This window comes from Mucilaginibacter mallensis, from assembly GCF_900105165.1.
In the GTDB taxonomy this organism is placed as follows: domain Bacteria; phylum Bacteroidota; class Bacteroidia; order Sphingobacteriales; family Sphingobacteriaceae; genus Mucilaginibacter; species Mucilaginibacter mallensis.
Genome location: NZ_LT629740.1, coordinates 4,325,361 through 4,440,703, shown reverse-complemented (window position 1 = coordinate 4,440,703; position 115,343 = coordinate 4,325,361). Strand labels below are relative to the sequence as shown.

At 40.0% G+C, this 115,343-nt stretch carries 99 protein-coding genes and 5 tRNA genes (2 of these 104 cut by a window edge); 71 read left to right on the top strand and 33 right to left on the bottom strand.

Annotated elements, in window-relative coordinates:
* Positions 1–543, top strand: partial view of a MarC family protein gene (locus BLU33_RS17850; RefSeq protein ID WP_091376132.1) — the 3' portion only. Its footprint begins 27 nt before the window's first position; 543 of the gene's 570 nt are visible here — the last part of the coding sequence; its start codon lies beyond the left edge, outside the window; it ends in the stop codon at positions 541–543.
* 709 nt (positions 544–1,252) lie between these two features.
* Here BLU33_RS17850 and BLU33_RS17845 read toward each other — a convergent pair.
* Positions 1,253–1,780 carry an adenine phosphoribosyltransferase gene (locus BLU33_RS17845; RefSeq protein WP_091376130.1) on the bottom strand — a complete coding sequence of 176 codons (528 nt, stop codon included), beginning with the start codon at positions 1,778–1,780 and terminating at the stop codon, positions 1,253–1,255.
* Positions 1,777–2,646, bottom strand: a complete 870-nt coding sequence (locus BLU33_RS17840) for a ComEA family DNA-binding protein (protein WP_091376128.1) — start codon at positions 2,644–2,646, stop codon at positions 1,777–1,779. The genes BLU33_RS17845 and BLU33_RS17840 overlap by 4 nt, the downstream gene beginning before the upstream one ends.
* A gap of 79 nt (positions 2,647–2,725) precedes the next feature.
* Between BLU33_RS17840 and BLU33_RS17835 the strand changes: the two genes are divergently transcribed.
* Positions 2,726–4,480: a lysophospholipid acyltransferase family protein gene (locus BLU33_RS17835; RefSeq protein ID WP_091376106.1), complete on the top strand. Its 1,755-nt coding sequence runs from the start codon at positions 2,726–2,728 to the stop codon at positions 4,478–4,480.
* A 159-nt stretch (positions 4,481–4,639) separates the two neighbouring features.
* Here the strand turns inward: BLU33_RS17835 and BLU33_RS17830 are convergent, their stop codons facing one another.
* From BLU33_RS17830 to BLU33_RS17810, 5 genes are all read right to left on the bottom strand, one after another.
* Complete coding sequence (locus BLU33_RS17830) at positions 4,640–4,867, bottom strand: hypothetical protein (RefSeq protein ID WP_091376103.1); 228 nt, start codon at positions 4,865–4,867, stop codon at positions 4,640–4,642.
* A gap of 171 nt (positions 4,868–5,038) precedes the next feature.
* A complete protein-coding gene (locus BLU33_RS17825; protein WP_091376101.1) occupies positions 5,039–6,310 on the bottom strand; it encodes a metallophosphoesterase in 1,272 nt (423 codons plus the stop codon).
* 315 nt (positions 6,311–6,625) lie between these two features.
* A complete protein-coding gene (locus tag BLU33_RS25185) occupies positions 6,626–6,778 on the bottom strand; it encodes a hypothetical protein (RefSeq protein WP_157682224.1) in 153 nt (50 codons plus the stop codon).
* Between the two features lie 308 nt (positions 6,779–7,086).
* On the bottom strand, positions 7,087–7,794 hold the full coding sequence (locus BLU33_RS17815) for a 2OG-Fe(II) oxygenase (protein ID WP_091376095.1): 708 nt from the start codon (positions 7,792–7,794) through the stop codon (positions 7,087–7,089).
* A gap of 401 nt (positions 7,795–8,195) precedes the next feature.
* Positions 8,196–9,050: a bifunctional helix-turn-helix domain-containing protein/methylated-DNA--[protein]-cysteine S-methyltransferase gene (locus tag BLU33_RS17810; protein WP_091376092.1), complete on the bottom strand. Its 855-nt coding sequence runs from the start codon at positions 9,048–9,050 to the stop codon at positions 8,196–8,198.
* 189 nt (positions 9,051–9,239) lie between these two features.
* On the opposite strand from BLU33_RS17810, the gene BLU33_RS17805 reads away from it, so the two are divergent.
* Complete coding sequence (locus tag BLU33_RS17805) at positions 9,240–9,872, top strand: porin family protein (RefSeq protein WP_091376090.1); 633 nt, start codon at positions 9,240–9,242, stop codon at positions 9,870–9,872.
* A gap of 69 nt (positions 9,873–9,941) precedes the next feature.
* Here the strand turns inward: BLU33_RS17805 and BLU33_RS17800 are convergent, their stop codons facing one another.
* Positions 9,942–10,310, bottom strand: a complete 369-nt coding sequence (locus tag BLU33_RS17800; RefSeq protein ID WP_091376087.1) for a VOC family protein — start codon at positions 10,308–10,310, stop codon at positions 9,942–9,944.
* Between the two features lie 254 nt (positions 10,311–10,564).
* Here BLU33_RS17800 and guaA point away from each other — a divergent pair, with 254 nt between their 5' ends.
* From guaA to BLU33_RS17785, 3 genes are read left to right on the top strand one after another with little or no spacing between them, the layout of a single operon-like run.
* Positions 10,565–12,094: a glutamine-hydrolyzing GMP synthase gene (gene guaA, locus BLU33_RS17795; protein ID WP_091376084.1), complete on the top strand. Its 1,530-nt coding sequence runs from the start codon at positions 10,565–10,567 to the stop codon at positions 12,092–12,094.
* Positions 12,051–13,289, top strand: a complete 1,239-nt coding sequence (locus BLU33_RS17790; RefSeq protein WP_091376080.1) for an ABC transporter substrate-binding protein — start codon at positions 12,051–12,053, stop codon at positions 13,287–13,289. The genes guaA and BLU33_RS17790 overlap by 44 nt, the downstream gene beginning before the upstream one ends.
* Positions 13,286–14,446: an RsmB/NOP family class I SAM-dependent RNA methyltransferase gene (locus BLU33_RS17785; RefSeq protein WP_091376077.1), complete on the top strand. Its 1,161-nt coding sequence runs from the start codon at positions 13,286–13,288 to the stop codon at positions 14,444–14,446. Before BLU33_RS17790 ends, BLU33_RS17785 begins: the two co-directional genes overlap by 4 nt.
* Positions 14,447–14,629: 183 nt before the next feature.
* On the opposite strand, the gene BLU33_RS25180 is transcribed toward BLU33_RS17785, so the two are convergent.
* Positions 14,630–14,770 carry a hypothetical protein gene (locus BLU33_RS25180; protein WP_157682222.1) on the bottom strand — a complete coding sequence of 47 codons (141 nt, stop codon included), beginning with the start codon at positions 14,768–14,770 and terminating at the stop codon, positions 14,630–14,632.
* 501 nt (positions 14,771–15,271) lie between these two features.
* On the opposite strand from BLU33_RS25180, the gene BLU33_RS17780 reads away from it, so the two are divergent.
* From BLU33_RS17780 to BLU33_RS17575, 42 genes are all read left to right on the top strand, one after another.
* Positions 15,272–15,778, top strand: coding sequence for a GNAT family N-acetyltransferase (locus tag BLU33_RS17780; RefSeq protein WP_091376074.1), 507 nt, complete (start codon positions 15,272–15,274; stop codon positions 15,776–15,778).
* Positions 15,779–16,141: 363 nt separating this feature from the next.
* Positions 16,142–17,317 (top strand): acyl-CoA dehydrogenase, encoded by a 1,176-nt coding sequence (locus BLU33_RS17775; RefSeq protein ID WP_091376070.1) that lies wholly within the window; start codon positions 16,142–16,144, stop codon positions 17,315–17,317.
* Positions 17,318–17,398: 81 nt separating this feature from the next.
* Positions 17,399–17,716 (top strand): hypothetical protein, encoded by a 318-nt coding sequence (locus BLU33_RS17770; RefSeq protein WP_091376066.1) that lies wholly within the window; start codon positions 17,399–17,401, stop codon positions 17,714–17,716.
* Positions 17,717–17,827: 111 nt separating this feature from the next.
* A complete protein-coding gene (rpsU, locus tag BLU33_RS17765; protein ID WP_091376063.1) occupies positions 17,828–18,019 on the top strand; it encodes a 30S ribosomal protein S21 in 192 nt (63 codons plus the stop codon).
* 74 nt (positions 18,020–18,093) lie between these two features.
* On the top strand, positions 18,094–19,005 hold the full coding sequence (locus BLU33_RS17760; protein ID WP_091376059.1) for a tyrosine-type recombinase/integrase: 912 nt from the start codon (positions 18,094–18,096) through the stop codon (positions 19,003–19,005).
* Positions 19,006–19,017: 12 nt separating this feature from the next.
* Positions 19,018–19,365, top strand: a complete 348-nt coding sequence (gene hpf, locus BLU33_RS17755; RefSeq protein ID WP_091376056.1) for a ribosome hibernation-promoting factor, HPF/YfiA family — start codon at positions 19,018–19,020, stop codon at positions 19,363–19,365.
* A 240-nt stretch (positions 19,366–19,605) separates the two neighbouring features.
* Positions 19,606–19,678 (top strand) — tRNA-Thr (locus BLU33_RS17750).
* Positions 19,679–19,754: 76 nt separating this feature from the next.
* Positions 19,755–19,835, top strand: a tRNA-Tyr gene (locus BLU33_RS17745).
* A gap of 79 nt (positions 19,836–19,914) precedes the next feature.
* Positions 19,915–19,987: transfer RNA gene (locus BLU33_RS17740), tRNA-Gly, on the top strand.
* 130 nt (positions 19,988–20,117) lie between these two features.
* Positions 20,118–20,189: transfer RNA gene (locus BLU33_RS17735), tRNA-Thr, on the top strand.
* 63 nt (positions 20,190–20,252) lie between these two features.
* Positions 20,253–21,440 (top strand): elongation factor Tu, encoded by a 1,188-nt coding sequence (tuf, locus tag BLU33_RS17730; protein WP_091376052.1) that lies wholly within the window; start codon positions 20,253–20,255, stop codon positions 21,438–21,440.
* Positions 21,441–21,570: 130 nt separating this feature from the next.
* Positions 21,571–21,641: transfer RNA gene (locus tag BLU33_RS17725), tRNA-Trp, on the top strand.
* A 21-nt stretch (positions 21,642–21,662) separates the two neighbouring features.
* Positions 21,663–21,857 (top strand): preprotein translocase subunit SecE, encoded by a 195-nt coding sequence (secE, locus tag BLU33_RS17720; protein ID WP_091380765.1) that lies wholly within the window; start codon positions 21,663–21,665, stop codon positions 21,855–21,857.
* An 11-nt stretch (positions 21,858–21,868) separates the two neighbouring features.
* Entirely contained in the window at positions 21,869–22,411 is a 543-nt protein-coding gene (gene nusG / locus BLU33_RS17715; RefSeq protein ID WP_091376048.1) for a transcription termination/antitermination protein NusG, read from the top strand.
* Positions 22,412–22,670: 259 nt separating this feature from the next.
* Positions 22,671–23,111 carry a 50S ribosomal protein L11 gene (rplK, locus tag BLU33_RS17710; RefSeq protein WP_091376045.1) on the top strand — a complete coding sequence of 147 codons (441 nt, stop codon included), beginning with the start codon at positions 22,671–22,673 and terminating at the stop codon, positions 23,109–23,111.
* Between the two features lie 27 nt (positions 23,112–23,138).
* On the top strand, positions 23,139–23,837 hold the full coding sequence (gene rplA / locus BLU33_RS17705) for a 50S ribosomal protein L1 (protein WP_091376042.1): 699 nt from the start codon (positions 23,139–23,141) through the stop codon (positions 23,835–23,837).
* 2 nt (positions 23,838–23,839) lie between these two features.
* A complete protein-coding gene (gene rplJ, locus BLU33_RS17700) occupies positions 23,840–24,358 on the top strand; it encodes a 50S ribosomal protein L10 (protein ID WP_091376038.1) in 519 nt (172 codons plus the stop codon).
* Positions 24,359–24,417: 59 nt separating this feature from the next.
* Positions 24,418–24,801 (top strand): 50S ribosomal protein L7/L12, encoded by a 384-nt coding sequence (gene rplL, locus BLU33_RS17695; protein ID WP_073405423.1) that lies wholly within the window; start codon positions 24,418–24,420, stop codon positions 24,799–24,801.
* A gap of 149 nt (positions 24,802–24,950) precedes the next feature.
* Positions 24,951–28,754 (top strand): DNA-directed RNA polymerase subunit beta, encoded by a 3,804-nt coding sequence (rpoB, locus tag BLU33_RS17690; RefSeq protein ID WP_091376036.1) that lies wholly within the window; start codon positions 24,951–24,953, stop codon positions 28,752–28,754.
* Between the two features lie 99 nt (positions 28,755–28,853).
* A complete protein-coding gene (gene rpoC, locus BLU33_RS17685) occupies positions 28,854–33,140 on the top strand; it encodes a DNA-directed RNA polymerase subunit beta' (RefSeq protein ID WP_091376033.1) in 4,287 nt (1,428 codons plus the stop codon).
* Positions 33,141–33,349: 209 nt separating this feature from the next.
* On the top strand, positions 33,350–33,664 hold the full coding sequence (locus BLU33_RS17680; RefSeq protein ID WP_091376030.1) for a DUF3467 domain-containing protein: 315 nt from the start codon (positions 33,350–33,352) through the stop codon (positions 33,662–33,664).
* 161 nt (positions 33,665–33,825) lie between these two features.
* On the top strand, positions 33,826–34,641 hold the full coding sequence (locus tag BLU33_RS17675) for a polysaccharide biosynthesis/export family protein (RefSeq protein ID WP_091376027.1): 816 nt from the start codon (positions 33,826–33,828) through the stop codon (positions 34,639–34,641).
* Positions 34,642–34,651: 10 nt separating this feature from the next.
* A complete protein-coding gene (locus BLU33_RS17670; protein WP_091376025.1) occupies positions 34,652–37,042 on the top strand; it encodes a GumC family protein in 2,391 nt (796 codons plus the stop codon).
* 26 nt (positions 37,043–37,068) lie between these two features.
* On the top strand, positions 37,069–38,112 hold the full coding sequence (locus BLU33_RS17665) for a ferredoxin--NADP reductase (RefSeq protein WP_091376022.1): 1,044 nt from the start codon (positions 37,069–37,071) through the stop codon (positions 38,110–38,112).
* A 12-nt stretch (positions 38,113–38,124) separates the two neighbouring features.
* A complete protein-coding gene (gene rfbF, locus BLU33_RS17660; protein ID WP_091376020.1) occupies positions 38,125–38,898 on the top strand; it encodes a glucose-1-phosphate cytidylyltransferase in 774 nt (257 codons plus the stop codon).
* A 2-nt stretch (positions 38,899–38,900) separates the two neighbouring features.
* Entirely contained in the window at positions 38,901–39,980 is a 1,080-nt protein-coding gene (gene rfbG, locus BLU33_RS17655) for a CDP-glucose 4,6-dehydratase (protein ID WP_091376017.1), read from the top strand.
* A complete protein-coding gene (locus tag BLU33_RS17650; RefSeq protein ID WP_091376014.1) occupies positions 39,973–40,902 on the top strand; it encodes an NAD-dependent epimerase/dehydratase family protein in 930 nt (309 codons plus the stop codon). Before rfbG ends, BLU33_RS17650 begins: the two co-directional genes overlap by 8 nt.
* The gene (locus BLU33_RS17645; RefSeq protein WP_091376011.1) at positions 40,899–42,617 is read left to right on the top strand and encodes a thiamine pyrophosphate-binding protein; all 1,719 of its coding nucleotides are present in this window, start codon (positions 40,899–40,901) and stop codon (positions 42,615–42,617) included. The genes BLU33_RS17650 and BLU33_RS17645 overlap by 4 nt, the downstream gene beginning before the upstream one ends.
* 32 nt (positions 42,618–42,649) lie before the next feature.
* Positions 42,650–43,951: a lipopolysaccharide biosynthesis protein RfbH gene (gene rfbH, locus BLU33_RS17640; protein ID WP_091376008.1), complete on the top strand. Its 1,302-nt coding sequence runs from the start codon at positions 42,650–42,652 to the stop codon at positions 43,949–43,951.
* Positions 43,952–44,031: 80 nt separating this feature from the next.
* Positions 44,032–45,399 carry a polysaccharide biosynthesis protein gene (locus BLU33_RS17635; RefSeq protein ID WP_091376005.1) on the top strand — a complete coding sequence of 456 codons (1,368 nt, stop codon included), beginning with the start codon at positions 44,032–44,034 and terminating at the stop codon, positions 45,397–45,399.
* Positions 45,368–46,369 (top strand): glycosyltransferase family 2 protein, encoded by a 1,002-nt coding sequence (locus BLU33_RS17630; RefSeq protein WP_091376002.1) that lies wholly within the window; start codon positions 45,368–45,370, stop codon positions 46,367–46,369. Before BLU33_RS17635 ends, BLU33_RS17630 begins: the two co-directional genes overlap by 32 nt.
* Before the next feature lie 24 nt (positions 46,370–46,393).
* Positions 46,394–47,044, top strand: a complete 651-nt coding sequence (locus tag BLU33_RS25645) for an acyltransferase (protein WP_317040528.1) — start codon at positions 46,394–46,396, stop codon at positions 47,042–47,044.
* Between the two features lie 98 nt (positions 47,045–47,142).
* Positions 47,143–48,246 (top strand): glycosyltransferase WbsX family protein, encoded by a 1,104-nt coding sequence (locus tag BLU33_RS17620; protein ID WP_091375998.1) that lies wholly within the window; start codon positions 47,143–47,145, stop codon positions 48,244–48,246.
* Positions 48,247–48,299: 53 nt separating this feature from the next.
* The gene (locus BLU33_RS17615) at positions 48,300–49,262 is read left to right on the top strand and encodes a glycosyltransferase family 2 protein (RefSeq protein WP_091375995.1); all 963 of its coding nucleotides are present in this window, start codon (positions 48,300–48,302) and stop codon (positions 49,260–49,262) included.
* A gap of 31 nt (positions 49,263–49,293) precedes the next feature.
* Positions 49,294–49,971 (top strand): acylneuraminate cytidylyltransferase family protein, encoded by a 678-nt coding sequence (locus BLU33_RS17610; RefSeq protein ID WP_091375991.1) that lies wholly within the window; start codon positions 49,294–49,296, stop codon positions 49,969–49,971.
* 2 nt (positions 49,972–49,973) lie between these two features.
* The gene (locus BLU33_RS17605; RefSeq protein WP_091375988.1) at positions 49,974–50,909 is read left to right on the top strand and encodes a phosphoglycerate dehydrogenase; all 936 of its coding nucleotides are present in this window, start codon (positions 49,974–49,976) and stop codon (positions 50,907–50,909) included.
* Between the two features lie 5 nt (positions 50,910–50,914).
* Positions 50,915–51,655, top strand: a complete 741-nt coding sequence (locus tag BLU33_RS17600) for an SDR family NAD(P)-dependent oxidoreductase (RefSeq protein ID WP_091375985.1) — start codon at positions 50,915–50,917, stop codon at positions 51,653–51,655.
* Between the two features lie 118 nt (positions 51,656–51,773).
* Positions 51,774–53,024 (top strand): O-antigen ligase family protein, encoded by a 1,251-nt coding sequence (locus tag BLU33_RS17595; RefSeq protein ID WP_091375980.1) that lies wholly within the window; start codon positions 51,774–51,776, stop codon positions 53,022–53,024.
* A 23-nt stretch (positions 53,025–53,047) separates the two neighbouring features.
* Positions 53,048–53,539, top strand: a complete 492-nt coding sequence (locus BLU33_RS17590; protein WP_091375976.1) for a serine acetyltransferase — start codon at positions 53,048–53,050, stop codon at positions 53,537–53,539.
* Between the two features lie 58 nt (positions 53,540–53,597).
* A complete protein-coding gene (locus BLU33_RS17585; protein ID WP_091375973.1) occupies positions 53,598–54,881 on the top strand; it encodes a hypothetical protein in 1,284 nt (427 codons plus the stop codon).
* A 10-nt stretch (positions 54,882–54,891) separates the two neighbouring features.
* Positions 54,892–56,001, top strand: a complete 1,110-nt coding sequence (locus BLU33_RS17580; protein WP_157682218.1) for a glycosyltransferase family protein — start codon at positions 54,892–54,894, stop codon at positions 55,999–56,001.
* Between the two features lie 95 nt (positions 56,002–56,096).
* A complete protein-coding gene (locus BLU33_RS17575; RefSeq protein WP_091375968.1) occupies positions 56,097–56,813 on the top strand; it encodes a WecB/TagA/CpsF family glycosyltransferase in 717 nt (238 codons plus the stop codon).
* 46 nt (positions 56,814–56,859) lie between these two features.
* On the opposite strand, the gene BLU33_RS17570 is transcribed toward BLU33_RS17575, so the two are convergent.
* Positions 56,860–57,720 carry a glycoside hydrolase family 16 protein gene (locus tag BLU33_RS17570; RefSeq protein ID WP_091375964.1) on the bottom strand — a complete coding sequence of 287 codons (861 nt, stop codon included), beginning with the start codon at positions 57,718–57,720 and terminating at the stop codon, positions 56,860–56,862.
* 336 nt (positions 57,721–58,056) lie between these two features.
* Between BLU33_RS17570 and BLU33_RS17565 the strand changes: the two genes are divergently transcribed.
* The gene (locus tag BLU33_RS17565; RefSeq protein WP_091375961.1) at positions 58,057–58,944 is read left to right on the top strand and encodes an SMP-30/gluconolactonase/LRE family protein; all 888 of its coding nucleotides are present in this window, start codon (positions 58,057–58,059) and stop codon (positions 58,942–58,944) included.
* Between the two features lie 45 nt (positions 58,945–58,989).
* Here BLU33_RS17565 and cmk read toward each other — a convergent pair whose 3' ends face one another.
* Positions 58,990–59,673 carry a (d)CMP kinase gene (cmk, locus tag BLU33_RS17560; protein WP_091375957.1) on the bottom strand — a complete coding sequence of 228 codons (684 nt, stop codon included), beginning with the start codon at positions 59,671–59,673 and terminating at the stop codon, positions 58,990–58,992.
* A gap of 157 nt (positions 59,674–59,830) precedes the next feature.
* Here cmk and gmd point away from each other — a divergent pair, with 157 nt between their 5' ends.
* The 9 genes from gmd to BLU33_RS17515 all read left to right on the top strand — a co-directional run bounded on the left by gmd (position 59,831) and on the right by BLU33_RS17515 (position 69,567).
* Positions 59,831–60,949: a GDP-mannose 4,6-dehydratase gene (gene gmd / locus BLU33_RS17555; protein ID WP_091375954.1), complete on the top strand. Its 1,119-nt coding sequence runs from the start codon at positions 59,831–59,833 to the stop codon at positions 60,947–60,949.
* A gap of 5 nt (positions 60,950–60,954) precedes the next feature.
* Entirely contained in the window at positions 60,955–61,899 is a 945-nt protein-coding gene (gene fcl, locus BLU33_RS17550) for a GDP-L-fucose synthase (protein WP_091375952.1), read from the top strand.
* A gap of 155 nt (positions 61,900–62,054) precedes the next feature.
* On the top strand, positions 62,055–63,104 hold the full coding sequence (gene rfbB / locus BLU33_RS17545; protein ID WP_091375948.1) for a dTDP-glucose 4,6-dehydratase: 1,050 nt from the start codon (positions 62,055–62,057) through the stop codon (positions 63,102–63,104).
* A 24-nt stretch (positions 63,105–63,128) separates the two neighbouring features.
* Positions 63,129–63,683, top strand: coding sequence for a dTDP-4-dehydrorhamnose 3,5-epimerase (gene rfbC / locus BLU33_RS17540; protein ID WP_091375945.1), 555 nt, complete (start codon positions 63,129–63,131; stop codon positions 63,681–63,683).
* Positions 63,684–63,710: 27 nt separating this feature from the next.
* On the top strand, positions 63,711–64,565 hold the full coding sequence (gene rfbD, locus BLU33_RS17535) for a dTDP-4-dehydrorhamnose reductase (RefSeq protein WP_091375942.1): 855 nt from the start codon (positions 63,711–63,713) through the stop codon (positions 64,563–64,565).
* A gap of 96 nt (positions 64,566–64,661) precedes the next feature.
* A complete protein-coding gene (gene rfbA, locus BLU33_RS17530) occupies positions 64,662–65,525 on the top strand; it encodes a glucose-1-phosphate thymidylyltransferase RfbA (protein ID WP_091375941.1) in 864 nt (287 codons plus the stop codon).
* Positions 65,526–65,642: 117 nt separating this feature from the next.
* The gene (locus tag BLU33_RS17525; protein ID WP_091375938.1) at positions 65,643–67,481 is read left to right on the top strand and encodes a UbiD family decarboxylase; all 1,839 of its coding nucleotides are present in this window, start codon (positions 65,643–65,645) and stop codon (positions 67,479–67,481) included.
* 313 nt (positions 67,482–67,794) lie between these two features.
* Positions 67,795–68,214, top strand: coding sequence for an RNA-binding S4 domain-containing protein (locus tag BLU33_RS17520; RefSeq protein WP_091375936.1), 420 nt, complete (start codon positions 67,795–67,797; stop codon positions 68,212–68,214).
* 42 nt (positions 68,215–68,256) lie between these two features.
* Positions 68,257–69,567 (top strand): nucleotide sugar dehydrogenase, encoded by a 1,311-nt coding sequence (locus tag BLU33_RS17515; RefSeq protein WP_091375933.1) that lies wholly within the window; start codon positions 68,257–68,259, stop codon positions 69,565–69,567.
* A gap of 275 nt (positions 69,568–69,842) precedes the next feature.
* On the opposite strand, the gene BLU33_RS17510 is transcribed toward BLU33_RS17515, so the two are convergent.
* Positions 69,843–70,445: an OmpH family outer membrane protein gene (locus tag BLU33_RS17510; protein ID WP_091375930.1), complete on the bottom strand. Its 603-nt coding sequence runs from the start codon at positions 70,443–70,445 to the stop codon at positions 69,843–69,845.
* 225 nt (positions 70,446–70,670) lie between these two features.
* Between BLU33_RS17510 and gyrB the strand changes: the two genes are divergently transcribed.
* The 4 genes from gyrB (at position 70,671) to BLU33_RS17490 (ending at position 75,452) form a co-directional block, all read left to right on the top strand.
* Positions 70,671–72,629, top strand: a complete 1,959-nt coding sequence (gene gyrB, locus BLU33_RS17505; protein WP_091375927.1) for a DNA topoisomerase (ATP-hydrolyzing) subunit B — start codon at positions 70,671–70,673, stop codon at positions 72,627–72,629.
* A 129-nt stretch (positions 72,630–72,758) separates the two neighbouring features.
* Positions 72,759–74,291: a hypothetical protein gene (locus BLU33_RS17500; protein ID WP_091375925.1), complete on the top strand. Its 1,533-nt coding sequence runs from the start codon at positions 72,759–72,761 to the stop codon at positions 74,289–74,291.
* A 127-nt stretch (positions 74,292–74,418) separates the two neighbouring features.
* Positions 74,419–74,757 (top strand): PadR family transcriptional regulator, encoded by a 339-nt coding sequence (locus BLU33_RS17495; RefSeq protein WP_091375922.1) that lies wholly within the window; start codon positions 74,419–74,421, stop codon positions 74,755–74,757.
* On the top strand, positions 74,754–75,452 hold the full coding sequence (locus BLU33_RS17490; RefSeq protein WP_091375919.1) for a hypothetical protein: 699 nt from the start codon (positions 74,754–74,756) through the stop codon (positions 75,450–75,452). Before BLU33_RS17495 ends, BLU33_RS17490 begins: the two co-directional genes overlap by 4 nt.
* Here BLU33_RS17490 and BLU33_RS17485 read toward each other — a convergent pair.
* From BLU33_RS17485 to BLU33_RS17470, 4 genes are all read right to left on the bottom strand, one after another.
* Complete coding sequence (locus BLU33_RS17485) at positions 75,449–75,874, bottom strand: aspartyl protease family protein (RefSeq protein ID WP_091375916.1); 426 nt, start codon at positions 75,872–75,874, stop codon at positions 75,449–75,451. The two genes, BLU33_RS17490 and BLU33_RS17485, sit on opposite strands and share 4 nt — an antisense overlap.
* A gap of 12 nt (positions 75,875–75,886) precedes the next feature.
* Positions 75,887–78,460, bottom strand: coding sequence for a PAS domain-containing protein (locus BLU33_RS17480; RefSeq protein WP_172829262.1), 2,574 nt, complete (start codon positions 78,458–78,460; stop codon positions 75,887–75,889).
* A gap of 214 nt (positions 78,461–78,674) precedes the next feature.
* A complete protein-coding gene (gene tamL / locus BLU33_RS17475) occupies positions 78,675–80,978 on the bottom strand; it encodes a translocation and assembly module lipoprotein TamL (RefSeq protein ID WP_091375910.1) in 2,304 nt (767 codons plus the stop codon).
* Between the two features lie 5 nt (positions 80,979–80,983).
* The gene (locus tag BLU33_RS17470) at positions 80,984–86,059 is read right to left on the bottom strand and encodes a translocation/assembly module TamB domain-containing protein (protein ID WP_449406522.1); all 5,076 of its coding nucleotides are present in this window, start codon (positions 86,057–86,059) and stop codon (positions 80,984–80,986) included.
* Between the two features lie 305 nt (positions 86,060–86,364).
* Here BLU33_RS17470 and dnaE point away from each other — a divergent pair, with 305 nt between their 5' ends.
* Positions 86,365–89,955: a DNA polymerase III subunit alpha gene (gene dnaE, locus BLU33_RS17465; protein WP_091375904.1), complete on the top strand. Its 3,591-nt coding sequence runs from the start codon at positions 86,365–86,367 to the stop codon at positions 89,953–89,955.
* A gap of 149 nt (positions 89,956–90,104) precedes the next feature.
* On the opposite strand, the gene BLU33_RS17460 is transcribed toward dnaE, so the two are convergent.
* Both BLU33_RS17460 and BLU33_RS17455 read right to left on the bottom strand, forming a co-directional pair.
* Complete coding sequence (locus BLU33_RS17460; protein WP_091375901.1) at positions 90,105–90,497, bottom strand: hypothetical protein; 393 nt, start codon at positions 90,495–90,497, stop codon at positions 90,105–90,107.
* A 135-nt stretch (positions 90,498–90,632) separates the two neighbouring features.
* Positions 90,633–91,382 carry an ankyrin repeat domain-containing protein gene (locus BLU33_RS17455; protein ID WP_091375897.1) on the bottom strand — a complete coding sequence of 250 codons (750 nt, stop codon included), beginning with the start codon at positions 91,380–91,382 and terminating at the stop codon, positions 90,633–90,635.
* Between the two features lie 191 nt (positions 91,383–91,573).
* Here BLU33_RS17455 and BLU33_RS17450 point away from each other — a divergent pair, with 191 nt between their 5' ends.
* Positions 91,574–91,951 (top strand): hypothetical protein, encoded by a 378-nt coding sequence (locus BLU33_RS17450; RefSeq protein ID WP_091375893.1) that lies wholly within the window; start codon positions 91,574–91,576, stop codon positions 91,949–91,951.
* A 156-nt stretch (positions 91,952–92,107) separates the two neighbouring features.
* On the opposite strand, the gene dacB is transcribed toward BLU33_RS17450, so the two are convergent.
* The gene (gene dacB / locus BLU33_RS17445; RefSeq protein WP_232009324.1) at positions 92,108–93,517 is read right to left on the bottom strand and encodes a D-alanyl-D-alanine carboxypeptidase/D-alanyl-D-alanine endopeptidase; all 1,410 of its coding nucleotides are present in this window, start codon (positions 93,515–93,517) and stop codon (positions 92,108–92,110) included.
* The gene (locus BLU33_RS17440; protein ID WP_091375890.1) at positions 93,489–94,952 is read right to left on the bottom strand and encodes an APC family permease; all 1,464 of its coding nucleotides are present in this window, start codon (positions 94,950–94,952) and stop codon (positions 93,489–93,491) included. Before BLU33_RS17440 ends, dacB begins: the two co-directional genes overlap by 29 nt.
* Positions 94,953–95,098: 146 nt before the next feature.
* On the opposite strand from BLU33_RS17440, the gene BLU33_RS17435 reads away from it, so the two are divergent.
* From BLU33_RS17435 to BLU33_RS17425, 3 genes are all read left to right on the top strand, one after another.
* Positions 95,099–97,336 (top strand): sodium-translocating pyrophosphatase, encoded by a 2,238-nt coding sequence (locus BLU33_RS17435; RefSeq protein WP_091375885.1) that lies wholly within the window; start codon positions 95,099–95,101, stop codon positions 97,334–97,336.
* Between the two features lie 434 nt (positions 97,337–97,770).
* Entirely contained in the window at positions 97,771–99,609 is a 1,839-nt protein-coding gene (locus BLU33_RS17430; RefSeq protein ID WP_232009323.1) for an ABC transporter ATP-binding protein, read from the top strand.
* A gap of 60 nt (positions 99,610–99,669) precedes the next feature.
* A complete protein-coding gene (locus BLU33_RS17425; protein WP_091375882.1) occupies positions 99,670–100,344 on the top strand; it encodes a PKD domain-containing protein in 675 nt (224 codons plus the stop codon).
* On the opposite strand, the gene trxA is transcribed toward BLU33_RS17425, so the two are convergent.
* The 6 genes from trxA to BLU33_RS17395 all read right to left on the bottom strand — a co-directional run bounded on the left by trxA (position 100,325) and on the right by BLU33_RS17395 (position 105,889).
* Positions 100,325–100,621: a thioredoxin gene (trxA, locus tag BLU33_RS17420; RefSeq protein ID WP_091375879.1), complete on the bottom strand. Its 297-nt coding sequence runs from the start codon at positions 100,619–100,621 to the stop codon at positions 100,325–100,327. The two genes, BLU33_RS17425 and trxA, sit on opposite strands and share 20 nt — an antisense overlap.
* 72 nt (positions 100,622–100,693) lie before the next feature.
* Entirely contained in the window at positions 100,694–102,451 is a 1,758-nt protein-coding gene (locus tag BLU33_RS17415; RefSeq protein WP_091375876.1) for an ATP-binding protein, read from the bottom strand.
* 267 nt (positions 102,452–102,718) lie between these two features.
* Complete coding sequence (locus tag BLU33_RS17410) at positions 102,719–103,063, bottom strand: hypothetical protein (protein WP_091375873.1); 345 nt, start codon at positions 103,061–103,063, stop codon at positions 102,719–102,721.
* 63 nt (positions 103,064–103,126) lie between these two features.
* A complete protein-coding gene (locus BLU33_RS17405; protein WP_091375870.1) occupies positions 103,127–103,477 on the bottom strand; it encodes a hypothetical protein in 351 nt (116 codons plus the stop codon).
* A gap of 159 nt (positions 103,478–103,636) precedes the next feature.
* Positions 103,637–105,274 (bottom strand): mechanosensitive ion channel family protein, encoded by a 1,638-nt coding sequence (locus BLU33_RS17400; protein ID WP_091375866.1) that lies wholly within the window; start codon positions 105,272–105,274, stop codon positions 103,637–103,639.
* A gap of 69 nt (positions 105,275–105,343) precedes the next feature.
* Positions 105,344–105,889 (bottom strand): pyridoxamine 5'-phosphate oxidase family protein, encoded by a 546-nt coding sequence (locus BLU33_RS17395; protein ID WP_091375862.1) that lies wholly within the window; start codon positions 105,887–105,889, stop codon positions 105,344–105,346.
* A gap of 80 nt (positions 105,890–105,969) precedes the next feature.
* On the opposite strand from BLU33_RS17395, the gene BLU33_RS17390 reads away from it, so the two are divergent.
* The 3 genes from BLU33_RS17390 (at position 105,970) to BLU33_RS17380 (ending at position 108,014) form a co-directional block, all read left to right on the top strand.
* Positions 105,970–106,317, top strand: a complete 348-nt coding sequence (locus BLU33_RS17390; protein ID WP_091375858.1) for a SnoaL-like domain-containing protein — start codon at positions 105,970–105,972, stop codon at positions 106,315–106,317.
* A 56-nt stretch (positions 106,318–106,373) separates the two neighbouring features.
* The gene (locus BLU33_RS17385; protein WP_091375856.1) at positions 106,374–107,225 is read left to right on the top strand and encodes a helix-turn-helix domain-containing protein; all 852 of its coding nucleotides are present in this window, start codon (positions 106,374–106,376) and stop codon (positions 107,223–107,225) included.
* Between the two features lie 75 nt (positions 107,226–107,300).
* A complete protein-coding gene (locus BLU33_RS17380) occupies positions 107,301–108,014 on the top strand; it encodes an SIP domain-containing protein (protein WP_157682216.1) in 714 nt (237 codons plus the stop codon).
* 239 nt (positions 108,015–108,253) lie between these two features.
* On the opposite strand, the gene BLU33_RS17375 is transcribed toward BLU33_RS17380, so the two are convergent.
* From BLU33_RS17375 to BLU33_RS17350, 6 genes are all read right to left on the bottom strand, one after another.
* Positions 108,254–109,285, bottom strand: a complete 1,032-nt coding sequence (locus BLU33_RS17375; protein WP_091375850.1) for an aldo/keto reductase — start codon at positions 109,283–109,285, stop codon at positions 108,254–108,256.
* Between the two features lie 86 nt (positions 109,286–109,371).
* On the bottom strand, positions 109,372–109,758 hold the full coding sequence (locus BLU33_RS17370) for a response regulator (protein ID WP_157682214.1): 387 nt from the start codon (positions 109,756–109,758) through the stop codon (positions 109,372–109,374).
* A gap of 236 nt (positions 109,759–109,994) precedes the next feature.
* The gene (locus BLU33_RS17365; protein WP_091375844.1) at positions 109,995–110,951 is read right to left on the bottom strand and encodes a TolB family protein; all 957 of its coding nucleotides are present in this window, start codon (positions 110,949–110,951) and stop codon (positions 109,995–109,997) included.
* A gap of 247 nt (positions 110,952–111,198) precedes the next feature.
* Positions 111,199–111,426, bottom strand: a complete 228-nt coding sequence (locus tag BLU33_RS17360) for a hypothetical protein (protein WP_091375841.1) — start codon at positions 111,424–111,426, stop codon at positions 111,199–111,201.
* A 65-nt stretch (positions 111,427–111,491) separates the two neighbouring features.
* Positions 111,492–112,403, bottom strand: a complete 912-nt coding sequence (locus BLU33_RS17355) for a PAS domain-containing protein (RefSeq protein ID WP_091375838.1) — start codon at positions 112,401–112,403, stop codon at positions 111,492–111,494.
* Positions 112,404–112,482: 79 nt separating this feature from the next.
* A complete protein-coding gene (locus tag BLU33_RS17350) occupies positions 112,483–113,058 on the bottom strand; it encodes a hypothetical protein (protein WP_091375835.1) in 576 nt (191 codons plus the stop codon).
* Positions 113,059–113,444: 386 nt separating this feature from the next.
* On the opposite strand from BLU33_RS17350, the gene BLU33_RS17345 reads away from it, so the two are divergent.
* Entirely contained in the window at positions 113,445–113,840 is a 396-nt protein-coding gene (locus BLU33_RS17345) for a DoxX family membrane protein (protein ID WP_091375832.1), read from the top strand.
* A 6-nt stretch (positions 113,841–113,846) separates the two neighbouring features.
* On the opposite strand, the gene BLU33_RS17340 is transcribed toward BLU33_RS17345, so the two are convergent.
* On the bottom strand, positions 113,847–115,343 hold the 3' portion of the coding sequence (locus BLU33_RS17340; RefSeq protein ID WP_091375829.1) for a glycoside hydrolase family 2 protein. The gene runs 1,158 nt beyond the window's last position; 1,497 of the gene's 2,655 nt are visible here — the last part of the coding sequence; its start codon lies off the right edge, out of view — the gene reads right to left on this strand; it ends in the stop codon at positions 113,847–113,849.

The following is a 115,343-nucleotide window of genomic DNA, read 5'->3' as shown; positions in this document are numbered from 1 at the left end:
CTTTCCGTTACAATGATCCTCTTCGCGATCATTGATATACTGGGCGCTATACCCGTAATTATTGAAATGCGCCAGCGTGTTGGGCATATCCAATCGGAAAAGGCAAGTATTGCGGTACTGGTATTAATGATTGTTTTTTTATTTGTGGGCGATAAGCTGCTGGATGTTATCGGGTTGGATGTATCCTCATTTGCTATAGCGGGCTCGCTGGTTATATTTATTATAGCTATGGAAATGATATTGGGTATACGTCTTTTTAAAGAGGAAATGCCCGAAACGGTATCCATAGTTCCCATCGCCTTCCCGCTTATTGCCGGGGCTGGCACCATGACCACTTTGTTATCCCTTAAAACACAATATCAAACTCAGAATATTTTGGTAGGGATTGTATTGAATACCATGTTTGTTTACCTGGTGCTTAAAAATGTACAATGGCTGGAGAAGCTTTTGGGTAAAACTGGATTAGGTATTTTGCGTAAGGCTTTTGGTATTATTTTATTGGCGATAGCTATTAAGTTGTTCAGGAGTAATACGCATTTGTAAGAGAAGTAGTTCATTCCTCTCCCCGCGCGTCATTACGAGGTACGAAGACAACCGACCGGAGGGAGCTCATTAATACCATTGAAAACAAACACAGCATTAATAATCCCCGACTGTACAGAGCGGTTATGCATATGCGTTTGCTTGTCGCTCGAAGCCGCTCATTGCCGCGGAGGCTACTACTTTTGTCTTGATACAAAAGGTAGCAAAAAATCAAGTTAGTAAATTAGGCTTCTTTGCCGCACAAGGCCTCTGTGCTGCAAATCCGGCAAAACCTGGGCTGGAATCTTTTTGCGACCATATTGCGCACACTGGCCCATGCGCTGCAAAAATTTCCTATGCCCTGCCACGCGCAAGGCCACCATCGTTTTGCCTGATTTCACCCGAAGCTGTTCTACTGACGGGGAGCCTCACCTAAATGGCGCAGCCCTCATGAATACCATTAAAAACAATTATTTTACTTGGAGCGTTTCAAAAAGTGTGTAAAGGCTCGACAAAAAGCGCGGGCCTGGGTGTTTTGCCCGTGGGCGGAAGGATCTTTTTGTCTTGATTTTTTGTTTCTTTTGTATCAAGACAAAAGAAATAGGCCTTAGCGGCTATGAGCGACACCACGAGATAAGTAAATACGAGTACAAGCGGTCTTGCATAGTCGGGGATTGCTTCGTACCTCGCAATGACGCTTGGAGAAGTACGGGAGAATGGCCAAGCAATTCTAATACTCTGCCAGCACCACAATATTATCACTCAAACCCTCAATCTTCTCTTTCCCGTTTAAAAATCCTAAGCCAATAACAAAACTAAATCCACTAATAATACCACCTAGTTCAATGATCAATTCACTTGCAGCGGTAACAGTACCGCCTGTAGCCAGCAAATCATCATGAATTAAAACATACTGACCAGGTTCAATGGCATCGGTATGCATTTCAATGGTGGCAGTGCCATATTCCAGTTCGTAAACTTTTTGTTTGATAGCATAGGGCAGTTTACCAGCTTTACGCACGGGTACAAAGGGTACACCCAGCTTTATAGCCAGCATCAGCCCAAATAAAAACCCGCGACTTTCAATGCCCGCTATCACATCTATTTTGGTATCGGCCAGTTTTTCGGCAAAGGCATCAACAATACCCTGACATAAGGATGGGTCTTTTAAAATAGGGGTAATGTCCTTAAATATTATGCCCAGCTTCGGGAAATCCGGTATATCGCGTACAGCCGCTTTAATTTGGTCTGCTATCATTTAAAACTTAAATAAGGCTCAATTTTATGCAAAATTTCCGGGGTTATAATGGCAATATTCTCCATATTACTTACTGATGTATAATTGCCATGCTGCACGCGGTATTGTATAACCGCATTTGCCTGTTTATAAGTAAGGTAAGGGAATTGCCTTAACGATTCAAATGAAATACTGTTGATCTTTAATTTAGTTACCGCCGCAGAGTTAAGGGTAAGCTGGTCCGCGATCTCCGCGTATTTTACAGAATCAACTCCATAAACATCTTTTAGTTGTTCCTTTTGGTAAAAGCCACCCAGTCTGTCGCGGTAGCGGATAATACGCATGGCGAATGATGGACCTATGCCCCGCACCTCGGTGAGCTGGGCAGAATCGGCAGTATTTACCTCTACTGTTGCGCCGGGTTTTAATTTGGTCGATGCATATTCCTCCTTTTGCGGGATATCGATATAAGGTTCCAGTCGTTTATAATCATCGGGCGTAATGCCGTATATTTTTTGCAGATCTGTATTGCGGTAAAAGTGGCCGCCTTTTGAGGTATAGTTTATGATGATCTTAATTTGATGCTCACTTAGGCCCAGTTGTTTCCATTGCGCAGCAGTTAAATTATTAGGGTTGAAATCGAATAACACCGGGTTTGCAATCTTTTCATCAGAAGGTGTTTTGTATGCAGATGAATCAGATTGAGCTTTGCTTAACAGGGCCGCCGCCTTGTTAAAATCTGTTTCGTTAATTTTTGTGCTATCTTTGCGGACGAATTGATATGCGTAGGGGAGTAATAACACCAATGCAATTAAAATAACCAGCACAACCATTCCGTTCCATTCTTTTTTGGTGACAGACAGGTAATTTTTTATGTGCGATTTCATTAAAGACTTTAATACAAGGGTAAATTAAATAAATTTGGTAATATTTATAGCCAGATAAAACAATCTTTTAATACGATAGATGAAAATAATCACCACCGAAGAATTTGCTAAAGCCACAAAACTGGATAAATTGAAAATGCCGGGGCTTGCAGCATTCCTGATGGAACTGATGAAAATAAACCAGGTGAACGACCTGTTTGCTCAGGCGCAACCCAAACAAGGTATTGAATTTATAGATGCTATTTTGGAAGGCTGCGGTATTAAAATAGAATTTGACCCGCGAGATCTTAGAAACATACCCAAAACCGGTGGATTTATAGCCATTGCCAACCATCCTTACGGTGGTATTGAGGGCATGGTACTTTTAAAGATGCTGCTTACCGTTAGGCCTGATGCCAAGCTGATGGCTAACTTTTTGCTTAAAAAGATCCCAAACCTGAGTGATTACTTTATTGCGGTAAACCCCTTTGAAAATATTGAACATTCATCAAGCATAAGTGGGTTAAAAAATACACTGGAGCTGTTATCACAAGGTACGCCGATTGGCATTTTCCCGGCGGGCGAGGTATCAACCTTTAAAATTGAAACACAACAGGTAACCGACAGGTTGTGGCACCCTGTTGTAGGTAAGATAATAGCTAAGGCCCGTGTACCGGTGGTTCCTATCTATTTCCATGGTAATAATGGCTTGCTGTTTAATGTACTGAGCATTATACATCCGGCATTACGCACGGCTAAACTGCCATCCGAATTGTTTAATAAACAAGGCGATACTATAACACTGCGTATAGGCAAACCTATTAACGTTGCCGATTATCCCGAATATAACAATAGCACTAAATTGCTTAATTTTTTAAGGGCACGCACCTATGCTTTAGGTACGGGGCTTGAGGAAGAGAAGAAACTTTTTAACCCGCGTAATCTTTTCAAAATTAAGAAGCTGCCTGAGGCTTTTGCACCTGAAATGCCGGCAAATGTTTTAGAGAAGGAAGTTGAACCCTTGCGTGATACCTACCGTGTTTGGCATGAGAAAAATTACGAGGTATTTATTGTACCTACATCGGTTATACCTAATATCATACGTGAGATAGGGCGCTTGCGGGAGATCACTTTCCGTGAAATAGGTGAGGGTACCAATAAAGCTGTCGACCTGGATGAATATGATATTTACTACAACCACCTGTTTATTTGGGATACCGAAGCAAAGCTGATTGTAGGCGCTTATCGTATAGGTTTGGGCGACGAGATATTTTACAGCCTGGGTAAAAATGGCTTTTATGTAGCCGAGTTGTTTAAGATTAAGGCGCAACTGATCCCTGTGCTTAAAAAAAGCATTGAATTGGGGCGTTCCTTTATTCGCAAGGAATATCAGCAAAAACCGTTGCCGCTGTTTTTATTATGGAAGGGCATATTTAAGTTTTTGATAGATAACCCACGCTACCGTTATCTGATAGGGCCGGTGAGTATCAGCAATTCATTCTCTAAATTCTCTAAGTCGTTGATTGTGGATTACATCAATCGTAACCACTTCGACCACGAGATGGCACAATATGTTAAGCCACGCAAAAAGTTTAAGGTTGATTTCTCGAAGATTGATACTGATGTGCTGATGGCGGGTGAAGATAGTTTTAAAAACCTCGACGACCTGATATCAGAAGTGGAAACCCGGAGCATGAAGGTGCCGGTATTGTTAAGGCAGTACATAGCGCTTAATGCCAACATCATCTGCTTTAACATCGACCCCAAATTTGCTGATTGCTTAGATGGTTTCCTGGTGCTTGATTTTGAGAAGGTACCGCAGGAGATGCTGGAGAAACTGGCGAAGAACCTTTAGTTGGTTCCCCTCTTGAGGGGGGTTAGGGGTGTGTTATACGATATTTATTGGGGTGTTCCCCTGCGGGTCGGGCTTTACGCTCAAACGCCTGCAGGCCTTATTCACAGGCCGATATCCGCTTCAATCCCTAACACGGTAAGTCAGAATAGAGAATAAGGCTTATATTTTTATCACCTTATCACTCTTCCCGTCTTCGGATTTATGCGCTATAGCTTTTGGTATCAGCCTCACAACAGCATAGAGTGTTGAACCTACCGCCAATAATGCTTTTGCCGAAAAGTGTACAAAGGGCTTCATCACCTCCCAGTTTTCTTTAGTTAAATAGGAGCCTTTATTATTATTTACATTATCCTGTTTGCCTATTTGTTTTGTATCACGGATTGTCATTGTAAGTGCTTTAAATGTATTTATAAAAGCATTTAAAATGGAATTTGTTTGGAAGTAGAACGCAAAGGGGTGTCATGCTGAGCGCTAGTCGAAGTATGAGCGTAGAGGCCTGCCCACATACTTCGACTAGCGCTCAGTATGACACCCACCTCTTAAGATTTTAAAGATATATTATGCTATCTTCTTCTTCAGTGTTATAACCGTAATTTCCGGCCATATGCCGAGCCTGCCCGAGAAGGCCAGGAAGCCGAAGCCGCGGTTCACGTACAGGTAGCGGTTTCTTTGGTTGATAAGGCCAGCCCAATCCAGGTATTTGTACTGTACAGGGCTCCACCTGAAACCGGCTGTTTCCACACCAAACTGCGCGCCGTGTGTATGACCAGCCAGGGTAAGATGGATATCAGTAGGGTGATAACGCACTTTTTCTTCCCAATGGGTAGGATCATGCGATAGTAGTATTTTAAAGGCATCTGCGTCAACCCCTTTCAACGCCTTATCCAGATCGCCGAGTTGTATAAAGCCCTTACCCCAGTTTTGTACCCCTATTAAGGAGATCTTTTGCCCGCCTTTTTCAAGTACTACGTTCTCATCCATTAATAAACGATAGCCTAGCTCGGCATGGTGCTGTTTAAGTTTAACAAGGTTAGCGGCTTTTTCGGCATCGTTGTTCCATAGAATATAATCGCCATAATCATGATTACCGAGTATGGAAAACTGACCGAATGGCGCTTTTAGCTGTTTAAAATGATCAATGTATTTTTCAATTTCCCAGGCGGCATTGTTTACCAGATCGCCGGTAAAAACAAACAGGTCGCTTTTTTGCGCGTTGGCCAGGTTTATGCCTTTTTGCACGGCATGGGTATTGTCAAAACTGCCGGAGTGGATATCTGATATCTGTGTTATCGTAAAGCCGTCAAAAGCATCGGGCAGTTCGTCGTAATAGATGGTTTGCCTGTGTACTTTGTAGTCGTATTTTCCGGCTACCATGGCATATAAAAATGCGGTAAAGGGAAAAGCAGCGGTTATTACAGCAATTTCGCTTATAAACTTGCGCCTTGCCGGAAAATAGGGTCCCTTAGTTTTTTTTGGCGCTGAATGAGTGATCCCGTGCACCAGCCCATAAACAAACCTGCCAGAGTCGCCGAGGAAAAGTATGATAGCAAAAACTATTTTAGTGATGAGAAAAGTAATAAAAAAACTGAGCGTATACTCGTGATAGGGTGTCATGCCCTGCGCGGAATTAAAACTTTCAAGGCCGCCAACAAATAAAAAAGTTATACCAACAGATATTACCAGGTAGCCCCATGTTGTTAACTTGCGCATGCGGGCTGATTGCCAGTCGGCGGTGAGGGTTTTTAATCCTGAAAAAACATACCAATCAAATACCAGGCTGATAGCAGCTATGAGTAAAAAGAAGGTAAATATACCGCTTCTGTTATGCATATATAATATATAGGCTTGCAATTTATAAAAGCTAAGTTAATTACTTCGTAAAATTTAAGCTGTTATGGTATAAAAAAGGCATAAAAGAAAACGGCCCCGTGATAAGCGGGGCCGTTTTGGTAATACTATCTATATTGCCAGTGATTATGTCTCCAACTGCGGTGATGATAGTGGTGGTGGTGATAATAATAATCATGACCGCCGCCAACTCTTGCCTGTACAACAACTTGCGCTTCCGAATGTAAATGCCATTACTACGGCAAATAACATTATTTTTAAGTATTTCATAGATTGTGTTTTTGTTTGTTTTAGAGATTATTGGTGATTGTCATGATCATGTTCATGATTGTCTCCGCCGTTGTGATCATATCCATCATGATGATGGCGTTGCCTGTATTCAACTGAACAGCTTGAAATAGCTGTTGCCAATAGCAGCAGCGCGATGATTCTTGTTATGTACTTTTTCATGATAGTGTATTGTAAATGTTATCTAAACAATACCAAATAGCACGCCATAAGCACCGGAGAGGTATTCCAAAGCAGTTGTTACAGTATAAATGTTACAAAAGAAAATAGGATGGTTTTTAGCTATTTTGCTTCTTAGGTAGCCGTAAAATTAGCTTTTATTCTGTTAAAAGAATGAGGAGGGTAATACTGATCTTTACAATAATGTTTATCCGGATAGTGTATACAAAAGAGGATACTTTGTTCTTGTCTGCATTAATCAGGCAGCCAAATTACGGGCCAAAGGTTAACTTATCCTTCAGCCTTTATATTCATTTTGCATCATGAAAAATAATGCCGAGTGTATGCCTGCTGCCTTCGGTTATCTCGCTTACACCATGTTTCATGTTTACCCGGTGATAGCCATTATTACCCTTTGCCGCCCTGAAATTAGTGGTGAATATCAGCATATCGCCCTTAGCTGGTTTTAATACTATGGCTTTCGACTGCGCCCTTGGCTTTTGCTCTATCAATACAAATTCGCCACCCTCATAATCTTTACCTACCTCGTCCAAAAATATAACCATCTGCATGGGGAAGAAGACATCGCCATACAAATCCTGGTGGAGGGCGTTAAAACCGCCTTTGGCATACTGCAGTATTAATGCCGTTGGTTTAAGCTGCCCGTTTGCATGGCAATGCTCCAATAACTGCGCTAACGTATCCGGAAAACGGGTTGGCTTATTCAGGGCATCCATCCATCCATTGGCTACGGGCGCCAGTTTGGGATACACATTTTCCCGTAGTTGTTGTATTACGGGCAATAGGGGATATGCATAATATTTATATTCGCCTTTGCCATACTGGTGGCGTTCCATTACAACCGTTTTGCGGAAAAGGGTATCGTTGGTGTATTGCTGCACCAACTCATCGCATTCAGCAGCTGTTAATACTTCAGGCAATATGGCATAGCCGGTGTTGTTAAGATCAGTTGTGGCCTGGTCCCAGTTATGAGTCTTTATTGTTGACGGTATGTTCATGGTTTGTGTATTGATAGTGTAGATAATGTAAGTTAAAAATAATTTATGTTTCTAACCCTCTTTCCGACTTGTCGGAGAGAGGGTCGACCAGCGGAGCGTAGTCGGGGTGAGTTGGCGGAGCGCGTTGAAGCCTGCGTTAGGGATGGAAGTGGATACCGGCCTGGTGGCTAAGGCCTGTGCAGTATGAGCGTACAGCCCGGGCCGCAGGTAACGCCCAAATTAACCATCATTCTGAAACAAATTCAGCATGACATGGTTGGTGTTTATTTGCTTCAATAACACACCCCTAACCCCTCTCAAGAGGGGAACTGTAACGCGCTCCACCGACTCACCCGGTCGTTGCTTCGCTCGACCACCCTCTCTTCCCTGCGGCGGAAAGAGGGTAAGGCGGTTATTATTTATTATGCTGATTTTATCAGATCCACCTGTGCTGCTTCCCAGCCTATAATGGCTGATTTGCGTGTGCTGCCCCAGTGATATTGCCCAATCTCGCCGGTCGATTTTATTACCCGGTGGCAGGGGATCAGGAATGCTACGGGATTATCACCTACCGCGCTGCCCACGGCCCTGTTGGCCAATGGCGATTCAATTTTTTGGGCGATGGCTGAGTAAGTGCTTAAACCGCCCATGGGTATTTTAAGCAGGGCTTCCCAAACCTTCAGCTGAAAATCGGTGCCCTTTAAATGCAGCTTTATGGTTGATAACTGCGACCAGTCTTTCTGAAAAATAAACAACGCATTTTGCTGCAGGGTATCGGTTACCTGGTTGTACGTTGCATTAGGGAATTGTTGTTGTAAAAGTTCAAATGCTTCGTTCCGGTCATCGGCGAAAGCCATATAGCAAATACCTTTTGGGGTTGATGCCACAATAATGTTCCCGAACGGACTTTCGGCAAAGCTATAGTTAATGTTAAGTGCTGCACCGCCGTTTTTGTACTCGGCGGGTGTCATCCCCACTAAATTAATAAACAGATCGTGCAGGCGGCCGGTGCCCGAGAGGCCGGTTTCATAGGCGGTATCAAACAGGGTGGCGTTTTTTTCTTTTAGAATACCTTTTGCGTATTCAAGGCTAAGGTATTGGATGAATTTCTTGGGACTGATACCAGCCCAATCGGTAAACAATCTTTGAAAATGGAATGGGCTCAGGTTTATCTTTTCGGCAACCTGGTCCAGGTCGGGCTGATCTTTAAAGTTCAGCTTTATATAATTTATCGCTTCGGCAATGCGGTTGTAATTTATGGTTTCCTGTGTGTTCATCATCTTAAAATTTATACAACAAAATTACCCTGGAAACACCGCCTGTAAAACCCGGAACTTGCTATGTTTTATTAAATAAGACTACGAATTAATATTAACTAAAGGTAAGTTTTATTTCATATCCGAAATCGAAAATCCTAATTCCGAAATTCTATATATATTTGCACACCTTAAAAAAATCACAATTTCATGAAAAAAATCCTTACTACACTAGTTATTGTATTAAGCTTTTACAGCTTAAGTTACGCACAACAATTTTCACAACAAGTAGGCCGTACCGAATTTGGCATAGGCGTGGGCTATAGCAGCGCTTACATTATTGAAAGCAATACGGGCTATGGTTATAGCAGCGATTTTGTAAGCGGTTTCAACGTTGGCGTTTCAGCCGATCATTATTTTTCAGACAGATGGAGCCTTAAAGTAAAGGTACTGTACGATCAAAAAGGCTGGGGCAACGGTTACATTTCTACACCTTCATATGATTACCAGGATGTGAAATTTAAACTGAATTATATCACTGTACCAGTTATGGCAAACTGGCATTTCGGCAGAACCCGCAACTGGTATTTAAATTTTGGCCCTTACGTAGGCTTTTTAACAAGCGCTAAAGAAACCACCGACAATATTGACGTAAAAAATTCCATCAATAGTGTTGACGGTGGTATAGCACTGGGTATTGGTATCAAGATCCCGATATCAGACAAAGCCAAGTTCTTTATTGAATATGATGGGCAAGGCGGTGTTGTAAACGTATTTAAACAATCTGACGGTACTTATCAGAATTTAAGAGAAAGCTTTAACATAGGTATCAATTTTCAATAACTGATATTTACCATATTTTTAATAGCGATGGGTTTCAAACCCATCGCTATTTTTTTATACTACTATGTGTTAGGTTTGGGTAGGGACACCAAAACAGTGTGAATAGCCATCATCATCGGTCACAAAGAATTCGGTTTGGCCATAGTCCCTTAACTCTATTTCAGATACCGTATAGCCCATCACTTTTATTCGTTCACGTGTGGCTTCAATATCTGTCGGTGTCCAATAAAGCCGGATACCTTCGTAAGCTTCTGGTATCGGTGCGCCTGCGCGTTGGTTGAGCCAGAAATACAAGGTCTCGTTATGAACCATGCAGCCAACCAGTTTGTCTTCATGCCACATTTCCTGGTCTACGATCAGGCCGAGACCTTCTACCCAAAAGCGCAGGCTTTTATGTAAGTCGGCGCTGGGGATAACCGGTATACAATATTTCAGCATAATAATTTGGTAATTAATTAAAATTTTAGCTTTTATGAAGATAAATAAATCCTCTTAAAAATGTTTCAAATCAGATCGCCGGTTCAAGCGTCCACGCTTGAATCATATACTCGTGCAAGCGTCCACGCTTGCGTAAGGGTTAAGCGTGGACGCTTAAAATTTTCTGCATTCAAGCGTGGACGCTTGAACGGGCGTGAAATTCGAATTTTATAAACCTTTTATTTAAAATCCGGCGCAAAAACCTATCTTTGCCCATGCAAGAAAAAATCCTCATTCTTGACTTCGGCTCTCAGTTTACTCAATTGATAGCGCGCCGTGTCAGGGAGCTCAATATTTACTGCGAGATCCACCCCTTTAATCATGTTCCTGAAGTTGACAGCACTGTAAAAGGTATTATCCTTTCAGGCAGTCCGTATTCTGTGCGCCAGGATGACGCGCCAAACTTCGATTTTAAAAAGTTCCATAAAACTTTACCGCTTTTAGGTGTTTGCTATGGTGCACAGCACATTGCGCACAACAATGGCGGCGAGGTAATGAAATCAAGTACACGCGAATACGGAAGGGCCAACCTGCACTATATCGACCAGGAAAATAAATTGTTTAAAAATATCCCCCTTGAATCACAAGTTTGGATGAGCCACGCGGATACCATTGCCCGTGTCGGCGACGATTTTGAAATTATTGCCAGTACTGATACCGTTAAAGTTGCCGCTTACCATATAAAAGGTACCGAAACTTTCGGTATACAGTTTCATCCGGAGGTTACCCACAGTATTGACGGCAAGCAATTGCTGCAAAACTTTTTGGTTGATATCTGCGGATGTTCACAGGACTGGACACCGGATTCTTTCATAGAAAGCACCATTGCCAACCTGAAAGAAAAACTGGGTGATGATAAAGTAGTATTAGGCTTATCGGGCGGTGTTGATTCATCTGTTGCGGCGGTATTGCTGCACCATGCTATCGGCAAAAACCTGCATTGCATTTTTGTTGATAACGGCTTGCTGCGCAAGGATGAGTACCAATCGGTACTGGATTCATATCAGCACATGGGCCTTAATATAAAAGGGGTTGATGCCAAAAGTCGCTTTTACGATGCTTTGGCAGGCATAAGCGATCCGGAGAAAAAACGAAAAGCAATTGGCCGCGTTTTCATCGAGGTGTTTGATGATGAGGCTCACCAGGTAACTGATGTAAAATGGCTGGGCCAGGGTACTATTTACCCTGACGTTATTGAGTCGGTATCGGTTAAAGGTCCGTCGGCTACTATAAAATCGCACCATAACGTAGGTGGTTTGCCTGATTTTATGAAACTGAAGGTAGTTGAGCCGCTGAATACTTTATTTAAGGATGAAGTGCGCAGGGTTGGCAAAGCTTTAGGTATCGATCCGAATATACTGGGCCGCCATCCGTTCCCGGGCCCGGGATTGGCTATTAGAATTTTGGGTGATGTTACACCTGAGAAAGTTCAAATATTACAGGAAGCAGATGCGATTTATATCAACAATTTGCGCTCTTATGGTGTTTATGATAAAGTTTGGCAGGCCGGCGCAATATTTTTGCCGGTACAGTCGGTAGGGGTAATGGGTGATGAACGTACTTACGAGAACGTAATTTGCCTGAGAGCAGTGGAATCACTGGACGGTATGACCGCCGATTGGTGCCATTTGCCTTATGACCTGCTGGCTAAGATATCAAACGATATTATCAATAACGTAAAAGGAATTAACCGGGTAGTATATGACATCAGTTCGAAACCGCCTGCAACCATTGAGTGGGAGTAGGGGTTTATTATTTTTAGTAATAGCACTGATAGTGGGTGCCTGTTCGCCTAAATTGCGGCCGGTACCCACACCTGTAAAATCACCCGAAGCACCTGTAAAAGTTGTTCCGCCGCCTGCAAAGCCAACTGCGCCAAAAGTATCGGTAATATCATTATTGCTGCCTTTCGGACTGGATCATATTGGGCCGGGAGCGGCTTATACTGATATCAGCCTAAAAAAAGCTCGTATAGCTGCCGATTATTACCTTGGCTTTAAGCTCGCGTTGGATTCACTTACCTCATATGGCTATAACTATAAATTACAGCTATACGATTCAAAGGATGACCCTGCGCTGGCGCATAAACTGGCCTATAACCCACAAGTAAGGGCAAGCGATTTGATTGTCGGCCCGGTTTTTCCGGATGATATGAAGGCTTTTATCTCAGTGCTCACCAGCGCGCGTAAGCCGATTGTTTCGCCGCTCTCGCCGGAGTCGCCGTCTACCTTTAATAATCAGAATTTAGTAACAGTTAACCCACCGCTGGACTACCATGCATGGTGTACGGCACAGTACATAAATGACCAGGTGAAGCCACAAAAGGTTTTTATACTGCAATCAGGCTATAGCGTTGATAATGATTATATTATTCCTTTTACAAAAGCTATCGACAGTTTGAGTGGAAAACATATAAAAGTAATAACGCTAACGGTGAAGAAAGGGCAGCTGAGTCCGTTGATTACGCAGCTTTCCAGAACCAAACAAAATGTGTTTGTTATTCCCTCAACCGACCAGGCATTTTTAACAGTTACCTTACGATCATTAGATACCTTATTGAAGCATTACCCGGTAACTGTGTTTGGTCACCCAAGCTGGGCGCGTTTTTCTTTTTTAAATACCAATATTTTGCAGCATCTAAAAACACATATAACTGCTGCCGATCATGTGGATTATAAAGCTGCGCAAACTATAACTTTTATCCGAAAATACCGTAATACATACCATACTGAGCCTACCAGTTATGCTGTAAAAGGCTTTGATGAGGGCTTGTATTTTGGGCAATTGCTGGGTACAGATAATTTAAAGAATTTGGGTAGTACAGATTTTACCGGCTTGCATAATGATTTCCATTTTATAAAGAAAACCGGTACGGGTTGGGTTAACACACATGTAAACCTGTTATTATATACTAATTTTGAATTAAAACAGGTACAATGAAGGCGATAAACCAGCTTAAGACATTTCAGCGGATTTTAGAAGAGTACCCGGCCGAAACGCCTCTAAGCAAATTCCTACCCGGTTTTTATCGCCAGAACAAACAAATGGGGTCGACCGACAGGCGGGTTGCCAACCGTTTGATCTATAATTACTTTCGATTAGGTAATGCCCTGCCAAATCTCCCAGCCGATGAGCGCCTTGTAATTGCAGAATTTTTGTGCAATACACAGATAAACTCCTTTCTGCAGCATTTTAAACCGGATTGGGCGGCATGTATAGCTTTTAGCATTAATGAAAAACTGGCGTTGGTAAAGGCGGCTTATAAGGATTTTAATTTGGGTGATGTTTTTCCGTGGTCGGCACAGATCTCGGGAGGGATTGATAAGAATGCTTTTTTGAAGTCGTTTTTTGTACAGCCCGATCTTTTTATACATGTGCATAACGGCTACGACCACCTGGTAAAAGTCGAACTGAATAAAGCCGAGATCGCTTTTAAGGATGAGGGCAATGGCTGCTTCTCGCTGCCCAACGGTACCCGTTTGGAAACTGTTTTCCCGAACCAGCATTGGTTTGAGGTGCAGGATTATTCGTCACAACAAACGGCCAACTACTTTAAACCTCAAAAATGGGATCAGTGGTGGGATGCCTGCGCTGCTTCGGGTGGTAAATCGTTGCTGCTGCATGAGCTGGAACCCGATATTAAACTGGTGGTGTCCGATATCCGTGAATCTATATTAACTAACCTGGATGAGCGCTTTCAGCAAGGCGGTTTGCGCAAGTACCAGAAAAAACTCCTCGACCTTACCCAAAACCCCGATCAGGTTTTGCATGATTATGAGTTCGACGGGATCATTCTCGATGCCCCGTGCAGTGGTTCAGGCACCTGGGGCCGTACACCGGAGATGATCGCCCAGTTTAATCCGCAGAAAATAGAATTCTTCCAAAAGCTACAGCAAAACATTGCCCGCAACGTGGTGAAGTTCCTAAAACCCGGCAAACCGCTTATTTACATCACTTGTTCAGCCTTTAAAGCAGAAAACGAGGATGTGGTTGAGTTTTTAGTTAAAGAGTTAGGGTTGAAATTAGAGGAACAACAGGTGTTAAAAGGTTATACTAATAAGGCTGATACGATGTTTGTGGCGAGGCTGAGCCCATAAGCCTAAATTCTTCTTTCTCTCTGCACTGGCTTCAGTTTGCAACTGAAGCCTTGAGATGACGATGCTTGTTTGATCCTCAATGATTTTCCAGTTTGCAACTATACTCACGGTTAAATATCGCTTGAAGCCGCTCATGGGCGCGGAGCCCTAGTTCTTTTGTCTTGACACAAAAGAACCAAAAAGTCAAGACAACAAGGATGCTTCTGCACTCCCTGCCGGTTCTTCACGCTTTTTTCGCTGTTCGGCACCTTCGTGCCTCACATCACCCAAAAAGCTAAACCGGCATTCCCGCCAACGCTGGGCCGCCCTTGTTGTCAGGGCCACGCTTTTTATTTACGTTAAATGACTATCCGTTTGTTGTAACAAAAAATCCCTAATTACTTTTGCGGAGTAATTAGGGTGAAGGCTAATTATCTTACTTTAAAATGTGTGTTAAATAAATTAAAGCACATGCAAATAAAAACTTTGTGAGATAAGTTAACCAATTTTTCTTAAAATCAACCATTTGTTTAAATGATTAAGGTGAGTATACGATCCTTTGCTTTACAACTGTCACCACTTTCTGTAAAGATTATTTAAAGATTAGCTTAATAAATTTTAAAAAACAATTTATTTCAGAATAGTTAGTTTTTGTTACAACAAACGGATAGTCATTTTACGTTATTTAAAAATGTCATTGCGAGGAGGAACGACGCAGCAACCTCGTCGCTATGGATCCGTACTGGCTTCAGTTTGCAACTGAAGCCTTAGGATGAGAATGTTATCGAGTTCTGAATGATTTCCAGTTTGCAACTGAAGTCCAGTAAATCCTTATTATATTAGCTTATGCATTCATCATCCATAACCATAAGAGATGCCGTGGAGCAGGATCTGCCCCAAATTCTCGATATCTATAATGATGTGATACTCACCACCACTGCCGTGTACAGCGAAATGCCACATACGCTGGAGATGCGTGCCACATGGTTCAAAGAGCGTAAGGAGGCAGGTTTTCCGGTTATTGTGGCGGAGCAGGATGGTGTAATAGTCGGTTTTGGCACTTACGGACATTTTCGTGTTTGGCCATGTTATCGGTTTACAGTAGAGCATTCGGTATATGTGCGTAAGGATAAACGCGGACAAGGCATCAGCAAAATATTACTCAGCGAAATCATCACCCTGGCTCGGAATGCAAATATGCACGCGCTGATAGCCGGAATAGACAGCGAGAATGAAATAAGCCTGTTATTGCACCAGAAATTCGGGTTTGAAGAGGTAGCGCGGTTTAAGGAGGTCGGTTTTAAGTTTGATAGATGGCTGGATTTGATATTTATGGAGATGATTTTGAATTAGTTTTTTAGTATCAAGTAGCTGATAGCAGGTATCAAGAAAGCTTCACGATTGCATCAAGTCATTGTCAGGAACCAAATAAACCTCGATTATAGGATCAATATGCGTAAGCTGTCATGCTGAGCGGTAGTCGAAGCATGTGGGCAAAGGCCTCTGCGCTCATACTTCGACTACCGCTCAGCATGACATCCCATCATGTCATTTATGAAAAAATAATTTTCACCCCCAATTTTCCCCAACAACCAACTTTAAATTAACTAAACCTAATATTCATACCATATACCATTTTGTACTTTTTTACAGCTAAAATAAACTGAAACTAAGCTGAATATTAATACGTTACTTTGGTATAAATCAATTATAAATATGGATACTTTATTAGCCGATACCGTTGCAGGTTTTGATCTTTCAGTAAGCGATACGCAGCAAATGGTTGGGCAAATGGCAAAGGATTTTGCCGAACGTAACATCAGACCGCATGTAATGGAATGGGATGAGGCACAGCATTTCCCGGTTGAGCTTTTCAAGCAACTGGGCGAACTGGGCATGATGGGTGTTTTCGTACCCGAGCAATACGGTGGATCAGGTTTTGGATATTTTGAGTATGTAACCGTTATTTCGGAGATAGCTAAGGTATGTGGGTCGATAGGTTTATCGGTTGCCGCGCATAACTCTTTATGTACCGGCCATATCCTGGCTTTTGGCAGCGAAGAACAAAAAATGAAATGGCTGCCCAAATTGGCGACTGCCGAATGGATAGGCTCATGGGGACTAACCGAAGCCAATACCGGCAGCGATGCATTAGGCATGGCAACAACCGCGGTACTGGATGGCGACCATTATATAGTAAACGGATCAAAGAATTGGATAACCCACGGAAAATCGGGCAACGTAGCTGTGGTTATGGTCCGCACTGGTGAAAAAGGCGATTCGCATGGTATATCTGCCCTGGTTATTGAAAAGGGTACGCCCGGTTTCACTCACGGCAAAAAGGAAAACAAATTAGGCATGCGCGCTTCGGAAACTACGGAACTGATATTTGATAATTGCCGTGTACCTAAAGAGAATTTACTGGGCGTGGAAGGCGAAGGCTTTAAACAGGCCATGAAAGTATTGGATGGCGGGCGTATCTCCATTGCGGCCTTATCATTAGGTATAGCCAAAGGTGCTTTTGAAGCAGCAGTGGCATATGCCAAAGAACGTAAACAATTCGGTCAGCCGATAGCTAATTTCCAGGGTATCGCGTTTAAACTGGCTGATATGGCTACGGAGATAGAAGCCGCCGAACTATTGGTTATGCAGGCCGCCGACCTTAAGAACAGGCACGAACCGGTAACCAAACAATCGGCTATGGCCAAATACTTTGCATCCGAAGTAGCGGTGCGTACAGCTACCGAAGCAGTACAGATCTTCGGTGGTTATGGCTATACCAAGGATTTCCCGGTTGAGAAATATTACCGCGATGCCAAACTATGCACCATAGGTGAGGGGACTTCGGAAATACAAAAGATTGTGATTAGCAGGGAAGTGTTGAAGGGGTAGTGATTGATTGAGCTTATAATTTTATTTTTATAAAAGCGAAATATATAGATATATTCACCTTATAAATCTTAAAGAATAATAATGGTATTCGAGTTTTTAATTAAGGGTAGTGCCAAAGATCCATATAAAGTTACTTTTCAAAATAACGATGGACATGTATACGCAGGATGTAATTGTCAGTCAAGAAAAAGTGGTATGGCTTGCAAACATATTTTTAATATACTTGATGGCGATGTTTCTGAAATGGTCGGTAACAATCATGATGATATTAGTAATGTTTTACAAATATGTAAAGGTACAAGGTTTATGGCTATATACACCGAATATAAGAATGGTCTTAAATTGTACAATTCTAAAGTCCTTACTGATTTGAGACGTTCTATGGTTACGAAACCTTAGCATAGTTCCTAATCCCTCACACAATCAATCAAATAAACTAAATCAGCTCTTTCATATTCAAAATAAATCACTTACCTTTGCCCTCCCACGAAAGGAGGTATTTCAGGAATTATGATCATTATTAACGTAAAAGACGGCGAATCATTAGATAAAGCATTAAAACGCTTCAAAAAGAAATTCGAAAAAACAGGTGTTTTAAGAGAGCTTCGCAGTCGCCAGGCTTTTGAAAAGAAATCTGTTACCCGCAGGCACGTGGTTAAACACGCTATCTACAAACAAGGTATGAACGCTGAAACTGTTTAATTTTTTTTAAACTTTTAGCTCCATTATATTAAAACTATTTGTACATTCATATTCGGGTGTACAAATAGTTTTTTATGTTTCCAGAGCGTTTTATTCAGCATATTAAATTCGAAAAGCGGTACTCCCCACATACAGTATCGGCCTACCAGTCAGATCTTGATCAGTTTATCAGCTACCTGAATAATCCCGATCATGAAGATCCTCCGCCAGCTCCAACTATAACACATCCTTCTGAGGTTACGCATCATCTCATCCGCAACTGGATGGTTGAGCTCATGAACCAAAAGCTTACGGCCCGTTCCATCAACCGTAAAATAGCCACGCTGCGCAAATACTTTAAATTTTTATTGCAGGAGGGTATTATCACCAGTAATCCTGCGTCAAAAATAAATACGCCTAAAATCCCTAAAAATCTGCCTGTAGTTGTTGAGGATATTAAGCTAACGCAGATGCTGGATGAGAACGAAGTTTTCAGCCACGATTTTAAGGGCCAGCGCGATAAGCTGGTAATTGAAACGCTATTCGGCACTGGCATAAGGCTTTCCGAACTTATCGGCATTAAAGAGAGCGACATTAATATATATGAAGGTACCGTAAAGGTTTTAGGTAAGCGTAACAAGCAACGCATCATTCCGGTGAACAATGAGCTGCGGATATTAATGACCCAATACCTGGAGTTAAAGAAAAATCAAAATTTTGATAACAATTCGATAACATTAGTCGTTACTAATAAAGGAGCTGACGCATATCCGAAGCTTATTTATTTAATAGTGCAGAAATATCTTTCCTACATATCAACCCAAAATAAAAAAAGCCCGCATGTGCTCAGGCACACATTCGCTACAAGTTTGCTGAATCGCGGCGCCGACCTTAACGCAATAAAAGAACTGCTGGGCCACGCCAATTTAAGCGCTACGCAAATTTATACGCATAATTCAGTTGAGCGATTAAAGTCTATTTATAAACAAGCCCATCCAAAGGCATAACAAGGAGGAATCATGAAAATCACAGTGCAATCTATTCGTTTTAACGCAGACAGAAAATTGTTGGACTTTATCCAGAAGAAAGCTGATAAGCTTGATACATTTTATGATCATATAATTAGTGGCGAAGTGTATCTGAAACTGGAAAATGTGGAAGACGAGGCAAATAAAATAACGGAGATTAAACTGATGCTACCGGGTACGCAGTTGTTCGCAAAGGAACAATGTAAGAGTTTTGAAGAGGCCACCGACCTGGCCATTGAGAGCCTCCGTAAGCAGATTGGCAAACATAAACAGAAGAAAACCATTGCTGCTGAGGCGGTTAAAAAGGCCGTTTTAGCTGAAACAGAAGAGGAGTTTTAAAATAAAACAAGCATAAATTTTTCGAAAAATCGACGGGTTTAAAGCCTGTCGATTTTTTTTGTAAAAAAATTTTGTTGGGCATTAAAATTTTGTAGATTTGCAATCCCTTTTGGAAAGGTACTCAACGATACTTTTTACAAAACGGATGGTTCTTTAAAATTGAAAAAAATCTTAATATAATTTAACCGGGAAAAATCCGAAGATCCGCATGGGCAGAGGAGAAAAGAAGGTGAATATTAAGCCTCCTTAGCTCAGCTGGTAGAGCGACTGACTTGTAATCAGTAGGTCATTGGTTCGATCCCGATAGGAGGCTCAGTTTATTTCGAAGTTGGATATTGGTGCAGGAGTTAAACTCGCAATCAAAATTCAGCAGTCCGAAATTAAACGATGGGGGGATACCAGAGCGGTCAAATGGGACGGACTGTAAATCCGTTGCTTCGGCTACGAAGGTTCGAATCCTTCTCCCCCCACATTTGGAATGATTGATTGAATTATAGAATTATAGAATTTTAAAAATTCAGTAATTCTGTAATTCAATAATTGTATTAAGCGGAAGTAGCTCAGTTGGTAGAGCGATAGCCTTCCAAGCTATAGGTCGCGAGTTCGAACCTCGTCTTCCGCTCAATGATATGTCGGATTTCGAAGTTTCGATTTCGGACTTAAGTGATGAGGCAAGAGATCGGTTACAAAAAGTGTTTAACAAGGATGCAAAATCCGAAATTGAACATCCGAAATCCGAAATCAAAAAATAAGCCGACGTAGCTCAGGGGTAGAGCACTTCCTTGGTAAGGAAGAGGTCATGGGTTCAAATCCCATTGTTGGCTCAATAATAAATAGTATATAATAACAATTTTTAAATAAAAATTAACCTACAAACAATATAAATCATGGCAAAAGAAAAGTTTGACCGCAGTAAGCCGCACTTAAACATCGGTACAATCGGTCACGTTGACCACGGTAAAACAACCCTTACCGCAGCTATTACAAAAGTATTATCTGATAAAGGGTTTTCAGAAGCTCGTTCATTCGATTCAATCGATTCAGCTCCTGAAGAAAAAGAGCGTGGTATCACTATCAACACTGCTCACGTTGAGTATTCAACCCAAAACCGTCACTATGCTCACGTTGACTGTCCAGGTCACGCGGATTATGTGAAAAACATGGTTACAGGTGCTGCTCAGATGGACGGTGCTATCATCGTAGTTGCTGCTACTGATGGCCCGATGCCACAAACTCGTGAACACATCCTTTTAGCTCGCCAGGTAGGTGTGCCTTCATTGGTTGTTTTCATGAACAAAGTTGACATGGTTGACGATCCTGAATTATTAGAATTAGTTGAAATGGAAATCCGTGAATTATTATCATTCTATGATTTCCCTGGTGATGATATTCCAGTTATCCAAGGTTCAGCTCTTGGTGGCTTAAATGGCGATCCAACTTGGGTAGCTAAAATTATGGAATTAATGGATGCAGTTGATGCTTACATTCCAATTCCTCCACGTTTAACTGAACTTCCTTTCTTGATGCCTGTTGAGGACGTATTCTCGATCACTGGTCGTGGTACTGTTGCAACTGGTCGTATCGAGCGTGGTGTTATCAACTCAGGTGATCCTGTTGATATCTTAGGTATGGGTGCTGAGAACTTAAAATCAACCGTAACTGGTGTTGAGATGTTCCGCAAGATCCTTGACCGTGGCGAAGCAGGTGACAACGTAGGTTTATTGTTACGTGGTATTGAAAAAACTGATATCCGTCGTGGTATGGTTATTTGCAAACCAGGTTCAGTAACTCCTCACACTAACTTCAAAGCAGAAGTTTACGTATTATCAAAAGCAGAAGGTGGCCGTCACACTCCATTCTTCAACAAATACCGTCCGCAATTCTATTTCCGTACAACTGACGTAACAGGTGAAATCACCTTAGCTGAAGGTGTAGAAATGGTTATGCCAGGTGATAACGTTACCATCACTGTACAGTTGATCAACGCTATCGCAATGGAAAAAGGCTTACGTTTCGCTATCCGTGAAGGTGGCAGAACAGTAGGTGCTGGTCAGGTAACTGAAATATTAAAATAAGAACCCCTTAGTTTCGCTGTAAGGCGAGCATAGGTTAGGTTAATTTACATCAAAGTACTTAGCTAAATCAGCTAAGTACTTTGTTACTGTAAAAAGATAATGAAAATATCCCCCCGGGGATAAATAACACACGGGAATAGTTCAATGGTAGAATAGAGGTCTCCAAAACCTTTGATCAGGGTTCGAATCCTTGTTCCCGTGCATAACAGCAATAAAGTAAATATGGCTAACGTAGGTGAATATATTAAAGAATCATATATAGAGTTAACCGAGAAGGTGACCTGGCCAACCTGGCGTGAATTGCAAAGCAGCGCTATTTTAGTGTTGGTTGCAACAGTTATTATCTCGCTGGTAATATTTGGTATGGATCAGTTGATAGGCTTTTTGCTGAAAAGTTTTTATAGTTCACTAGGTTAATTTTATAAATAATGAGTGATCAGTTAAAATGGTACGTAGTGCGTGCCATAAGTGGTAAGGAAAAAAAGGTAAAACAATATATCGAGGCTGAAATAAACCGTTTGGGAATTTCAAACTTAATACCTCAGATATTGATCCCTACCGAAAAATACTACCAGATGCGTGATGGAAAGAAGATAGCCAAAGAGCGTAACTTTTTTCCGGGATATGTGTTGATGGAAGCCGCACTTGATGGTGAGATTGAGCACGTTATAAAAAACGTTAACAGCGTTATAGGTTTCCTGGGTGATAAAGCCGGAAACGCAATACCACTTCGCCAGGCCGAAGTTAACCGTATTTTAGGTAAGGTTGACGAAATGAGCGCGCAAGGCGAAACAATGAATGTACCATATTACGTTGGCGAAAACGTTAAGGTAATGGATGGTCCTTTCAACGGTTTCAGCGGTGTTATTGAAGAGGTTAATGAAGAGAAAAAGAAATTAAAAGTAATGGTAAAAATATTCGGGCGCCGTACGCCGCTTGAGTTGAATTACATGCAAGTAGAGAAGGAGTAGTTAGTATATAGTATCAAGTAGCAAGATAAAAGCCGCTTGATATTTTTAGTTACTGCTAGAAGGTATAATAAATATAAGTACAAGAGCGAAGCAAGGTCTAAATACCTGATACTAGCTACTTGATACTAAACAAAGATAATGGGTTAGAGAAAGAAGGTAGAAAGTCTTGATACTTGATACTAACTACTTGATACCAGAACAAAGAATGTTACATAGCTTCCACTTACTAACATTGAGTAACAATTAAAGTAAAAACAAAATGGCAAAAGAAGTCGGTGCGATGGTGAAACTACAAGTGAAAGGCGGCGCTGCAAACCCATCTCCACCAATTGGCCCGGCATTGGGTGCAAAAGGTGTGAATATTATGGAGTTTTGCAAGCAGTTCAACGCACGTACCCAGGATAAACCTGGTAAAGTGTTGCCTGTAGTTATTACTGTATATGTTGACAAGTCATTCGATTTTATCATCAAAACCCCTCCTGTAGCAATCCAGTTAATGGAAGCAACAGGTTTAAAAAGTGGTTCTGCTGAGCCTAACCGTAAAAAAGTAGCCAGTGTAAACTGGGCTCAGGTTGAGACTATAGCTAAGGATAAAATGACTGATTTGAATGCGTTCACAGTTGAATCAGCCATGAAAATGGTGGCAGGTACTGCCCGCAGTATGGGGATAACCGTATCAGGTACGGCACCCTGGAATTAATTAATTTATACAAATCAGTTTAAGACAGTGGCTAGATTAACAAAAAATCAAAAAGTGGCACTCTCCAAAATTGAGGCTAACAAAGCATATACATTGCAGGATGCTGCATCTTTAGTAAAAGATATCTCTAATACTAAATTTGACTCATCAGTTGATATAGATGTACGTTTAGGTGTTGACCCCCGTAAAGCCAATCAAATGGTACGCGGTATAGCAACATTACCTCATGGAACCGGTAAAACTGTACGTGTACTTGTGCTTTGTACTCCTGATAAGGAACAAGAAGCGAAAGACGCAGGTGCGGATTTTGTAGGTTTGGATGATTATATTGCCAAGATTGAAGGTGGATGGACTGATGTTGATATTATCATCACTATGCCAAGTGTTATGGCTAAAGTAGGTCGTTTGGGTCGTATTCTCGGTCCGCGTAACCTTATGCCTAACCCTAAATCAGGAACAGTAACTGCCGAAGTTGGCAAAGCTGTAACTGAGGTAAAAGGTGGTAAGATCGATTTCAAGGTTGATAAAACCGGTATCATTCATGCCTCAATAGGAAAAGTATCTTTCCCATCTGATAAGATTTATGAGAATGCATTAGAAGTATTGCAAACTATCTCAAAATTAAAACCTTCATCAGCAAAAGGAACATATTTTAAAAGTATTCACGTGTCGTCTACAATGTCGCCGGGAATTGAAGTTGAAACCAAATCAGTAGCGGGAATTTAATCATGACAAAAGAAGAAAAATACGACTTAGTTATAGCCCTTACTGAGCAGATGAAGGAGTTTGGTAATTTTTATATTACCGATACTTCAAACCTAACGGTTGCAAAGATCAATCACATCCGTCGCCAATGTTTCGAAAGCGATATCACTATGCAGGTGGCTAAAAATAGCTTGATTAAAAAAGCTATGGATAACATCGAAGGTGATTTTGCACCATTATATGATGTATTAAAAGGCTCTTCATCAATCCTTTTTTCAAAATCAGCAACTGCTCCGGCAAAGCTGATCAAACAATTAAGGAAAAAAGGTGAAAAACCAATTTTAAAGGCAGCATATATTGATTCATCGATATTTGTGGGCGATAACCAACTTGATACCTTGATCAACTTAAAATCAAAGGAACAATTGGTTGGAGAAATTATTGGTTTATTGCAATCACCAGCAAAGAACGTTATTTCAGCCCTACAATCAGGCGGAAATATACTGGCAGGAGTTGTAAAAACATTACAGGAAAGAGGTTAACGAACACCTATAAGTTCGAAATTAAAAAACACAAAGCATTAAAGTAAAATTAAAATAAAATGGCGGATTTAAAAGCGTTTGCTGAACAGTTGGTAAACTTAACAGTAAAAGAAGTAAACGAATTAGCTCAGATCTTAAAAGACGAGTATGGCATTGAGCCTGCTGCTGCAGCTGTTGCTGTTGCTGCTGCTCCAGCTGGTGGCGATGACGCCCCTGCTGCTGAAGCAGTTCAAACTGCATTTGACGTTATCCTGAAAGAAGCAGGTGGCGCTAAATTAGCAGTTGTTAAATTAGTAAAAGACCTAACCGGCCTTGGTTTGAAAGAAGCTAAAGACTTAGTTGATGGTGCACCTAAAGAAGTAAAAACTGGTGTTACTAAAGAAGAAGCTGAATCTCTGAAAAAACAATTAGAAGAAGCCGGAGCAGTAGTTGAGGTTAAATAATTTAACCCGATACACAATAGCATCAGACTCCGACCGTTTTTGGTCGGGGTCTATTGCTGTTTATACAACTCCCATTTTTGTTTGAAGTTCAGGAAAAACTTTAATCAGAACAAGTATACAGTTTATTAATAAACTAAAATTATAATCCCTTGGCAAACAAAAATAATCAAAGAGTAAACTTTGCAACCAGCAGAAAGGTACTTGATTACCCCGATTTTCTGGATGTTCAGTTGCAATCTTTCCAGGAATTTTTTCAATTAGAAACCACTTCAGACAACCGCTATAAAGAGGGTTTGTTTAAGGTGTTTGCCGAAAACTTTCCGATATCAGATTCAAGAAACATCTTTGTTTTAGAGTTTCTTGACTATTTTATTGATCCGCCACGTTATGATATACAAGAGTGTATCGAGCGCGGGTTAACTTATAGTGTGCCTTTAAAAGCCAAGCTTCGCCTTTCATGTAATGATGAAGAGCATGAAGATTTTGAAACAATTGTACAGGACGTGTATTTGGGAACTATCCCTTACATGACCCCTAAAGGTACATTCGTTATCAATGGCGCTGAGCGTGTAATTGTATCGCAGTTACACCGTTCCCCAGGTGTGTTCTTTGGCCAAAGCCGCCACACTAACGGTACTAAATTATACTCTGCCCGTGTTATTCCTTTCAAAGGATCATGGATTGAGTTTGCAACAGACGTTAACAACGTGATGTATGCATACATCGACCGTAAAAAGAAATTCCCGGTTACTACCTTATTGCGCGCGATAGGTTATGACTCTGATAAAGATATATTAGAGTTATTTGAACTTGCCGACGAAGTAAAAGTTAGTAAATCAGGTCTGAAAAAATTCATTGGCCGTAAGCTTGCCGCAAGGGTGCTTAAAAAATGGGTTGAGGATTTTGTGGACGAAGATACCGGCGAAGTTGTTTCTATCGACCGTAACGAAATCATCCTGGAACGTGAGACCGTGCTGGAAGATGACCATATTGATATGATCATTGACGCAGGTGTGAAAACCATCATCCTGAACAAGGAAGACGCTTCAACCAGTGGTGATTACACTATTATATACAATACCTTACAAAAGGATACTTCAAACTCTGAGAAAGAAGCGGTTGAGCATATCTACCGCCAGTTACGTAACGCTGAACCACCTGATGAAGAAACAGCTCGTGGTATCATCGATCGTTTATTCTTCTCTGATAAACGTTATGACCTGGGTGATGTTGGTCGTTACCGCATCAACCGTAAGCTGAAACTTAGCACTTCTGAAGAAACTAAGGTTTTAACTAAACAGGATATCATCGCGATAGTAAAATACCTGATCAAGTTAATCAACTCAAAAGCTGAGGTGGATGATATTGATCACTTGTCAAACCGTCGTGTGCGTACCGTTGGTGAGCAGTTATATGCTCAGTTCGGCGTAGGTTTAGCACGTATGGCCCGTACCATTCGTGAGCGTATGAACATTCGTGACAACGAGGTGTTCACACCAACCGACCTGATCAACGCGCGTACATTATCATCGGTAATAAACTCGTTCTTCGGTACAAATCAGCTATCACAGTTTATGGACCAAACCAACCCACTGGCAGAGATCACGCACAAGCGTCGTCTGTCAGCCCTGGGGCCCGGTGGTCTGTCACGTGAGCGTGCAGGTTTCGAGGTTCGTGACGTACACTATACCCACTACGGTCGTTTATGTACAATTGAAACACCGGAAGGACCGAACATTGGTTTGATATCTTCACTTTGCGTACACGCCAAGATCAACAACTTAGGCTTCATCGAAACACCATACAAACGTGTGGTTGACGGTGTAGTATCGATGGATGAGCCTGTTGTTTACTTATCAGCAGAAGACGAAGATGGTAAAACCATTGGCCAGGCCAACGCGGTATATGATGATAAAGGCGTATTTAGCACACCACGTGTTAAAGCACGTTTTGAAGGTGACTTCCCTATTATTGAGCCTGATAGACTTGATTATATGGATATTGCTCCAAACCAGATCACTTCGATCGCGGCTTCATTAATTCCGTTCCTGGAACATGATGATGCTAACCGTGCATTGATGGGATCGAACATGCAACGCCAGGCAGTGCCTTTATTGCGCCCTGAGTCGCCAATTGTTGGTACAGGTTTGGAAGGCCGTGTGGCTAAAGATTCACGTACATTAATAAATGCTGAAGGTGACGGTGTAGTTGAGTATGTAGATGCCAACGAGATCCGTATTAAATATGACCGTAATGAACTTGATCGTTTGATCTCTTTCGATGGTGATAGCCGCAGCTACCGTTTAACCAAGTTTAAGAAAACTAACCAGAGCACCACCATCAACCTTAAGCCAATTGTTAAAAAAGGCGAACGTGTTGAAAAAGGACAGGTGCTTTGCGAAGGCTACGCTACCCAAAATGGTGAGCTTGCCTTAGGCCGTAACTTAAAAGTAGCATTCATGCCTTGGCAGGGATATAACTTTGAGGATGCGATCGTTATTTCTGAGCGTGTGGTTTCACAGGATATATTCACATCACTTCACGTTGAAGAATTTGAGCTTGAAGTGCGTGATACCAAACGTGGTGAAGAAGAATTAACACCGGATATTCCTAACGTATCAGAAGAAGCTACTAAGGACCTTGACGAAGACGGTATCATCCGTGTTGGTGCTGAGGTTAAAGAAGGCGATATCCTGATCGGTAAGATCACTCCAAAAGGTGAATCAGATCCTTCACCGGAAGAAAAACTGTTGCGTGCCATATTTGGTGACAAGGCAGGTGACGTTAAGGATGCATCATTAAAAACTCCGCCGTCTATCGCGGGTGTGGTTATTGATACCAAACTTTTCTCACGTGCTAAGAAAACCACTAAGGCTGAAGAAAAAGCACAGTTGGAAAGATTGGATAACAAACATGATAAAGCTGTAAAAGATCTTAAAAATACTTTGATAGAGAAGTTATTTGAGATTGTTAACGGCAAAACATCACAAGGCGTATTCAATGTTTACAAAGAGTTACAGGTTCCAAAAGGTGTTAAATTCACCCAAAAAATATTAGTTGAGCTTAATTACGATAACATTAACCCAACTAAATGGACAACTGATGATGACAAAAACGATCAGATAAAAACCCTTCTTCATAACTATAACATTAAGTTTAATGAAGAGTTAGGTTCTTACCGTCGCGATAAATTCGCTATCAGTGTGGGTGATGAGCTTCCATCAGGTATCGTGCAAATGGCTAAAGTTTACATCGCTAAAAAGCGTAAGCTTAAAGTAGGTGATAAAATGGCAGGCCGCCACGGTAACAAAGGTATTGTTGCACGTATTGTACGTGACGAAGACATGCCTTTCCTTGAGGACGGAACACCGGTTGATATTGTGTTGAACCCACTGGGTGTACCATCACGTATGAACCTGGGCCAGATATATGAAACAGTATTAGGCTGGGCTGGTAAAGAGCTGGGAATTAAATTTGCTACTCCAATTTTTGATGGTGCAAGCCATGAGGAAGTGGAAGAGTGGGTTAAGAAAGCAAACTTACCAGAATCAGGCCGTACTTATTTATACAACGGCTTAACCGGCGACCGTTTTGACCAGCAAACTACAGTAGGTATTATATACATGCTGAAACTGGGCCACATGGTTGACGATAAGATGCACGCGCGTTCAATAGGGCCGTACTCATTAATTACACAACAACCATTGGGCGGTAAAGCACAATTCGGTGGTCAGCGTTTTGGTGAGATGGAGGTTTGGGCATTGGAAGCATTCGGTGCTGCAAACATACTGCAGGAAATATTGACCGTTAAATCTGATGATGTTATCGGCCGCGCTAAAACTTATGAGGCTATTGTTAAAGGTGAAAACCTGCCAACTCCTTCAGTTCCGGAATCATTCAACGTATTGGTTCACGAATTAAGAGGTTTAGGTTTGGATATCACTTTAGAATAATTATTGAATTATTGAGGGACTGAATTAGTGATTAACTCAGTTCCTCAACAATCAATAAATCAATAATTCATTCCTTCAATAATTAAACAAAAGGAGACTATGTCTTACAAAAAGGATAATAAAATCAAAAGTAACTTCACCACCATTACTATCAGTTTGGCTTCACCAGAGTCAATTCTTGAGCGTTCAAGCGGTGAGGTTTTAAAACCGGAGACTATCAACTACAGGACCTACAAGCCTGAGCGTGATGGTTTGTTCTGCGAACGTATCTTCGGTCCGGTTAAAGATTATGAGTGCCATTGCGGTAAATACAAACGTATCCGTTACAAGGGTATAGTTTGCGACCGTTGCGGTGTTGAAGTAACTGAAAAGAAAGTACGTCGTGAGCGTATGGGCCACATCAATTTGGTGGTTCCTGTTGCGCACATCTGGTACTTCCGTTCATTACCAAACAAAATTGGTTATTTATTAGGCTTACCAACAAAAAGGCTCGATCTTATCATATACTATGAAAGATATGTAGTTATACAAGCAGGTATTAAAGAAGCTGACGGAATCAACAAAATGGATTTCCTGACAGAAGAAGAATACCTTGATATTCTGGATACCCTTCCAAAAGAAAACCAATACCTTGATGACAAAGATCCCCAGAAATTTGTTGCCAAAATGGGTGCTGAGGCTCTGGAAGAATTATTAAAACGCCTTAACCTCGACGAGTTATCATACAACTTACGTCACCAGGCTGCTAATGAAACCTCACAACAACGTAAAAACGAAGCTTTAAAACGTTTACAGGTTGTTGAAGCTTTCCGCGATTCAAAAGACAGGATCGAGAATAACCCTGAGTGGATGATCGTTAAGATCGTTCCGGTTATCCCGCCTGAATTGCGCCCGTTAGTACCACTGGAAGGTGGCCGTTTTGCTACTTCAGATTTAAATGACCTTTACCGTCGTGTAATTATCCGTAACAACCGTTTAAAACGTTTGATCGAGATTAAAGCACCAGAGGTTATTTTACGTAACGAAAAACGTATGTTACAGGAAGCTGTTGACTCGTTGTTCGATAACTCACGTAAGGTAAACGCAGTAAAAACTGAAGGTAACCGTGCATTGAAATCACTTTCAGACATCCTGAAAGGTAAACAAGGCCGTTTCCGTCAAAACTTATTAGGTAAACGTGTGGATTATTCAGCACGTTCGGTAATTGTTGTAGGTCCAAACCTTAAATTACACGAGTGCGGTTTACCAAAAGATATGGCTGCCGAATTGTTTAAACCATTTATCATCCGCAAAATGATTGAGCGTGGTGTGGTTAAAACAGTAAAATCTGCCAAAAAGATTGTTGACCGTAAGGATCCATTAGTTTGGGATATATTAGAGAATGTATTAAAAGGACACCCTGTATTACTAAACCGTGCGCCTACGCTGCACAGGTTAGGTATCCAGTCGTTCCAGCCAAAATTGGTTGAAGGTAAAGCTATCCAGTTGCACCCATTAACCTGTACCGCCTTTAACGCGGATTTTGACGGTGACCAGATGGCCGTTCACGTACCCCTGGGTAACGCGGCAATTTTGGAAGCCCAAATTTTGATGCTTGCTTCACATAACATCCTTAACCCGGCTAACGGTACGCCAATCACTGTACCTTCGCAGGACATGGTACTTGGTTTGTACTACATAACCAAAGGCCGTAAATCTGAAGAAGGTCATATCGTTGCAGGTTCAGGCTTAACTTTCTACTCTCCTGAAGAAGTGATCATTGCTTATAACGAGAAGAAATTAGCCCTGCACGCCTTTATAAAAGTGAAAACTTTTGTTAAGGAAAGAGATGGCAGCATTGTAAATAAAATTATTGATACCACTGTAGGCCGTGTGTTGTTTAATCAGCATGTACCGGTTGAGGTTGGTTATATAAATGAACTGTTAACCAAAAAATCACTGCGTGATATCATTGGTGAAGTAGTAAAAACTACAGGTATGGCACGTGCGGCCCAGTTCCTTGATGATATTAAGGAATTAGGTTTCAAAATGGCATTCCAGGGTGGTTTATCATTTAACCTGAAGGATATTAACATTCCCGCAGAAAAAGTTACGCTGATAGCTCAGGCTTCTAAGGAAGTTGAAGATGTTATGGGTAACTATAACATGGGTTTCATCACTAACAATGAGCGTTACAACCAGATCATCGATATCTGGACACGTATCAACAACCGCTTAACCGCGAATGTGATGGAAATTCTGTCAACTGATAACCAGGGCTTCAACTCAGTATACATGATGCTTGATTCTGGAGCGCGTGGTTCTAAAGAGCAGATCCGTCAGCTTGCAGGTATGAGGGGATTGATGGCGAAACCGCAAAAATCAGGTTCAGGTGGTGAGATCATTGAAAACCCGATCCTTTCAAACTTTAAAGAAGGTTTGTCAGTATTGGAATACTTTATCTCAACTCACGGTGCACGTAAAGGTTTGGCGGATACGGCGTTAAAAACAGCTGATGCTGGTTACTTAACCCGTCGTTTACATGACGTTGCCCAGGATATGATCGTAGGTGAAGAAGATTGCGGTACTTTAAGAGGTATATACACAACCGCCCTTAAAGATAACGAGGATATTGTTGAGCCATTACACGAGCGTATATTAGGCCGTACCTCATTACATTCAGTATATGACCCTATTACCAACGAACTGTTAGTTTCAGCAGGTCAGGATATTGATGAGGATATCTCTAAAAACATTGAGAACTCACCGTTAGAAGGTATCGAGATACGTTCAGTATTAACATGCGAAAGCAAACGTGGCGTATGCGCATTGTGCTACGGCCGTAACCTTGCAAGCGGTAAACGCGTGCAACGTGGCGAGGCTGTTGGTGTAATTGCAGCACAGTCAATCGGTGAGCCGGGTACACAGTTAACACTACGTACATTCCACGTGGGTGGTACCGCATCAAACATCGCGGCTGAATCACAGATCAACGCGAGGTTTGAAGGTGTGATCGAATTTGAAAATGTTCGTACTGTTGCTTACAAAACTGAAGATGGTGTTGTTGATGTAGTATTGGGTCGTTCAGGCGAGTTCCGTATTGTAGAAGAAGGCACTAATAAAGTTATTGTAACTAACAACATACCTTACGGTGCTTACTTATATGTGAAGGATGGCAGTAAGATCGCTAAAGGCGACCGTATCTGTTCATGGGATCCGTACAATGCGGTTATCATATCTGAATTTGCAGGTGTAACCCAGTTTGAAGCTGTATTGGAAGGTATTACTTTCCGTGAAGAATCAGATGAGCAAACAGGTCACCGTGAAAAAGTAATTATCGATACAAGAGATAAAACCAAGAATCCTGTTATCCAGATCAGCGATGGTAAGGGTAATGTGATAAAAGGCTATAACATCCCGGTAGGCGCTCACATTGCAGTTGATGAAGGCGAAAAACTACAAACAGGACAGGTTATTGCTAAGATCCCTCGTTCAACTGGTAAAACCCGTGACATCACAGGTGGTTTACCACGTGTAACCGAGTTATTTGAAGCACGTAACCCATCAAACCCTGCAGTAGTAACTGAAATTGATGGTGTGGTAACCTTAGGTGGTGTTAAACGTGGTAACCGCGAGATGACTATCGAATCAAAAGATGGTCAGATAAAGAAATACCTTGTTCCATTATCTAAACACATCCTTGTACAGGATAATGACTTTGTGAAGGCAGGTATGCCATTGTCTGATGGTTCAATATCACCCGCTGATATCCTGGCTATCAAAGGCCCGGCTGCAGTACAGGAATACCTGGTAAATGGTATACAGGAAGTTTACCGTTTGCAAGGTGTGAAGATCAATGACAAGCACTTTGAGGTTATCGTGCACCAGATGATGCAAAAGGTATCAATCGAAGATGCCGGCGATACTACGTTCCTTGAAAAAGAAGCTGTTGACAGCTGGGATTTCATGATCGAAAACGACGATATATTCGATAAGAAAGTTGTTGTTGAGCCAGGTGATTCAGCTTCGTTAAAAGCCGGACAGATTGTATCTGTTAGAAAGCTAAGAGACGAAAACTCAATTTTGAAACGTAAAGATTTAAGATTGGTTGAAGTACGTGACGCTATAGCTGCAACATCAAGCCCTATACTGCAAGGTATAACAAGGGCATCATTAGGCACCAAGTCGTTTATCTCGGCAGCATCGTTCCAGGAAACTACCAAGGTTCTGAACGAAGCAGCAATTGCAGGTAAGAAGGACAACATGCTTGGATTGAAGGAAAACGTTATTGTTGGTCACCTTATTCCATCAGGAACCGGCTTACGTGCATATGAAAATATCCGCGTAGGTTCGCAAGAGGAATTTGACCGCTTGATGGCTTCAAAAACTGAAGAAGTAGAAGCATAATTAATCCGGTAAAATAAATTAAAAAACCCGCCAACATTTGGCGGGTTTTTTTGTTTAATGAGTAATTTTCTCGTGTTATTAACACCCGAAAACTATCAATATTTCAAAAAAAGCATTATTTTTAACAAGAGTTAGTAATATAAACAGATAGTAAATAAATATTTTATAAAAGCCTTTCGACAACAGACAGGCTTTGTTATTTTAGTACCATGGAAGAAGAACAAAACGAAAATCAGTTAAATATTGAGCTTTCTGAAGAGATAGCAGAGGGGATCTATTCTAACCTGGCAATCATTACCCATTCAAGTTCAGAGTTTGTGCTCGACTTTATTCGTGTTATGCCTGGAGTGCCAAAGGCGAAGGTAAAATCAAGAATTATTTTAACACCTGAACATGCCAAACGCTTACTTACTGCGCTGGAAGACAACCTAGAAAAATTTGAAAATGCCAATGGCCGTATCAAAATTCAGCAGGGTCCGGCGGGTTTTCCTATGAATTTTGGGGGCACAGTAGGGCAAGCTTAAATTTTAATAATTTTATTAAAAAGCACAATTGATTAAAAAAAAACCTATATTAAGAGTGTTTTTATATAAAACTTAACAATTTTATAATTGTAATTAACTAAAAAGTACATATATTGCATCGTTTTAATGTCTGCTTCTGAATAGATATAAAATCTACCCGTATGAGAAAAAAGTACCCTTTAAATTCCTATTTCATTTTGTTCATTTTGTTCATTTCGACAACAATATTCTCATGTGCGAGTCGGAAAAACATCAAATACTTTGAAGATATCCCTGATTCAGGAGTGTTAAAAACTATTCCTATTACGGCTTATATTGAACCCAAAATTCAGGTTGATGATATTTTATCAATTGTAGTTTCTACAGTAGATCCTGCCGCCACGCAGCCAATAAATTTGGGAAATATATCTGTTTTAGGGTCAAATAATAGTGGCCCTGTAACCACTCAACCCATTATTAGTGGTTATTTGGTAAGTAAGGATGGGGATGTTGAGATTCCAGTGCTTGGTAAAATACATGTGTTAGGGCTTACAACAGTTGAAGCAAGGGGAGCTATAAAAGAAAGAGCTGATAAGTTTTACAATGATCCTTCGGTTACAGTTCGTTATGCGAATTTTAAAATTACTGTTACAGGTGAAGTAGCGAGGCCATCCGTTTATATTATGCCTAATGAAAAGGTTACACTTTTAGATGCGCTTTCCATGGCTGGCGATCTTACTATTTATGGGAAACGGGACAATGTACTTTTGCTAAGAGAAAATAATGATGGGTCAAAAACGGCATATCGCATTAATTTAACCAAAAGCAACCTTATTGATCAACCCTACTATTATCTACATCAGAATGATTATATATATGTGGAACCAACAAAGGGGAAAGTTGCAGCTAATGATATAGCACAAGCAAGAACTTACGCTATTTTAAGCTCAATCATAACAGTTATAATTGTAATAATAAGCAGAATCAATTTTAAATAGTCAGAATTTAATGAATAACCAGGACCACAACAGTAATTTGAATTTTGCGGATGAAGAAGGCTTTGATTATAAAGAGCTATTAAGTAAAGTTATTTCCAGTTGGTATTTATTTATAATAAGTATTATAATTTGCTTGTTCGCCGCCGTGCTATATATAAAATATGCAACTCCCGAGTATAAAATAAATAGTAAATTATTAATTGAAGATGATAAAAAAAGCCTTGGTGGAGGGCTTAGTAGTAGTCAATCTTCTGATTTTTCCAGTTTATTTGATTTGCCAAGTAACGCTCAAAATGAGATTGATATATTAAACTCCAGATCTTTAATGGAGAAAGTTGTAAGGCAAATGAACCTGAACATTACCCTATACAGGAAAGGAAGATTGAGAAAGGACGAGTTGTTTTATGATGCTCCTTTTAATGTTACTGCGAACTTTAAAACAGATTCAGTAACTGCTACTGTTTATGATATCGAAATATCAAAAAATGGTCAGATCCATGTAGAAAATAGTGATTTTAATGTTGATACTACTATAAGATACGGCAGTACAATTAAATTGAAGGAATATGATTTGCAATTTTCGCAGAAGGCATTTGGCGAAAACCCTTCAGGTAAATTCAGGCTTTTAATGCAATCTGTTGATAGTAAAGTGGAAGAATTATCCAAGAATTTGGATGTGGAATTGTCAGATAAGCAAAGTACCAGTATAGATATTATTTTAAAATATCCCGTTTCAAAAAAGGGCGAAGTTATTTTAGAATCATTAATGGATAATTATTTAAAAGCTAACCTCGAGTATAAAGTTGAAACCGCAGATAGTACGGTTGCATTTATCAACAGGCGCCTGGTAATTGTTCAAAGAGAGTTATCAGATGTAGAAAAGAATTTTTCCGGATTTAAACGCGAAAATAATATAGCGGACGCTGATGAACAATCGAAAGCTTTGGTTACCAGCGCTAGTGATTATTATAATCAATTAAATACGCAGGAAATTCAACTCTCAGTAATAGATGACCTTGAGAGATATATAAAAGATCCCGCAAATAAAACAATTATACCAAGTTCACTTACGGATCAGGATCCGGTGTTTGCGGATGCAATTGGCAAATATAATGAGTTGCTTATGGATAGGAGTAAATTAAACCTATCTTATAAAGAGGACAATCCTGTTGTTAAAAGCCTCGATGATCAGATTGAAACAGTAAAGGTTAGCCTTTTTAAAAGCTTTGAAGCTTATAAAAAAGGATTGCAAATTGCTAAAAGTGGACTTCAAGACAGAAGTAGTTTGCTTAATAATCAAATTAAAGGAGTACCTGAAAAAGAGCGCTTATTCTTAGACTACTCAAGACAACAAAACTTGAAGCAGGAATTATATTTATTCCTTTTGCAAAAAAGGGAAGAAACAATGATTTCTAAAACATCTACTATTTCAAGCGCAAGGATTATTGATGATGCGAAAAGTGATGCAGAAGCATATAAACCAAAGAAAAATTTAATTTATGCTTTGGGAGTAGTGGCCGGAATGTTGTTCCCTTTTGGTTTCTTGTTTTTTAGGGATAGTTTAAACCTTAAAATAATTTCAAAACAAGATATTGAAAAAAATACCAGGATACCTATAGTTGCCGAGATTGGGAACAATGCTGAAAATACCAGTTTAGTTGTTGTAGAAAATTCACGCACCCTGATCTCTGAACAATTTAGGGCACTGCGTACCAATTTACAGTATTTAATAAAGCAGAATGAACCACAGGTTATAATGTTTACATCGAGCATGAGCGGCGAGGGGAAAACATTTGTATCACTAAATTTGGGTAGTACCCTGGCATTAACAGGTAAAAAAGTTGTTTTTTTAGAGCTGGATCTTCGAAAACCAAAACTGTCTTTAAACTTAGGTATCGAAAATGTAAATGGATTTTCAAATTACATTGTATCTGAGAGCAATGACATAGAACCTTATATTAAACCACTGTTTTTTAGTGAAAATTGCTTTCTAATAAGCGCCGGTACTATTCCGCCAAACCCTTCGGAAATATTACTGAGTGAGAAGCTGGAAATCTTAATTGAGACCTTAAAAAAGAAATTCGATTTCATAATTATTGACAGTTCACCTGTAGGGCTGGTAGCAGATGCATTAATATTAGAGAAATTCGTAAATCTTTCACTTTATGTAGTTCGCCAAAACTATACTTTCAAAGCACAGCTAGACATATTAAACAAGCTGGTATATGAAGAAAAATTGAGAAAGACCTATTTAATTGTAAACGATATTAAAGCACAACAAAAGGGCTATTACGGATATGGTTACGGATATGGTTATGGATACGGTTATGGCTACGGCTACGGTGGCTATGGTGAGGTAACTAAAAAGAAAAACTTTCTGTCACAATTGTTTAAAAAATAAGTTGTTGAATCTATAATGCAAGTATTATGTCGAATTTAATTACATATACACTTAAAGTTGCAGACATAAAGCAGGAAACAACAGATGCAATAACCATATGTTTTAAACAGCCGGGCTTGAAAAAGGTTATTTATCGGCCGGGACAGTATTTAACTTTAATATTTAGAATAAACGGGCGAAGATATATAAGGCCATACTCTTTTTCATCTGCTCCGGGAGTTGATTCTACTTTAAATGTAACAGTAAAACGTGTTCTTTCGGGTATTGTATCCAACCATATTATTGATAATTTAAAAGTTGATGATTTAGTTGAAGTGATGCCGCCAATGGGGCATTTTGTAGTTGATTTGGATAAACTTGAGGACAGTACGCCTATAGTTCTTTGGGGAGCGGGTAGTGGAATAACACCACTTATGTCAATTGGTAAATTTTTGCTTAATAACCGTAAAAACGAAGTCACTTTAGTATACGGTAACCGCGATTTTGAAAATACCTTATTTGTTGATCAGATTAAATTGCTTATCCAGAAACACAGTAATTTTACTGTCTGGCATTTCTTGTCAAAAGCGAGTATAAGTAATGCTCATCCAAATCATGTTGAAGGAAGAATAGCTCCTTCAAAAGTTCTTTCAGTTTTGAAAGAAAAAGACAAATCCGGTAATTCTTTGCACTATATATGCGGGCCTTTAGGTTTAAAGGAATCAGTAAAAGAAGCTTTAAATAAACAAGGAATTAGTGAAGCTAATATTTTTTCAGAGGACTTTGAAATTGTAAGAGACAGTAAGGATTTTGAAAATGTTATTACCCGCTCGGTTAAAATAATTAAAGATGAATTACCACAAGTAGTTGAGGTTGTAAAAGGGAAAAGTATTCTTGAAGCGGGACTTGATGCAGGCATAGAACTCTCTTATTCGTGTCAAACAGGTTCTTGCTCCATATGTAAGGCAACACTGCAAACAGGTGACGTAAAAATGGTTAGTACACCAAATCTATCAGAAGAACTTTTGGAAAATGAGTATTTGCTATGCTGTACTTATCCATTATCTGATAACATTAGCTTTAAAGTATAAAAATCTATAAAAATGAAAGTAGTATTATTAGCTGGAGGATTAGGTACAAGGTTATCTGAAGAAACTGTATTAAAGCCCAAGCCTATGGTTGAAATAGGTGGCATGCCAATATTATGGCATATAATGAAAATATATTCCGCTCATGGCTTCAATGATTTTGTAGTTTGCCTGGGATATAAAGGGTATTTAATAAAGGAGTATTTTGCCAATTATTTTTTACATAAATCCGATGTTACCATTGATTTAAAAGATAATTCCATTAAAGTACATGATTCACAAGCTGAACCATGGACAATAACTTTGGTTGATACCGGTAAAGACTCAATGACCGGCGGTAGAATTAAAAGAATACAACCATATGTAAATAATGAAGATTTTATGTTAACCTATGGTGATGGTGTTGGCAATCTTAATATCAAAGAGCTTGTAGATTTTCATAAAAAACACGATAAACTATGTACTGTTACTTCGGTTCAGCCATCAGGTAGGTTTGGTGCTTTAAATATACTTGATGATTCTACAGTACACTCTTTTATGGAGAAACCTAAAGGAGATGGAGCTTGGATCAATGGGGGCTTTTTTGTATGCAAGCCTCAGGTATTTGACTACATTAAAGATGGCGATAGTACTGTTTGGGAGCAGCAGCCTATGGAACAGATAGCAAATGCCGGGCAAATGAACGCATATAAGCATACCGGTTTTTGGCGTCCGATGGATACATTGAAAGATAAGCATGATTTAAACGAAATGTGGGATAATAATAATGCACCCTGGAAAACCTGGTAATTATGTTTGAGCAATTAAAGACTATATACAACGGAAAGAAAGTTTTTTTAACAGGGCATACAGGCTTTAAAGGCAGTTGGATGCTTAAACTGCTCAATATGCTTGGTGCCGAGGTAAAAGGATACTCATTAGCGCCTAAAACCGAGAATGATTTATTTTGCCTTATTAATGGTGACCAGTTAAGTAATTCCATTATTAGTGATTTACGTAATCGTGAAAAACTAATTTCAGAAATTGTTGATTTTGAGCCGGATTTTGTATTTCACCTTGCAGCCCAGCCGCTTGTTCGCTTATCCTATGAAATCCCATCTGAAACATTTGAAGTAAATGCCATAGGCACTGCAAATGTGCTTGATGGCATAAGAAAACTAAATAATACCTGTTATGCAGTATTTATAACTACTGATAAGGTATATCATAACTATGAATGGGTTTACCCATATAGAGAAACAGATAGACTTGGGGGCTATGATCCTTACAGCGCGAGTAAGGCATGTACAGAATTAGTAATAGATTCTTACAGGAATTCTTATTTCAATGTAAGTAAGTATAACGATCACCATAAAGCAATTGCTGTTGCACGCGCAGGCAATGTTATTGGAGGGGGTGATTGGTCGCAGGATCGTCTTATACCTGATATTGTAAAGTTTTTAAACGCCGGTGAAGATATAATCATACGTAATCCGCAGGCGGTAAGGCCATGGCAGCATGTTCTTGAGCCTGTACTAGGATATTTATTATTAGGAACAAAGCTCGTTGCCGACCCCGTTAAATATATGCAGGCTTATAATTTTGGCCCTTATACCAGTGATACACTTGAAGTGGCAGATATGGTAAAGTTGGCTATAAAAGCATGGGGAGGTGGCCAATACAAAATAATGCAGAATGCAAATCAACCGCATGAGGCAGGTTTATTAAAACTTGATATTACAAAAGCAGAAACCGAACTGCAATGGCATCCGAAAAATAATGCATCGCAGGCAGTTCAGCTTACAATTGATTGGTATAAAGCCTATTATGACAATAGAGATACTATTGATGAATTTACAGAAAGGCAAATAACCGCTGTTTTAAATGGCTAAAGTATTTTTAACAGGTATTACTGGTTTTTTAGGCTCTAACATAGCTGAGTTTTTAATTTCACAAGGCCATAATATAGTTGCTGTTTATCGCCCTGTATCCTCAAGGGTGTTGTGTACAGCATATATTGATAAAGTTGAGTGGATATTACAAGCTGAAGATGATGAATGGGTAAATAAAGTGATCGAAACAAAGCCCGATATCATAGTTCATTCAGCATGGTTGGGGGTTGGTCACCTGGAAAGAGATAATTGGGATGTTCAGTTACTAAATATTGGGTTTTTACAAAAATTGTTAAGCATTGCAAGTAAAGCCGGTATACAGAAATTTATTGGCTTAGGCTCACAAGCCGAGTACGGTACATTTAACGGATGTATTGATGAAAGCCATGCACTTAACCCGGTTGAAGCTTATGGATGTGTAAAAATTATTTGTACTGAACTTATTGAACGCTACTGTAATTATTATAAAATAGACTGGTACTGGTTAAGATTATTTTCCTTTTTTGGAAAAGGAGAATCTGAAAAGTGGCTAATTCCATCATTAGTAAAAAAGATTATTTTAAGTGATCATATGGATTTCACCGAGGGTAATCAAAAATACAGCTACTTATATGTTAATGATTTAGGATTGGCAGTTAACCATATTATTGAAAAAAAGGGACGTACTGGTATTTATAATATTTCAGGAAAAAGTTTAAGGACGCTTAAAAGTTTAATTGAAAGTATAAGGGATAAAGTAGATCCTTCATTTAAACTTAATTTTGGTAAGTTACCTTACAGGGCAAATCAATCAATGCATATGCAGGGCGATTCGTCAAAATTTGTCTCGGAGTTTGGGGATTTTGATGTTTCGGATTTTGATGATTCAATGTTAAAGGTAATTGAATATTTAAAGGAAAAATTTAATGGTGAGGTAATATGAAAGCATCAGATTTTATAGCGGATTTTTTAGAAAAAAAAGGTATCAAAAGTATTTTTGAGTTATCAGGCGGGATGATTACACATTTGCTGGATTCATTAAACCAACGCACAAAAATTGATATCATCACTATGCATCACGAGCAATCTGCCGCGTTTGCTGCAGATGCATATGGTAGAATAACAGGATTGCCAGGTATTGCAATGGCTACCAGCGGTCCGGGTGCAACCAACTTATTAACAGGTATTGGCAGCTGTTATTTCGATTCTTCACCAGCTATTTTTATCACAGGGCAGGTTAACCGTAGTGAACAAAAGGGTGATAGGGGCATAAGGCAGCTAGGATTTCAGGAAACTGATATAGTTGCTATGGCTACTCCAATAACAAAAGCATGTTTCCTGGTAAATGACCCTAACAGTATCCCTGAAATATTTGAAAAAGCATTTCAGATAGCTACCGAGGGCAGGCCGGGGCCTGTGCTTATTGATTTGCCGATGGACGTTCAAAGAGCGCAGATTGAGCCTCTGGCAGATACCGATATAGAAACAGTATCACCAGAGCTTGATAAAGCAAAATATGACGAGCTCATATTATCTATGAAGCTTGCTAAAAGACCACTGGTATTAGCTGGGCGTGGTATTAAAGCCGGTAATGTGCAGGAATTATTTGATCGCTTTATTGAACAGACCAAAATACCTGTTATCACTACGTTATTAGGCCTGGATGTAATAGGAAGCGATGATCCTTTACGCGTTGGCTTTATTGGCAGCTACGGTAACAGATGGGCAAATGTGGCGTTTGGCGAATGTGATTTGCTGATTGTACTCGGCAGCAGGTTAGATATAAGGCAAACAGGGGCGGATACCCGTTTTATTGAAAACCGGAAAATTTATCACGTTGATTGTGAAGTTGCTGAGATAAATAACCGCGTAAAGGGATGTACCCCATTTGTAATGAACCTTAATGTGTTCTTTGATCAATTTAATACGGTTGCTGAGGATAATACTTTTGATGATCAAACAGAATGGTTGAAGTATACCGCCTCGCTTAAATCAAAGTGGCCGGATGTAAAGGAATTAGAGCCTGTTGGTATCAATCCTAACGTTTTTATGCACAGTTTATCTGCAGTAAGTGAAAAAGCTTACGCGTATCTGGCTGATGTAGGAAGTCATCAAATGTGGGCAGCGCAATCAATCCAAATAAATAAAGGTCAGTTATTTTTAACCTCAGGCGGCATGGGCGCTATGGGTTTTAGCTTGCCGGCAGGCATTGGAGCAAGTATAGCAACCAATAAAAGCCCTGTGGTTGTTATTGTTGGCGATGGCTGTATGCAGTTAAACATACAAGAACTACAAACCATAGTGCGTAATAAATTGCCAGTTAAAATTATTGTAATGAATAACCGTACCCTGGGCATGATAAGGCAGTTTCAGGATAGCTATTTTGAATCAAGGTATCAATCAACTTATTGGGGATATAATGCCCCTGATTTTGGTAAAGTGGCTGAAGCTTACGGCATAAAAGCAAAAACAATCAGCCAGCCTGATGATGTTAATGAGGGGGTAGAATGGTTATGGAATAGCGAGAATGCCGATCAGCCTGTTTTATTGCAGGTAATGGTTGACCCTCATACAAATACTTATCCCAAAATTGCATTTGGTAAGCCTATTACAGAAATGGAACCATTTGCAGTACCCATAGAAATGGAAAGCACCTGATTATTATAAATAAATTTAATCATCATACACTCATGTTAAAAAATTTTAGTGACCCCAGTCTGGAACAGATTATCAGACAGATAGCAAAGCAAAAAACAACACAGGTTATTGTACCCGGGCAAAATTATATACCAGTTACCGGTAAGGTGCTGGATGAAGAAGATATTTTGCTGGGTGTAGATGCTGCGCTTGATGGCTGGTTAACTGCCGGCCGTTTTTCAAACGATTTTGAAAAATCCTTCGCCGAATATTTTAAAGCTCCTAAAGCACTTTTAGTAAACTCTGGCTCATCAGCTAACCTGGTGGCATTTTATGCGCTTACATCGCCTAAATTAGGTGAAAGAGCGATAAAGCCAGGTGACGAAGTAATTACCGTTGCTGCGGGTTTCCCAACTACGGTAAACCCAATGATTCAGTTTGGTGCAATACCGGTATTTATAGATGTTGATATTGCTACGCATAATGTTCAGGCAGATTTGATTGAAGCCGCTGTTTCACCAAAAACAAAAGCTATAATGATAGCGCACTCATTGGGTAATCCATTTAATTTGGATGAAGTAATGCGTGTTGCCAAAAAATACAACTTATGGGTTGTTGAAGATGATTGCGATTCATTAGGCGCAACTTATCGCGGTAAAAAAACAGGCACTTTTGGCGATATCGCTACTTTCTCATTTTATCCGGCGCATCATATTACCATGGGCGAAGGTGGAGCTGTACTAATAAATAACCCTGTACTTGCTAAAGTGGCTGAAAGTTTTCGTGATTGGGGAAGGGACTGCTATTGCGAACCAGGTAAAGACAATACATGCGGCTGCCGTTTTTCTCAGCAATTAGGCTCACTGCCTTTTGGATATGACCATAAATACACTTACTCCCATATCGGCTTTAACCTTAAAGTTACTGACATGCAGGCTGCATTTGGTGTATCACAACTAAAAAAACTTGATCATTTTGTAAACAGGAGGAGAGAGAACTTTAAAGCGCTTCATGAACGTATGAAACAGTTTGAAGATATTTTCATATTGCCTGAGGCTACACCAGAGTCTGATCCTTCATGGTTTGGGTTCTTACTTACATTACGTGAGGGAGATGCTGCCGACCGCCATATGCTGGTACAGCACCTGGAAGAGAAAAAAATAGGCACAAGGTTGTTATTCGGTGGCAATTTATTACGCCAGCCAGCTTATGCAGATATAAACCATAGGGTATCAGGAGAGCTTACCAATACAGATATAATTATGAACCGTTCATTTTGGCTGGGAGTTTGGCCGGGCCTTAATGAAACGCATTATGATTATTTTGTTGATGTAATAAAAGGCTATATAAGTTAATCAGTGAAAGATAGTAGTGAATTACCGTAACAAGTATTTCAATATAGTTGCAGTAAGTAAAACTTATTTATAAAATATAAATGTCAGTAGCCTCGTCGCCATCCAGATCACTTAATATAAGCAAGATTTCAAAATCAATAAAAGCAAGCGTTACTAAAGATGTAATGTTTACTTTGGTTAATAGTTTATGGCGCATTATTTCGGGGCCTGTTACGTTAGTATTTATACCGTTATTTCTTACATCACAGGTACAAGGTTTTTGGTATACGTTTATTAGTTTGGCGGCACTAACTGTATTTGCCGATCTGGGTTTTACAACTATTGTTACGCAGTTTGCAGCTCATGAATATGCACGCCTTACGTTTAACGCTGAAACCGGATTATTTGAAGGGGAAACAAATGATATTAAAAGGATAGGATCATTATTGCGCTTTGTTTTTAAATGGTCTGTATCAGTAGGCGCTGTAGGTTTTCCTGTTATTCTTTCTGTAGGCTTTTTAATGTTCAGGGGAAAAGGGGGCAATGTTAATTGGCCCTTGCCCTGGTGCGTTTATGTTTTATCATCGGGGTTAAGTTTTACCACACAATCTGTGCTATCTTTCTTTGAAGGTTGCAGTCAGATAGCCGCGATTGAAAAAAATAAATTTGTTAGTGCCATAGCTTCAACAATAGCCACATTAACTTTTCTTTATTTTGGTTTTAATCTGTATTCACTTGCATTTGCTGCCTTTATTGCAGCTGCCATAAACATTGGTATGTTATATTTCCGCTTTGGAAAACTTATAGCACAAATGGTTACAGAAAGTAAAGGGTATATAGTTAACTGGAAAACAGATTTTTTAAATTTGATTTGGCGTTATGCTATTAGCTGGAGCAGCGGGTATTTTATTTTTCAAATCTATACGCCTTTAATGTTCCAGTTTCACGGGCCTGCCGAAGCCGGTAAAGTAGGTATTAGTATGGCATTGGCATCAGCGGCTTTTTCTATCTCATACGTATGGATGTATGTGGCAAATCCTAAGCTAAACATGTATGCATCAACACGTAACTGGAAAGCAATGGATAAATTATTCATAAAGAATCTTTCTCTTTCGCTTATTACATTTTCGCTTGGTGCAATATTGGTATTATCAATTCTTTATTTTTATGGAGATGCATTTAAGTTTTTCCATAGGTTTTTAGGGTTTGTACCTATGCTTATTTTGCTCCTGGCATGGTTCTTTCAAATAATTATAAATGGTTTGGCGGTATATTTAAGAGCACATAAAAAAGAGCCATTAGTTGTAGTTTCAGTAGCGTTGGCAATTTATATTGGAATTACTACCCTATTGATTACTAAGTATTTGCCTCCAAAATATCTTTTCCTGGGTTTTCTTACGGCAGTACTTTGGGGCTTACCCGTTGTAGCATGGATTTTTGTCAAAAAAAGAAAAGAGTGGCACGTTTAAAATAGCTGATATGATTTACTTATCAATTTGTATTCCCACATATAACCGGAGCAACTATTTACAGGATGTTTTGGAAAGCTTTGTTAATGAGCCTGAATTTATTGAAACCGATGAAATAGAAATTGTAATATCAGATAATTGCTCGACAGATAATACTGAATCGATAGCACGAGAGTATGTAAATAAATACCCAACAAAAATTAAGTATAACAGGAATTCGGAGAACATAGTAGACGGCAATTTCGAAAAAGTACTGAGCATGGGTTCAGGGGCAATACTCAAGTTAAATAATGACACACTGGTTTTAAATAAAGGTTCTTTAGCTCCTTTATTACAAAATATAAAATATTGCTGCGAAAATAACTTAACTCCATTTTTATTAAACGGAACAATGCCCGTTTATAAAGAACCAATTGTCTGTAAAAATGCCTCTTCATTTATTGCTACAGTATCGTATTCATGTACCTGGATTGGCGGCTTTTGCATATCAAGGGAATCTTTTCAAAAAATAGATAACTTTTCCCAGGAATATTCATTACAGCTTGTACAGGTAGATGTATTAATGCGATTGTTAAAAAAAGGATGCGAATTTTTAGTTATTCCGGATAAATTTTACCAATCAATTGTTCCTGCTAAAAAAGGAGGATATAATTTGCCTAAGGTCTTTCTAACAAATTATTTTAAGATCCTCCGTAAATACTTAGTTAGCACAGAGGAGATTAAAGTTTTAAGAGAAGAGAAAAGAATAATGCTCTTTAAATTTGTTTTACCATGGATAGTTACTATTAGCAACGATGCCAATAAGAAAGCATCTAATTTTACTTTTGATATATCTGGTTATAAGGAAGTAGTAAAAAAGGAATTTTCTGCTTTAACATATCTTGAGTTTGAATTTACTTTTTTAATTAAATTCATTTTATTTTCTTCCAAAGCATTTTTAAAATCTATTATTAATACTAATACCGTATAAATATTAATAATAGCGTGTTGGAATATGAAAAAAAGATTCAAAAATATATTACTATCAATGCTTTCAAATTTATGTAAGCTGGTGGCTGTTTTTTTTTCTTATTCCACCGCAAATAAATGGAGGTCATTTAAAACAAAACTCCATACACTTTGGATAGCATCGGAATTTAAAGCCTTTGGTAAAGGCATTGTAATTTATTACCCGATAAATCTGTTTGGAGGTAAATATATTACAATTGATAGTGGCGTAAGCATTGGCAAAGGCGCGGCTTTAACCGCGTGGGATAGTTATAAAGGGCATAATTATGAGCCTGAAATATTTATCGGTAGCAATACCTCAATTGGTGATGATTGCCATATTACAGCCATATATAATATCAAAATAGGTAATAATGTATTGATGGGCAAGAAAGTAACCATAACAGACAATGCGCATGGCGAAATCAATGCTGAATCATTTTCTTTGCCGCCTGCTGATCGGCCTTTGTATTCCAAAGGAGCTGTTATTATTGAGGATAACGTTTGGATAGGTGATAAGGTTACAATATTACCTAATGTAAAAATTGGAAAAAATTCAATAATTGGTGCTAATGCATTGGTCACAAAGGATGTGCCGGCAAATTGTATTGCAGGAGGAGTGCCCGCAGTAATTATAAAGCAGATAGATTTAAAATGAAAATGGCAGAAAGCCATTAAACGATAACAACATAGTTAAATAATAGCAGTATTTGTTTATTATACCAATGTTGGTTAAAAAAAATAAAATAATTACGAATGGTAAAGACATCGACATCATCAACCCCAAAACCAAGGATATTAGCCTATTATTTACCTCAATATCATCCTATTCAGGAAAATGATGAGTGGTGGGGTAAGGGGTTTACTGAATGGGTTTCTGTTGCCAGCGCTAAGCCTTTATTTAAAGGGCATGAACAGCCTAAAATACCCGGCGAATTAGGGTTTTATGATCTTCGCCTGGAAGAATCCAGAATTGCACAGGCTGAAATAGCCGCGAAATATGGCGTTGAGGGATTTTGCTATTGGCATTATTGGTTAGGTAATGGAAAAAGATTACTTGAACGTCCCTTTAATGAAGTTTTAGAATCAGGAAAGCCCGACTTCCCATTTTGTTTGGGCTGGGCTAATCATTCATGGAAAGGTGTTTTTTTCGGTGCTAAGAATCAAACCCTAGTAGAACAAACATATGGCGATTTAAAAGACCATCAGGAACACTTTGATTATTTACTTAAAGCTTTTAAAGATAAAAGGTATATAAAACTTGGCAATAAGCCCTTGTTGTATATTTATAAAGCGCAGGATATACCCGACTGTAAAAAAGTATTGGATTTTTGGCGTAACTTAGCCATTAAAGAAGGTTTTGATGGAATCCATTTTATTGGAGAAAATGTAAAGCCTGCTGATCGTGAGAAATATGGTTTAGACGGATTGGCTTTCCCCCGGCATAGAGAAATTGAGTATGGGGATACAGATTTAATTACTAATAAGTATTTACGATTTATATATCATAAGATAAAGAAAATTGCTCCGGGTTTAAAAGTTTATAATTACAAAGACGCAATAAAAACTTTTTTAAAGCCTGGTGAGTATCAGCACAATGAATACCCATGTATTGTGCCGGGGTGGGATACTACTCCTAGATTAGGAAAAAAAGCAGTGATATTAAAAGATTCCACCCCCGAATTATTTAAACAACATGTTAAAGAAGTATTGAATAGAGTTTCTCACAAGCCAGATGATAGTAATTTTATTTTTATAAAATCATGGAATGAGTGGGCTGAAGGAAACTATATGGAACCTGATTGGAAAAACGGCTCTAAATATCTGGAAGTGTTAAAGGAAGCTTTAGATGAACAATAATAGTTAAATAAAAGTTTAATTGGCAAAGGAACAATTATTTTGAATATTAATTTATGATACCTAAATGCAGCATAATCATCCGGTCATTTAATGAAGAAAAGCATATTGGTAGATTACTTGAAGGTATAGGTAAGCAAACGCTGTATCCCCAATTAGAATTAATATTGGTAGATTCTGGTTCAACAGATTTAACAGCTGAAATTGCACGTAATGCCGGAGTGAAAGTAGTAAACATCAAACCTGAGGACTTTTCTTTCGGCAGAGCTTTAAATATAGGTTGCCAGGCTGCAAGCGGCAAATATTTGCTTTTTGCCAGTGCACACGTTTATCCGTTGTACACTGATTGGGTTGAGAAAATGATAGCGCCTTTTGAAAAGGAAAGGGTAGCATTGGTTTACGGCAGGCAGGTTGGTAATGAAATTACTAAATATTCTGAAGAACAATTATTTAAAAAATGGTTTCCCTCGGTTTCTAATTATGATCAAAGGATCCCTTTTTGCAATAATGCCAATGCGGTTATCAGGAAATCACTGTGGGAGGAACAGCCTTATGACGAACAATTAACAGGCCTTGAAGATTTAGATTGGGCTACGCGGATTATGAAAAAAGGTTATTCAGTTGCATACGAATCATCTGCCACAATTGTACACGTACATGAGGAATCTGTATCAAGGATCAGGAACCGGTACAGACGCGAGGCAATTGCCTTAAAAAACATCTATCCTAATGAAAGGTTTACCTTTTTTAGCTTTATAAGGTTATCAGTAGGGAATGTTTGGGCTGATTCTATCCATGCTTTGCATGATGGTAAGTTTTTTAAAGAGTTAAGTTCAATAGTCGCATTCAGAGTACTTCAGTTTTGGGGCACTTACCAGGGTTATCGCCAAAAGTTTCAGCCGGATGAAACCCTTAGAATGAGATTCTATTACCCTAATGACTTTAAAGACAAGCTATTTAAAAAGAAAGAGCAAAATACAAGTAATGAATTAGGAGAAAAAATAATTTACTCCTCCTGATCAGGAAATTAACGTAATAAATAATAAAAAAATGTCTGCTTATAAATTAACCGCAATTGTACCAATGCGCCATTCCAGCGAGAGAGTGCCTGGGAAAAATTACCGCGACTTTGCCGGAAAACCATTATTTCATCACATAGTAAGCTCTTTGCTTGACTGCTCATTAATTGATAAGGTAGTTATTGATACCGATAGCCCTATTGTTATTGAGCAAAGCAATAAATATTTTCCGGATGTATTGGTGTTAGAAAGGCCTGAACATTTGCGTGATGGCGGTATACCGATGAATGATGTATTAATGAATACAATAAACCAGGTGCCGTCAGAATTTTATTTACAAACACATAGTACAAATCCAATACTTTCATCGGCTACAATAGAAGCAGGTATAAAGAAATTTTTTGAAGTATATCCAATGTACGATTCTTTGTTTTCGGTTACACGCAAGCAAGTAAGGTATTGGGATGGTTTGGCAAGGCCCCTTAATCATAATCCTAATATTTTGTTACGTACCCAGGATCTTCCGCCTGTTTTTGAGGAAAACTCCTGCATGTACATCTTTACAAAAGCTATACTCGAAAGAAAACATAATCGTATTGGTGACAGGCCTTTTTTGTATGAAATAGCTGAGCAGGAAGCACAGGATATTGATGTGGAATTGAATTTTATTATGGCAGAATTGCTATACAAACAAATACATAAATTATAAGCATGAAAGTTTTAATAACATGCCCGCCAATGTTAAGGGCTATTGATCAGCTAAGATATATTTTTGATGAAAAGGGTATTGAACTGGTAACTCCAAACGTTGTACAAACACTTTCTGAAGAAGAACTTATTGAAATTGTACCCACAGTAGACGCCTGGATTATAGGTGATGACCCTGCAACGGAAAAAGTTTTTACTGCCGGTAAAAACGGCAAGCTAAGAGTTGCGGTAAAATGGGGTGTTGGAGTTGATAATGTTGACTTTAAGGCATGCGAAAAATTAGGCATACCTATTTCAAACACACCACGCATGTTTGGTAACGAAGTTGCCGATATGGCGCTGGCATATTTTACCGGTTTGGCCCGTGAAAGCTATCGTGTTGACAGGGAAGTACGTGCTGGTAATTGGATAAAACCGGCAGGTATGTCTCTTGATGGAAAAACTGTAGCCCTTATAGGTGTAGGTGATATTGGTTTAGCTACGGCACGCAGGCTTAAAGCATTTGGCGTAAAAATAAATGCTTACGATCCGTTTACGAAACTAACAGCTGCTGAAGCTAATGTTGACGAAATATTAGCTTTTCCTGACAAGCTGGAACAGGCAGACTTTGTTTTACTTACCTGTGCATTAACACCATCAAATTTTCATTTAATAAATGCTGAGAGCATCGCTAAGATGAAAGACGGCGTAATAGTAATAAACGTATCGCGCGGCGGCTTAATTGATGAAACTGCTTTAACAGCAGCATTAACGTCGGGCAAAGTGCGGTCTGCAGGTTTGGATGTTTTTGAAACAGAACCTCTGCCTATGGACAGTCCTTTACGTAGTTTTGAGCAATGTATTCTGGGAACCCACAACGGCTCAAATACCAGGGAAGCAGTAATACGTGCAAGTTTAAAAGCAATTGATTTATTATTTGGCTTTCTTGAAATTAAATAATTTGAATGGATAACAGAAAAACGGTATTAATAACAGGCGTACTTGGCGGAATTGGCAGCCAGTTGGCACGCACATTTAATGAAAGTAATTACCGCGTGGTGGGGCTTGATCTGGTAGATCAGCCTTCACCATACTGTGAAAAGTTTATCCGGTTTGATCTTCACAGGTATTGTGCTGAGCCTGCTTATAAGGTTCACATGGAAGATATCTTAAATAAAGAGATCCCGGAGCTGTTCCTTTTAATAAATAATGCAGCGGTACAAATATTGAGCAGCTTGTCTGAAGTTAAAATTGACGACTGGAACCAAACGTTGAATGTTAATTTAACAGGCCCTTTAATGCTGAGCCAGCTTTTTCTTGATAGGTTGGAAAGCTCTCATGGTTCAATAATTAATATTGCCAGTATACACCATCAGTTAACAAAAAAGAGGTTTTTAGCTTATGCAACCTCAAAGAGTGCATTAGTAGGATTAACTAAAGCTCTTTCTGTTGATTTGCAGGGCAGGGTAAGAGTAAATTCAATAAGTCCGGCCGCTATAGATACACAAATGCTGCGTGATGGTTTTAATAATGATGAGGCCAAAGTCCGCATGTTAAATGAGCTACATCCAAGTCAGCGTATTGGTAAGCCACAGGAAGTTTCGCAATTAGCACTATTATTAGCCGAAGATAAATTAGGCTTTATAAACGGTGCCAATCTAAACATAGATGGTGGTATAAGTAATGTACTCAAGGATTTAGATTAATTATAATATATTAACAGGTATAATAAAATCAGTAAAATAAATCTTTTTAAATAATATATCCTTACTTCTTGATGCTTTATTTATTAAGAGAAGTTAATATATAGAAATATAATCCCAAATGAACGAACTGAGTGTAAATTCAAAAAAGTATAGGTTTGATAAATTCATTTTTAAAATGATTCTTATCAGAAGCTTTTGCCAATTATTATTTACATATAGATTATTTCCAAATACTGTATTAAATGTTATCAGTGCATTCATACTTGTAATAGTTGTACTCCAGTTACAAAAAAGTAAGGCTTCAAGCCTTTTCCCGAAAGGGCTGTTTCTGTATTGGATTTTGTTTGGATATGCGGCTTTTAGCATTTATTTAAATGGGTTTAGCCTAAAGGGGTTTAGCGACTTGTTCAGCTATTTCTTTTATTATATTATAGCGTGTTATTATGCTACAAGGCTTGATCAATTATCTTTCGCATTTTTCAAAGAGCAATTTGCTCAGTTTCTGAAAATATTTTTCTTTGTACTTTGTATACAAGTTCCATTAGCTTATGCCGGTTTGGGTGATAAAAGCACAACCGGAAGTGTTTTTGGGCACGCTAATTCTGCTAACTTATTTTTAAGTTTTTTAATATTACTAAATATTGAAAAACTTAAATTTCATATCATAGGCCTTTTATTTATACTGATGATTGTGTTGGGCGGTAGAACCTCTTTAATCGCATCAACAATAATTGTAATTGCTGTTTTTGCAGTAGACAGGGTTAAGGTTAAAGCTATTAAAAATTTAATCGTTGCGGCTTCTGCTTATTGTCTTTATTATATATATGCCGCATTAATTGCTTTAGCTGATAAAACTGACTGGAATGATAAGGTGAAAATTGGTGGTTCTTCCGGATTTGGAGATATGAGTTTGGATTCTCTTAAATGGCGATTACAGAACTGGAGCTATTATTTAAAAGATTTAAATAGCAGGGATACAATTTTATTCGGAAAAGGCATAGGCTCATACATCAATGTTTCGCCCCACTATTATGATCAATTTTTTGAGGTGCACAATGATTTTTTAAAGATTGCTTACGATTTAGGCGTAGTAGGGTTATTCCTGTTTTTAATAGCCGATATTTCATTAGGTGTATTTTTCGCTAAGAAATCTAAAAACAAAGGGTATTTGATTGCCTTGGTTTATCTGCTGCGGTATTCATTTATGTTTTTTGATAACCTGGTAACTAACTTTTTAGGAACCGTAGTTTTTGTAGGATTCTTATATTATGTGGCAGCGAAAAGTAAAGAAGTGAAAATTGTTAAGCCTAAGGTAGATGTATATCCATTTCCAATTCAGGCTAAAAAGACTTTTAATATAATGGGCTAATCATTTATAATACTTAATATAAAGTGAAAAGAAATTTCTCAATATTACAAGATTGGAGCGCAAATAAAGGCAATCCAAAAGGCAGAACCATTTTGCTCTTATACAGATTAGCTATACGTATCAGGTTTACCCCAGTTCTTTTATTGTTCTTTTTCTGGTATTTAGTCCTCTACATATTTTTTGTGGAATGGTTACTAGGTGTTGAACTCACATTTGGAGCTGTTTTAGGTTCAGGCACACAAATATGGCATGGTTATGCTATTGTACTGAACCCCGCGGTAAGAATTGGAAACAATTGTGTATTAAGGCACAGCCTGACAATTGGCAATAAAGGCGCCGATAGTAAATGCCCTGTTATTGGTAACAATGTTAATATTGGTGCCGGTGTTTGCATTTTAGGTGATTTAAATATAGGCGATAATGTAGTAATAGGGGCGGGTTCGATTGTCGTAAAGGATATCCCTTCAAATAGTGTTGCAGTTGGTAATCCTGCCAGGATTATAAATAAGGGTTAAGGATTGTTGCCTTGATTATAGGTGCTCATTTTAAAATTTTGCTTAAATAATTTCATTAATGATTGTAGTATTTTTTAAGAATAACGTTGATTATGTTTTAACCCTGCTTAAACATAATGATAACTCCTGCGGGCTTTGGTATAGTCCCGGTCTTAATTCTTATACAGATTTGGCCTCAATTATAAGTATAAGCAAAATTTATATCGAAGAGGATCTTGTGGAATCATTTAATACTGATCATCCTGATTTCCTGTCTCAATTTCAATATGAAACTTTTGCAGCAAAAGCAGTTACAGTTACTGATAGGAAAGTATGTTTTTTTGTTTCTAATGATACCCACATCTTTTTGTTTCAAAATTTATTAAAGAAACAAACCTTACCATGGGACCTGTATAGCCGCAAAGGTGAAAACGCAAAAGGTGCCGGTGAAAAAATTGGATTGATTACTAAAGATTTTGAACTCAGCATTCCTAATGTAACGGAGTATAATCTGCTTGTATGTGGAAATGATTGGGGCCCGTTGGAGCAAAGAGTAAACCTTGATTTCATGAAGAATGATATCAATACAATTTGCATACAGGAATCTGTGATTGATTTTAACAAAAGGGACAAAAGAATGCTTTATTGCTGCCTGCCTATTTATCAGGGTGTGGTTACATTAAAAAATGTTCCGCTAAGTGGTAAAGTTTGTGCTGTTATCGGTAACCCAAGATATGAGGAGCTGAAGCCATTTCCTATACCCGAAAAATTAAGCGTATTTGTAAATGTTAATTTTACTTATGGTATTTACGAAGATGCCCGCGATAACTGGGTTGGGGATATTGTATCGTCATGCGCTGAATTAAATATCGACTATGCAATTTGCCAGCATCCGCGTGACCGTGGTGATTTCTCAAAGTTTAACCTTATCAAAACAAACGCGTCAACAGTTCATGATTCATTAAAGCAATCTACCATATTAATAACAAGGTTTAGCTCGCTTATACATGAGGCATTGTGCCTTGGCCGTCCTGTAATTTATTACAACCCACATGGTGAAAAGCTGTTTTATGACTTTGAGCCCGATAATAAGTGTTTATTCTATGCTACAACCAAGGATGACTTGTTGAAAGCCCTATCTAGCTTAAGTAGCCATTTTGTACAGGATGAGCTGAATAATTCTATTAAAACATACCTTTCAAGGCATTTAGGGGTAACCAGGAGTGGCAAAGCATCTGACTATATTAATGAATTAATTGGTGATGCTACTTATTACCCAATTATTGTTAAGCCAACTTTTTACATGTTATTCATAAGTAAATTAAAAAGACTTAAACGCATTTTGTTAAGGCAAAAGATGTAATATGCCAGGCATGAAAAAAAAAGACATAGTAATACTAGCCAATATTGAATGGCTCTTCCTGAAACAAAGGCATCAGAATTTAGCAGAAAATTTAGTTGATTTTGGTTATAATGTGGTTTTTGTTGAGAGCGCGGCAAAGCGAAACCCACAAATTGCTGACATACCACGGATTTTCTCCCGACTGCTAAAATCTGTTAAAACTCAAACCCCTCATTCCGACGCTGCAGTTAATGTTGTTAGTCCGTTTGTATTACCTTCAACCTTTAAAATAAACAGACTTTTTAACAAGCTTTTCTTTGTAAAAAAGCTTGCTTCAAAAATATCATCGTATTTTAAAAATGATGAATGTATACTTATCATATACGCTCCAACCTCTACAAATCTTCAATTGATTGATTTTTTAAAACCTTCAAAAGTCATATATGATTGCGTATCAAACTTTGAAGCTTTTAAAGAAATGCCTGCCGATACGGTGCAGATAGAAAATCAATTAATTAAAGAAGCAAATGCAGTAGTGGTAGATTGTGAATTTTTGTTGCAGAAGCATACGGCATTATCAAAAACAATAAAGATAATTGAACCCGCTGTTGATTTTAAATTATTTAACAGATTCTTTAAGCCACAAAGCCGTACCAAACTCCGTAAATTAATTTATTACGGGCAGGTTGATCCGCTTAAGATTGATATAAACCTCTTGAATTTTTTAGCGGAGAAGGGAATTTTAATAACTATAGTTGGGGGAGTAAAAAGTACTGATATTTCAAACTTAATAGAAATATTACCTGTAGTGAAATCTGACCAGCTTCCTGAAATAATAAATAAATTCGATGCCATCATTTTACCATATAATGTAAATGAGTACACTAACGGCATAATCCCAGCTAAATTTTATGAATGCTTTGCAACAGGGCTTCCAATAGTTGCAACAAAAATGTATAATTTTTTAAGGTACGAAAACCTGTTAATAACAGGTAACACTTATGATGAAATATTAGAGCAAATTAATTTGTTTACAATATCAAGTGATACAGAACATGCTTTGGAAAGGATTAAAATAGCCCAAAATAACTCGTGGCAAAAGTTTACTGAAAACTTTTCTGATGTGATAGAAACAGCATAACAGATAATGAAATTATTATTTTTTTAATTAAGTGTAGCCGATTTATATAATTGCAGGAGATAACCTAATTTATTTTGTAATATTGTTAATAATTTATGAAACATGTTCGTGCTGAACAAAGCTGGGATATCATTATTGGTAAGTTAGGAAATTTTAACATCAAGCGTGGTATCACTTCATTTGTTAATCCTTATTCTATAGATCTGCTTAAAAAATCAGTTGATATTGCCAACGGGGTAGATTATTGGTACGTTGATGGTATTTGGCTTGTTAAGGTTATAAATAAAACACTCAAGAAAAATATTAACCGCTTTAGTTTTGATGATACTTCGGTTGCCCCTTTGGTTTTTAAGTTTGCCCGCGAAAATAAACTTAACATTGGTTTAATTGGAACCAAAGAGGGGGTAATAGAACAAGCTGCTAAAAATCTGGGAGAGGCTTATGATATTAAATTTAATTATGTAAGGCATGGCTATTTTAATAGCGCTGCTGATATGGATGAAGCCCTGCAAATATTAAAAGATAAGGATATATCGGTTGTTATATGCGGTATGGGCACACCCAAACAAGAAGAGTTTTTAATAACACTAAAAAAATCAGGCTGGAATGGCTATGGATATACTTGCGGGGGCTATCTGCACCAGTCGGCCCAAAAAGTAGGGTATTATCCGTCTTTTTTTGATAAGTACAATATCAGGTGGGTCTATCGTATATATAGCGAGCCGCAATTGTTTAAACGATACCTAATAAAATACCCATTGTTTTTTATGCGATATGGTTCATATATGCGTAAAAAACAGCAAAAGGGCTAATAAGTCTATTAGTCCTTTTGCTATATGTAATCATTACATCTGCCTGTTAATAGCTTCTGTATCTTATAACTTGAACATTTTTGGCATAATAGCTTACGGTTTGTGGTCCGGGCCCACCACTCATACCCTCCATCTGTAAATTTATAATTAACCACATGGGTTTATTAAAGTAATTTGCTCCTTTATGTATCTGCGTTAATTTCCCGTCGAAATAATATTCAACAGAAATATCCGTATTATTCAACTTTTTCAAAACAACCTTATATTGGTGCCATGTATTTTCGGCACTGGCTACATTTGAATATTTTGATGTTCTAATATGTGGGGGCGTAAAAGTGTTTTGCCTTAACATATTACTTCCCATGTACTCCAGGATATCAATTTCAGGAGGCCAGCTTTTTACTGCGGTAAGCCAAAACGCAGGCCATACGCCGGTTTCAATTGGTACCTTAAAATAACCACTGATTTGATATTCAGGAAAGCTATCAGTAACAGCTATAGGTTGGCGGTTAGATACAGTTCCGGAATGGTAATCGATTTTTAAAAACGGGGTAGATTTACTTGAACCTTCGTCAGTAGTTATTCTGTTTGCAGTTAGTTTTAAAATGCCATTGTTTATTGAAACATTTTCTTTATACATTCTGGCTGCGCCGTTATGATCTGATCCCCACGGGTACAGATAACGCCAGTAAGTATTAAAGGTTGAGGTACTATTAAATGAATTACTGCTAATAATAGTATCGACATTTAGACGACTACTCAAAACTGCTGATCGTGTCAGGACTTGTGCATTTGCCGTAGTTGCACCAATTACTAAAAAGCAAATAAGGTGCAGAAAAATAATTGCTCCAGTTTTTGCCCAGTTTTTAGGATAGAATTTCCGAATTTGATTAGATGATTTTGTCATGATTATAGGGGATTTACTTAATTATTGTTGTGTTAAAAACAAACAATTTTTAATATTGTTTTATTGTTGAACGTAAGACAATTATAAGTAATGAAAGTTTAAATAAAAAATTTATTCAGGATGATTACCTGTTGAATAACACTTGTTAGGCGGCCTGTTTTCCCAAAGCGGGTTTTTAGTCTTAAGAAAGTTTTCTCAAACTATTTCTACTGCAGCAATGTTCGGTTAAACAATTTTTTATTTAATTGTAATAATTTCTTTTCGGGAAATAAGTTGTGCAGGCTTTTTAACCAAATTATGATTTATATATTTAGCATTTAAATTTTATTCACCATAATGGACACAAAACATATAACTGCAGACCTGATTTTTGATGCAAAAGCCCAGCTTGGCGAAGGAGCAATATGGAACCATATGGAGAGCAAGCTTTATTGGGTTGATATTGAAGGCAGGTTATTTAATGTGTTTGATCCTGTAACCAATCAAAACAGAACTTATAATACATTAAAAAGAATTGGCACAGTAGTACCAACAAATAACGGACAGGTATTGGTAGCCCTGGAAGATGGTATTGCAACTATTGAACTTACAGACGGAACAATAACTTATAAAATAGATACTGACATCCATCTGATGCATAATAAACGGTTTAACGATGGTAAATGTGATCACGAAGGCCGTTTTTGGGTAGGTACTCATTCTATGAGCGGCGTGAGAGAGGTTAGTGAATTATATTGCATTAGTGAAAATTTTGCGATGGAGGAAAAGGTAAGTGGTGTATCTATTTCAAACGGGATTGCCTGGAACGCCGATGGTAGCTTAATGTATTATATTGATACGCCAACCGGCCAGGTTGTGCAGTATGATTTTGACAGGCAAACCGGCGCTATTGCCAATAAAAAAGTAATCATTACCATACCTGAAGAACAGGGGTACCCTGATGGCATGACCATTGATAATGAAGGGATGCTGTGGATTGCTTTATGGGATGGTTTTTGTGTAGCCAGGTTTGATCCGCAAACAGGCGAAATGATTCATAAGGTTGCTGTGCCGGCTCCCAAGGTGAGCTCATGCGCCTTTGGTGGGGATAATCTGGATACGCTGTATATTACCACCGCCCGGGCCGAGATGACTGAAGAAGAACTGGAACTGTATCCGTTGAGCGGAGGGGTTTTTGCAGTTAAAACCGATGCAAAAGGTATGCCTGCTCATTATTTTAAATAATTACTTATAAAGAGCAGGTTTACCCGACAGATGGCATCCCAAGTATTATTTAGTCTGCTCTACAAAAGGTAATACTTTATCTAATACAAATTGCAGCTGTTCATCAGGTGTAAGCTCTGTATTATCCAGTATTATAGCATCGTCCGCACGTATCAAAGGGCTTTCGGCACGTGTGGTATCCTGGTAATCACGATGGGCAAGACTTTCAAATATCTCTTCAAGCGTTAAATCCGGATTTTTAGGCGCAAGTTCTTTAAAGCGTCTTTCAGCCCTTATCTTCGGGTCAGCAGTCATAAATATCTTAACCTGGGCATGTGGAAAAACAGCCGTACCAATATCGCGGCCATCCATTACAATATTGCTTGATTTTCCCATACGCTGTTGTTGTTTAACCATTTCAACACGTACCTGGTGTAACGAAGCCACTGCAGCAACTTTTTCTGATACCGGCATCAGCCTTATTTCTTCCGATACTTCTTCCCCATTCAATATAATATGCGTTTGATAATCGCGCGAATGAAAATTTAAGTGTATGTTTTGCAAAGCCTGCGCTATTTGTTCGTGGTCGGTCATATCCACGTTATTGCGTAAAAAATATAACGCAACAGCACGATACATCGCGCCACTATCAACGTATATGAAATGAAGCTTTTTACTTAATGCCTTGGCTAAAGTGCTCTTACCGCATGATGAGTAGCCATCAATTGCAACAACAATGTTTGTATTCATAGAGCCACTAAAATACAAAAAAATAGTTTAGGCGTTCGCTGTTACTTAACATTCTTATATTTGCTGATATATCGTGATGATAGTATTTTATAATTGCATAAATTATAACCCCTGGCAATTATAATTATATACTGCATAATATTATCTAAAACCCTTTATGGCGCAAAAAATTGCTTTAATAACCGGAGTAACAGGACAAGACGGAGCTTATCTTACAGAATTATTATTATCAAAAGGATACGAAGTACACGGTATAAAACGCCGCAGTTCTTTATTTAATACCGATAGAATTGATCACCTGTATCAGGATCCTCATGACACCAATATTAAACTGACACTACACTATGGCGATCTATCGGATTCCACTAACCTGATAAGGATCATACAACAGGTACAACCTGATGAAATATATAATCTGGGCGCAATGTCGCATGTAAAAGTAAGTTTTGATACCCCCGAATATACTGCCAATGCCGATGGCATCGGAACCTTACGTTTGCTGGAAGCCATCCGCATATTAGGGCTTGAAAAAAAGACTAAAATATACCAGGCATCCACCTCTGAATTATATGGTTTGGTGCAAGCGGTTCCACAGTCAGAAACAACACCATTTTACCCGCGCTCACCCTATGCAGTAGCGAAAATGTACGCATACTGGATCACTGTAAACTATCGTGAAGCCTACGGCATATACGCGTGCAATGGTATTTTGTTTAACCACGAGAGCCCGTTACGCGGCGAAACATTTGTAACCCGTAAAATTACCAGGGCAACCGCCAAAATAGCAATGGGCCTGCAGGATAAATTATTCCTGGGTAACCTTGATGCACAGCGGGACTGGGGGCATGCCAAAGATTATGTAGAAGCCATGTACCTGATATTACAGCAGGATACCCCTGAAGATTACGTTATAGCTACAGGAGTAACCACCCGTGTACGTGAGTTTGTAAGAATGTCATTTGCTGAAGTAGGTATCACCGTTGAATTTAAAGGTGGGGGCGTAGACGAAAAAGGCTACGTGGTAAGTTGCAGTAATCCTGATTTTCAGATCGAAACGGGCAAAGAAGTAGTTGCTGTTGATAAAGCCTATTTTCGCCCAACTGAAGTTGATCTGCTGATCGGTGATCCAACCAAATCAAAAACAAAATTAGGCTGGAAACCTAAATACGACCTGCAAGGATTGGTAAAAGAGATGGTTGCTGCAGATGTTGAATTGTTCAGAAGAGAGAAACTATTAAAAGATTCAGGCTACATTATCAGAAACCAGTTTGAATAATATTTATGGAAAAAGAAGCAAAGATATACATAGCCGGTCATAGGGGCATGGTGGGTTCAGCTATCTATAGGAAACTTAAAAAAGAAGGCTTTACCAATTTTGTTACGCGCACGTCAGATACACTTGATTTGCGTAACCAGCAGGCGGTAGCCGATTTTTTTGAGCAGGAAAAGCCCGACTATGTTTTTGTAGCAGCAGCTAAAGTTGGGGGTATTATCGCCAATAACACCTATCGCGCCGAATTTTTGTATGATAACTTACAAATACAGAATAATATCATTCATCAGTCGTACTTAAATGGTGTGAAAAAGCTGATGTTTTTAGGCTCAAGCTGTATTTATCCTAAAATGGCCCCACAGCCGTTAAAGGAAGAATATTTGCTAACCGGCTTGCTTGAAGAAACCAATGAGCCCTACGCTATTGCAAAAATTGCAGGTATAAAAATGTGCGATGCCTATCGTGCCCAATATGGTTGTAATTATATATCAGTAATGCCAACAAATTTGTATGGCTATAATGATAATTATCACCCACAAAATTCACATGTTTTACCGGCGATGATACGCCGCTTTCATGAAGCAAAAGAAAATGGCGCACCGGCAGTAACCATATGGGGCACTGGATCACCAAAGCGTGAGTTTTTATTTGCTGATGACCTGGCCGAAGCTTGTTACTACCTGATGCTGAACTATAACGAAGCCGGTCATATCAATATAGGTACAGGTGAAGATCTATCCATAAAGGATCTGGCTTATTTGGTAAAAGATATCATAGGCTACACTGGGGAGATTAATTTTGATACCTCAAAGCCTGATGGAACACCAAGAAAACTAATGGATGTGAGCAAACTACAGAGCAAAGGCTGGAAGTATAGCACAACATTAGCTGAAGGAATTAAATTGGCTTACCAGGATTTTTTAAATAATCATAATCACTTGGCTGAACGATAAAACACAAGTACAAAAAACAGCATCATTATATTAATAAAATGATGCTTAATAGTTACAAAATATATTATATTTGATCTTAAAATAACATTTAGTTTTAATATTTATAACGATCAATGCTTTTTATTGCTGAATTATAAATTATTAATTAAAAGCCCATGAAAACAGTCTTAATTACCGGCGGCGCCGGCTTTATTGGTTCACACGTGGTTCGCCGCTTTGTAACACAATACCCTGATTATCGCATCATAAATGTTGACGCGCTTACTTATGCCGGCAACCTGGAGAATTTAAAAGATATAGAGCATGCCAAAAATTATGTTTTTGAAAAGGCTGATATAAAGGATAGTGCCCGAATCAGCGCTATTTTCGATCAATATAATGTTACGGATGTTATCCACCTGGCGGCAGAGTCACATGTGGATAGGTCAATACTTAGTCCGATGGATTTTGTGTATACCAACGTAATAGGTACGGTTACTTTATTGGATATAGCCAAAAATAAATGGAAGGACGATTACAAAAGTCATCTTTTTTACCATGTATCAACCGATGAGGTTTATGGCGCTTTAGGTGCCGAGGGCTTGTTTACCGAGGATACCCGTTATGATCCGCACTCGCCGTACAGCGCGAGCAAGGCAGCATCTGATCATTTTGTGCGTGCATACTATGATACTTATGGCTTACAGGTAGTGGTATCAAACTGCTCAAACAATTATGGCCCCAACCATTTTCCTGAAAAACTGATCCCTTTAATGATCAATAACATCATCCATAACAAACCTTTACCGGTTTATGGCGATGGTAAATATACCCGCGATTGGCTGTATGTAATTGACCATGCCCGCGCTATCGATTTGATATTCCACGAAGGTAAAAAAGGTGATACTTACAATATTGGCGGCTTTAACGAGTGGCAGAATATTAACCTGGTACATGTACTTTGTAAGCAGATGGATGAAAAACTAGATCGTGAGCCAGGTACCAGCGCTAAGTTGATCACCTATGTAAAAGACCGCCCGGGCCATGATTTGCGTTACGCCATTGATGCCAGCAAGATCAATAAAGAATTAGGCTGGTCGCCATCAGTTACATTTGAAGAAGGACTTTCAGCAACTATTGATTGGTTCCTATCAAACAAAACATGGCTTAATAATATTACAAGTGGGGCGTATGCTCACTATTACGAAACACAGTACGATAACTAATTTTTTCCGCATTACATCTACCCAATGAATATAATACAAACACATCTTGAAGGATGTATCGTTATAAACCCCCGGATATTTAATGATGACCGAGGTTATTTTTTTGAATCATTCAACGAAAAAAGGTTTTTTGATGCCATTGGCAGAGAGATACATTTTGTACAGGATAATCAATCTTTCTCAACAAAAGGTGTATTACGCGGGTTGCATCTGCAAATGGGCGAACACGCGCAGACAAAGCTGGTAAGAGTAACCCGTGGTGAGGTATTGGATGTTGCTGTCGACCTGAGAAAAGCTTCTCCAACTTACGGCCAATATCATGCCGTATTGCTTACTGAAACCAACAACAGTCAATTCTTAATCCCCCGTGGTTTTGCGCATGGTTTTGTGGTACTGAGCGATGAAGCCGTATTCCAGTATAAATGCGATAACTATTACAACAAAGCATCAGAGGGCGGTTTGTATTTCGCCGATCCGGATATAAATATCGACTGGCAATTACCTGCTGCTGATCTGCTGGTGTCAGACAAAGATAAAGAGCTGCCTTTTTTAAAAGATGCCGTTGATTTTGGTTTTTAATATTAAGCATTGTTCATAAATAAATTAATGGGAAACATTGTAGTATTTGGAGCCTCAGGGCAATTAGGCCATTGCTTAAAAAAAGTAGCAGAAGAAAAAGGAGTAGCAGATATCCATTTCCTGCCCGAAGACGAAGCTAATATTTTAAACGTTGAGGCAATTAAAACGGTATTTGAAAAACATAAACCAACTTATGCCATAAACTGCGCAGCCTACACCGCGGTTGATAAAGCCGAGGATGATGTAGATCTTGCCCGGAGCATCAATAAAACCGGAGCTGAAAACCTGGCTGTAGCTTGTAAAGAAGCCGGTTCTGTTTTAGTACATGTTTCTACCGACTTTGTTTTTAAAGGTGATAACCCCAACCCTCGTGTTGAGGATGATATTGCAGAACCGATTAGCATTTATGGTTTAACCAAGCTGGAAGGCGAACAGGACATTATCCGGATATTAGATGAGCATTTTATACTGCGTACAAGCTGGCTGTACTCGGAGTTTGGTAATAACTTTGTTAAAACCATGCTTAAGCTGGGCGCCGAACGCGATTTGCTTAAAATAATTGCTGACCAGGTTGGCACACCAACCTATGGCATTGATCTGGCTGCATGTATATTGGATATTATCACATCAGGCAAAACAAATTATGGCCTTTACCATTATAGTAATGAGGGCGTAACCTCATGGTACGATTTTGCCAAGGGAATCTTTGATCTGTCGGCTACCGAAGTAAGGGTATTGCCTATACGCACATCAGAATATCCGACAAGGGCAACAAGGCCGACTTATTCAGTTATGGATAAATCAAAGATCAAGCTTACATTTGATATAGAGATACCTTATTGGCGAGATAGTCTGGCTATCTGTATTGAGCGACTTAAATAATTTTTGTCATTTCTAACGATTTGAGAACTCTTCTGCAACAGATATAAGAGCAATGCAGATTGAAATGACAGTTTAGAATAAAAATACATCATAACTATGAAAGGAATAATACTAGCAGGTGGTTCAGGCACCCGTCTTTACCCCATCACAAAAGCTATCAGCAAACAATTAATGCCGATATATGATAAGCCCATGATCTATTATCCATTATCAGTACTAATGCTGGCGGGGATAAAAGATGTGCTTATTATTACTACTCCCGAAGATCAGGATGGTTTTATACGCCTGTTGGGTGATGGCGCTGAGCTGGGTTGTAACTTTCAATTCGCGGTGCAGGAAAAACCAAACGGACTAGCTCAGGCATTCGTGATCGGCGCTGATTTCATCGGTGATGACAAAGCAGCGCTTGTTTTGGGTGATAATATTTTCTATGGATCAGGTTTTAGCAAACTGATACAGAGCTTTAACGATGTAACTGGTGCCGCTATTTTTGCTTACCCTGTTGCCGACCCAGAACGTTATGGTGTGGTTGAGTTTGATAAAGATTTTAAAGCATTATCATTGGAGGAAAAACCGTCGGCACCTAAATCGAATTATGCTGTACCCGGTTTATATTTTTATGATAATTCAGTAATTGAGATAGCTAAAAATATAGCTCCATCGCCACGCGGTGAATATGAGATAACTGATGTTAACAAGGTTTATCTTGAAAATGGCACACTGCAGGTAGGTTTAATGGATAGGGGCATGGCATGGCTGGATACAGGCACTTTTGATTCATTAAGCGATGCATCGGAATTTGTACGCGTGATCGAGAAACGCCAGGATACAAAAATTGGCTGTATTGAAGAAGTAGCCTATCGTATGGGCTTTATTGACCGCGATACTTTGATGGTACTTGCTGAAAAATATGTTAAAAGCGGTTACGGGAAATACTTAAAAAATCTGCCTGTAGTATAAAATCAACACGAATTAGCTGCATTGATTTCACGAATTGGATTATTCGAATTAGGGCTTTAATTCGTCCTATTCAAAAAAATTAGTGAAATTCGTGCTCACTAATTTTGATACCTGCCTATGGGTTACCCGAGTTTACAAGCCTGTGTTGCCGATCTTGAAAAAAACGATCGTTTAATACGTATTAAGGAGGAGGTTGACCCATATTTGCAAATGGCAGCCATACACCTGCGTGTGTTCGAACACCAGGGCCCGGCCATACTTTTCGAAAATGTAAAAGGCAGCAAATTTCCCGCGGTATCAAACCTGTTCGGCACGCTCGATCGTTCCCACTTTATTTTCAGGGATACGCTGGATAAGATCAAAACACTGGTCGACTTGAAATCAGACCCCATTCGTGCTATAAAACATCCATTTAAATATGCTAACGTAGCGCTCACTGCTTTATCGGCCCTGCCCATGAAAACGGGCAAAAATGTACCGGTAAACTTTGGCCGTACCCACATTAGCGAATTACCCCAGATAGTGAACTGGCCCGATGATGGCGGTCCATTCGTTACCATGCCGCAGGTATATACCGAGGATGCCGATAAACCCGGTATAATGAATGCCAACCTGGGCATGTACCGCATACAAATGGCAGGCAATGATTACATAACCGACCAGGAAATTGGCCTGCATTATCAGTTACACAGGGGCATTGGCGTACATCAAACCAAAGCAAATGCTAAAGGGCAACCTTTAAAAGTAAGCATATTTGTAGGCGGCCCGCCGTCGCACCCGGTAGCCGCGGTAATGCCGCTGCCAGAGGGATTATCAGAAATGACCTTTGCGGGTGCATTAGGAAACCGCCGTTTCAGATATTTTTATGATAGTGAGGGTTTCTGTATTTCGGCAGATGCTGATTTTGTGATCACAGGCACAGTAATGCCGCATGAAAATAAAATGGAAGGCCCTTTTGGAGATCACCTGGGCTATTATAGTTTAAAACATCCTTTCCCATTGTTGAAAGTGCATAACATTTACCATCGTAAGGATGCCATATGGAGTTTCACCGTAGTGGGTAGGCCGCCTCAGGAGGATACCAGCTTTGGTGCTTTGATTCACGAAATAACCGGCTCTGCCATACCAAAAGAAATACCAGGCCTGCATGCTGTAAATGCGGTTGACGCGGCAGGTGTGCACCCCTTGCTTTTTGCCATCGGCAGCGAGCGTTATACGCCATACATTAAGGAGCGTAAGCCACAAGAGATATTAACTATTGCCAATCATATATTAGGGAAAAGCCAGCTGAGTTTAGCTAAGTTCCTGTTTATAGCTGCAAAGGAGGATGATCCGTCATTAAACGTGAATGATATCGGCGGATTTTTAAAGCATATATTACAACGGATAGATCTCACAAGAGATCTGCATTTCTATACCAAAACTACCATTGATACATTGGACTACAGCGGCAGTGGGTTAAACTCAGGCAGTAAGGTAGCTGTAACTGTTGCCGGCGATATCAAAAGAGAATTGTGGACAGAGATCCCTGCAAACTTTAGCATGCCACGACCGTTTAATAATTATAAAATGGTAATGCCGGGCGTACTGGCAGTAGAAATTCCAAAACATATCAGTAGTGAAGATATCGGCGATATGATAAGTATATTGGACAATCATTTTGCGGATACTGACCTTAATGGATTACCATTAATGGTATTTTGCGATGATGCCGCCTTTACCGCGCAAAACCTGGATAATTTTGTATGGGTAACATTTACGCGTAGCAATCCATCACACGATATGTATGGCGTGCATAGCTTTACCGAGCATAAACACTGGGGCTGCAAAGGTCCGCTGATTATTGATGCGCGGATAAAACCACACCATGCACCGGTTTTGGAGAAAGACGCAGCGGTTGAGAAACTAGTGGATAAGATGGGGGAGAAAGGCGGGAGTTTGTATGGGGTTATATGAACCAGGATTTTTAGGATTAAATGGATTTTCAGGATTCAGGCAATCTTTTGATTGAAAATATAGGTTCAGAAAATGAAGTTCCGCGTTAGTGATAGTAGCGGATACCGGCCCCGCGCTTAAGGCCTGTGCAGTATGAGCGAATAGCACGGGCCGGAGGTAACGCCCATGTAATAGTGATTAGAAATTAATTAATCATTCACTACCAATAAATAAACGCGCTCCGTTAACTCACCCCGACTACGCTAACGCGTGTCGACCCTCTCTTCGCTGCGCGGAAAGAGGGTGGGAAAAGAATTAAATTAATAAGGCTACCATGGCTGAAAAAGAGAAATTAAGAATTGATAAATACCTGTGGGCCATACGGGCTTTTAAAACGCGTACACTGGCTTCTGATGCCTGCAAATCGGGCAGGGTTAAGCTGGGTGGTAATAACATTAAACCATCGCACGAAGTGAAAATAGGGGAGATATACCAGGTATCAAAAGGGATTGAACGCAAGGTGATAAAAGTTACCGGTTTGCTGGAGAATAGGGTGGATGCCAAAACCGCGGTTTATTTTTATGAAGATATCACACCTGTTGAGCAAACCATGGCATTTAAATCTATGTTCCAGGCGCCTTTGTTAAAACGCGACAGGGGTACAGGCCGGCCTACTAAAAAAGACAGGCGTGAGATTGATGACCTAAAGGATGACTTTTTCACTACTGAGGATAAAACAGAAGACAAGGAATAATTGTAAGAATAAACTGATATTTACAAAGTTTGAACCGCTGATATGCCATCAACCATTATACAAAAGGATTTAGGGGAAGTAAAAATTGCAATAATAGGTCTTGGCTATGTAGGTTTACCCTTAGCGGTTGAGTTTGCCAAAAAACATGCGGTTGTTGGTTTTGATACCGGCAAGCGCAGGATAACAGAATTAAATAGTGGTTTTGACCGTACCTTGTCAGCCGATGGTGCATCTCTAAAAGAGGTTGTAAAGGTGGACGGTGCAACCTGTGGCCTGCATTTTACCGACAAGATTGAGGATACCAGCGACTGCAATTTCTATATAGTTACCGTGCCCACACCGGTTGATAAAATTAACCGCCCCGATTTAACACATTTATACAAAGCCAGCGAAACCGTTGGTAAAGTTTTGAAAAAGGGTGATATCGTTATCTATGAATCTACCGTATATCCCGGTGCTACTGAGGAAGAATGTGTGCCAATATTGGAAAAGGTATCGGGCTTAAAATTTAACGTTGATTTTTTCGCGGGATATTCACCGGAGCGTATTAATCCAGGTGATAAAGAGCATACACTCACTAAGGTACTGAAGATCACCTCCGGTTCAACTCCCGAAGTTGCTGATAAGGTTGACCAGTTGTATAATACGATCATTGTAGCCGGTACGCACAAGGCAACATCCATAAAAGTAGCCGAAGCTGCCAAGGTTATTGAAAATGCCCAGCGCGATATCAACATTGCTTTTGTGAACGAGCTTGCAAAAATATTCAACCGTTTAAATATCGATACCGATGAAGTGCTACAAGCCGCAGGCACCAAATGGAACTTCCTGAAGTATAAACCCGGGCTGGTTGGCGGCCATTGCATAGGCGTTGATCCATATTATTTAGCCCGTAAGGCACAGCAGGTAGGCTATCACCCCGAGATCATATTGGCTGGTCGCAGATTAAACGATGGCATGGGCGAATACGTAGCGCATGAGGTAGTTAAGCTGATGATAAAAAAAGACATCGAAGTCAAGGGATCTGATGTGCTGGTAATGGGCGTTACCTTTAAGGAGAACTGCCTGGATGTGCGTAACACCAAGGTTATTGATATTGTAAATACTTTAAAGGAGTACGATATCAATATTACCATTTTTGATCCACTGGCCGATCCGCACGACCTGAACCATGAATACGGCTGGACATCGGTAAAAGAGTTAAATAAAAAAGATTGCTATGACGCGCTCATCATCGCGGTAGCGCATGACGAATTTAAAAGCCTTGACCTTACTAAACTTTGCAAGGAAAACAAAGTAATATACGATGTAAAAGGTATGCTACCGAAAAATGAGGTGGATGGACGGCTGTAGGGAGTTGAAAGTTTAAGGTTAAAAAGAAAAGCAGAGCCTGTGTGCGATTCCTTCCCTGGGGAAGGGAAGGTAGGGGTTATTGAACTTTGCTAATCTAGCGAAGAAACCCCTTCCTGCCACTACGCATCCCATCACACCCCTCCCACAGAGGGAATTAAAACAAAGAAGTTTTATAAATTAAAAAGCTGAAAGATTACATGCAATAATTGCAGTTACCTTTCAGCTTTTACCTTTCGCCTTTCGCCTTTCAGCTTAAGAAGCGGCTTAATAAAAAATTATTTGCTGCTGCTATCTTTAGTGTAAGCATCATTCAGCCTTTTTACCACATCAGCGGTAACATCTAAACTTGGATCGCCATATAGCATGTTGGTGTTATTTTTTGAGTAAGTTAACACCAGTTTGTAGCCTTTTTCTTTAGCATATGCTTTAGTAAATTCAGCAATTTTATCATATAGTTTGGTCATCTCAGCAGTTTGAACGTTCTGAAGTTCAGCCTGAGCGTTTTGCTGGTAGCCCTGTAATTGTTGTTGCTCGCGTTGTAAACGTTGCTCGGTTGTCTGGCGCTGATCGGCAGGCAACGTAGCAGCAGATTTTTGGTATTCAGCTACCTCACGCTGAAAAGCTTCCCCTTTTGATTGGATATCGCTTTTTGCGGCATTACCTTTATCGCTAAGGCGTTTATCCATATCCTTAACATAAGCGTATTTTGCGGATAATGAATCAGAGTTGATAAATACGATAGTTTCTTTGCTGTCGGCAGATGCTGTCGCTGGTGTAGCAGCAGTTGTGCTTGCCGGTTTGTTTTGATTACATGCAGTTATACTTCCGGCAATTAACAGGCCCAGTGTGCATTTTGTAATAATAGAAGCTTTTTTCATTATATATTTTTCTTCGTTTTGTTTATGGGTTTAGCAGGTGATAACTGTCCCTATTTATCCCGGTTAATTTGTTTGTAAAGTTTACAAATATAAACTTTCAGTACAAGTTTCCTAAGTATTTTATAGGCATGTACATATTGGGTCATATTTATCAACATTGCTTAATATTTAGGTAATATTTCGGGTTAAAAATCGTATTTTTGAAGGTTATTGTTTTAATCAATTATGAGCGAAGAAAATCAGGACAAATCAAATTACACAGCAGATAATATACAGGTTTTAGAAGGTTTGGAAGCGGTGCGTAAGCGCCCATCCATGTACATTGGCGATACAGGTGTAAAAGGCTTACATCACCTGGTTTACGAGGTTGTTGATAACTCTATAGATGAGGCTTTGGCCGGCCATTGTGATACCATTCATGTGGTTATTCAAAAAGATAATTCAATTGCTGTTTCAGATAATGGTCGTGGTATCCCAACAGGTATTACTACTAAGGAGCAGGTTTCGGCATTGCAAATTGTAATGACCGTATTACACGCCGGTGGTAAGTTTGATAAGGACACTTACAAAGTATCGGGCGGTTTGCACGGTGTGGGTGTAAGTTGCGTTAACGCCCTGTCGACCCATTTAACCGCGCTGGTTTACCGCGAGGGCAAGGTGTGGACACAGGAATATGAAAAAGGTAAGCCCTTGTTTGATGTAAAAACTATTGGCGAAACCGATAAAAGGGGTACAACAATTATTTTCCACCCCGATCCGGAAATATTTACTTTAACTACAGAGTATAAATACGATACGCTTGCCGCGCGTTTACGCGAACTGGCTTATTTAAATAAAGGTATCCGCCTTACTTTAAAGGATGAGCGCAACCCTAATGAAGATGGCTCATTTATTACCGAAGAGTTTTACTCAGAAGGTGGTTTACGTGAATTTGTTAAGTTTCTTGATGGTACACGTGCAGCTATATTGCCAGAGCCTATTTATGTTGATGGTATAAAACAAGGTATCCCGGTTGAGCTTGCGCTGCAGTACAATGATACTTATTCAGAAAACGTACACTCGTACGTAAACAACATCAATACTATTGAGGGTGGTACACACGTTGCAGGTTTCCGTAGGGGTCTAACCCGTACTTTAAAGGCTTATGCTGATAAAGAGGGTTTGTTAAAGAATATGAAGATTGAGATCACAGGTGATGACTTCCGCGAGGGGCTAACCGCGGTGATCTCGGTAAAAGTTGCCGAACCTCAGTTTGAGGGGCAAACCAAAACGAAATTGGGTAACAATGAGGTGATGGGCGCCGTGGATATGGCAGTGGGTGAAATTTTAGGTAATTACCTTGAAGAGAACCCCCGCGAAGCAAAAATGATAGTGAACAAGGTAATACTTGCCGCTACCGCCCGCGCTGCTGCCCGCAAAGCCCGCGAAATGGTACAGCGCAAAAGCGTTATGGGAGGTTCAGGCCTGCCGGGTAAACTGGCCGATTGTGCGAACAGCGACCCCGCTTTATGTGAGCTATACCTTGTCGAAGGTGACTCGGCGGGTGGTACCGCCAAACAGGGTCGTAACCGCGATTACCAGGCCATTTTACCATTACGTGGTAAGATCCTGAACGTGGAAAAAGCCATGGAGCACAAGATCTACGAAAACGAGGAAATAAAAAATATGTTCACTGGTTTAGGGGTGAGCATAGGTACGCCAGAGGATGCTAAGGCTCTTAACTTTAGCAAGCTGCGTTACCACAAGGTTATCATCATGACGGATGCTGACGTGGATGGATCGCACATTACAACACTGATCCTGACATTCTTCTTCCGTTATATGAAGGCGCTGGTTGAGAACGGATATGTTTACATAGCATCGCCACCACTATACCAGGTTAAAAAAGGTAAAGAGTTTGAATATTGCTGGAACGATGAGCAGCGCGATGTTGCCATACAACGCTTAAAAGGTGGTGGTAAGGAAGATAGCGTACACGTACAGCGTTACAAAGGTTTGGGTGAGATGAATGCAGAACAGTTATGGGATACTACCATGAACCCTGCAACGCGTACCCTAAAACAAGCCAGTATTGAGAACGCTGCCGAATGTGATCACACCTTTAGCATGCTAATGGGTGATGAAGTAGCACCACGCCGCGAGTTTATTGAACGCAATGCTAAATACGCTAAGATTGATGTTTAACACCCAACCCCTAAAGGGGAGTTGAGAAATTATATAAGCCCTGCTGCAAAGCGGGGCTTTTTTTGTGACAGATTTATTAATGATGTTTTTAAATTATATATTTAGGCCACTACAAATCCTTATCACTGTATGAAAAAAATCTTACTCTTATTTTTTACGCTTATCATATTTTATGCCCAATTAAAGGCGCAGGATAGTTTTATATTATATAATGGAGATGATGAAAAGGCGCTGCTCACTTCTGCAAAAACTCCTGACGATTTTATCAAGCTCTCAATTTCATCAGAACTTAATGATGGCGAGGCACAAATTGTCTACACAAAATTTATGCAGGAAGTTAAGGATCTTAAACTGGAATCCATCTCCACGCAAAATAATGATAAACGTTTGAATCAGATTTATGAATTGGTACATAAAACTTTTCTAAAAGAATATAATCCTGCCGCATATTTTGGCGATGCCATTGTAAATGGTCAATATCAAAGTACAAGTGCATCTGTTTTATATGCTTATGTGCTTGAAACCTTAGGTATTGGCTACCAAATTAAACAATACCCGGCACATGTATTTGTAATTGCAGAGCCTGGGACATTCAACATTAAGTTTGAAACAGCTGACAAGCTTTACGTTATTGATACCCAAACAAAATTAAATGAGGTAAATGAGCTCATCAAAACAGGATACATGGAACATAGCTATGCTGTAAACGTAGGTGTGGAAAGAGCTTTTAACGATTTTTTTTATTCAAAAGAGGATGTTACATTTAAGGAAGCAGTAGGATTATTGTATTATAACCGCGCCTTACAGGAAATGCAGGGAGAGCAATTTAATAGCGCTTATTCAGATATATGCAAATCAGATATCCTGTTTCCGGATAAGAAAAACGCATTTTTAAAACACATATTAATGACCAGTATGATCGGGAATTTAAAATATGATGATTTAAAAGATTGGCAGGCTTTAACTCAGTTAGCTAACGAAAAAAATGCAAGTGATGAAGTTAAAAATCTTCTTGCAGGTCAGTTTAATAATACAATCAACATAAAATTATTAAATGAGGGTAAAAAGGATAAAGTGGATGCGATATTCAATTATTTAAATGCAAATATTATCGATTCGGCACTTAAAACTGACATTAGGGAAAAGTATTATTATAACAATGCGCATTATTCATACATTTTAAATAATTATACCGAGGCATTCGGTTATGCTGAACAAGCTTATGTTATAAACCCTAATAATCCGTTGTTAACTTCGTCGTTTATTGATATGCTCATTCAAAAATTGAATGAGCAAAACGGTACACCCCAAAATATAACATTGCTTAACATATATTCGACTAAATACCCATTATTACAAAAGAACGCCAGGTTTAATGCATTATACATATACAATTATGCCTATTTAAGCAGTAAAGGATTTGCTACTCAGGATGGTATAACAGGTGAGAAATATTTAAAATTATTAACTGATAAATTAGCTACCTATACTGAGCATACTAACAATTCTGATATGCAGATATCCAATGCTTTTTCGCAGGCAAGTATGTATTATTTTAGAAAATCGCAAAAGCAAAAGGCGATTGCGTTGCTCAAGACCGGTTTAAAATATGTGCCCGATAGCGATATACTATTAAGAAAATTACAAGCAGATACACAGTAAACAATTACTGGCTTCAGTTTGCAACTGAAGCCTACCAATAATGAAAGTTTGTAACTTTCAACTTAAACAAGCTTTTAAATTTATATACATAATTTTGTTATGTATATAAATTATTTTATATTTGGGTATGAGCTCGAACCCAATGCTAAAAGGCACCTTGCAAACCATCATCTTAAAACTGCTTGAGGATAATAACCGCATGTATGGTTATGAGATCACTCAAAAAGTTAAGGAGCTAACCGCTGGTGAAATTATGCTTACTGAAGGTGCTCTGTATCCCGCGCTGCACAAACTGGAAGCGGATGGCATGCTGGAAACATTTACCGAAGTGGTTGATAATCGGGTACGAAAGTACTACCGGCTTACCGAACAAGGAGGGAAAGAAGTTACCAGTAAACTAAACGAAGCGCAGGCCTTTATTGAGCAGTTACAGCTATTGTTAAACCTTAAACCTGCTATAAAATGAAGTTAGATTATTGGGATCTGGATTGCATTCACACCCGGATGAAAAGCTACGATATTAAATACCAGGAAATTTATAACGAACTGTTTGATCATATTGTAACAGCTATTGAAGAAAAAAGAGCGGTTGATAATAGCAGCAGCATCGAAAGATTGTATACAGAAGTGGTTGATACGCAATTTGGTGGTTATTCTGGTATTGAAAGGGTTGCAAAATCACATGAGGATGGCTACAAGAAAAAAGTCATGAAGTTAGTATGGGGTAATTTCAGGCATTATCTAAATTATCAGTCGCTAATATTTACGGCGGTATTGATAGGTATAAGTTTTACGCTGCCGCCTACCAAATTAACGGCATTTATTATTGCAATGATGATGATTGTTGTCGCAATTCATTCAAGTGCATATGCATACATCAAGTTAAGGCGGATAAAACCTTCAAAAGGAAAAACATCTTTAGTATACAGCCACACAATTGCGCAGGCAAATCTTCCAATGATGTTTTTGTATACCTTAGTATGGCTGCCCCGATTGCCTGCTATTTTTAATGATACGTATAAACGTACTTTGCCCCATTTTCATCCGGCAATATTGGCTTTTGAGTTAGCCCTGGTATTAATTTATGATATGAGCTGTATGCGTTTGTGCCAGCAGGAATTGAAAGGATTTGTAGATGTTAATCCTAATGCGCTGGATTAAGTTTTAAACTTTACCACCTGTTTCCCATAATCAATAACCGCCTTGTATTGCATTAAAATATCGCCGCCTATTACGCCCAACACCTCCGGATGCCCCATTTGCTCGTAAGCAATGTTTATGGTCGATAGGTCAAGCACGGCTACATCAAACTCGGGTATCTTTAGCTTGCCAATGCGCATATCGTAAATTGTGGCAGTGAAAGATTCCATAGTATTTGTGCCCAGGCCTGTTGAAAGCTTATCGCTGGCATTTAATAATGCAATTTCATTTGCTTCGAGCAATAAATTTTTGTCGAACGCCGTTTTTGAAGCACCGGTATCCAGCACGACCTTGAATAATTTGCCAAATACAGTTATATCCAATAACGGATGGAAACCATCCTCGTGCAGATCAATAATATGTAAGGGTACAGAAAATCTCATGTGTTATAATATCTATTCATCATCGTGGTTTGATGCATCCTCGGCCATTTGAATAATGATGGCGTCCATCCTGTCGAGCTCGGTTTGTATGTGTTCAAGTACCGTTATGTCTGAATTGTCAGTCTTTAATATAGATGTCAATCCCTTTAAATTGGCCAGCGGACTACGTATAAGGTGCGATTGTTTCCATGCCATATCCTTTATGCTGTCCATATGGTTTTGGATACGCTTATAGGCACTTTTCAGGTCTTGTTCCGCATTCTTCCGTTCAGTTATATCATACAAGCCCATCAGCATGCCTAAAATCTCTTTATTATCATTAGTTATAGGGAAAAGCCTTACATAATACCACATTACCGAACCATCTGGTTGCGGGTAATCTATTTCATAGTTAACATTATGCCCTAGCAATGCTTCATGAGCAAATTTGTTTAAACGGGGGAATTTATCCTCGGGGAAATAATCTGTAAGCATATTACCTTTTGCAGCAACCTGGTTAAGCTGTGCTTTAACAAATTCGGCAGCTTTATAATTAAACGTAAGCACCTTTAAATCCTGATCGAATAAGGCATAGGCAGTATCAGTTGTTTTTAAAATGGTTTGCAGGTTAGCTTCAGATTTTTGGAGAGATTCTTCTGCTTTAAGCCGTTCCGTAATATTATTTGTTAAGGAAAGCCGCACCGGACGCCCATCGTATATAATATCATGCGATATCAGCTGTATATACATCACCGACCCATCTTTTTTCAAATGCCTCACAATCCTGTGTGCCGAATCGAGGTCCATCTCCTTCAAATAACCTTCCAGTTGTATCTCTTCATCTTCTTTGGGCCGCATTGATCTAACGCTCATTTGCAAAAGTTCATCTTTTGTATAGCCGTAATGCTTAATTGCAGCCTGGTTAGCATCAATAATTGAAAGATCATCCTTAGCTATCATCCACATAGGCATTGGATTACTTTCAAAAAGTAATTTATACTTCAGTTCAGATGATCTTAATTCTTCCTCAGCTTTTTTACGCTTTGTAATATCTATCATAGAGCCAATAATGGTTGGCTCGCCTCCAATTATTGCCCTGCTGCCATAAAACTCCACCCAATTGCCGGTGCCGTCCCTTTTTTTGCCCCTGGCTTCATAATTCACGCTTTCCACTTCACCCAGCATACGCCGATTTACATTTTCAGTAGCAATTGCCCGGTATTCTTCGTCAACAATGGTTTCCACGGGTACGGTATTCATCAATTCCTCAGGCTGATAGCCAAAGATCTCGGCAAACCTGGGGTTTACATAGGTGAACTTCCCCTTTTGCACAATGTATACACCCACCATTGATTTATCAGCAATTGTCCTGAACCTTAGTTCGGCATCCCTTAACTCAGCTTCAATTTTTTTGCGGGCGGTAATATCCCGGGCAATAACCATAACACGATCGTCTGAAAAAATCTTTACGTTGATTTCAACCGTAAAAGCGTGCCCATCCTTTTTTATGAATCTTCTTTCACGAATTACTTGTTTAAGACCGGCTATAGATTTTGGGATAGGATCAATATTCTGTTCTTCAGGATCAAGAATAGCCAGTATGTTTAGGCTTAATAATTCTTCCCTGTTGTAGCCGGTCATTTTGCACATACTGGCATTTACGTCTGTAAAATTATTGTTATCATCCAGTATGTAAATAGCATCGGATGCCTGCTCAATAAGTGAATGATACTTTTCTTCGCTTTTTTTAAACTCGGCTGATCTTTCTTCCACCCTTTTCTCCAATTCGGTATTCATTAGTTTTACCTCGGTTTCGGCTTCATAACGTAGTTTGTCTATCTTATTTAGCCAGATAGCCGTATTCCATACCAAAGCCAGGCTTACCAGTAAAAAGCAAATAGAAAGTATGGATAGGCCGATGTTTACCGATGAGAATATTTGCGAGCGCTCTGTTTGAACTTTTAATGAACCGAATACGATGATCATTAAAATAATAAGGCTGAAAAGTCGCCGGGCCATTTGGTTGCCTATACGTTTGCCTGTAAATAGGCGGGTAATGCCTAGTGATGGGTTTAATAATGATGCCTCAACTGATAATATGAGAAAAAATACAGCAGTAAGCGCAGGCATTGAGGTTACATAAAACAATGTGTAAAATAAGGATGCCCCGTACAGTAAACCAATTAGTACAATAACGGATATGATACTAACTAAATGAAAAATGTATTGCGATATGATATTAAGCACATGCTTATTAGCAGTAAGCCCAAGCATACCTAAGCCAAGCAGTGAAAAATTGACGGCTGAATTAAAGGCCATACGGCCGGGAAATGGATTTAAATATGTTGGTGTCGAACGATAGCCTACAAACAATTGGTCAATACCTGTATTGAAATGAAATATAAACTGAAGCAGGGTAATTAGTCCGATTGCTGTACCAAATAATGATAATAGAAAGAAAGATAAAGTATTATATGGAGAGGGCTTGTATTGGAAAAGCAACAACGCGCTGCTGAATAAAAAAAAGCATAAGCCTGAATTAAATTTTAAAACAGCAAGCATAGGGATATGCTGTATAACCGGGATATGAAATACCCACCCAAGCATGCATGTCATACTTATAAATACTGTAAACAGGCTTGTAATTATAATCGTTCTACTTTTTTGCGGACGATCCATCGGTTAGTATCAATTATTTAAGATTGAGGGCACGTGCAACAGCGCATAAATTGGTTGGGTAAATAAAGTTAAAACTAAATCAGCAATTATTGTAAATTATTGAATAATCGGATGAATACAGGTTATTTAGTCACCTGAGCAATTAAAACGGATAGCCAATAGCCAGGTTAAATACCATATTTGATCCGCGCCATTTGGCATCATTATAATCTACCCCATTAACAACTCCGAATGTTTTTTGAGCCGGCTCAAAAAGCGGGAATCCAAAATCGGTACGTAATATAAGTACGGTAAGGTTAAAGCGAAGGCCGAAGCCGGCATCGCCAGCCATTTGAGTGAGAAAATTTTTGCCGAATGCGCCGCCGGGCAATCCGTCATGTGGCCGCATGAGCCATATATTACCGGCATCAACAAATAGCGCGCCTTCAACTATGCTGAACAGCTTTGGCCGGTATTCAATATTGGCTTCGATCTTAATGTCTCCAGATTCATCAGGCAAAAACTGGCTGGCGCCTGTAATTGTTGTGGGAGGGTAATACGATCCCGGACCTATTGAGCGGGCCTGGAAACCGCGTAAACTATTTGGCCCGCCAATAAAGAATTGTTGCGAATAAGGTAATATGGTTGAGTTACCGTATGGAACGCCTATATCAACCAGAAAGCGGGTTGCCAGCTTGCTGTTTGGGCCGAGTTTGTGATAGAATCTTATCTCATTCTCTAATTTAACATACTGATCAAACGTTGCGCCGAATAATTTCTTTGGCCTTCCGGCTAAGGTATCGGCACCTGTTATTATACCATAAAGATTACCCGAAAGGCTTGTTTTACTGTTGTAATATATGGTATTGGTCCTGAAATCATCACCTGAATTATCATACGTGTAACTAAAACTCGGGCCAATGGTAAATTGGTTGTTTATTACGTGTGCCAGCGTTGGGTTGTGGGTATTATGGATACTATCAAGATAAAGTTGGCTAACATTGGCAGCATCAACCAGCGTTACCTCAATAGGATTAAACTGAAATGTTTTATACAGGTTAGGCTTCCACTGATATCCCCACGATGCGTTAAACGAGTTTAATGTATAAAGTTGCCGGCGATCAATATAGGTGTATCCCGTTGTCAGTATTGTTCGCGGAATAAACGCGTTATCCGTAGTAAAGTTAAACGGACTTATAAACCGTGGCCACGATATGGATGGCTGTATACCAAACTGATAAACGTCATACCCATTATGGTAACTGCCAAATTGCTTATCGGTACTGGTAAAAAGATTAATTGTAAATAATTCGGCCCCTTTAAACGTGTTTTTATTTCTAAAGGTCAGATTAATCTGCGTACCATCATAGTTGGCAGACGTTTGCCGCGCAATTATTTCAGCGCTAAGCGATTTCTTTTTGTATTGAGTTAAGTAATAACTCACATCCAGAAAAGGCGAATCGGGAGTAACATCGTCAAACCTGTTTTTTACATAACTAAACGGCCCAAGCTCAATAAAACGGTTTAAGCTGTTGGTGTGTTCGGTACGATTATAAGTATCGCCAGGGTGCAGCAACACCGTGTTTTTAAATACATAAGGGTGTACGGTTTTTCTGCGGTCAATAACATGATACCACGCATATTGCGTACCAGAATCAGGATTAACAGAAGTATCCCTTAATGAATACCTGGAGTAAACATAAATATTTCTGATCTTGTAGATCCACCTGGCCTGGTCGGGGGTTGTAGGCTTAATAGTTACAAACATATCAACCTTGTGGCCCGCTATGGTGCTGTCGTACCGCATGATCAGGTCCTCAGGAGCAAAATAAAAGAACCCTCTTTCTTTCAGCCGTGCATCAATCCGTATCCGTTCGGCCTTGATAACATCAAGATTATATTTATCACCAACTTTTAAAAGGGTTTGATTAGCTGTACCGGCAACCGCAGTATCCAGGTCATTATCTTTAGCCCCCGGGAATACAATTTTATTGTAATGATAAGCCGGCCCGGTTTGTATGGTGTAAACAGCCTTTGATATCAATGACTTTTTCTTACTGACCGTATCGCCATTTACTTGTGCCAGAAAATAACTCTCGTTTTGCAGCCTGCTTTGTAATATGTTGCTGTTCTTATCCAAATCAATAGAGCTTACTAAAACAGGGGGTTCGCCTATATGGGTGTGTAAATAATGCCTTAACCCTCTTACTTTTTTAGTTTGAGTTTTGTCATATACCCAAAGCTTAAAGCGCAGCCCTAGAATTTTTGAATTAGGCTGCGGCCTTAATAATGTGTTTAAATCGGTGCTCATGGCCTTGGCTTCCGCTTTGGTGGTGTTTTCTTTATCTGTAATTTTTACCTCGCCGCCATCATATAGCTTTTGCCCGGGCGCCAGGTATTTAGTGGTGCTACAGGCGCTTATAAAAGCGGCAAATAAAAAAATAAACAGATATTTAAACTTAGCCATATGCGTTAGTTGGATGTTTGTTTTTGTTGCGCGGGCTGATCTGCCGGTTGTGTGTTATCTACTTGTTGGTCATGTTCCTTATCAGCCTGCTTCTTTTCTTTGTTTTGCTCTTTTTGCTTTTCCTTATAATCTTTCTCCAAGGTCTTCTCTTGTTTTGTTTTCTTTCTAAATAGTTCCTTAAAGCGATTGTACTCATAGGTTATTGTAAAACCTACGCCGGTTTCAACCACCTGCCCTTCAATAACTATAAATTCATCACGCCTGTAGGCCCGTACCATGTAACGCCCATCCTGTGTGATCTTATAATTCACGGATATATTACCCGCCAGGTCGGTGGTTTTTTGCCCCGGTTGATTTTGCCCTTCCAGGTTAAAATTATTGCCTACTGTAACTGTAATGCGGTCGTTTAAAAATTGTTTTGATAAACCCACATTCAGGTCTGTACGGTTTTGTTGTGTTCCCGTTGAATAGTCGGCGCCTGATGTTAGGTCAAAGCTTAACTGGATACCACCTATCAGGTTGCCTGCCAATCTATTCAACTGGTCGGATAATAAGCTGCTTACGCTATTGCGGATAGCGCCATTAATGCCGGTGCTGCCACCCTGGCTTTGTAACGGATTATCACCAATAAAGTGGCCAAGCACCAATACGCCCAGTACCTGTTTATTCATTTCATTAGGGTCCTGCCGTATTTGTGTTAGCCGGGTATTAACGGTTTGTATCACATCCGGCGATACCGTATAGCTGCTATCAGGCAAAACAATATCAAAGCTGATATCAGGCTTTAACAATTGGTTCTTTAAGTTCAGCTCTACATTAAACGGCAGCTTTTGCTTATACATGGTTGTAGTGGTTTGGTCGCCGCCCAGTTGCTGGCTCACCAGGTCAATAGGGGGCACGTTTGCCACATAAACGGCTGTAAGATTAATGTCAGCGCTGGTAGGGTCGCCTGTCCATGTTATGGTACTTCCCCTTTTGAACAGGAATTTACGTTTTACAGTAGCATACGAAAGGTTGTATGAGCCCTGCTCAACCGTATAAGTACCGGTGAGGCTTGTTTTGCCGCTTGGGTCAATACCCCCATTTAAATGCGCTTCGCCTTTTATTTGTACCACATCACCATTACGCTCATCAATTACTATGGTAAAATTAGCGGCCTTACTGATATTAATGGTTGCATTTACATCCAACCCTTTAAGTCCCGTTTTTTTAAGGGAATCCAGCTGCCTCGCCATCAACAGTGAATCCATTTGCGGGGCATGTTCGTTTATCACCTCTACAACTCCCTGCCGGTCCTCAACACTAGGGTCATCTTCGGGCAATACAAAAGTCATATCTGTTTTATCATTAACGGTGATGGTGGCATCAACAATAGGCTTATCCATATTGCCGCCTATTTTAATATTACTGTTGAGGTATAGTTTACCATAGAAGAGTTTATTGTCTGCCTGGGTGGAGTTAACCGCCCTGAAATTGTCCATCTTAATATTAAGCGCGAAAGCGAAATCAGTATATGTTTTTGTGTAGATGTTACCCGTAACAACAGCTTTGTTCCCGGTCGAATCAACCAAAGTAAAATCATTGAACAGGATGCCATCATTATTAAAGGTGATACTCTCGTTAGGCATGCTGAAGTAGGAATTCAGCATAGATACGTTAAAGCCAACCTTGTTAAAGTTAATATCGCCCCTAACCTCAGGCGCTGTTGTGGTGCCTGAGATTTTCATTTTACCGGTAATATCACCACTGGCATTTTTAATATTACCAAAGCTGAAACCCTCGATACTCTTCATGTTCAGCGAAACAATATTCAGGTTAAGATCAAAGCGGCTTTCGGGCTGGGTATAATAGGTGCCGTCAAGGTCAACCTGGTTACCCTTCCCGGTTATGCTTGCGCTGGCTGCATAGGCATTTGCGGTTTGGTTATTAACCTTAAATGCGATATTGCCAACAGTGTCGCCTTTAAAATTAAAGTCATTAACATTTAATGCTGCGGTAAACACAGGCGATGACTGGAAGTTACTGATGTTTGCATCGCCATTAATAACGCCGCCAACCTGTAATGAATCCTGTTGAGCTATACGGGTAAGGGTTTCAATATGGAAATTTTTGAAATCAATATTTACCGGCGCGTTCATTTGTTGTGTGGCACTGCTGATGCTTAATGTTTGACCATTATTACTGATATTGAAATCTTTGGCCAGGATTCCCTGACCACCAAACTCAAGCGCGTTATCGGCAGCTACCGTCCACGGCGTATAATCAAGCAGCAGGCCATTTTGCAGGAAACTGAACTGGTATTCATTTGGCAAAACGCTAAACACACCGGCTAAACGGTAACGCTCTTTTTTAGCAGCATCGCGCACCTGTAAATTAATGTTCAGTTTATTGTCTTGTGCGCTGCCTGTTATGCTGGTATATAACAGTTTTATTGATGAACCCACTGCAACATCATCAACAGTTAGACTATAATTTAAGGCATTGTTACCGGTATTTATGGCGAGTTTAAGATTGCTGATATCATTGGTACCGTAAACAACTTTCGGCATAGCGCCATTCACTACAAGGTCGCCGGTTTGGCTGTTGAAATGGCCTGCAATAAGTATTGGCGAAAGTTGTTTAAGATCGGGTGCAAATTGGTCAACCAATGGTGTTTTAACAACATGTATATCAAATGCGAAGTTTTCCGGCGAATATTTAGCTTTTACTTTTCCATTAGCTATTGAGGTATTGTAGTATTTATCGATTACATCCTGTAGGGCGGTTCCAATTTCGGGTAACTTATATTTGCCGCTTAAATGCGCGTAAAGCATTGGTGCTTTTAATTTAAGTGTACTGCTATCAGCATTTGCCGTTGATTTTAGGCTAACGGTATCCAGTTTTATACGCTGCGTTTTGTTTACGATCAACAGATCAGTAGCTTCTATATCGGCATTCAAATAATTCGGATCGGCAGTAGGTACATCGGCAACGATCTTACCATGGAAACGCATTTCATCCTTGGTGAAATTCAGATTTTTAAGGTTGATGCTATCCACAGTTAAAGTAGCATTTATTGATGGATACTTTTTGTTCATGTCGGCCTTAGCATCCAGACTAAAGTTGATGTTCGGATCCTTCATCAGCATCTTAGCGGTATAATTACCGTTATGCGATGTGCCGCTCAACTTTAAATTTTTATAAGTATAACCCTTAACATAAGCCGATACCACATCACCGCTGAACTCCAGGCTGGCAGTTTTAGGATCGAGCCCGGTACCTTTAATATTGGCTGCCAGCGTTACCTTGCCCGCCATTTGCGGCTGCTTGCTGAGCGCGCCAACATTAAGGTCGTTTACTTTTATATTAGCTGAGTAGGCTGCAATTTTTTTATTGTTGCCGTTCTTCATGCTGGCAGTAAGGTCAGCCGCGCCATAGCTGGAGCGCAGGGTCATTTTGGTGTTAAAGGTTTTTATACCACCTTTAAAGGTGCCTTTCAGGTTCAGGTTTTGGGGGATGCTTACACTGGCGGGTATCATGCCGGGCGATACGAGTTTATTAATATCGGCGCTGCTGGTATTAAAATCCTTTATAGTGAGATCGAAATAGGCTTTATTAACATCAGGTAAACCACGCATGGTTGCCGATGCCAAAATGTGGGTATTGCTTAATCCCCGTACTTCCATGCTAGGTATGCGCAGGTCATTCACCTTGCCAATAACCCGCCCGTTTATCCTGAACACCGCGTTTGGTGAATGTTTAAACGGATCCATTGTAGCCATGGTCGGCATCAGTAATAAAACATCCTTTAAGCCTAAACGGCTGCCATCTAAATTGGCATTAACATATAAAGCGCCCAAATTAGTGCTTAATGATGCGATGGAAGGGTAGCTAACCTGTAATTGTTTTTGAATGACCGATTGCGGGGTTTCCACATACAGATCATTCAGGTAGGAGTTTTTTGGCCCATAGAAAAATGCTGTATGAAATTTTTTGATTGCCAATCCGCTTTTTTCGCTGAATGTAAAGGAGTTTATTTTGCCTGAAATGGTATCGGGATTGTAAACAATATTTTGCGCATCGGCATTCAGGTTGCGGATATCCATGTGGGCAAAATCCAGTCCTTTGGCTATGGGTTTTTGCGCGTTGTTATCAAACTTAATGTTATCGTTTACAAAGGTGATCTTATCCAATGATGCCGACCAGCCTTTTGTACTGTTGGCCGGTTTAACCAGCGTATCAATTTTCTTTATCTCTTTAACAATCGTTTTTTTGATCGCTTCCGGCTTGGCGAAGGTGATGCCGGCCTTGGTATCGCTCAGGTTGATGGAAGTAATACCTATGTTTTGATTTTTAAGGTCGATCTTATTCATCTCCACTACCAAGCTGCCCAGGTTTACATTGGCAGCCATGGTATCAGTACGGTACACTACGTTTATCTTTGATATGTCAATAGTGCCAAGGTTAAGTGTCATGTTCAACGGCTTGGTAGCTGTATCAATTGGCGTTTTTGATGGTGGTACAGCAGTCTGGATAATGCGCGCGTTAAAGCCCGAAAGAGTGATCTTTGGTATGGTAAATTTCATTTTATCCATATCAAAATCTTTTATACGGGTATCAAAATGCCCCAGGTTAAAGCTTACATCGTTGCCAGTAATCTTATCGTTATAGCTGATCTTTATCCGGTCGAGAATGATCTTATCAATAGAAAACTTCATGGATGAAGTGGTGTCAGTTGGCTTGGGTTCTTTCTTTTGTTCGCCGGCAAAGGCTTTGGTGATGTAGTCGAAATTAAAAACACTATCCTTATTACGACTGATGTTGGCGGTTATGCCCTCCAGGTTGATCTCATTTACCTCAACCTCATTATGCAGCAGTTTTAACATGCTGATATCTACCTTTAATTTTTCACCGGCTATAAGGGTATCGCGGTGCTGATCCTCAAAATAAACATCTTCAAGCACTATCAATTTTGGCAAGCCTAAACTGATATGGCCTATTTTAACTTTTGTGTGGATTTTATTTTCTAAAAAGGTAACGGCTTTGTTTTTGGCAAAATTTTGCACAGCAGGAACTTGTATTAAAATAATGACAAGCAGCACCAGGAGGAGGACACTCGCAATTATCCAAAGTATCGTTTTTAAAACTATGCGTCCAATTCGTGCCAAATTTCTGTGATTTTCAAGGGTAAAGATTGATGCTATTAAATATATGTAAATTATGTACTAAAAAAACAGCCATTAATGAGTCTGATTTTCAAAGTCCCTCCTAATTAAGGGAATATTTTTTCTAATAATTCATGTAGGGTAAAGGCATGTATGGCTAAAACTGAATTATCAACACATATACACTACAAGTTGTTTTTTAATAACTTTGTATTTCTCCAAAAATACTTATAGGGATTGCTATGCCGGATTTTTCGCATTTACACGTACATACACAATTTTCGTTACTTGATGGGGCCGCCGATATTGGTAAACTATATAAAAAGGCAGCTGCTGATGGTATGAAAGCCCTGGCTATTACCGACCACGGGAATATGTTCGGCGCGTTTAAATTTGTTGCTGAGGCGGGTAAACATAATGTAAAACCGATAGTTGGCTGTGAGTTGTATGTGGTTGAGGATCGCCACAAAAAGCAATTCACCAAGGAGAAAAAGGATGTAAGGCACCACCAGTTATTATTAGCTAAAAACCCCGAAGGATATAAAAACCTGGTTAAGCTATGCTCGCTTGGATTTATGGAGGGCCTGTACAGTAAATGGCCTCGTGTTGATAAGGAACTGATACTAAAATACCACAAAGGCTTAATTGCCACTACCTGCTGCATAGGTGCAAGCGTACCGCAGGCGATTTTGCGCAAAAGCGAGGAAGAAGCCGAGCAGGAATTTAAATGGTGGCTCGATCTGTTTGGTGAAGATTACTATATAGAGTTACAACGCCATGATATCCCTGAGCAGCATACAGTTAACGCAGTGTTGCTTAAATACGCTAAAAAGTATAATGTAAAAGTGATCTGCTCCAATGATTCGCACTATGTGGATCAACAGGACTCCAACGCGCATGATATTTTGCTGTGTGTAAACACCGGTGATATGCAAAGCACCCCAATTGCTACCGATGAAGAAGGTGGCAAGGGCTATCGCTTTGGTTTCCCGAACGACCAGTTTTATTTTAAGACCCAGGCAGAAATGGGCAAGCTGTTCAATGATCTGCCTGAATCATTGGACAATACCAATGAAATAGTAGATAAGGTAGAAACGCTGAAACTGAAGCGTGATATTTTACTGCCTAACTTCGTTATCCCGCCTGAGTTTAAGATCCACAGCGATATGACCCCGGACTCAGATACGCTGAACCAGTGGGAATATCTGAAACACCTTACCTTTTTAGGTGCTAAGGATCGTTATATAGATATATCGCCGGAGGCTGAGGAACGCATTAACTTTGAGCTCTTCACCATCCGTACCATGGGTTTTGCCGGATACTTTTTGATCGTTGCCGACTTCATTAAGGCGGGCCGCGATATGGGCGTATTTATTGGTCCGGGCCGTGGTTCGGCGGCGGGCTCGGTGGTAGCCTATTGTATCGGTATCACTAATATCGATCCGCTTAAATATAATCTCCTGTTCGAAAGGTTCCTGAACCCTGACCGTAAGTCGATGCCCGATATTGATACGGATTTTGACGATGCAGGCAGGCAAAAAGTAATTGATTATGTGGTTGAAAAATATGGCAAGAACCAGGTAGCACAGATCATTACCTATGGCTCCATGGCTGCCCGTACCAGTATACAGGATGTGGGCCGGGTGCTGGATATGCCCCTATCCGAAGTGAACTTACTCAAGAAGATGGTGCCTGATACTTTGGGTATCACCTTACAGGGAGCAATAGACCAGGTGCCTGAATTACAGGCTATAGTAAAAGGCAACGACCTGCGTGCCACAGTTTTGCGTGAGGCCGGAAAATTGGAAGGTTCCATCCGTAATACAGGTGTACACGCGGCGGGTATTATCATCGCGCCGTATGACCTTACCGATATTGTTCCGGTTGCCGTAGCTAAGGACTCAGACCTGCTGGTTACCCAGTATGATGGTCGTGTGATTGAAGACGCAGGCGTTATTAAGATGGACTTTTTGGGCCTGAAAACCTTGACCATTATTAAGGATGCGTTGCGGCTCATCAAACAAAACCATGGCGTTGTTATAGATATAGATTATATCCCGCTTGATGATAAGGAAACCTTTGAGCTTTACCAGCGCGGCGATACCAATGGTACTTTCCAGTTTGAAAGTGACGGTATGCAAATGTACCTGCGTGATCTGAAACCGGATAAGTTTGAGGATTTGATCGCCATGAACGCGCTCTACCGCCCGGGGCCAATAGAGTATATACCGCTGTTTATTAAACGTAAGCATGGTTACGAGCCCATCGCGTTTGATTTACCTGATATGGAGGAGTACCTGGGCGAAACCTACGGTATTACCGTATACCAGGAACAGGTGATGCTTTTATCGCAAAAGCTGGCAGGCTTTAGCAAAGGCGATGCCGACGTTTTGCGTAAGGCGATGGGTAAAAAGCAGATTGAGGTACTGAATAAAATGGAGGCCCAGTTTATGACGGGCGCTACCGCAAAAGGTCACCCTAAAGATAAGCTTACCAAAGTTTGGAACGACTGGAAAGCATTTGCCCAGTACGCTTTCAATAAATCGCACTCTACCTGTTACGCTTTTGTGGCTTATCAAACGGCTTATTTAAAAGCGCATTACCCGGCGGAATATATGGCCGCGGTATTGAACAACCAGAATAACATGGAGAAGATCTCTTTCTTTATGGATGAATGCCGCAGGATGGGCGTGCCCGTTTTAGGTCCGGATATTAATGAGTCGGATATGGCGTTCGCTGTAAATAAAAAAGGTGAGGTGCGTTTTGGTTTAACGGGGGTTAAAGGTGTAGGTGATAAGGCGGTTGAAAGCATTATAGAAGAACGTAACGAACGTGGTCCGTTTACAACCATATATGATTTCGCACAACGATCAAACACACGCAGTGTAAACCGTAAATCATACGAAAACCTGGTTTATGGTGGTGCTTTTGATGGTATGGGCTTAAACCGTGCGCAGTTTTTTGCTAAAACAGAAAATGGCCTGCTAACAGGTGTTGAACGCCTGATAAAATATGCCAATGATTACCAGAACACGCAAAGCAGCAACCAATCTTCATTATTTGGCGGTTCGGTAGCATCTTATATCCCGGAGCCAAGCATGCCTGAGAGTGACGAGTGGCCATTGATAGAAAAGCTGAAATATGAGCGCGATGTTATCGGCATTTACCTTACCGGTCACCCTTTGGATAATTACAAGGTGGAGATGGAACGCTTTTGCAATACAGATATCAGCGATCTGAAAAATATGCAGAAGGCAAGGAGCGGTGAAGGTGGCGAGGAGATCATGAACGCGTTTGCAGAACTACGCCGCAGAGGTGAGATACGTATAGGCGGTTTAGTAGGTAACGTTCAGCATAAAATGACCAAGACAGGTAAGCCATTTGGTACGTTTGTACTGGAAGATTATAAGGAATCATACGAATTTGCGCTGTTTGGCGAGGATTATGTGAAGTTCCGTTATCTGTTGGTTGATGGTTATTTCCTGCATCTGAAGGGGATCATCGAAGAAAAATTCAGGCAAAAAGATAACTGGGACCTGCGGATACAAACTATGGCCCTGCTATCCGAAATGCGGGATAAGCTCACCAAGTCATTAACGGTATGCATCGACCTGAACTCATTAAATGAAAAGCTGGTAAATAACATTCAGCAGGCAGTTAATGATAATATTGAGAAATACCCGGTTAAGAATTGTACCCTGCGTTTTTTGGTAAAGGACAGGGAAGAGGCAATATCGGTAGAGGTGTTTTCAAAAAGCCTTAAAATTAACCCGAGTGATGATCTGATGGCTGATATTTTTAATATCACCAATGTGCACCCGGTGTTGAACTAATGCTGCCGCGGGTTTAGCGTAGCGTAACCCGTGGTTGGGCATGGTTAAAGCTTGTAGCTTTAGAAGAGCAAGCTAATAAGCTTGCTCAATGCGCGCCACGAGTTACGCTACGCTAAACTCGCGGCAGCTAACGGCCAGATCTTTAAATATTAGTCTGTGATTTCCTTGGGTTCATCTGACTTGGTAGCCGGTATATTGTATGGGAAAAACAACAAGGCAACAGCAGTAATTTGTATTGCCGACTGAAGAATTGCAAAGCATCCTGTTGTTATTAAACCTGAATGGAATGTTGCAGGTAAATACATGATCTCCTGTATTATGCCGAGAAGGAACAACACAGATAATGCCCATCTGATCCAGTTATACCCATTCCTTATAAGATATGCACTCCCAATTAAAATGATAATTGATAAAATTAGTTTTCCAACCTGGGATTGTAATTCTTCATGGCTTACAAAAAAATAATCGACAACTGTCAATACTGCTGAAACTCTAAGCAGGGTTGAAGATATAGGAGCATTGGGGTGGATATATCTTGTCATAATATAGGTTATAAAAGGTTAAGCAAATTAATTATATAAATCAATATCCGGAAATTATTCTGCTTCAGGTACTTTGGTTATTAAAGGCATACTTTTTGTTATGCTAAACTCGCGGAAGCAAAAGATTAAGATACGCTAATCTGCCAGGTAAGCATTCGGTATATTAGGCATCCTGTAATTAATCCCGTAAGCATGTTTCATTAATAAGGAGACTATCTCTGCTACTGTTTCTTCTTTACGGTGTATTTGCGGTAACAGTCCCATTATGGCATAGCTTATAGGGTTTACCGCGGGGATAAATGTTTCCCATTCGTAACCCTTACCCCATATCAATCCTTTAACAGTAACCGACAGGTCGGCACCATTTTCAAGCAAGAGGTCAAGTACCTCAGCAGAATTATTGTTATTTTGATTAACCGTATGAAAAATAGGTGTGTGCCCGCCAAAGCCATATTCATCCAACGCGGCTTTTGCATTTATATCGGCGTTATGTTTTAACAAAACTTTTGCGCAGGCAACACTGTTGTACTCGGCGCAAAAATGTAGCAAAGTAGCGCCTGTTAACGGGGTATAGGTGTTGTTGAATAAATTATAGGTCTTTAAAATAATTGCTGCATCCTGCCTGATAAGTTGTTCGAGCTTATGGCCGTCATCAGCAAAAACAGCTAAAAGAGCCTGGTCTCTAAATTCAAGTCCGGCATCTATAAAACATTGTACACAATCTTTAAAGTGTGGCGTACGTGTATACATGGTTGCCATTGTTGTGAAAAGCGGTACACCATCAGGCAAAATATCATTCGGATCACCGCCCTGATCAAAATACGACCGGATGCCTTCAACGGAATGCACTTCAATAGCATAAAGTATTTGATTATGATCGGGCATGGAATACAATTATATATCAAATTTAAAAATAAATAAATGTGATCATAGTTCGTGGCAATAACTAAGTGGTTGTAAAAAAGTGATTTAACTAATTGGTATGAAAACATACAGGCATACTTTTTGCGTTAATCTTTAATTAACATTGGCGCTGAACAAGCGGCGTGTAATATGTCTGCTAAAAAGTATAACCCATGCTTGAAAAATACTACGGAACTTATCTGCTATACATCTTTAAGCACCCGGGCACTTCTGTCGAAATCATCAAACTAAATACAAAAACTACCAATGCTACTGTAAATGTGGTAATTGATGAGCTATTAGCCAATGGCTACATAATGGTTGATGGCGGCATTAATTTAACTACCAAAGGCTATTCTTATTTAGAGATAAATAACCTCATCAAACGGTCAGATAAAAGAAAAGCGCCACACGTTAAGAAACCGCCCATATTTAAGCGTATATCGCAAATTTCATTGGGTGATTGGTCGAAAATTGTGGCGTTATTGCTGGCACTGATTACTATTTGGTTTGAAGTGATTAAGCCTTTGATCAGTAAGTTTTTTAAATGAAAAAAATGATGCTGATGCTGCCGCGGGTTTAGCGTAGCGTAACCCGTGGTTAGGCATGGCCAAAGCTTCCAGCTTTATAAAAACAGCAAGCTAAGAAGTTGCACAATACGCGCCACGAGTTACGCTATGCTAAACTCGCGGCAGCAATAGAATTTATTACTTCAACTCATCCAACACCCTAAAGATTTTTTCCTTAATTACTTTGGTTGAGCCGTTATAGTTATTCACCATAATAGAAAAGCAAAGCTGTCTGCCATTATGGGTTTGATAACCTGCATAGTTGAGCACATTTATTATGCTGCCGCTTTTCATGTGCATATCGTTGTATACGGGCAAACTCTCAAAGAAATCATTAAACCAAATCTCTTTAGTAGCTGATTGCAGTATAGTAGCCATGGTATGGGTAGTAACCCTATCGGCGGGCGACAGGCCGCTGCCATCAAAAACGTTGAGCGAGTTGGTATCGATACCTCGTTGTTTCCAGAAATCTTGCAGTGTACTAATTCCATTGGCTGTTGATGGCAATTTTCCGCCTTTCCAGGCAATGGTTTTGAGCAATTGCTCGGCATAAAGGTTGATGCTCTTTTGGTTGGTCCAATAGATGATCTTACTAAGTTCATGCGATGGTATGGTGGCAATAGTTTGTGTTGTTACCGGTAATGCTTGTCCTTTAGCGGTTAGAGTTGATGCCGATTCGGCAGATCCGGTGATGATGAAGCCTAAACGTTTTAAGGTATCAGCCAAACGGAAAGCTGCATCATAAGCAGGATCGGGGAGGGCAACAGCTATGCTTTTCTTGGTTTGATCGGTAGCATAAGTTCCCCTTACATAAACCATGTTGCTGTTAACTGGTAAATAAGCATAGGTATCGTCGCCGGTATGGGCAGGGGCGTTTGTAGCTTCGCTTTTAAAGTTGAGGTAGGGCATGGCGGGTACTTCGTGCGACAGGGTTACCGGTGTGCCGGGTTCGCCAGTGTGTAGTTTTATGTCATACTGATTTTCGCGCCAGCAAAGGCCCGATGTGCCTGCGCCATAGTAATTGCCTACATCTTCCCATATCCAACCATCGGGGATAGATTGCGTGCCGAAAACAGAATCATCGCCAATAATGCGCCCGTTTATCTTTTTGATGCCTGCTTTTTGCAAAGCATCAACCATAATAGTTAGTATATGATTTTCTTTGCTGCTCTCGTAGCGCCAGCTGCCAAGGGTTGGGTCGCCTGCACCTTTGATGATGATATCGCCGTTCAGTGTACCATTAGTTATTGAGCCATAATAGCCAAATTGGGTTTGGTATTTAAAATCCTTACCCAAAACGTTAAAAGCGGTAATGGTAGTAATGGTTTTCATGGTTGAGGCCGGTGCCATACCCATGTCCGGGTTTACGGCAAAAACCTGTTCGCCTGTTTTAACATCAAGCACGGTGAGGGAAACTGATCCATACCGACACTGGCTATCCAACTGCAACCTGTTAAAAGCCGATTGTAACTTTTGTTGTATAGATTGTGCAGGTGCATATCCCGCAATAAATAACAGGCTAAATGTCAGTAAGCGGCGTATCCTCATGCTTTGCGTTACGTTGCGATATATAATAGATCGGGATGCCAATCAGTACAATGATCAGGCCCGGCCAGGTAAACTGTGGTTTGTATATGATTAATAACGTACAAAAGGCTAATCCCATTATAACATAAATGGCAGGTAGTACCGGGTAGCCAAATGCTTTGTAAGGGCGTTCATGATCGGGGCGTTTTTTGCGGAGGATATAAATGCCGATGATGGTGAGTACATAAAATATGACTACCACAAATGATATCATATCCAATAGATCGCCATAACGGCCGCTTAAGCACAATATAGATGCTACGATGCATTGGATCCATAAACCAAATTCAGGTACAGCGAATTTATTTAATGTGCCTGTCTTTTTAAAGAACAACCCATCCTTTGCCATCGTATAATATACCCTCGCGCCAGCCAAAATCAAACCGTTGTTGCAGCCGAAAGTGGATACCATGATCATCAGCGCGATAATGACAGTGCCAATATTACCAAATATAGCTTGTGACGCCGCTACACCAACCCTGTCCTTAGCGGCGGTGGCAATATCATGCATAGGCAAAACAGCGGTGTAAACTATATTGGCAGACACATAAATCACAGTTACTATCAATGTACCAAAGAACAGGCTCAAGGCGATATCCCGTTTAGGATTCCGCATTTCCCCGGCTATAAAGGTTACGTTATTCCAGGCATCACTGCTGAATATGGAACCCACCATCGCGGCAGCAATAGCACCTAAAGCTGCACCTGTTGTGTATTGGGCAAAAGTGCCGTCGGTGTTTAGTTTTTGCAGGTGCCAGGCGTTGGTCCAGTTGGAATGCCATACATCACCCTTAAGCATGATGAATCCGAATATGATCAGCCCGAATAAACTGGCCAGCTTGGTTAAGGTAAAGGTATTTTGGATGATCTTACCGCTTTTAACACCAAGCGTATTAATAAAGGTTAAAAAGATGATCAATACAATTGATACTACCTGCGCCGCGCTGATGGTAAATACATGAGCTGTGCCTGTATCACCACCCCACTGTAGTTTGTAGAGAATATTATCCTCGCTAACAGCGGGTATTAAATAAGCGGTGAATTTAGCGAATGCAACCCCAACGGCAGCAATGGTGCCTGTTTGTATCACCGCAAAAAGGCTCCATCCATATAAAAAAGCGACTAATTTATTGTATGATTCCTTTAGATAAACGTACTGCCCGCCTGCTTTGGGGAACATAGCGCTTAGCTCACCATAGCTCAGTGCGGCGGTGAGTGTCATAAAACCGGTGAGCAGCCAAACCGCAATAAGCCAACCCGATGAGCCAACATTACGTATAATATCAGCACTTACAATAAAGATACCTGAGCCGATCATGGAGCCGGCGACGATCATTGTACCGTCTAACAGGCCGAGCGAATGTTTTAGTTTGGGTTGACCAGGGTTATCTTTCATGAATGGTGAGGGTTAAAAACCCTAAACTATTCAAAAACTTTATAATTATCACCCTATTGTAAATAAATTAATTTGCTAATTTGCACAACAGATTAATCGAAGCTGCTGCTGGAGATTACTAACCAATTATAAACTAAATATTTAATATGGACTTCTTTTACACTAATTTAATTTATCTGATTCCTGTATTTGGGCTTGTGGGTATTGCCGTAATGGCTATCAAGGCTGCATGGGTTGTTAAGCAGGATGCCGGCGATGGGGATATGGCCCAACTGGCGGGTTACATTGCAGATGGGGCAATGGCCTTTTTACGTGCTGAGTGGAAAATACTAAGCTACTTTGTGGTTATAGCAGGTTTGCTGCTTGCATACTCCGGTACTACGGTGGCAACATCGAGCCCGGTTATTGCTATTTCATTTGTTGTTGGTGCGTTCCTTTCTGCATTCGCGGGCTTTTTGGGGATGCGTATTGCTACCAAGGCAAATGTGCGTACTACACAGGCTGCGCGTACCAGTTTGGCGCAGGCATTAAAAGTATCGTTTACAGGTGGTACAGTTATGGGCCTGGGTGTTGCCGGTTTGGCAATCATTGGTTTAGGCTCATTGTTTATAGTATTCTACACTATTTATGTTAAAAATGCGGGTGGTGATGTAAATGGCGATGCTATGGCGAAAGCGCTGGATGTTTTAGCCGGATTTTCGCTGGGTGCTGAATCAATCGCATTATTTGCACGTGTTGGCGGTGGTATTTATACCAAAGCTGCCGATGTAGGCGCCGATCTGGTTGGTAAAGTTGAAGCAGGTATCCCTGAGGATGATGTTCGTAACCCTGCAACCATTGCTGATAACGTTGGCGACAACGTTGGAGACGTAGCAGGTATGGGCGCCGATTTATTCGGATCATACGTGGCTACTATGCTTGCGACCATGGTGTTGGGCCGTGAGATCGTATCGCATGATAGCTTTGGTGGTATAGCCCCGATTTTATTACCGATGGTAATAGCAGGTTTAGGGTTGATATTCTCCATTGTAGGTGCTGCGTTCGTTAAAATAAGTAAGGAAACTGATAGTGTACAAAGGGCATTAAATATTGGTAACTGGGCCTCTATTATATTAACTGCGATTGCTACCTTCTTTTTAGTGAACTGGATGCTGCCCGCAGATATCTTTCATATGAAGAGAGATGAGTTGGGTGGTGGAATGTTGAAGGGTGGTTCAATAGAATTTACCAGGGGTGATGTTTTTGGCGCAATAGTGGTCGGCCTGGTTGTAGGCACATTAATGTCCATGATCACTGAATATTATACCGCTATGGGTAAACGCCCTGTACTGGGTATCATCAGACAATCGTCAACAGGCCATGCTACCAATATAATCGCCGGTTTGGCGGTGGGCATGGAATCAACTGTGTTACCGATATTAGTGTTGGCATCTGGTATTTACGGTTCATACCATTTTGCAGGTTTATATGGTGTGGCTATTGCAGCCGCAGGTATGATGGCTACTACTGCCATGCAGCTATCGATCGATGCTTTTGGTCCGATTGCCGATAATGCGGGTGGTATTGCAGAAATGAGCCGCCTGCCCGAAGAAGTAAGGCACCGTACTGATAATCTTGATGCTGTAGGTAACACTACAGCTGCTACAGGTAAGGGTTTTGCCATTGCATCGGCAGCGTTAACCTCACTGGCTTTATTCGCAGCATTTGTGGGTGTTGCGGGTATTGAGCATATTGATATTTACAAGGCCGATGTACTTGCCGGATTATTTGTAGGCGGTATGATCCCTTTTATATTCTCGGCATTAGCTATTTCAGCAGTAGGCCGTGCGGCTATGGCGATGGTGGAAGAAGTTCGCCGCCAGTTCCGTGAGATACCGGGTATAATGGAATACAAAGCCAAGCCTGAATATGAAAAATGTGTAGCCATATCAACCAAAGCGTCCATCCGCGAGATGGTTGCACCGGGTTTAATCGCTTTAATCACCCCTATAATTGTAGGCTTTATATTTGGCCCTGAAGTTTTGGGTGGCTTATTAGCAGGTGTTACCGTATCAGGCGTGTTGATGGGGATCTTCCAGAGCAACGCTGGCGGTGCATGGGATAATGCTAAAAAATCATTCGAAAAGGGTGTTGAAATAAACGGCGAGATGTATTACAAAAAATCAGAACCGCATAAAGCATCTGTAACCGGTGATACCGTTGGTGATCCGTTCAAGGATACCTCAGGCCCGTCAATGAATATCCTGATCAAATTAATGTCGATAGTATCACTGGTAATTGCACCGCATTTACAAAAGGATGTGAGCCATAGCCCGAGATTGCAAAGAGAGATTCATACGCAATCAATGATTGCGCCGGTTACGAAACCGGTTAATAAAATCTAAACTTAGGGATTGTGGGCCAGGTTCCCCTTTTGAGAGGGGCGAGGGGTGTGTCTGTCCGCTTCTATAACACACCCCTGCCACCGCACAGTCTACGCGCCCCCTCTCAAGAGGGGAACTTTAAAAAAGGGATGCTATTTGGCATCCCTTTTTTGTTGTGTGTCATGCTGTTCTCACAAAACCTGTTGATTGCTGTTCGTTAACTGGATTTTTGGTATTTTTACTAATAAGTCAAATCTCCAAGCGTCATTGCGAGGTACGAAGACAACCGACCAAAGGGAGCTCATTAATGCCATTGAAAAACAAACACAACATTAATAATCCCCGACTTTGCAGATCAACTATGCAAGCCTCTCTGTACAGTTAGGGATTGCTTCGTACCTCGCAATGACGGGTGATTAAAAAGAATACATCAACATTAAAAGAAAGCGATACTATTGAATACTGCCCGTCCTCCGAAAAATAAACGCCCTGAACCTGTAACCCTTAAGGAACGCCTCGACGCGCTCCGTAATCTGCCTGCATTTTTTAAACTGGTTTGGCAAACCAGTCCGTGGATGACATTGGTTAACTCCCTGCTGCGTATAATGCGATCAGCAACGCCGCTGGGCTTGTTGTATGTGGGTAAGTTAATTATCGACCAGGTAATAAAAATCAGTCATAACCATGATCTCGGTACGCACTATTTGTGGCAATTGGTAGCTGCCGAATTTGCATTAGCACTGATATCCGATGGCTTAACCCGTGCAATCACCTTAATGGATAGTTTACTGGGCGACCTGTTTAGTAACCATACCTCAGTAAAGATAATGGCCCATGCCGCCACGCTCGACCTTGACCAGTTTGAGGATGCAGAGTTTTATGATAAGCTGGAACGTGCCCGTCAGCAAACTGTTGGGCGTACCATATTGTTGTCGCAGGTAATGAGCCAGGTGCAGGATCTGATTACCATGGGCTTTTTGGCTGTGGGCTTAATGGCCTTTAATCCCTGGCTTATTGTGCTCTTGCTTATCGCTATTATACCCGCATTTTTGGGTGAATCGCATTTTAACGATCAAAGCTATGCGCTTACCCGCGGCCAAACACCCGAGCGCCGTGAGCTGGATTATATCCGCTATTTAGGCGCCAGTGATGAAACAGCAAAAGAGGTAAAGATCTTCGACCTGTCGGGATTTATTATTGAGCGTTTTAAACTGCTCTCCAATAAATTTTACTGGGATAACCGACGGCTATCTATCCAAAGATCGCTTTGGGGTACTTTTTTTGCCATGCTGGGTAGTATTGGCTATTATGCGGCCTACGTATTTATTATTATTAAGGCTGTAGAGGGCTCGGTAAGTATTGGTGAGCTTGCATTCCTGGCGGGATCATTCAGGCAGTTACGGGCCTTATTAGAGGGGATACTGACCCGCTTTACAGCAGTATCGCAAGGGGCAATATATCTGCGCGATTTCTTTGAGTTTTTTGAGATCCAGCCAAAAATAACATTATCCGCTAAGCCATTGCCGTTCCCTAAAACTATACAGCAAGGCTTTACTTTTGAGGATGTAGGCTTCCGGTATATAAATTCGGAACGTTGGGCTAACAGGCACCTGAGCTTTACCCTGCATCCGGGCGAAAAACTGGCATTGGTAGGGGAGAATGGCGCAGGCAAAACCACGCTGGTAAAACTATTGTCCCGTTTATATGACCCGACTGAAGGCAGGATATTATTAGAGGGCATCGACCTGAAAGAATATGACCTTGCCGATCTGCGCCTTAATGTGGGCATCATCTTCCAGGATTATTTGCGCTACCAGATGAGCTTCGCGCAGAACATCGCCGTAGGTAACATCAACCAAAAAGAAAACAGGCCTTTGATCGTTAACTCAGCTAAGCAAAGTCTGGCCGATATACTGGCAGCAAAATTGCCCGGTCAATACGACCAGCAATTAGGTAAGCGCTTTGCCGATGGTGTTGAACTATCAGGTGGTGAATGGCAAAAAGTGGCACTGGCCCGCGCTTATATGCGTGATGCGCAATTGTTAATATTGGATGAACCAACATCGGCACTTGATGCCCGTGCTGAGTATAACGTTTTTGAGCGCTTTGCCGAGCTTACCAAAGGCAAATCGGCTGTATTAATATCGCATCGCTTTAGTACCGTTCGCATGGCCGACAGGATATTGGTATTAGAAAAGGGCGAGCTGGTAGAGATCGGCAGTCATGAAGAACTCCTGATAAAAGGCGGCCGCTACGCCGAATTATTTGATCTGCAAGCAATGGGGTATAGGTAATACTTTTTATGGATTACTATCGTTAATGTAAACACAACCTTGTAATCAAAACTCATCACTATGAGGAAAAACCTGCTTTTTATCACAATAGCGATTTTTTCATTGGCAGCCTGTAAAAGGGATGATATTGGAAAAGCCTCTTTCAGCACATCAAAAAACAGCTATTATCTTACAGAAGCAGTTTCCTTCATTAATACATCTACCAGTGCCAAAAGCTATAGTTGGGAGTTTGGGGATGGAACTTATTCCACTGATCAGTCGCCGCAGCATGCTTATGCTAAGGCTGGTGTTTATACTATCAGGCTTAATGTAAATGGTTCATCAACGATTACCCGGTCTGTAACGGTTCATAACGGTACAGCAAGCTACCAGATCCGTAATTTAACAGATTATGATATTCCACTGGTTTCGTATGGAATAGACGGATCAAACAATTTAATGAATTTTACAAATGTGGGAACAACAGTGTCAGGCACCACCGATACCATTTTTACCACAAACAGCCAGGTATATGTTGGCGGAACATTGCCTAATGACAGCACCTTTGTAGTAGTACCTGTATACACAATTAAGCCATTAAGCAATAACGTACTGGTAATTGATAATAATACCCAAATCTATGTTAATGCTATTCCAAACAAAGGAGATGTTGACCAGTTCTCTCAATTAAAAACAAATTCCATAAAGCGCAAGCTGGCCCCGAAAACAGATGCGGTTAAACAAACTGTTCAATAATTTGCTGTAACTGGTTTGCCTGTACCACACCGCTTTGGCGCCATTTAGTTTGCCCGTTCTTAAATACAATGAGTGTGGGCACCCCCTGTATTTTATAGGCATTGGCCGCTTCGGGGTTTTTGTCTACATCAACCTTTATAATGGTTACTTTATCGCCCAGGTTATCTTTTACCTGTTTAAGTATAGGCGGCATCATTTTACACGGGCCGCACCACTCAGCCGAAAAATCAACCAGTACAGGTTTGTCTGACGCTATGATCTCCTGGAAATTTGCCATTTGTTTATTCCTCCTTAAATTACCAACGCTTTTATTAAAGATAGGTTTTATTATACATTAGTTAGCAATGGCTTATCCCCATTTGTTAATTATTGCTTCCAGGTGATCAATGGTAAAGGGCTTGCTTAAAAAATCCTTCATGCCGGCTTGTTTACATTCAATTTCATTCTCGCTCATCACATTTGCCGTCATGGCTATAATGGTAGGGGCGCTGTCGCCATATTTATCAAGTATATAGCGGGTTGCCTGCAATCCATCCATTTCAGGCATTTGGATATCCATAAAAATAAGGTCGTATGATTGCCGCTCCAGTTTTTGAATAGCCAGCAAGCCGTTGTCAGCAATATCAATTGGGTAGCCTATTTTTTCAAATATGCGGCGCGCAATTAACTGATTCATTTTGTTATCCTCGGCCAGCAAGATACACAGAGGTTTGGACCGGTGCGGCCCTTTAGTATCAGTAATTTTAGTGTTGGTAACAGGCATAATATTTTTTGCAATTAGGAGGGGCACGCTAAAACTAAATATGGAGCCTTCCATTTCCTTGCTTTTCACCCAGATTTTTCCGCCCATCATTTCCACCAGTTTTTTGCATATGGATAATCCTAAGCCTGTGCCCCCGTATTTTCTTATGGTAGTTGTGTTGGCCTGTGTAAATGGTTTAAATAGCTGCTCAAGCGTTTCAGCGCCTATACCTATGCCACTATCACTTATCTGGAAAGTTACTTGCTGCGTATTAAGCTGGTTGCCCGTTACGGTTACGTTGAGCGTAACAAATCCCTGTTCGGTAAATTTAATGGCATTGCCTATCAGGTTTACCAATATTTGCTGCAGGCGGCTCTCATCGGTATTTATATAATCAGCCAGTTTACTATCAATGGTATAGCTGAGTTTTATAGTCTTATTATCAATAGCTGGGCGGCATATATCAATAACGGTTTTAATACATTTCCTGATATCAAAATCAGATGGGATGAGCACCAGTTTGTCGGCCTCAATTTTTGAAAGATCGAGGATATCGCTAATGATATTGATGAGCAGATTGCTGCTTGACTGCAAAGTTTGCAGCAATTCTTCCTGTCCGGGTAAAAGCGCCGATCTTGAAAGCAACTGGGCAGTACCAATAATACCATTCAATGGTGTGCGTATTTCATGGCTCATATTAGCCAGGAAATTTGATTTGGCGAATGTAGCCGCCTCAGCCTGGTCCTTTGCGGCAGATAGTTCTGTTTGTGATAAGAGCAGTTCTTCACTTTGTTTAATTAGCCGGTTTTTATCACTTTCATGGCTCTTTTTAAGCACCCCCAACAACAAACCGATTATCAGCATAGCTGTTACAGATGAAACAAGTATATCCAACTCTTTTGTAGAACCGCTTTCGGGCGGTGATAGCAGTTGCGGGAATTGCTTTTCTATAAAAAAGCAACCTAAAAAAACGGCTACCATTATACCGATGAAAAGCAGATGGTACTTACGTGTAACCAGTATAGTGATTAAGGCGATTAAAAAAACGCCTTCCTGCGGTGTTGATCCTTCAATGCCGCCATTATAAAACCAGCCAAGTATAAATAGTATAATACCTATGGTAACATAGATTAAAACGGTGTTCTCTTTATATCCTTTAACCCTGCTATTGTAAAATGCCATGGCTGACAAAACACCGACCAGCACTACTAAAATATTCAGAGGAATGCTAAAGCCCAGAATGATGTTAATTAACAATGATATGAGCATATTCAGGCCAATGATCAGGGAAACGGCATTAAAGAGTTTATTCTCTAATGACATGGCCGGATCATCAAATCCAAGTAAGTGCTTTATCCTGTTCATGAGGTAAATATAAGAACGGAATTAAATTACTAAATAATTAATTTCTTTAAGTTAAAGGACTTTATTGGTGCGTTTTTGAGGCTGCTTTTGGTTCGATTTTATGAAGTAACTTTCGACCTGTTTAACAAGGATGGGAAAATTGCTGTGGAAAGCTCTTATTATGATACATCGGGCATTATTGAAGCTATGAAACCATAGGTATCGAAAAAACTAAATAAAATAAAAAGCCGTATTGATGTTTTCAATGCGGCTTTCTTTATGATATAGCTATTTAAACGCTATTTGGTTGGGGTGATAGATCAGCACTTCGGGCCGGCCTTTATATTTGGAGAGATCGCCGGTTACACAAATGTGTTTACCCTTTATATCATCAAAATTTAAAACTATCTCCTTACCGGTAATAACAACTGTAAATCTTTGATTGGGGTAATTGCCTCCCATGTTCAACATGGTAAGGGTATCGTTAAATATTTTATAGGAGTAAACTGTATCGCATAGGGTTACTTTTTTGCCTACATATTTCTCAAATTGGGCTAATGAAAATTTTTCCTGTGCCGATGCCTTAGCAGTAAACGAAGAAATAATAAAAGCAATTAGTAAACCCTTTTTCATGATAAGTTATTGATCTTCAACTAAACAATCAATGCCAGGCATTTGTTTACAGTTTATAAAATACTACCTGATGTACTGATGTTTGGCAATTATTTTAATGGCCTGGGCTAATAGTGTTTTACCATGACCATTTAACACACTGGTTTTATCGCCATTCAGCTCATAAAACAAATGCCCTGCAGGATCATCGGCCACATACAGCTGATCGCCATTGTTATTATAATTGATGTAGGCGTTGTGCGACAATTGTTCAATATCGGTTTTATCATCATTTAACAGTATAGCACCTGCATATTCAATTTTAATGGATACGCCATTGCTTTCTGTAACGATGGTGGTATGTCTCCCTCTATGACATGCGGTAAAAACAGTTGCCATTAACATTACAAGGATAATAAGTTGCAGCTTTTTCATTTGATTTTTAGTTTAATAGGTGATAGCTAAATATTTAATTATTCAAATATATAATTAAGCATAGTAATATGCAATACATAGTACTATTTAATTATAAAATCAACATAAAAAACCCTTTCATTGCTGTTGAAAGGCTTTTATAGGGTTACAGGCTTAAAATTACTTTTTCCGTTCTGCCGTATTAAACGCCGGTGCCTGGTAGTCTTTCGGAAGGTAATCGGCAGGTATGGTAGTGGCATTACCATCGCGCAATGATTTGTAGTGCGGCGACATGATCTCTACTCCAGCCTTATTAAAATGATCCTGTATATTGGCGTGCAGGTGCGAGTAAATAACCGATTGCCTGTTGGGGGCCTTGGTGTGGGCATGAATGCGGTAGGTTACATAATAATCATCAAGGCTGGTTTGGTAAACATAGGGCATTGGCTCCTTTTCAACCAGTTCCGTTTCCAGTGCTGCATCAATTAATAACTGGTGAACCTGCCGCCATGGGGCGTCATAACCAATGGTTACCTCGGTATGTACAATGAGCCCCTTCTCTTGCGCATCGCTGCTGTAATTTATAGTATGACTACTTAATACGGTAGAGTTCGGAATGGAAATGATCTCATTATGTATAGTTCGGATGCGGGTTACCAATAGGTTTTTTTCAATTATATCTCCGGTTACCTCGCCGAGTTTTACGCGATCACCCAATTTAAAGGAACGCATATAGGTCATAACAAGCCCTGATACCACATTACTAAGCGCACCTGCTGAGCCAAACGTGAACAGCACACCCACAAAAACGGATACTCCTTTAAAAATTGGCGATTCAGAGCCCGGCAGATAAGGGAATATTACAATAAACATAAATGCCAGTATCAGCACCCGTAAAATTTGATAGGTAGGCCTGGCCCAGTCGGGATAGAAACCCGGGATAACCAGGTTGCCCTTTGCTATCTCGGATTTAATATAATGCATAAAGCGCAGGATGTAATGGAATATAAACACCAGCACGATAATGGTAATAAGGTTGGGAACATAATCCCAGATAGCCAGCCCTATTCTTTTTAACGGACTTGTGATATAGCCCAGCAAGGTGTCTGATATATCACGTGTAAAAGGGAATATACCAAACAGTACAGGTAAAGCCAGGTAGATAAGCAATAGTATGATAAACCATTTAGCGGCTTTTAAAACAAAGTTTACAACTAAAAACTGTTGCTCGGCATTTAAAAGCTCATAGTTGCTCAGTTTTATGCCTTTATTAAACAGTTTGTTAATTTTTGAAAGTATCCATTTAAACAGTCTGTTAGCTATGTAAATAAATACAATAACCAACACAATAACCAACAAAGCCGATAAGCCCTCTTTAATCCAGGTTTCCCAACTGGTTTCATCCTGGTATTTTATAATTGCTTTGTTAATAATGGCACGTTCAGCGGCTGCCAGTTTTTCTTTAGTGGTGTTTTGGAATGCGGCATCTTTATTTGAAACGGAGAGAATTATGTAATCCTTATAAAGGATATCTACCGATTCATCTGATGATGAGACTATAAGAGAATCAGGATTAAAAGAAATATCGTTGCCCAGTTTGGCTATACGCTGACTAATAATTTCGGCGCGTTCACGCGGCGTAAAGCTGCCCTGTCGGTTATATAATTTAAACAGTGTATCATGAAAAGGTATAACCGGGTAGCTTTTTGTGTTTTTAATGAGTGAATCAAGTTGTTGTTTTTGCTTAAGGCTATCGGGCTGTGCAAATAATACAGCGGGTACAAACAAGGCAAAAAATAATAGTTTGAATTGCTTCATAATAAAGGTGATAGATTTTAAGCAATTTATTCAATTTCATTAAGATATAGTCTAACTTAATGAAAGTATTTAATACAGTGCTGTGTGTAATCCATCCATGCTTATGCGGTTTTTTTCTTGCTTATAGCTTTTCAGGCCATCTGCTCCCTTGTGTTCAGCCCATTTTTGAGCATGATCGCGTTCGCCTTTATATTCATAATAAGGCACACTAAAACCACAGGAGGTTTGCACCTTATGTATATCGGCAACAATTAACTGGCGGGTAGCCAATTGTAGTTTAAAATGCGGGGCCAGTTGCTGCCATTCCTCATCATCTGGCAAAACAGTATAACCGTTGCCATATAGGCGTAATATGTTTGGTGCGCCATCAAAGGCGCAAAACATAATGGTAATGCGCCCGTTTTGCATCAGGTGTGCCGATGTTTCGTTGCCACTGCCTATGATGTCCATGTATGCGACGCGGTTAGGTGACAGCACCCTGAAACTGTCAATACCTTTGGGCGAAAGGTTAACATGCCCGTCGGCGCTAAGCGGGGCGCTGGCTGTAAAGAACATTTTTTGTTTTTCAATAAATGCCTTGTGAATGTCCTGAATACTATCAAAGAATTTTGCCATAATAATGCGGCTTTTGATTTAGCCAAATTTAATAATTAAAAAATGTTGAAACAACAGAGCTACAAAAGCATCTAATACATATGAAAACAGAAGATATTGCACACAGGCTGATTGAACTTTGTTCGGCTGGCGAATTTGTTAAGGCTCAGGAAGAGTTATATGATACTGAAATTGTAAGTATTGAAACCGATGGCAGCAGGAGAGAGGGCTTAACCACGATGCTGGCCAAAGAACAAGACTTTTTAGATAGTTTAGTGAAAATTGATGGGATAGAATATTCAGAACCGGTTATTGCTGGCAGTTATATCTCAGTAAAACTTACTATGGCCGTTGATTTTAAAAGTATAGGCCCCAGAAGTTTTGCAGAGATCTGCGTTTATAAGGTTGTGAATGAAAAAATAGTGTTTGAACAATTTTTTAGAGGATGATACCACGGTCAGATTGGGACGGGTATTGATGCCGATAATTTTTAATTTAGCTGCCGATGAAAGATATCCCGGTACATCAGCTACAGGACAGGGTAAGCTCAGGCCTTGAGATAAGGCATTTTGTACCACATGAAAAGTTGGGGAAAGGTGAAGATCTGGGCGCGCATCGCGACGATCATTATATCTTTTTCGTGATGGAGGATGGAATTGCCTCGCTGATGATCGACTTTGATGAACTGCACCTGCAAAAATCATCGCTTTATTATATTTTGCCGGGTCAGGTGCACCATCGTATCCGTGCCACCGAGGCTGATGGTTGGTTTGTCGCTGTTGATACATTGCTGATCCCGCCCGACTATCGTGATGTTTTTGAGAATCAATTATTATTGCAGCAGCCTTTTTACCTGGATGAAAGGCAATTAAACCAATGTTGCAGCCTGCTTGGTTTAATTGATGAAAAACATAACCAGGATGAGCCAACTCCTTTTAATATTTCCATTGTACATTCCCTGCTGCAGTCTTTTTTAGGAATAGCGGCTGCCGGCTTTGTTTGTTTAAGTAGTTCGCGGTCCAGTTTATCAAGGCCGGCGCAGTTGTCGCATCAGTTTAAAAAGCTACTGGTACAAAAAGTACGTACGCTTAAAAGCCCGTCGGCATATGCTTCACAGCTGAATGTTTCAGAGTCATACCTCAATGAGTCACTCAAAAAAGTGACTGGTTTTTCAGTAAGTTATTGGGTGCAAAATGAGGTGATACTGGAAGCTAAGCGCCTGCTGTATTATAGTCAGATGAATGTAAAAGAAATTGCCCATGTGTTGGGTTACGAAGATCATGCTTATTTTTCAAGATTATTTAAGAAAGCTACCAATATCACGCCATTGAGTTTTCGGGCTAACTACCGTAAATAGTCCAATCATTACCCCGAAGCTGCCATTTTTTTTGCTGTGATTGTGCTGTTTATTTGTATTATCAAAATGAAAAACATGGAAACATCCACTTTGCATAAAATAAAACAAAAGGCCGAACGCTGGTTTGAGCCATCACAATTAAACAAAGGGAGAGTGCTTGAGGTAAGGCATTGGGAACCCTCAACAATTATTGAAATTGACCTGTATCTGCCTTGTGCTGATATGTACCAATGGACAGAAATACCCTACATAAAATTTAAGGTTGAAACATTTACCTACCGGGATTATTCGCCATCGGGCTGGGATGCTGAAACGCATACCTGCACGTTGTTTATTGATGCCGCGCACAAAGGGGTTGGGACTAATTGGGCACATAACCTTAAAAAGGATGATGAGGTAAGCTATTTAAAAATAGGAACCAGTCATCAGGCACCCGAAATAACACCGGCAATAATAAGCCTGGGCGATGAAAGCAGCCTGGGGCATATGCTGGCATTACAGCAAATGGTATTACCTGCTGCACGATTTTCAGGAGCTGTATTAATGGCCGATGGGCAACACCGCGATTTTTTTAACCAGTATTTCCCTGCATCTATACAAACTGTTGGCAGGCATGATGTTTATGGTCACCATAGCCTTATGCAATGGGTTACAGATCAAAACTACTCATTAGAAAATACCATGTTTTACCTGGCTGGAAACAACATGATGGTAAGTCAATTACGCCGGATGCTGAGGTTACAAGGCTATTCTTCGGGACAGATAAAGGCTAAAGGTTTTTGGTCATGAAATGGGTTGGGGAATACTAGCCACGACGATAAAAGCAGCGCCCGTGCGATTCCTTCCTTGGGGAAGGGGAGGTAGGGGTTTCGTCCGTTACTTTTATAACGTATAAACCCCTCCCTGCCACATCTCAATCCACCGCACCCCTCCCAGGGGAGGGAATTAAAAAAGTGGCTGGTATTATTACCAGCCACTCAAATATATATGATTAGCCAGTTGCAGTGTCATCACCGCAACCAATCAGCTTAATAAAACTTTGGTAAAGGAATTAACTTTGTATCCTGGCGTTGGTGCCAGTATGGGTAAATCGGGTCGGCATCACTGGCGGCATCCAGTTTTTTAACCTGATCAGTAGTTAAGTTCCATCCTACAGCTTCAAGGTTTTGTTTTAATTGCTCTTCGTTGCGGGCACCTATTACCAGGTTGGCTACCGTTGGCCTTTGTAAAAGCCAGTTTAATGATATTTGCGCTACCGATTTTCCGGTTTCTTCGGCTACCTCATCCAATGCATCAACAATGTTATATAAACGCTCAAAATTGGTTGCAGGGCCATGCGCACCGCCCTGGCTGATCCTTGAATCTTCAGGAATTGGCGCCCCTCTGCGGTATTTACCGCTTAAACGGCTTGATGATAGCGGGCTCCATACTATAGTACCCACTTTTTGATCAATACCTAAAGGCATCAGCTCCCATTCAAACTCACGGTCAAGCAGCGAGTAATAAGCCTGGTGCCCAACATATTTTGCCCAGCCATATCTTTCTGAAGCCGAAAGCGATTTCATTAAATGCCAGCCCGAAAAATTTGAGCAGGCTATATAACGTACTTTGCCGCTGGCGATCAGGTCGTCAAGCGTGCGCAGTGTTTCCTCAACCGGGGTATTAGCATCAAAGCCGTGCATGTGGTAAATGTCAATATGATCGGTTTGCAAGCGTCTCAGGCTGTCCTCACATGATTTTATCAAATGCTCGCGCGATGAACCATAATCATTCGGCCCGTCGCCCATTTTAAAGGTAGCTTTGGTTGATATTAAAACCTTATCGCGCAAACCTTCCAATGCTTTACCCAATATTTCTTCGGATACACCGCGGGAATAAACATTGGCGGTATCAAAAAGATTAACCCCCGCATCAATGCACAGATTCACCAGTTTTTTGGCTTCATCTAATTGGGTATTGCCCCAGGCTTTAAAAAATTGATTACCACCGCCAAAAGTGGCTGTGCCGAAACTAAGTACCGGTACCTGAAGTCCGGATGCTCCTAATTGTCTGTATTCCATATGTAGCTGTTATGTATTTTCTCAAAGTAACAGTATGCACAGCACAATTGTGTCAGGGCAATTTCAGGTTTTGAACTCAGCTTACCTTAAACAGCAGCGTGGTCATGCAGCGCATCTTCCAGCAGATGTTTTACTGTAGTGGTAAGATGTGTGAGATCAAAAGGTTTGGCAATAAATACATCAGCGCCATAATTACCTAATGACTCCAGTACACGCGGGTATCCCGACAGCATAATTATGGGTATATGTGATGTTAAGGGGTTAACCTTTAAATGGTGGCAGTGTTCGCCGCCATTAATACCTGCAAGCAGAAAATCAAGCATTACCAGATCGGGTTGATGCTGGTTAACACTTTTAATGATATCCTCAGTATAAGAAAGCGCCGTTACTGCATATCCTTCCTGCTCCAATGCTTCTTTTAATAGGTCGAGTGTATCAATGTGATCATCGACAATCATTATATTTCTAGACATGGAAAATGTATAATTGGTAGGTATTAAACGAGTATGTTGTACCATTTGTTTTTTGAACGATACAAAAATGGAGTAAAATTTTTAATTATAACGATATTGTTGCGTTAAGCTTTTATGAACATTGCATAAACAAAATGGTGCTGCCTGATATTTGGTCCTTAGGCAAAACATAGTTTTTTAGTGCTCGTTTTACAAGCTGTATACGCAGATTTATACAATGCGCATGTAATTAGTGTTTATGATTTTGGCAGATGGATAGGTATCATTAGTATATTACCATTACTGTTAAAAAGCCCATTATTTTCCTGTACGAGCTGATCGTAATTAAGCGCAGGTTTTGAGAGATCACGTTTATAAAAACCTTGAACACGATTTGAGGAATAATACAGCATCCTGCCATCAGGTGATACGCAGGGTGATGAATTACCATCACCATTATTTACCTGCGGACCCAAGGATTGCGCTTCAGCCCATTCACCATCCTTTTTAAAGCTGATGTATATATCATTCCCGTTTAAAAAAATAATATAGCTTTCATCAGGGGCAATAAAAGGATCCTGTATTTCGGCAGCCCCTTTAATTATCAATTGTTTCGGTGCTGCATAATGGTCTCCCAGCCATGTTGCATAAAAGCTCTGCATGCCGGTAAGTTCCTTGCGGCGCGAGCAATAAAACAGCGTACCCTTCGCGCTTACAGACGGAGCATAATTACCAATACCATTTAAGTTAATGATTGAATCCAGGTGATGAGGGATGCCCCAGTTATCACCTGTTAAATGATCGGCATACCATACATGCATTGCGCGTTGTGATTTATCCTGCGGCATCTCAGGCGTAGGGCGATTGGAAATAAAGAAAATCCTTTTGCCATCAGGTGTTACAAACGGATCGGTATCACGAAACCTGCCTGAAAAAGCTGCAACATTTGGTTTTTGCCAAACTCCGTTCTGTTTTTTTGAAAAAACTATTGTCCAATAAATGGCCCCTTGTGATGAATATACCGTTTGTTCATCAGGCGTAAAAGATGTAGCCCATTCACTATTAGGGGTGGATATGATGCCCGGGGCAAATACCTGCGGCCTGTCTGCCGTATCAATTACTGACGAATAATGCGGTGCACCCTGGCATAATGCGGCGAATGGCAAACAGCAACCTACAGCAAATATAAAAGCTGATGTAATGCTTAACTTCATAATCACTAGTTATTATTGGTTAATATGTATTAGTTATTCTGAGTTAGAAATGGCATAAGGCAATCGCTTGGGATATGATGAAACTATATTACAAGCCACAATCAATTATGCCATATGTAACTGTTTGACAGTGGTATATATTGTTTGTTACGCCCAGATGAAAAATAAAATATTGGGGGATAATATTTTGTTGGTGAGGATGCCCGCAATAAGGCAGATTAAGGAAAATTGATTTGGAGTGAATGAATTACAATAGGATCTTTTCAGCTTTTTGCAGTTTTAACAATCTTGCAAATACAAAAATTGATAAAAGAAGCATGCCACCGAAACCTACCGCAGCGCAAACAATGCGCCAGGTGGTACCGCTGTTCATTGATGCTATAAGTTCATACAAACCAAAACCAGTTGGCAAAAGGTTAAGAAACAAGGCTGTTTTAACCCTTTTTAATTCATCTTTTTGGTTTGTTATTTCCATGGATATGAAAGTAGTAAATTTTTAATAATCTTTTTTAAAATCTATGACCAATTTTACCGGTTACATTAATCGAGGTTTTTATTTTGACTTAACTGTATGATCTCGGTCATGCTTATAACTATACTGTCCAGCTCATTTATTGATACAGCTATATAATTAATAGCTTTGGCTTTTTCTTCCTCATCCAGATCGGCGGTACATAACAGGTTAGCCACGCCCATTATATTAGCCACGGGCCTTCGCAGGTCATGTGATGTTTTAAATGCAAATTCTTCAAGCTTACTGGTATAACCTGCAATTGCAAGTTGCGCGTGTTTGCGTTCTGTTATATCGCGGGTTATGCCAAGGCAACCGATAATTTCATTTTGCTTGTTATAAACCGGCGATATATAAATTTCAACATAATATTCAACGCCATTGTTATCCCTTTTCTCTTCAAGGTGAATCAATTCTCCGCTTAAGGCGCGTTCATAAACAGGCATCCATTTTTTATACCCTTTGTCATCAACATACTTAAAAATGTTATCTCCAATGCTTAAAGCTTTATTATCAACCCGGCGGCGGGCTTCTAAAAAGCCTTTGTTTGCAGTAACCAGAGTGAAATTGATATCAAATGACCATACCCAATCAATATAGGTATCAACCAGGGTTTTCATATTATGATTTTCAAGTTCCATTAAGGTATCTAAATGCCTTGTATTATTGGTGATTATACAAATGGCATGGCCCGGGCTGGTAGCTATGCACTTTAGTTGATAAAAGCTCGATCCCTGGAAAAACTCAATACATTGCAGCTTTTCTGTGGTAAAGACCTTATCCAAAAAATTTTTGAGTAATTCTGTTTGTGAAGCGTTAAACAGTGTTGTGAAATTTTTACACGTATAATCAACACCCCGCTCAAAAAGATGATCGTTAAAGTCAGCATCGATATTTAAGATAATACCAATGCGTGACAACATGAGCGTTGAATCGTACATTAAATTATTTAAGGTTGCCGTTATCTTAGTACTAAGATAATGTATTATAATTCAGATTGGTACATAATGGCAGAGAACTTTATTTGGAGTAGTAAAAGTTTTGTATTTTCTCATACGCGTTTGAAGTGCCATTATAAGTTTCAGTGTAAATATCCACCGTATGAAACGCCAGGCTGGTGCTGCTAATGCTAATAATGGTTACTGTATGGGTTATGGTTGTAAGGGTGGGCAAGGAGGTGATAATTCCTGTACTTAAAGTGCCTGTAACTGAAAAATCGAGGCCCGTAACTGTTGGCGTAAGGTTAAAGGTAGTTTTAGAAAAGCTGTATGTGCCGCCAACACTGGCACTTATAGCTGATGGGAGCGATCCGCTTGTTACCAGTGCGTTACTTGTACTTTTAAAGGTGCTGTCGTTATTAAACTTTGCAATACTATGAACACTATCTGATGCTACGCAGGTGGTATCAGTTATCAGCACATTATTTACATACGATACTAAGGTTTGCTTTTGTAATGTCCATTCGCCAACTATCAGGGTTTGTTTTATTTTAAGACTATCTGGTGCAGGGTTTACTTGTATGCTGCTGTCCTTTTTACAAGCGCAAAAGCATAAAAGTAAACCAGCTAATACTAAAACGAAGGTATTACGCACCATAATACTTAAGAATTGGGTCTTAAAGCTATGAAAGAATATCAGTAAATAATAATTTATTAAGCAATAATATTCTTTTTGGGTGTGAAAATTATTTAGGTGTGCAAACATCTAAATGCTAGGGGCTTGAATTGTTTAGTTTATGTAACTATTATAGCGCTTTGTGTAACAATTTGAATGAATTGGATTTGTTTACTACATAATGAATAATTTACGCGGTATCTGCTTTATAATCGCTTGGTAAGCGTAATCAATCTATCTGTAATTTTTTACTAAAAAATACTATAAACTAAATCTGCACCTGATTTCGGTTCGGGGACGCTAAAATTAAACCGGGTTCAATAATTAACCCTGAACGCTCATCTATCATGTTAAAAAAATAGGATCATATGAAAAAGGAATCATTCACCTACCTGCTTGCCCGGTTACCTATCGGGATGAGCTTTTTTGGCCACGGATTGGAACGATTGCCCAAGCTTGATACGTTCAGTCATGGCATGGCGGCATCATTCAGTAAGTCTATACTTCCTGAAGCACTGGTATTGCCTTTTGGCTATATTTTACCAGTGCTTGAACTGCTTACAGGCATATTATTACTGCTGGGTTTGTTTACCCGCTTTGCAACAATTTTAGGTGTAACGTTAATGTTGGCACTCATATTTGGCTCAAGTATGATAGAGCAATGGAACAATGTTTTTACACAGATTATTTACGGCGGATATATGGCTTTACTGTTCTATTTTGCCCAGTATAATACCCTCTCAATTGATGGATTGAGAGGGTAAATAGATTTATTGGATATGCACAGTTTGTTCCTTCAAATTCCAGCCGCTTATGCTTAGCAATGGCATATTTGGATATTGATCTGTATCATAATCTATAGTAACAGTTTTGCTGGTGCCCGGTAATACTGATACATAGTTATCGCTATAAAAAACAGGTAACAAACGTTGATTTGTTTGCCCATCTACTAAAGATAAGCGATTGAAAAATGCCACCGGCGCATTTTTAGGATTGATTAAAGTAACCTCAATTTTTCCTTTTGCAATTTGCCTTGCAGTTGTGCTTACCTGCGATGCCGGCATTGATTGCAACCCTGTATAATCGCCCTTTTCATTTGGTACCCAGTAAATATTCTGGCTGATGATCTTTTGGTTGTAGTCTAATAATTCAAGATCAACAAAAGCACCTTTATTTTTGGCAAGCTTATCAAGTTCTTGTTTTATGCTGAAATACCTTTTGGTGGTAGCAGGCGTTATATCCGAAAATACTTGTGTGAGCAGGCTGTCTTTACCATTCATGTCATAGGTTTTAACCACTATCATCATGTTGGTATGGGTTTTAAAGGTGTTGTTGGCTACCATCACTGTACCATCGCCGGGGTTATACATAATATGCAGTGGCTCGCTGCCGCTGTGCAGGCCATAAAGACAAGCATTCGGGTCGAGGTAATAATCATACATCTGCCCGCGTAAAGCTGTCCATGGGTTTTGTGTTTTCCAGATGATAACACCGGTATACCAATCCCACATATGCGAGCTGAAGCCTTCCATTAGTCCGCGGTACTGGTCGTAATTTACCAGTTGTGCCTTCGCCGAAAAATCCTCCAGATCTTTCGCTTTGCCGTATTTGTTGATAGAGGTATCATAGCCAATATATTTGTGGTACTCCCAAACAGAATCGGTTTTTGTTTTACCTGTAGATGCATCATATTCAGGCGCTATCCTATTTTGCACAGGCATAAAGCGTTTAAATGCTTCATAATCGTTTATGCCAATTGAGCCAACTTCGGAGTTAAACGGAAATGTCCGGTGATCCCAGAAAGTGGATAGCGGTTGTATGCCATAAGGCCCGTCACCGTTACCACCTAACACATTGCGCGACATTTTTTCGGAGTTGGAATACTCCACAAACCAGCGTGTATTATCCAGCTTAGGCATAACGGTATCACGCAGAGCCACCAAAATATCCTCGGGAGGGGTGATCTCATTGCCACCGCACCAAATGGCAAGTGATGCATAGTTACGCACCATTTTTACCTGGTCCTCAATTGATTTAATGTACAACGCATGATCATCCGGATATTTGCGGCGCGTCCATTGATCATCTAGTTTCATCGGGTCAACCCAGCGGCCGTTACAATCGCCCGATCCCCACATATCCTGGAAAACCAGCATACCGTATTTATCGCAGGCAGCATAAAACTCGGGCCTTTCAATCAAAGCGCCACCCCAAACCCTGATCAGGTTCAGGTTCATATCACGATGGAAACGTACTTCGGCATCATA

What these genes read in the sequence shown, in the direction of transcription:
- BLU33_RS17845 (WP_091376130.1), bottom strand. Translation starts at nt 1,780, where the DNA reads ATGATAGCAGACCAAATTAAAGCGGCTGTACGCGATATACCGGATTTC.
- BLU33_RS17840 (WP_091376128.1), bottom strand. Translation starts at nt 2,646, where the DNA reads ATGAAATCGCACATAAAAAATTACCTGTCTGTCACCAAAAAAGAATGG.
- BLU33_RS17835 (WP_091376106.1), top strand. Translation starts at nt 2,726, where the DNA reads ATGAAAATAATCACCACCGAAGAATTTGCTAAAGCCACAAAACTGGAT.
- BLU33_RS17830 (WP_091376103.1), bottom strand. Translation starts at nt 4,867, where the DNA reads ATGACAATCCGTGATACAAAACAAATAGGCAAACAGGATAATGTAAAT.
- BLU33_RS17825 (WP_091376101.1), bottom strand. Translation starts at nt 6,310, where the DNA reads ATGCATAACAGAAGCGGTATATTTACCTTCTTTTTACTCATAGCTGCT.
- BLU33_RS25185 (WP_157682224.1), bottom strand. Translation starts at nt 6,778, where the DNA reads ATGAAAAAGTACATAACAAGAATCATCGCGCTGCTGCTATTGGCAACA.
- BLU33_RS17815 (WP_091376095.1), bottom strand. Translation starts at nt 7,794, where the DNA reads ATGAACATACCGTCAACAATAAAGACTCATAACTGGGACCAGGCCACA.
- BLU33_RS17810 (WP_091376092.1), bottom strand. Translation starts at nt 9,050, where the DNA reads ATGAACACACAGGAAACCATAAATTACAACCGCATTGCCGAAGCGATA.
- BLU33_RS17805 (WP_091376090.1), top strand. Translation starts at nt 9,240, where the DNA reads ATGAAAAAAATCCTTACTACACTAGTTATTGTATTAAGCTTTTACAGC.
- BLU33_RS17800 (WP_091376087.1), bottom strand. Translation starts at nt 10,310, where the DNA reads ATGCTGAAATATTGTATACCGGTTATCCCCAGCGCCGACTTACATAAA.
- guaA (WP_091376084.1), top strand. Translation starts at nt 10,565, where the DNA reads ATGCAAGAAAAAATCCTCATTCTTGACTTCGGCTCTCAGTTTACTCAA.
- BLU33_RS17790 (WP_091376080.1), top strand. Translation starts at nt 12,051, where the DNA reads ATGACATCAGTTCGAAACCGCCTGCAACCATTGAGTGGGAGTAGGGGT.
- BLU33_RS17785 (WP_091376077.1), top strand. Translation starts at nt 13,286, where the DNA reads ATGAAGGCGATAAACCAGCTTAAGACATTTCAGCGGATTTTAGAAGAG.
- BLU33_RS17780 (WP_091376074.1), top strand. Translation starts at nt 15,272, where the DNA reads ATGCATTCATCATCCATAACCATAAGAGATGCCGTGGAGCAGGATCTG.
- BLU33_RS17775 (WP_091376070.1), top strand. Translation starts at nt 16,142, where the DNA reads ATGGATACTTTATTAGCCGATACCGTTGCAGGTTTTGATCTTTCAGTA.
- BLU33_RS17770 (WP_091376066.1), top strand. Translation starts at nt 17,399, where the DNA reads ATGGTATTCGAGTTTTTAATTAAGGGTAGTGCCAAAGATCCATATAAA.
- rpsU (WP_091376063.1), top strand. Translation starts at nt 17,828, where the DNA reads ATGATCATTATTAACGTAAAAGACGGCGAATCATTAGATAAAGCATTA.
- BLU33_RS17760 (WP_091376059.1), top strand. Translation starts at nt 18,094, where the DNA reads ATGTTTCCAGAGCGTTTTATTCAGCATATTAAATTCGAAAAGCGGTAC.
- hpf (WP_091376056.1), top strand. Translation starts at nt 19,018, where the DNA reads ATGAAAATCACAGTGCAATCTATTCGTTTTAACGCAGACAGAAAATTG.
- tuf (WP_091376052.1), top strand. Translation starts at nt 20,253, where the DNA reads ATGGCAAAAGAAAAGTTTGACCGCAGTAAGCCGCACTTAAACATCGGT.
- secE (WP_091380765.1), top strand. Translation starts at nt 21,663, where the DNA reads ATGGCTAACGTAGGTGAATATATTAAAGAATCATATATAGAGTTAACC.
- nusG (WP_091376048.1), top strand. Translation starts at nt 21,869, where the DNA reads ATGAGTGATCAGTTAAAATGGTACGTAGTGCGTGCCATAAGTGGTAAG.
- rplK (WP_091376045.1), top strand. Translation starts at nt 22,671, where the DNA reads ATGGCAAAAGAAGTCGGTGCGATGGTGAAACTACAAGTGAAAGGCGGC.
- rplJ (WP_091376038.1), top strand. Translation starts at nt 23,840, where the DNA reads ATGACAAAAGAAGAAAAATACGACTTAGTTATAGCCCTTACTGAGCAG.
- rplL (WP_073405423.1), top strand. Translation starts at nt 24,418, where the DNA reads ATGGCGGATTTAAAAGCGTTTGCTGAACAGTTGGTAAACTTAACAGTA.
- rpoC (WP_091376033.1), top strand. Translation starts at nt 28,854, where the DNA reads ATGTCTTACAAAAAGGATAATAAAATCAAAAGTAACTTCACCACCATT.
- BLU33_RS17680 (WP_091376030.1), top strand. Translation starts at nt 33,350, where the DNA reads ATGGAAGAAGAACAAAACGAAAATCAGTTAAATATTGAGCTTTCTGAA.
- BLU33_RS17675 (WP_091376027.1), top strand. Translation starts at nt 33,826, where the DNA reads ATGAGAAAAAAGTACCCTTTAAATTCCTATTTCATTTTGTTCATTTTG.
- BLU33_RS17670 (WP_091376025.1), top strand. Translation starts at nt 34,652, where the DNA reads ATGAATAACCAGGACCACAACAGTAATTTGAATTTTGCGGATGAAGAA.
- BLU33_RS17665 (WP_091376022.1), top strand. Translation starts at nt 37,069, where the DNA reads ATGTCGAATTTAATTACATATACACTTAAAGTTGCAGACATAAAGCAG.
- rfbF (WP_091376020.1), top strand. Translation starts at nt 38,125, where the DNA reads ATGAAAGTAGTATTATTAGCTGGAGGATTAGGTACAAGGTTATCTGAA.
- rfbG (WP_091376017.1), top strand. Translation starts at nt 38,901, where the DNA reads ATGTTTGAGCAATTAAAGACTATATACAACGGAAAGAAAGTTTTTTTA.
- BLU33_RS17650 (WP_091376014.1), top strand. Translation starts at nt 39,973, where the DNA reads ATGGCTAAAGTATTTTTAACAGGTATTACTGGTTTTTTAGGCTCTAAC.
- BLU33_RS17645 (WP_091376011.1), top strand. Translation starts at nt 40,899, where the DNA reads ATGAAAGCATCAGATTTTATAGCGGATTTTTTAGAAAAAAAAGGTATC.
- rfbH (WP_091376008.1), top strand. Translation starts at nt 42,650, where the DNA reads ATGTTAAAAAATTTTAGTGACCCCAGTCTGGAACAGATTATCAGACAG.
- BLU33_RS17635 (WP_091376005.1), top strand. Translation starts at nt 44,032, where the DNA reads ATGTCAGTAGCCTCGTCGCCATCCAGATCACTTAATATAAGCAAGATT.
- BLU33_RS25645 (WP_317040528.1), top strand. Translation starts at nt 46,394, where the DNA reads ATGAAAAAAAGATTCAAAAATATATTACTATCAATGCTTTCAAATTTA.
- BLU33_RS17620 (WP_091375998.1), top strand. Translation starts at nt 47,143, where the DNA reads ATGGTAAAGACATCGACATCATCAACCCCAAAACCAAGGATATTAGCC.
- BLU33_RS17615 (WP_091375995.1), top strand. Translation starts at nt 48,300, where the DNA reads ATGATACCTAAATGCAGCATAATCATCCGGTCATTTAATGAAGAAAAG.
- BLU33_RS17610 (WP_091375991.1), top strand. Translation starts at nt 49,294, where the DNA reads ATGTCTGCTTATAAATTAACCGCAATTGTACCAATGCGCCATTCCAGC.
- BLU33_RS17605 (WP_091375988.1), top strand. Translation starts at nt 49,974, where the DNA reads ATGAAAGTTTTAATAACATGCCCGCCAATGTTAAGGGCTATTGATCAG.
- BLU33_RS17600 (WP_091375985.1), top strand. Translation starts at nt 50,915, where the DNA reads ATGGATAACAGAAAAACGGTATTAATAACAGGCGTACTTGGCGGAATT.
- BLU33_RS17595 (WP_091375980.1), top strand. Translation starts at nt 51,774, where the DNA reads ATGAACGAACTGAGTGTAAATTCAAAAAAGTATAGGTTTGATAAATTC.
- BLU33_RS17585 (WP_091375973.1), top strand. Translation starts at nt 53,598, where the DNA reads ATGATTGTAGTATTTTTTAAGAATAACGTTGATTATGTTTTAACCCTG.
- BLU33_RS17580 (WP_157682218.1), top strand. Translation starts at nt 54,892, where the DNA reads ATGAAAAAAAAAGACATAGTAATACTAGCCAATATTGAATGGCTCTTC.
- BLU33_RS17575 (WP_091375968.1), top strand. Translation starts at nt 56,097, where the DNA reads ATGAAACATGTTCGTGCTGAACAAAGCTGGGATATCATTATTGGTAAG.
- BLU33_RS17570 (WP_091375964.1), bottom strand. Translation starts at nt 57,720, where the DNA reads ATGACAAAATCATCTAATCAAATTCGGAAATTCTATCCTAAAAACTGG.
- BLU33_RS17565 (WP_091375961.1), top strand. Translation starts at nt 58,057, where the DNA reads ATGGACACAAAACATATAACTGCAGACCTGATTTTTGATGCAAAAGCC.
- cmk (WP_091375957.1), bottom strand. Translation starts at nt 59,673, where the DNA reads ATGAATACAAACATTGTTGTTGCAATTGATGGCTACTCATCATGCGGT.
- gmd (WP_091375954.1), top strand. Translation starts at nt 59,831, where the DNA reads ATGGCGCAAAAAATTGCTTTAATAACCGGAGTAACAGGACAAGACGGA.
- fcl (WP_091375952.1), top strand. Translation starts at nt 60,955, where the DNA reads ATGGAAAAAGAAGCAAAGATATACATAGCCGGTCATAGGGGCATGGTG.
- rfbB (WP_091375948.1), top strand. Translation starts at nt 62,055, where the DNA reads ATGAAAACAGTCTTAATTACCGGCGGCGCCGGCTTTATTGGTTCACAC.
- rfbC (WP_091375945.1), top strand. Translation starts at nt 63,129, where the DNA reads ATGAATATAATACAAACACATCTTGAAGGATGTATCGTTATAAACCCC.
- rfbD (WP_091375942.1), top strand. Translation starts at nt 63,711, where the DNA reads ATGGGAAACATTGTAGTATTTGGAGCCTCAGGGCAATTAGGCCATTGC.
- rfbA (WP_091375941.1), top strand. Translation starts at nt 64,662, where the DNA reads ATGAAAGGAATAATACTAGCAGGTGGTTCAGGCACCCGTCTTTACCCC.
- BLU33_RS17525 (WP_091375938.1), top strand. Translation starts at nt 65,643, where the DNA reads ATGGGTTACCCGAGTTTACAAGCCTGTGTTGCCGATCTTGAAAAAAAC.
- BLU33_RS17520 (WP_091375936.1), top strand. Translation starts at nt 67,795, where the DNA reads ATGGCTGAAAAAGAGAAATTAAGAATTGATAAATACCTGTGGGCCATA.
- BLU33_RS17515 (WP_091375933.1), top strand. Translation starts at nt 68,257, where the DNA reads ATGCCATCAACCATTATACAAAAGGATTTAGGGGAAGTAAAAATTGCA.
- BLU33_RS17510 (WP_091375930.1), bottom strand. Translation starts at nt 70,445, where the DNA reads ATGAAAAAAGCTTCTATTATTACAAAATGCACACTGGGCCTGTTAATT.
- gyrB (WP_091375927.1), top strand. Translation starts at nt 70,671, where the DNA reads ATGAGCGAAGAAAATCAGGACAAATCAAATTACACAGCAGATAATATA.
- BLU33_RS17500 (WP_091375925.1), top strand. Translation starts at nt 72,759, where the DNA reads ATGAAAAAAATCTTACTCTTATTTTTTACGCTTATCATATTTTATGCC.
- BLU33_RS17495 (WP_091375922.1), top strand. Translation starts at nt 74,419, where the DNA reads ATGAGCTCGAACCCAATGCTAAAAGGCACCTTGCAAACCATCATCTTA.
- BLU33_RS17490 (WP_091375919.1), top strand. Translation starts at nt 74,754, where the DNA reads ATGAAGTTAGATTATTGGGATCTGGATTGCATTCACACCCGGATGAAA.
- BLU33_RS17485 (WP_091375916.1), bottom strand. Translation starts at nt 75,874, where the DNA reads ATGAGATTTTCTGTACCCTTACATATTATTGATCTGCACGAGGATGGT.
- BLU33_RS17480 (WP_172829262.1), bottom strand. Translation starts at nt 78,460, where the DNA reads ATGCTTGGGTGGGTATTTCATATCCCGGTTATACAGCATATCCCTATG.
- tamL (WP_091375910.1), bottom strand. Translation starts at nt 80,978, where the DNA reads ATGGCTAAGTTTAAATATCTGTTTATTTTTTTATTTGCCGCTTTTATA.
- dnaE (WP_091375904.1), top strand. Translation starts at nt 86,365, where the DNA reads ATGCCGGATTTTTCGCATTTACACGTACATACACAATTTTCGTTACTT.
- BLU33_RS17460 (WP_091375901.1), bottom strand. Translation starts at nt 90,497, where the DNA reads ATGACAAGATATATCCACCCCAATGCTCCTATATCTTCAACCCTGCTT.
- BLU33_RS17455 (WP_091375897.1), bottom strand. Translation starts at nt 91,382, where the DNA reads ATGCCCGATCATAATCAAATACTTTATGCTATTGAAGTGCATTCCGTT.
- BLU33_RS17450 (WP_091375893.1), top strand. Translation starts at nt 91,574, where the DNA reads ATGCTTGAAAAATACTACGGAACTTATCTGCTATACATCTTTAAGCAC.
- dacB (WP_232009324.1), bottom strand. Translation starts at nt 93,517, where the DNA reads ATGAGGATACGCCGCTTACTGACATTTAGCCTGTTATTTATTGCGGGA.
- BLU33_RS17440 (WP_091375890.1), bottom strand. Translation starts at nt 94,952, where the DNA reads ATGAAAGATAACCCTGGTCAACCCAAACTAAAACATTCGCTCGGCCTG.
- BLU33_RS17435 (WP_091375885.1), top strand. Translation starts at nt 95,099, where the DNA reads ATGGACTTCTTTTACACTAATTTAATTTATCTGATTCCTGTATTTGGG.
- BLU33_RS17425 (WP_091375882.1), top strand. Translation starts at nt 99,670, where the DNA reads ATGAGGAAAAACCTGCTTTTTATCACAATAGCGATTTTTTCATTGGCA.
- trxA (WP_091375879.1), bottom strand. Translation starts at nt 100,621, where the DNA reads ATGGCAAATTTCCAGGAGATCATAGCGTCAGACAAACCTGTACTGGTT.
- BLU33_RS17415 (WP_091375876.1), bottom strand. Translation starts at nt 102,451, where the DNA reads ATGAACAGGATAAAGCACTTACTTGGATTTGATGATCCGGCCATGTCA.
- BLU33_RS17410 (WP_091375873.1), bottom strand. Translation starts at nt 103,063, where the DNA reads ATGAAAAAGGGTTTACTAATTGCTTTTATTATTTCTTCGTTTACTGCT.
- BLU33_RS17405 (WP_091375870.1), bottom strand. Translation starts at nt 103,477, where the DNA reads ATGAAAAAGCTGCAACTTATTATCCTTGTAATGTTAATGGCAACTGTT.
- BLU33_RS17400 (WP_091375866.1), bottom strand. Translation starts at nt 105,274, where the DNA reads ATGAAGCAATTCAAACTATTATTTTTTGCCTTGTTTGTACCCGCTGTA.
- BLU33_RS17395 (WP_091375862.1), bottom strand. Translation starts at nt 105,889, where the DNA reads ATGGCAAAATTCTTTGATAGTATTCAGGACATTCACAAGGCATTTATT.
- BLU33_RS17390 (WP_091375858.1), top strand. Translation starts at nt 105,970, where the DNA reads ATGAAAACAGAAGATATTGCACACAGGCTGATTGAACTTTGTTCGGCT.
- BLU33_RS17385 (WP_091375856.1), top strand. Translation starts at nt 106,374, where the DNA reads ATGAAAGATATCCCGGTACATCAGCTACAGGACAGGGTAAGCTCAGGC.
- BLU33_RS17380 (WP_157682216.1), top strand. Translation starts at nt 107,301, where the DNA reads ATGGAAACATCCACTTTGCATAAAATAAAACAAAAGGCCGAACGCTGG.
- BLU33_RS17375 (WP_091375850.1), bottom strand. Translation starts at nt 109,285, where the DNA reads ATGGAATACAGACAATTAGGAGCATCCGGACTTCAGGTACCGGTACTT.
- BLU33_RS17370 (WP_157682214.1), bottom strand. Translation starts at nt 109,758, where the DNA reads ATGTCTAGAAATATAATGATTGTCGATGATCACATTGATACACTCGAC.
- BLU33_RS17365 (WP_091375844.1), bottom strand. Translation starts at nt 110,951, where the DNA reads ATGAAGTTAAGCATTACATCAGCTTTTATATTTGCTGTAGGTTGCTGT.
- BLU33_RS17360 (WP_091375841.1), bottom strand. Translation starts at nt 111,426, where the DNA reads ATGGAAATAACAAACCAAAAAGATGAATTAAAAAGGGTTAAAACAGCC.
- BLU33_RS17355 (WP_091375838.1), bottom strand. Translation starts at nt 112,403, where the DNA reads ATGTACGATTCAACGCTCATGTTGTCACGCATTGGTATTATCTTAAAT.
- BLU33_RS17350 (WP_091375835.1), bottom strand. Translation starts at nt 113,058, where the DNA reads ATGGTGCGTAATACCTTCGTTTTAGTATTAGCTGGTTTACTTTTATGC.
- BLU33_RS17345 (WP_091375832.1), top strand. Translation starts at nt 113,445, where the DNA reads ATGAAAAAGGAATCATTCACCTACCTGCTTGCCCGGTTACCTATCGGG.